The 114,205-nt window shown below is 72.1% G+C and carries 99 protein-coding genes and 5 tRNA genes (1 of these 104 cut by a window edge); 23 read left to right on the top strand and 81 right to left on the bottom strand.

What is annotated here, in order from left to right; translation table 11 throughout:
* The 17 genes from rplW to ACIP37_RS23260 all read right to left on the bottom strand — a co-directional run.
* Nucleotides 1-309: the 5' portion of a 50S ribosomal protein L23 gene (gene rplW, locus ACIP37_RS23340; RefSeq protein ID WP_063348967.1), read on the bottom strand. 12 nt of this gene lie to the left of the window's left edge; only the first 309 of its 321 coding nucleotides appear in the window; it begins with the start codon at nt 307-309; its stop codon lies off the left edge, out of view.
* A complete protein-coding gene (rplD, locus tag ACIP37_RS23335) occupies nt 309-986 on the bottom strand; it encodes a 50S ribosomal protein L4 (protein ID WP_350877106.1) in 678 nt (225 codons plus the stop codon). Before rplD ends, rplW begins: the two co-directional genes overlap by 1 nt.
* A gap of 4 nt (nt 987-990) precedes the next feature.
* Nucleotides 991-1,638: a 50S ribosomal protein L3 gene (rplC, locus tag ACIP37_RS23330; RefSeq protein WP_327677876.1), complete on the bottom strand. Its 648-nt coding sequence runs from the start codon at nt 1,636-1,638 to the stop codon at nt 991-993.
* Nucleotides 1,639-1,652: 14 nt separating this feature from the next.
* Entirely contained in the window at nt 1,653-1,961 is a 309-nt protein-coding gene (gene rpsJ / locus ACIP37_RS23325) for a 30S ribosomal protein S10 (RefSeq protein ID WP_012785157.1), read from the bottom strand.
* Nucleotides 1,962-2,380: 419 nt separating this feature from the next.
* Entirely contained in the window at nt 2,381-4,201 is a 1,821-nt protein-coding gene (locus tag ACIP37_RS23320; RefSeq protein ID WP_363580108.1) for a hypothetical protein, read from the bottom strand.
* A gap of 332 nt (nt 4,202-4,533) precedes the next feature.
* Nucleotides 4,534-5,427, bottom strand: coding sequence for a glycosyltransferase (locus tag ACIP37_RS23315; RefSeq protein ID WP_363580106.1), 894 nt, complete (start codon nt 5,425-5,427; stop codon nt 4,534-4,536).
* Nucleotides 5,428-5,866: 439 nt separating this feature from the next.
* Complete coding sequence (locus ACIP37_RS23310; RefSeq protein WP_363580104.1) at nt 5,867-6,244, bottom strand: DUF2304 domain-containing protein; 378 nt, start codon at nt 6,242-6,244, stop codon at nt 5,867-5,869.
* A complete protein-coding gene (locus ACIP37_RS23305) occupies nt 6,241-6,930 on the bottom strand; it encodes a glycosyltransferase family 2 protein (protein ID WP_363580102.1) in 690 nt (229 codons plus the stop codon). Before ACIP37_RS23305 ends, ACIP37_RS23310 begins: the two co-directional genes overlap by 4 nt.
* 103 nt (nt 6,931-7,033) lie before the next feature.
* Complete coding sequence (locus ACIP37_RS23300; RefSeq protein ID WP_400809083.1) at nt 7,034-8,368, bottom strand: hypothetical protein; 1,335 nt, start codon at nt 8,366-8,368, stop codon at nt 7,034-7,036.
* Between the two features lie 124 nt (nt 8,369-8,492).
* On the bottom strand, nt 8,493-10,559 hold the full coding sequence (locus ACIP37_RS23295; protein WP_363580098.1) for a hypothetical protein: 2,067 nt from the start codon (nt 10,557-10,559) through the stop codon (nt 8,493-8,495).
* A 182-nt stretch (nt 10,560-10,741) separates the two neighbouring features.
* Nucleotides 10,742-11,173: a GtrA family protein gene (locus ACIP37_RS23290; RefSeq protein WP_363580096.1), complete on the bottom strand. Its 432-nt coding sequence runs from the start codon at nt 11,171-11,173 to the stop codon at nt 10,742-10,744.
* Nucleotides 11,170-12,159, bottom strand: coding sequence for a glycosyltransferase family 2 protein (locus ACIP37_RS23285; protein ID WP_363580094.1), 990 nt, complete (start codon nt 12,157-12,159; stop codon nt 11,170-11,172). The genes ACIP37_RS23290 and ACIP37_RS23285 overlap by 4 nt, the downstream gene beginning before the upstream one ends.
* A 175-nt stretch (nt 12,160-12,334) precedes the next feature.
* Complete coding sequence (tuf, locus tag ACIP37_RS23280; protein ID WP_031063092.1) at nt 12,335-13,528, bottom strand: elongation factor Tu; 1,194 nt, start codon at nt 13,526-13,528, stop codon at nt 12,335-12,337.
* 234 nt (nt 13,529-13,762) lie between these two features.
* Nucleotides 13,763-15,868: an elongation factor G gene (gene fusA / locus ACIP37_RS23275; protein WP_063348955.1), complete on the bottom strand. Its 2,106-nt coding sequence runs from the start codon at nt 15,866-15,868 to the stop codon at nt 13,763-13,765.
* A 39-nt stretch (nt 15,869-15,907) separates the two neighbouring features.
* The gene (gene rpsG / locus ACIP37_RS23270) at nt 15,908-16,378 is read right to left on the bottom strand and encodes a 30S ribosomal protein S7 (RefSeq protein ID WP_148644378.1); all 471 of its coding nucleotides are present in this window, start codon (nt 16,376-16,378) and stop codon (nt 15,908-15,910) included.
* A 2-nt stretch (nt 16,379-16,380) separates the two neighbouring features.
* On the bottom strand, nt 16,381-16,752 hold the full coding sequence (rpsL, locus tag ACIP37_RS23265; RefSeq protein ID WP_014144289.1) for a 30S ribosomal protein S12: 372 nt from the start codon (nt 16,750-16,752) through the stop codon (nt 16,381-16,383).
* A gap of 421 nt (nt 16,753-17,173) precedes the next feature.
* The gene (locus ACIP37_RS23260) at nt 17,174-17,737 is read right to left on the bottom strand and encodes a DUF1707 and DUF4190 domain-containing protein (RefSeq protein ID WP_363580092.1); all 564 of its coding nucleotides are present in this window, start codon (nt 17,735-17,737) and stop codon (nt 17,174-17,176) included.
* Nucleotides 17,738-17,990: 253 nt separating this feature from the next.
* Here ACIP37_RS23260 and ACIP37_RS23255 point away from each other — a divergent pair, with 253 nt between their 5' ends.
* The 4 genes from ACIP37_RS23255 (at nt 17,991) to ACIP37_RS23240 (ending at nt 23,013) form a co-directional block, all read left to right on the top strand.
* The gene (locus ACIP37_RS23255; protein ID WP_363580090.1) at nt 17,991-18,848 is read left to right on the top strand and encodes an ABC transporter ATP-binding protein; all 858 of its coding nucleotides are present in this window, start codon (nt 17,991-17,993) and stop codon (nt 18,846-18,848) included.
* Entirely contained in the window at nt 18,845-20,476 is a 1,632-nt protein-coding gene (locus ACIP37_RS23250; RefSeq protein ID WP_363580088.1) for a transporter, read from the top strand. The genes ACIP37_RS23255 and ACIP37_RS23250 overlap by 4 nt, the downstream gene beginning before the upstream one ends.
* 101 nt (nt 20,477-20,577) lie before the next feature.
* A complete protein-coding gene (locus tag ACIP37_RS23245; RefSeq protein WP_363580086.1) occupies nt 20,578-21,858 on the top strand; it encodes a DUF2786 domain-containing protein in 1,281 nt (426 codons plus the stop codon).
* 42 nt (nt 21,859-21,900) lie between these two features.
* Complete coding sequence (locus tag ACIP37_RS23240) at nt 21,901-23,013, top strand: ADP-ribosylglycohydrolase family protein (RefSeq protein ID WP_363580084.1); 1,113 nt, start codon at nt 21,901-21,903, stop codon at nt 23,011-23,013.
* A 78-nt stretch (nt 23,014-23,091) separates the two neighbouring features.
* On the opposite strand, the gene ACIP37_RS23235 is transcribed toward ACIP37_RS23240, so the two are convergent.
* From ACIP37_RS23235 to ACIP37_RS23220, 4 genes are all read right to left on the bottom strand, one after another.
* The gene (locus ACIP37_RS23235; protein WP_363580082.1) at nt 23,092-24,267 is read right to left on the bottom strand and encodes a serpin family protein; all 1,176 of its coding nucleotides are present in this window, start codon (nt 24,265-24,267) and stop codon (nt 23,092-23,094) included.
* Between the two features lie 252 nt (nt 24,268-24,519).
* The gene (locus ACIP37_RS23230; RefSeq protein ID WP_363580080.1) at nt 24,520-25,518 is read right to left on the bottom strand and encodes an ADP-ribosylglycohydrolase family protein; all 999 of its coding nucleotides are present in this window, start codon (nt 25,516-25,518) and stop codon (nt 24,520-24,522) included.
* Nucleotides 25,519-25,573: 55 nt separating this feature from the next.
* A complete protein-coding gene (locus tag ACIP37_RS23225) occupies nt 25,574-26,788 on the bottom strand; it encodes a cytochrome P450 (RefSeq protein ID WP_363580078.1) in 1,215 nt (404 codons plus the stop codon).
* Nucleotides 26,789-26,869: 81 nt separating this feature from the next.
* On the bottom strand, nt 26,870-27,610 hold the full coding sequence (locus ACIP37_RS23220; protein ID WP_363580076.1) for an NAD-dependent deacylase: 741 nt from the start codon (nt 27,608-27,610) through the stop codon (nt 26,870-26,872).
* 112 nt (nt 27,611-27,722) lie between these two features.
* Here ACIP37_RS23220 and ACIP37_RS23215 point away from each other — a divergent pair, with 112 nt between their 5' ends.
* Both ACIP37_RS23215 and ACIP37_RS23210 read left to right on the top strand, forming a co-directional pair.
* Nucleotides 27,723-28,787 carry a MoxR family ATPase gene (locus ACIP37_RS23215; protein ID WP_363369345.1) on the top strand — a complete coding sequence of 355 codons (1,065 nt, stop codon included), beginning with the start codon at nt 27,723-27,725 and terminating at the stop codon, nt 28,785-28,787.
* Entirely contained in the window at nt 28,784-30,583 is a 1,800-nt protein-coding gene (locus tag ACIP37_RS23210) for a DUF2201 family putative metallopeptidase (RefSeq protein ID WP_363580074.1), read from the top strand. Before ACIP37_RS23215 ends, ACIP37_RS23210 begins: the two co-directional genes overlap by 4 nt.
* 96 nt (nt 30,584-30,679) lie before the next feature.
* On the opposite strand, the gene ACIP37_RS23205 is transcribed toward ACIP37_RS23210, so the two are convergent.
* The 17 genes from ACIP37_RS23205 to ACIP37_RS23125 form a co-directional block, all read right to left on the bottom strand.
* Entirely contained in the window at nt 30,680-31,291 is a 612-nt protein-coding gene (locus ACIP37_RS23205; RefSeq protein ID WP_363617961.1) for a hypothetical protein, read from the bottom strand.
* Between the two features lie 202 nt (nt 31,292-31,493).
* Nucleotides 31,494-32,174 (bottom strand): response regulator transcription factor, encoded by a 681-nt coding sequence (locus ACIP37_RS23200; RefSeq protein WP_363580070.1) that lies wholly within the window; start codon nt 32,172-32,174, stop codon nt 31,494-31,496.
* A complete protein-coding gene (locus tag ACIP37_RS23195; protein WP_363629370.1) occupies nt 32,171-33,358 on the bottom strand; it encodes a sensor histidine kinase in 1,188 nt (395 codons plus the stop codon). The genes ACIP37_RS23200 and ACIP37_RS23195 overlap by 4 nt, the downstream gene beginning before the upstream one ends.
* An 82-nt stretch (nt 33,359-33,440) precedes the next feature.
* Nucleotides 33,441-34,115, bottom strand: a complete 675-nt coding sequence (locus ACIP37_RS23190) for a hypothetical protein (RefSeq protein WP_400809061.1) — start codon at nt 34,113-34,115, stop codon at nt 33,441-33,443.
* Between the two features lie 180 nt (nt 34,116-34,295).
* Nucleotides 34,296-34,369: transfer RNA gene (locus tag ACIP37_RS23185), tRNA-Met, on the bottom strand.
* 168 nt (nt 34,370-34,537) lie between these two features.
* Nucleotides 34,538-38,431 carry a DNA-directed RNA polymerase subunit beta' gene (locus ACIP37_RS23180; RefSeq protein WP_350877062.1) on the bottom strand — a complete coding sequence of 1,298 codons (3,894 nt, stop codon included), beginning with the start codon at nt 38,429-38,431 and terminating at the stop codon, nt 34,538-34,540.
* 98 nt (nt 38,432-38,529) lie between these two features.
* The gene (gene rpoB, locus ACIP37_RS23175; protein ID WP_350877059.1) at nt 38,530-42,006 is read right to left on the bottom strand and encodes a DNA-directed RNA polymerase subunit beta; all 3,477 of its coding nucleotides are present in this window, start codon (nt 42,004-42,006) and stop codon (nt 38,530-38,532) included.
* 722 nt (nt 42,007-42,728) lie between these two features.
* Entirely contained in the window at nt 42,729-43,112 is a 384-nt protein-coding gene (rplL, locus tag ACIP37_RS23170; protein ID WP_208869184.1) for a 50S ribosomal protein L7/L12, read from the bottom strand.
* Nucleotides 43,113-43,196: 84 nt separating this feature from the next.
* The gene (rplJ, locus tag ACIP37_RS23165; protein WP_063348937.1) at nt 43,197-43,760 is read right to left on the bottom strand and encodes a 50S ribosomal protein L10; all 564 of its coding nucleotides are present in this window, start codon (nt 43,758-43,760) and stop codon (nt 43,197-43,199) included.
* 366 nt (nt 43,761-44,126) lie between these two features.
* Nucleotides 44,127-44,990, bottom strand: coding sequence for a hypothetical protein (locus ACIP37_RS23160; RefSeq protein ID WP_363580063.1), 864 nt, complete (start codon nt 44,988-44,990; stop codon nt 44,127-44,129).
* Between the two features lie 267 nt (nt 44,991-45,257).
* A complete protein-coding gene (locus ACIP37_RS23155) occupies nt 45,258-46,070 on the bottom strand; it encodes a hypothetical protein (protein WP_363580061.1) in 813 nt (270 codons plus the stop codon).
* Nucleotides 46,071-46,181: 111 nt separating this feature from the next.
* Nucleotides 46,182-46,967, bottom strand: coding sequence for a hypothetical protein (locus tag ACIP37_RS23150; RefSeq protein WP_400844419.1), 786 nt, complete (start codon nt 46,965-46,967; stop codon nt 46,182-46,184).
* Between the two features lie 171 nt (nt 46,968-47,138).
* Nucleotides 47,139-47,861, bottom strand: coding sequence for a 50S ribosomal protein L1 (gene rplA / locus ACIP37_RS23145; RefSeq protein ID WP_363580057.1), 723 nt, complete (start codon nt 47,859-47,861; stop codon nt 47,139-47,141).
* A 77-nt stretch (nt 47,862-47,938) separates the two neighbouring features.
* Complete coding sequence (gene rplK, locus ACIP37_RS23140) at nt 47,939-48,373, bottom strand: 50S ribosomal protein L11 (RefSeq protein WP_063348931.1); 435 nt, start codon at nt 48,371-48,373, stop codon at nt 47,939-47,941.
* Between the two features lie 165 nt (nt 48,374-48,538).
* Nucleotides 48,539-49,426: a transcription termination/antitermination protein NusG gene (nusG, locus tag ACIP37_RS23135; RefSeq protein ID WP_363580055.1), complete on the bottom strand. Its 888-nt coding sequence runs from the start codon at nt 49,424-49,426 to the stop codon at nt 48,539-48,541.
* A gap of 212 nt (nt 49,427-49,638) precedes the next feature.
* Complete coding sequence (secE, locus tag ACIP37_RS23130) at nt 49,639-49,998, bottom strand: preprotein translocase subunit SecE (protein WP_350877047.1); 360 nt, start codon at nt 49,996-49,998, stop codon at nt 49,639-49,641.
* A 147-nt stretch (nt 49,999-50,145) separates the two neighbouring features.
* Nucleotides 50,146-50,218: transfer RNA gene (locus ACIP37_RS23125), tRNA-Trp, on the bottom strand.
* 284 nt (nt 50,219-50,502) lie between these two features.
* Between ACIP37_RS23125 and ACIP37_RS23120 the strand changes: the two genes are divergently transcribed.
* Together ACIP37_RS23120 and ACIP37_RS23115 are read left to right on the top strand one after the other, a co-directional pair.
* A complete protein-coding gene (locus ACIP37_RS23120; RefSeq protein WP_363580053.1) occupies nt 50,503-51,750 on the top strand; it encodes a pyridoxal phosphate-dependent aminotransferase in 1,248 nt (415 codons plus the stop codon).
* Nucleotides 51,751-51,878: 128 nt separating this feature from the next.
* A complete protein-coding gene (locus ACIP37_RS23115; RefSeq protein WP_350877043.1) occupies nt 51,879-52,913 on the top strand; it encodes an adenosine deaminase in 1,035 nt (344 codons plus the stop codon).
* A gap of 21 nt (nt 52,914-52,934) precedes the next feature.
* Here the strand turns inward: ACIP37_RS23115 and ACIP37_RS23110 are convergent, their stop codons facing one another.
* The 8 genes from ACIP37_RS23110 to ACIP37_RS23075 form a co-directional block, all read right to left on the bottom strand.
* Complete coding sequence (locus ACIP37_RS23110; RefSeq protein ID WP_400809052.1) at nt 52,935-53,978, bottom strand: UDP-N-acetylmuramate dehydrogenase; 1,044 nt, start codon at nt 53,976-53,978, stop codon at nt 52,935-52,937.
* A gap of 61 nt (nt 53,979-54,039) precedes the next feature.
* Nucleotides 54,040-55,539: an MFS transporter gene (locus ACIP37_RS23105; protein WP_363629365.1), complete on the bottom strand. Its 1,500-nt coding sequence runs from the start codon at nt 55,537-55,539 to the stop codon at nt 54,040-54,042.
* An 87-nt stretch (nt 55,540-55,626) separates the two neighbouring features.
* Complete coding sequence (locus tag ACIP37_RS23100; RefSeq protein ID WP_400330246.1) at nt 55,627-56,217, bottom strand: TetR/AcrR family transcriptional regulator; 591 nt, start codon at nt 56,215-56,217, stop codon at nt 55,627-55,629.
* A gap of 109 nt (nt 56,218-56,326) precedes the next feature.
* Entirely contained in the window at nt 56,327-56,749 is a 423-nt protein-coding gene (locus ACIP37_RS23095) for a MaoC family dehydratase (protein WP_063351327.1), read from the bottom strand.
* A 5-nt stretch (nt 56,750-56,754) separates the two neighbouring features.
* Complete coding sequence (locus ACIP37_RS23090) at nt 56,755-57,213, bottom strand: MaoC family dehydratase N-terminal domain-containing protein (protein ID WP_363369376.1); 459 nt, start codon at nt 57,211-57,213, stop codon at nt 56,755-56,757.
* 156 nt (nt 57,214-57,369) lie between these two features.
* Nucleotides 57,370-57,534, bottom strand: a complete 165-nt coding sequence (gene rpmG, locus ACIP37_RS23085) for a 50S ribosomal protein L33 (protein ID WP_006604855.1) — start codon at nt 57,532-57,534, stop codon at nt 57,370-57,372.
* A gap of 83 nt (nt 57,535-57,617) precedes the next feature.
* A tRNA-Met gene (locus tag ACIP37_RS23080) sits at nt 57,618-57,690 on the bottom strand.
* A gap of 43 nt (nt 57,691-57,733) precedes the next feature.
* Nucleotides 57,734-57,806, bottom strand: a tRNA-Thr gene (locus tag ACIP37_RS23075).
* Nucleotides 57,807-58,092: 286 nt separating this feature from the next.
* Between ACIP37_RS23075 and ACIP37_RS23070 the strand changes: the two genes are divergently transcribed.
* The gene (locus ACIP37_RS23070) at nt 58,093-59,364 is read left to right on the top strand and encodes a hydrolase (protein WP_400844414.1); all 1,272 of its coding nucleotides are present in this window, start codon (nt 58,093-58,095) and stop codon (nt 59,362-59,364) included.
* Nucleotides 59,365-59,612: 248 nt separating this feature from the next.
* Here ACIP37_RS23070 and ACIP37_RS23065 read toward each other — a convergent pair whose 3' ends face one another.
* From ACIP37_RS23065 to ACIP37_RS23025, 9 genes are all read right to left on the bottom strand, one after another.
* Nucleotides 59,613-60,287, bottom strand: a complete 675-nt coding sequence (locus ACIP37_RS23065) for a response regulator (protein ID WP_363580044.1) — start codon at nt 60,285-60,287, stop codon at nt 59,613-59,615.
* 60 nt (nt 60,288-60,347) lie between these two features.
* Entirely contained in the window at nt 60,348-62,900 is a 2,553-nt protein-coding gene (locus ACIP37_RS23060) for a sensor histidine kinase KdpD (RefSeq protein ID WP_363580042.1), read from the bottom strand.
* A 176-nt stretch (nt 62,901-63,076) separates the two neighbouring features.
* Complete coding sequence (gene kdpC, locus ACIP37_RS23055) at nt 63,077-63,712, bottom strand: potassium-transporting ATPase subunit KdpC (protein ID WP_363580040.1); 636 nt, start codon at nt 63,710-63,712, stop codon at nt 63,077-63,079.
* A 14-nt stretch (nt 63,713-63,726) separates the two neighbouring features.
* Nucleotides 63,727-65,841 (bottom strand): potassium-transporting ATPase subunit KdpB, encoded by a 2,115-nt coding sequence (gene kdpB / locus ACIP37_RS23050; protein WP_363580038.1) that lies wholly within the window; start codon nt 65,839-65,841, stop codon nt 63,727-63,729.
* A complete protein-coding gene (gene kdpA / locus ACIP37_RS23045; protein ID WP_363580036.1) occupies nt 65,841-67,502 on the bottom strand; it encodes a potassium-transporting ATPase subunit KdpA in 1,662 nt (553 codons plus the stop codon). Before kdpA ends, kdpB begins: the two co-directional genes overlap by 1 nt.
* 1 nt (nt 67,503) lies before the next feature.
* Nucleotides 67,504-67,593: a K(+)-transporting ATPase subunit F gene (gene kdpF / locus ACIP37_RS23040; RefSeq protein ID WP_037971201.1), complete on the bottom strand. Its 90-nt coding sequence runs from the start codon at nt 67,591-67,593 to the stop codon at nt 67,504-67,506.
* 411 nt (nt 67,594-68,004) lie between these two features.
* On the bottom strand, nt 68,005-70,002 hold the full coding sequence (locus ACIP37_RS23035) for an APC family permease (RefSeq protein WP_363580293.1): 1,998 nt from the start codon (nt 70,000-70,002) through the stop codon (nt 68,005-68,007).
* A gap of 272 nt (nt 70,003-70,274) precedes the next feature.
* Complete coding sequence (locus ACIP37_RS23030) at nt 70,275-72,107, bottom strand: APC family permease (protein WP_363580034.1); 1,833 nt, start codon at nt 72,105-72,107, stop codon at nt 70,275-70,277.
* Between the two features lie 444 nt (nt 72,108-72,551).
* A tRNA-Tyr gene (locus tag ACIP37_RS23025) sits at nt 72,552-72,632 on the bottom strand.
* 216 nt (nt 72,633-72,848) lie between these two features.
* On the opposite strand from ACIP37_RS23025, the gene ACIP37_RS23020 reads away from it, so the two are divergent.
* Complete coding sequence (locus ACIP37_RS23020; RefSeq protein WP_063348915.1) at nt 72,849-73,337, top strand: YajQ family cyclic di-GMP-binding protein; 489 nt, start codon at nt 72,849-72,851, stop codon at nt 73,335-73,337.
* Nucleotides 73,338-73,415: 78 nt separating this feature from the next.
* Here ACIP37_RS23020 and ACIP37_RS23015 read toward each other — a convergent pair whose 3' ends face one another.
* From ACIP37_RS23015 to ACIP37_RS23005, 3 genes are all read right to left on the bottom strand, one after another.
* Nucleotides 73,416-73,943: a hypothetical protein gene (locus ACIP37_RS23015; RefSeq protein ID WP_400809040.1), complete on the bottom strand. Its 528-nt coding sequence runs from the start codon at nt 73,941-73,943 to the stop codon at nt 73,416-73,418.
* Between the two features lie 212 nt (nt 73,944-74,155).
* Complete coding sequence (locus tag ACIP37_RS23010) at nt 74,156-74,647, bottom strand: hypothetical protein (RefSeq protein WP_363579988.1); 492 nt, start codon at nt 74,645-74,647, stop codon at nt 74,156-74,158.
* Between the two features lie 42 nt (nt 74,648-74,689).
* Nucleotides 74,690-75,343, bottom strand: coding sequence for a helix-turn-helix domain-containing protein (locus ACIP37_RS23005; protein WP_363579986.1), 654 nt, complete (start codon nt 75,341-75,343; stop codon nt 74,690-74,692).
* A gap of 138 nt (nt 75,344-75,481) precedes the next feature.
* Between ACIP37_RS23005 and ACIP37_RS23000 the strand changes: the two genes are divergently transcribed.
* The 6 genes from ACIP37_RS23000 (at nt 75,482) to mug (ending at nt 81,930) form a co-directional block, all read left to right on the top strand.
* Nucleotides 75,482-76,843, top strand: coding sequence for an MFS transporter (locus tag ACIP37_RS23000; RefSeq protein WP_400844409.1), 1,362 nt, complete (start codon nt 75,482-75,484; stop codon nt 76,841-76,843).
* 397 nt (nt 76,844-77,240) lie between these two features.
* On the top strand, nt 77,241-78,668 hold the full coding sequence (locus ACIP37_RS22995; RefSeq protein ID WP_400844450.1) for an APC family permease: 1,428 nt from the start codon (nt 77,241-77,243) through the stop codon (nt 78,666-78,668).
* A complete protein-coding gene (locus ACIP37_RS22990; protein ID WP_363579982.1) occupies nt 78,665-79,102 on the top strand; it encodes a hypothetical protein in 438 nt (145 codons plus the stop codon). The genes ACIP37_RS22995 and ACIP37_RS22990 overlap by 4 nt, the downstream gene beginning before the upstream one ends.
* A gap of 29 nt (nt 79,103-79,131) precedes the next feature.
* Complete coding sequence (locus tag ACIP37_RS22985; protein ID WP_363579980.1) at nt 79,132-80,250, top strand: aminopeptidase P family protein; 1,119 nt, start codon at nt 79,132-79,134, stop codon at nt 80,248-80,250.
* 118 nt (nt 80,251-80,368) lie between these two features.
* A complete protein-coding gene (locus tag ACIP37_RS22980; RefSeq protein ID WP_400844405.1) occupies nt 80,369-81,391 on the top strand; it encodes a phosphatase PAP2 family protein in 1,023 nt (340 codons plus the stop codon).
* Nucleotides 81,388-81,930: a G/U mismatch-specific DNA glycosylase gene (gene mug / locus ACIP37_RS22975; RefSeq protein WP_400844402.1), complete on the top strand. Its 543-nt coding sequence runs from the start codon at nt 81,388-81,390 to the stop codon at nt 81,928-81,930. Before ACIP37_RS22980 ends, mug begins: the two co-directional genes overlap by 4 nt.
* Before the next feature lie 42 nt (nt 81,931-81,972).
* Here the strand turns inward: mug and ACIP37_RS22970 are convergent, their stop codons facing one another.
* Nucleotides 81,973-82,872 (bottom strand): sigma-70 family RNA polymerase sigma factor, encoded by a 900-nt coding sequence (locus tag ACIP37_RS22970; protein ID WP_400844399.1) that lies wholly within the window; start codon nt 82,870-82,872, stop codon nt 81,973-81,975.
* Between the two features lie 73 nt (nt 82,873-82,945).
* Between ACIP37_RS22970 and ACIP37_RS22965 the strand changes: the two genes are divergently transcribed.
* Nucleotides 82,946-83,632: an NAD(P)H-dependent oxidoreductase gene (locus tag ACIP37_RS22965; RefSeq protein WP_363579974.1), complete on the top strand. Its 687-nt coding sequence runs from the start codon at nt 82,946-82,948 to the stop codon at nt 83,630-83,632.
* A 19-nt stretch (nt 83,633-83,651) separates the two neighbouring features.
* On the opposite strand, the gene ACIP37_RS22960 is transcribed toward ACIP37_RS22965, so the two are convergent.
* Entirely contained in the window at nt 83,652-84,608 is a 957-nt protein-coding gene (locus tag ACIP37_RS22960) for a M48 family metalloprotease (RefSeq protein WP_350876994.1), read from the bottom strand.
* Nucleotides 84,609-84,611: 3 nt separating this feature from the next.
* Nucleotides 84,612-85,037, bottom strand: a complete 426-nt coding sequence (locus tag ACIP37_RS22955) for a BlaI/MecI/CopY family transcriptional regulator (RefSeq protein ID WP_363579972.1) — start codon at nt 85,035-85,037, stop codon at nt 84,612-84,614.
* A 306-nt stretch (nt 85,038-85,343) separates the two neighbouring features.
* Between ACIP37_RS22955 and ACIP37_RS22950 the strand changes: the two genes are divergently transcribed.
* Nucleotides 85,344-85,883 (top strand): hypothetical protein, encoded by a 540-nt coding sequence (locus ACIP37_RS22950; RefSeq protein WP_363579971.1) that lies wholly within the window; start codon nt 85,344-85,346, stop codon nt 85,881-85,883.
* Nucleotides 85,884-85,930: 47 nt separating this feature from the next.
* On the opposite strand, the gene ACIP37_RS22945 is transcribed toward ACIP37_RS22950, so the two are convergent.
* Nucleotides 85,931-86,836 carry a DMT family transporter gene (locus ACIP37_RS22945; RefSeq protein WP_363579970.1) on the bottom strand — a complete coding sequence of 302 codons (906 nt, stop codon included), beginning with the start codon at nt 86,834-86,836 and terminating at the stop codon, nt 85,931-85,933.
* On the opposite strand from ACIP37_RS22945, the gene ACIP37_RS22940 reads away from it, so the two are divergent.
* Complete coding sequence (locus ACIP37_RS22940; protein ID WP_363629311.1) at nt 86,835-88,289, top strand: PLP-dependent aminotransferase family protein; 1,455 nt, start codon at nt 86,835-86,837, stop codon at nt 88,287-88,289. The genes ACIP37_RS22945 and ACIP37_RS22940 overlap by 2 nt on opposite strands.
* A gap of 27 nt (nt 88,290-88,316) precedes the next feature.
* On the opposite strand, the gene htpX is transcribed toward ACIP37_RS22940, so the two are convergent.
* The 11 genes from htpX to ACIP37_RS22885 form a co-directional block, all read right to left on the bottom strand.
* Nucleotides 88,317-89,180, bottom strand: a complete 864-nt coding sequence (htpX, locus tag ACIP37_RS22935) for a zinc metalloprotease HtpX (protein ID WP_350876984.1) — start codon at nt 89,178-89,180, stop codon at nt 88,317-88,319.
* Between the two features lie 160 nt (nt 89,181-89,340).
* On the bottom strand, nt 89,341-90,912 hold the full coding sequence (locus tag ACIP37_RS22930; protein ID WP_363617875.1) for an NADH-quinone oxidoreductase subunit N: 1,572 nt from the start codon (nt 90,910-90,912) through the stop codon (nt 89,341-89,343).
* Nucleotides 90,913-90,968: 56 nt separating this feature from the next.
* The gene (locus ACIP37_RS22925; RefSeq protein WP_363579967.1) at nt 90,969-92,549 is read right to left on the bottom strand and encodes an NADH-quinone oxidoreductase subunit M; all 1,581 of its coding nucleotides are present in this window, start codon (nt 92,547-92,549) and stop codon (nt 90,969-90,971) included.
* Between the two features lie 62 nt (nt 92,550-92,611).
* Nucleotides 92,612-94,663 carry an NADH-quinone oxidoreductase subunit L gene (locus tag ACIP37_RS22920; protein WP_400844394.1) on the bottom strand — a complete coding sequence of 684 codons (2,052 nt, stop codon included), beginning with the start codon at nt 94,661-94,663 and terminating at the stop codon, nt 92,612-92,614.
* The gene (nuoK, locus tag ACIP37_RS22915) at nt 94,660-95,031 is read right to left on the bottom strand and encodes an NADH-quinone oxidoreductase subunit NuoK (RefSeq protein ID WP_350876976.1); all 372 of its coding nucleotides are present in this window, start codon (nt 95,029-95,031) and stop codon (nt 94,660-94,662) included. The genes ACIP37_RS22920 and nuoK overlap by 4 nt, the downstream gene beginning before the upstream one ends.
* Nucleotides 95,031-95,738: an NADH-quinone oxidoreductase subunit J gene (locus ACIP37_RS22910; RefSeq protein ID WP_363579965.1), complete on the bottom strand. Its 708-nt coding sequence runs from the start codon at nt 95,736-95,738 to the stop codon at nt 95,031-95,033. The genes nuoK and ACIP37_RS22910 overlap by 1 nt, the downstream gene beginning before the upstream one ends.
* Complete coding sequence (locus ACIP37_RS22905; protein ID WP_400844389.1) at nt 95,735-96,319, bottom strand: NuoI/complex I 23 kDa subunit family protein; 585 nt, start codon at nt 96,317-96,319, stop codon at nt 95,735-95,737. Before ACIP37_RS22905 ends, ACIP37_RS22910 begins: the two co-directional genes overlap by 4 nt.
* Entirely contained in the window at nt 96,316-97,275 is a 960-nt protein-coding gene (nuoH, locus tag ACIP37_RS22900; protein WP_371518357.1) for an NADH-quinone oxidoreductase subunit NuoH, read from the bottom strand. Before nuoH ends, ACIP37_RS22905 begins: the two co-directional genes overlap by 4 nt.
* Nucleotides 97,272-98,477 (bottom strand): NADH-quinone oxidoreductase subunit C, encoded by a 1,206-nt coding sequence (locus ACIP37_RS22895; RefSeq protein WP_400844386.1) that lies wholly within the window; start codon nt 98,475-98,477, stop codon nt 97,272-97,274. The genes nuoH and ACIP37_RS22895 overlap by 4 nt, the downstream gene beginning before the upstream one ends.
* Entirely contained in the window at nt 98,474-99,109 is a 636-nt protein-coding gene (locus tag ACIP37_RS22890; protein WP_363579962.1) for an NADH-quinone oxidoreductase subunit B family protein, read from the bottom strand. Before ACIP37_RS22890 ends, ACIP37_RS22895 begins: the two co-directional genes overlap by 4 nt.
* Nucleotides 99,100-99,441 (bottom strand): NADH-quinone oxidoreductase subunit A, encoded by a 342-nt coding sequence (locus ACIP37_RS22885; protein WP_371522778.1) that lies wholly within the window; start codon nt 99,439-99,441, stop codon nt 99,100-99,102. The genes ACIP37_RS22890 and ACIP37_RS22885 overlap by 10 nt, the downstream gene beginning before the upstream one ends.
* A 429-nt stretch (nt 99,442-99,870) precedes the next feature.
* On the opposite strand from ACIP37_RS22885, the gene ACIP37_RS22880 reads away from it, so the two are divergent.
* Nucleotides 99,871-101,040, top strand: coding sequence for a sensor domain-containing protein (locus ACIP37_RS22880; RefSeq protein ID WP_363580288.1), 1,170 nt, complete (start codon nt 99,871-99,873; stop codon nt 101,038-101,040).
* Nucleotides 101,041-101,114: 74 nt separating this feature from the next.
* On the opposite strand, the gene ACIP37_RS22875 is transcribed toward ACIP37_RS22880, so the two are convergent.
* Complete coding sequence (locus ACIP37_RS22875; RefSeq protein WP_400809156.1) at nt 101,115-102,200, bottom strand: S1C family serine protease; 1,086 nt, start codon at nt 102,198-102,200, stop codon at nt 101,115-101,117.
* A gap of 209 nt (nt 102,201-102,409) precedes the next feature.
* Between ACIP37_RS22875 and galE the strand changes: the two genes are divergently transcribed.
* Nucleotides 102,410-103,396 (top strand): UDP-glucose 4-epimerase GalE, encoded by a 987-nt coding sequence (gene galE, locus ACIP37_RS22870; protein ID WP_350876964.1) that lies wholly within the window; start codon nt 102,410-102,412, stop codon nt 103,394-103,396.
* A gap of 49 nt (nt 103,397-103,445) precedes the next feature.
* Here galE and ACIP37_RS22865 read toward each other — a convergent pair whose 3' ends face one another.
* The gene (locus ACIP37_RS22865; RefSeq protein WP_400844383.1) at nt 103,446-105,857 is read right to left on the bottom strand and encodes a PQQ-binding-like beta-propeller repeat protein; all 2,412 of its coding nucleotides are present in this window, start codon (nt 105,855-105,857) and stop codon (nt 103,446-103,448) included.
* A gap of 436 nt (nt 105,858-106,293) precedes the next feature.
* Between ACIP37_RS22865 and ACIP37_RS22860 the strand changes: the two genes are divergently transcribed.
* Nucleotides 106,294-106,941, top strand: coding sequence for a TetR family transcriptional regulator (locus tag ACIP37_RS22860; protein WP_030055725.1), 648 nt, complete (start codon nt 106,294-106,296; stop codon nt 106,939-106,941).
* A gap of 215 nt (nt 106,942-107,156) precedes the next feature.
* On the opposite strand, the gene ACIP37_RS22855 is transcribed toward ACIP37_RS22860, so the two are convergent.
* The 6 genes from ACIP37_RS22855 to ACIP37_RS22830 form a co-directional block, all read right to left on the bottom strand.
* Nucleotides 107,157-108,101 (bottom strand): beta-ketoacyl-ACP synthase III, encoded by a 945-nt coding sequence (locus tag ACIP37_RS22855; RefSeq protein ID WP_363579960.1) that lies wholly within the window; start codon nt 108,099-108,101, stop codon nt 107,157-107,159.
* Between the two features lie 264 nt (nt 108,102-108,365).
* On the bottom strand, nt 108,366-109,613 hold the full coding sequence (locus ACIP37_RS22850; RefSeq protein ID WP_400809005.1) for a L,D-transpeptidase family protein: 1,248 nt from the start codon (nt 109,611-109,613) through the stop codon (nt 108,366-108,368).
* 111 nt (nt 109,614-109,724) lie between these two features.
* Nucleotides 109,725-110,888, bottom strand: coding sequence for an aminofutalosine synthase MqnE (gene mqnE, locus ACIP37_RS22845; protein ID WP_063348893.1), 1,164 nt, complete (start codon nt 110,886-110,888; stop codon nt 109,725-109,727).
* Between the two features lie 121 nt (nt 110,889-111,009).
* Entirely contained in the window at nt 111,010-112,017 is a 1,008-nt protein-coding gene (locus ACIP37_RS22840) for a threonine/serine dehydratase (RefSeq protein ID WP_363579958.1), read from the bottom strand.
* A 3-nt stretch (nt 112,018-112,020) separates the two neighbouring features.
* Nucleotides 112,021-112,479 carry an Lrp/AsnC family transcriptional regulator gene (locus ACIP37_RS22835; protein ID WP_063348891.1) on the bottom strand — a complete coding sequence of 153 codons (459 nt, stop codon included), beginning with the start codon at nt 112,477-112,479 and terminating at the stop codon, nt 112,021-112,023.
* A 119-nt stretch (nt 112,480-112,598) separates the two neighbouring features.
* The gene (locus ACIP37_RS22830) at nt 112,599-113,273 is read right to left on the bottom strand and encodes a UbiX family flavin prenyltransferase (protein ID WP_363629299.1); all 675 of its coding nucleotides are present in this window, start codon (nt 113,271-113,273) and stop codon (nt 112,599-112,601) included.
* A 66-nt stretch (nt 113,274-113,339) separates the two neighbouring features.
* Between ACIP37_RS22830 and ACIP37_RS22825 the strand changes: the two genes are divergently transcribed.
* Nucleotides 113,340-114,083: a cyclase family protein gene (locus ACIP37_RS22825; protein ID WP_363617857.1), complete on the top strand. Its 744-nt coding sequence runs from the start codon at nt 113,340-113,342 to the stop codon at nt 114,081-114,083.
* The last annotated feature ends 122 nt before the right edge of the window (nt 114,084-114,205 follow it).

Genomic DNA, 114,205 nt, shown 5'->3' with positions numbered 1-114,205 from the left:
ACCACCGAAGATGTCGATGCGGTTGCCCTCAGCCAGCGTCACGATGGCGCGCTTGGTGTCCTTGCGCTTGCCAAAGCCCGTCTTGGAGCGCTTGCGCTTGCCCTGACGGTTGAGCGTGTTGACGGACTCGACCTTGACCGAGAAGACCGCCTCGACGGCCTGCTTGATCTGGGTCTTGTTGGCACCGGGCGACACGACGAACGTGTACTTGTTCTCGTCGAGGAGCGAGTAGCTCTTCTCCGAGATGACCGGCTTCACCAGGACGTCACGGGGGTCCGTGAACGTCTTGCTCGTGATCTCTGCAGCCATCAGGCGGCGCTCCCTTCGAGCTCGCCCTCAGCAGCCACGGCCTTGGCGGACGCGGCGGGACCCGCCACGAAACGCTCGAAGGCGGCCTGGGTGAAGACCACATCGTCGGAGACGAGCACGTCGTAGGTGTTCAGCTGACCGGCGTCCAGGATGTGCACGTGCGGCAGGTTGCGGGCGCTCTTCAGACCCAGCTCGTCGGCACGCTCGACGACGAGGAGGATGTTCTTGCGCTCGGTGATCTTGCCGAACAGACCCTTGGCGGCCTTGGTCGACGGCGCCTCGGCCGCGATCACGTCGGTGACGACGTGGATGCGGTTGTGGCGGGCCCGGTCGGTGAGCGCACCGCGCAGGGCGGCGGCGATCATCTTCTTCGGGGTCCGCTGCGAGTAGTCGCGCGGCACGGGACCGTGCACGACGCCACCGCCGGCGAACTGCGGGGCGCGGGTCGAGCCCTGACGGGCGCGGCCGGTGCCCTTCTGGCGGTACGGCTTCTTGCCGCCACCGCGGACCTCGGCGCGAGTCTTGGTCTTGTGGGTGCCCTGACGGGCCGCAGCGAGCTGCGCCACGACGACCTGGTGCATCAGCGGAACGCTGACCTTCGCGTCGAAGATCTCGGCCGGCAGCTCGAGGCTGCCGGTCTTGTCGCCCGAGGGCGACAGGATGTCAATGGTGCTCATATCCTCACAGCCCCTTCGCCGCAGTGCGGACGAGGACGAGGCCGCCGTTCGGGCCCGGGATTGCGCCCTTGATCAGGAGCAGCCCCTTCTCCGCGTCAACGGCATGGATGGTCAGGTTCTGGGTGGTCACACGCTCGTGGCCCATCCGGCCGGCCATCCTCACGCCCTTGAACACGCGACCCGGGGTGGCGCAGCCACCGATCGAGCCGGGCGAGCGGTGCTTGCGCTGCACACCGTGACCGGCGCCGAGGCCCCGGAAGTTGTGGCGCTTCATGACACCGGCGAAGCCCTTGCCCTTGGAGGTGCCGGTCACGTCGACCTTGACACCCGCCTCGAACAGCTCCGCGGTGATCTCCTGGCCGAGGGTGTACTCGGACGCGTCCGTGGTACGGAGCTCGACCAGGTGGCGGCGCGGGGTGACACCGGCCTTGGCGAAGTGGCCCGCGAGGGGCTTGTTCACCTTGCGGGGGTCGATCTCGCCGAAGCCGATCTGGACGGCGTCGTAGCCGGCCGGACTGTCAGCGGTGTGGACCTGGGTCACGACATTGGGCCCAGCCTTGACGACGGTCACCGGAACGATCCGGTTGTTCTCGTCCCAGACCTGGGTCATGCCGAGCTTCTCGCCCAGGATGCCCTTAATCTGCTTAGCCATCTTCGGTGCGCCTCTCAGAGCTTGATCTCGATGTCGACGCCAGCCGGCAGGTCGAGACGCATGAGCGAGTCAACCGTCTTCGGCGTGGGGTCGAGGATGTCGATCAGACGCTTGTGAGTACGCATCTCGAAGTGCTCGCGCGAGTCCTTGTACTTGTGCGGCGAGCGGATGACGCAGTACACGTTCTTCTCAGTGGGCAGCGGCACCGGGCCTGCGACCTGCGCACCAGTACGGATCACCGTCTCGACGATCTTCTTCGCCGAGGAATCGATGACCTCGTGGTCGTAGGCCTTGAGCCGGATGCGGATCTTCTGTCCCGCCATGGCTACTCAGTAGTCCTTTGTCCTTAGTCACTGCACGACCACCCTCCGACCCCCGCGCTCGGGCGTGTCGCACTCGCGCTTGCAAAAAACCGGCGAACAACTCGTCGGTTTCAAGATTTCGGGGTGGGGGGCCGGGTCGAGGCCCCGCATACGCTTCCCGGAAGATTCCCGTACTTTCGCCCCGCAGCTGCCGTGGCGTCGACTTCACGCTTAACGGCCATCACGGGAACGACGAATACCTGGGACTCGCTTCCAGTCCTCCCGGCGGGAGGCGCGCAGCATCGGCAACTCAACCGAGCAACTTGGACATACTGCCACATGGAGCAGCCCGGATGCCAATCGGGGCCGGTGAGGTCGCCCTCACCGGCCCCGATCGGGTGACCGTCCCCAACCGCGGCGCTCACCGCCGCGGACCCGCGTCACCAGGGTCGCTTGCTCCCGCAGGTCAGCGCCCACTCGTCACCGGTCACGTTGGCGCACCACAGCTGACCCTTGTCGGGCTCGTTGTTGTACTCCTTGAGCTCCTTGTTCACCGGCGCGCAGTCGGTCGGCCCGGCCGGGTCGTACTTCGGGCACTTGCCGTCGCGGTTCACCAGGATGTGCGCGCGCCAGGCGTCCGCGCCCATGTCGATGCCCTTGGCCCCGGCGACCGGCACGAACTCGGGCCTGGTGGTCGGCATGTAGCGGTCCGCCGACCAGGAGGCCGCCATGGTGGCGAACAGCGCCACCGCGCAGACCGCGCCGGCGACCAGCCGGCCGGTGACCGCGGGCCGCAGGGTCAGCGGCGCCGGCCGCCCGTCGGTGCCGACCCGCTGCACCGTGCGCAGCCAACCGGTGCCCCGCTGGACGAGGAACATCAGGCCGAGCACCGCGAGGATCATCAACGCGTAGAGGATGATCCAGGTCGTCCGCGGGTACAGCTGGATGGACTTCGTCTGGGCCATCTGGGAGGCGAACCAGAAGCGCAGCAGCCAGGCGCTGATCAGGGTGGCCGTCACGGTCCGGACGGCGATGCTGCGCAGCCCGAGGCCCAGCGCCAGCGCGACCCCGGCGAGCAGCAGCAGGGTGTAGGCGCTCTGCCCGGCGAGCTCACCGCGCCACGGGAAGTCGTGGTAGTTCAGGTCGCCGTTGCGGTCCGAGGCCCAGCTCATGATGTACGCCGGGTCGATGTACACCGAGAGGTACGCGTACCGGTCCTTGGCCTGGGCGCCCAGCCGCACCAGCTCGTACAGCAGCGGCGAGCCGACCACGCCGGCGCTCACCAGCGTCACGCCGAGGAACAGCAGCGCCCGCTTGATCCGGGCGGCGCCCTGGCGCCACGGGACGACGAACAGCGTCAGGACGAGGACGCCGGGCGCGGCCCAGATGAACCAGCCCGAGTACCAGAGGAACATCAGGCCGAACGAGACGCCGAAGCCGAGGCCGCGCAGCACCGTGGACCGGGTGGACAGCTCGTGCGACCGGCGGAGCTCCCGCAGGGCGGCGGCCAGCATCGGCACCATGACCAGCATCGTGACGTGGCTGTACGGCCGGATCGGGTCGAGGAAGAGGATCGCCGACGGGACGGCGATCAGCAGCGCCCAGACCGGCCGCAGCATCAGCCGCCAGGAGAGGTACGCCATCGGGCCGACCAGTGCGCTGCAGATCAGCTGGACGTCCTTCATGGCGTAGCCGACGCCGCCGACGCCGCCGTAGAACAGCTTCGACCAGACCGCCAGCAGCGCCGGGAAGCCGGGCGGGTAGACGCCGGGCAGGCCCTTGCCCCGCAGCATGTCGTTGGCCATGCCCATGAGGTTGCCCGGGTCGCCCTCCTGACCGCCGAGGCCCCACTGGGTACCGTTCAGCGCCACCGCGATCCCGCCCGCGACCGCACCGGTGGCCAGTCCGGCGACGGCCGCGCAGACCAGTCGCTGGGCCAGCTGGTACCGGGCCAGGCTGCCCCGGTAGGCGGCGTACAGCAGCACCGCCAGGATGGGCAGGCCCACGATGGCGGCGTACTTCTGGAGCATGGCCAGACCGCTGACCTGGCCCACCCGGTTCAGCGGGTTGACGTCGATGCGGGTGCAGAGCAGCGCGAAGCCGAACGCCGCCACGATCGAGACCAGGGCCTCGGCCGAGCGGACCGCCCAGGGGCGCTCCAGCAGGCCGTCGAGCCGTCCGGGGCGGGGCGCGATCGCGCCCTCCGGTTCGAGCGACTCCTTGCTGGAGCCGCCGACCGGGCTGGTGGCCAGATCAGTCATGTCAGTCACTTCCGTGCAGTGGCCACGTCCGATGAGTGGCGAAGGATGGCTCAGTGGACCGGCGATCAGCGGCCATCATAGGGCGCTTACCAGAAGCCGAAGCCTCGGGCAAGGACCCCGTGCCGGCCGTATCGGGGCTTGGGCGTGGTGGTTCAGCAGGATCCGCCCGGTCGGTCGTCGGTGCTCCCCATGAGCACCCCCTCACCCACCTAGAGCCCAGCGGCCGGCCGAAGCGCTTACTCCCGCCCCGTCGAATTCGGCCGGGCGCCTCGGGGCGCCGTGACCCGGGGGCCTCCGGCCGGCTGCCGGCACCGCCCTCGGACACGCTCCGGTCAGCTGCTGCGGACCGCGCGGCCGACCATGGCGCCGGCGTGGGAGAAGTCACCCGCGCCGAGCCGGCCGGCGGCGACCATCAGGGCGTGCAGGCGGGACGAGAGGTGCAGGTCGGCCGAGCGCGCGGCGTTGGTCCAGCCCTTGGCGCGCAGCTCCTTGGAGATCAGCGAGTAGTACCGCAGCTCCTCGTCGAAGCGCTTGCCGTCCTTGACCCGGTTCGAGGAGTCGCTGGCCTGGTGGCGCCGGTAGCGGAACACCTCGCGCTCGTCGACCAGCAGGTTGCCGCCCTCCATCAGCATGTCGACCATGAACGCCAGGTCGTGGATGGCGTCGATGTCCGGGCGGTACGGGATCTTCGACAGCGCGGACTGGCGGTAGGTGAGCGACGGCGTGTACAGCCAGTTGCCGGACAGCAGGCTCTTCACCGCGGCCTCGCCGCTGATCACCCCGGCCTTGCGGGCCGGCGCGCTGATCCGGCGCTTGACCTTGTCGCCGATGCCGAGCGAGGGCACCAGGGTCCCGTCGCTGTCCATCACCCGCACGCCCGGCTGGACCGCGATCGCGTTCGGGTCGGCCCGCAGGCGCTCCAGGACGACGTCCAGGTAGTCGGGCTCCAGCAGGTCGTCGGCGCCCATCATCGAGACGAACTCGCGCTCGGCCAGGGTGGAGGCCTTGTAGGTGTTGCCGTTGGGGCCCAGCCGCTCCGCGTTGCGGATGTACCGGATCCGCTCGTCGTTCAGGCTCTCGATGTACTGGGGCGCCCGGAAGCCCGGGTACTGGTCGTCCACGACGGTCAGCCGCCAGTCCTGCTGGTGCTGGGCCCGGATGCTGTCGATGGTGGCGAACAGGTACTCCGGATCGCCGTAGTACGGGATGACGAAATCGACGCTCATGACGGCGCCGCACCTCCTGGTCCTGGATCACGCTTCGGTGCCGCCCGGCCGCGGCCAGCGGGGCGCCCCAAGTCAACCAGCTTTGCCGGGCCCGTGCGTCAGCCGGTCGGCCCACACCGGCGCCGGGGGGCGGAAAGCGGGTGCGCAGAGGCCGCCGATCGGAAATTCTGGCACACAGAAATACGTCCACCGGGCGGCCGGGGGATGAATGAACTCGGTAATGTCCGGATTTTCCGGAGCCCAAGAAGACGGCACACATCGGCGCCCCCTCTTTGACAACGGACGAACGGGCGTCACCGTTCGACCCGGTGGCCGACGGTCGAAGGGGACCGTTCGCCGGCCTCTCCGGCGGCGCGCTCACCCGCACGCACGGCTGAGGGCCGGCACCCCGTCGGGGGTACCGGCCCTCAAACCCTGTGCCCTGTCGCGTGGAGCGCGATCAGTGGTCGGAGCCGACCGGAGCGTCGAGGCGGTCGTTGTTGTGACGGACGCCCTCGGTGATGGCGACCGTACGGGCCAGGTCGGTGAGCTTCTTCTCCAGCGACCGGAAGCGCAGGTAGGTGTTGAGCGTCAGGAAGCCCATGGCGATGACCATCAGGTAGAGCACCAGGTCCGTGCCACGGCCGACGCCCAGTGCGGTGGCCAGCTTGGTCACGCCGGCCGGCCACAGGATCGCGATGACGTTGGCGATGACGAAGAGCGAGAAGGCGATGCGCTTCCACGCCCGGGTGTTCGCGGCGTCCCAGCGCCGGACGAACAGGAGGGCCATGCCCACGGCGGCCAGGACGAGGATCAGCTGGATCCAGAGGTGATTCATCGGCGGTTACGCTCCCGCAGCGAGATGTCGAAGAGGATGTTCACGCCGTTGATCAGGGACTGGCCCTTGGCGCGCGAGTAGTCGGTGTAGAGGATGTCCACCGGCACCTCTGCAACCCGGAGGTCCGAGCCGGCGAGGAAGGAGACGATCTCCGAAGCGTGGGCCATGCCGTTCATGGTGATCCGGATGCGGCTGGCCGCCTCCCGGTTCATCACGCGCAGACCGTTGTGCGCGTCGGTGAGCTTGAGCTTGCGGGCGGTCGGGCTGACCGCGGCGGCGGTGCGGAGCACGACCCGCTTGATCCACGGCACCTGGCCGGTCTGCTCGATGAAGCGGGAGCCGAGCACGATGTCGGCCTCGTCCTGGCGCAGCAGCGCCACCATCTTCTCCACGTCGGCGGTCTGGTGCTGGCCGTCCGCGTCGAAGGTGGCGAAGTACTCGGCGCCCTCCTGCCCCAGCGCGTACTTCAGGCCGGTCTGCAGCGCTGCGCCCTGGCCCAGGTTGACCGGGTGCCGCACCAGGTGGGCGCCGGTCGTCATGACGTGCTTCGCCGTGTCGTCGGTGCAGCCGTCGTCGATCACCACGATGTTGGGGAAGGTCTTGCGTGCCCCCTCCACGACCTCGGCGATCACCTGGCCTTCGTTGTAGGCCGGGATCACCAGCCAGACGTTGTCATAGTCGGACACAGGGGCTCCATGCTTGGCGAACGGCACGGCGTCGCGTGCCTCGGTCTGTCTGTCGGTGGTGATCACGGGCGTCGTCGGCCAATCACAGTCCGGTCCCCCGCCGTCACGAGGTCCGCAGCGGCTCGGCCGCGCTCCTGCTGTCCAGCCCGGAGTGCCCGGAGGCGGCGGGGCGGGAGGGGAACGCGCGGTACAGCGCCCACAGCATCAGGACGGCGCTGACCAGCGCGCCGGCCAGGTACGCGAGCTCGGCACGGAGACCGACGTCACCCGGGGAGAGGGCGACCGCAACCAATGCTACGGAACCGGCCGTCCAGCCCACCAGCTGTCGGCGGTGCTGGGCGCTCGACATCAGCGCCTGGCCGAAGACCGTCGCGAGGACGTAGCAGAGGGTGCCGAGGACGAGCCAGGTGAAGTCCAGCGGGTTGAGCAGGTCCTTGGCGTTGAAGAGCAGCGGGTTGAGCCAGGCGCCGAGCGCGATGACCGGCAGCCCGCCGCCGATGCACATGGCGGCGACGATCGCCGTGGTACGGGTCAGCACCTTGCGGAACTCGGCGTGGTCGCCGGCCGCGGCGGCACCCGAGAGCGCGGAGACCATGGAGGCCTGGAGGGCGCTGTAGGCGAAGAGCGGCACGCGGGCCATCACCACGGCCTGGCCGAGGGCGAAGACCAGGGCGTCGGACGCCTCGGAGTGCTTCGGCGCGAGCAGTCGCACGCAGACGACGGTCGCGTTCACCACCAGCTGGCTGAGCATCACGGAGGCGATCAGCAGACCGAGCCCGCTGGTGAGCTGGCGCCAGGACACCTCCGGCCCGGGGGCGCGGTCGGCGAGGATGCCGCGCAGGCCGATCAGCGAGGCGGCGACCGGGGCGACCACCAGGATCAGGCCGAAGGCCAGCGCCGAGTGCAGCCCGAGGACGGCGGTCAGCGCGGCCAGCCCGATGCGCAGGGCACCGTCGACGGCCAGCTGGGTGCCGTAGGGGCCGAACAGCCCGAGGCCGGCCAGCGCACCGCGGGAGACCGAGCTCACCGCGAGGCCCGCCATGCCGCCGGCGAGGGCCACCACGAGGGTCCGGTCACCGCCGAACAGCTGGTCGGCGATCGGGCCGGCGGCGGCGGCCAGCACCGCGCAGGCCACGGCCAGGATCGCCAGGGCGAGCAGCAGCATCCGCCGTACCGCGGGCAGTGCCCCCGCCCCGGACACCTTGCGGGCGGCGACCAGCCGCGTCAGCTCCAGTTCGACGGGCTGGAACAGACCCCACCCGACGGACATCACGATCGTCCAGAGCATCGTCACCCTGGCTGCACCGGCCGTGCCCAGGCTGTAGCCCACGAGCGCCATGTAGACGTACGCCGAGGCGCCGAGCACGACCGTCCCACCGACCACGAGCCGGGCCCCCGGGGGTAGCACCCCGAGCAGCTTGGCGATCGGGTTCTTCATCACATGATCACCGAATTAACCGGCCGACCTTGCCACACGTCTCCGCACGAGGCCGGCCCGGCCGTGCGATTGCTGTGAATAGTAGCGGGTAGCCGTGAACGTCCGATGACGGTGGCCCCCACCCTCAGACCCCCGGGAAGGTACGGGACCACGGCTCCGTCCAAAGGTTCTGAGGATCGCTCAGCACCGTCACCGTGACACCCTGCGCCGCCAGGTCCCGCTTGATCCGGTCGCCCACGGAGGGGTCGGCGGTCAGGACGGTCGGCGGGACGGGCGCGGCCGGGAGCTTGTCGATGGCTCCCTTGAGGCGGCCCAGAGACTTCTGGTAGTCCTCCTCCTTCACCTGGGGACCGCCGATGGACACCCAGTGGATGTCGTACAGCGCCGTCATGTCGCCCCCGCGCCGGTTCAGCAGCGAGGCGAGCCAGGTGGCCTTGAGGTTCTTGTAGTCGTCGTTGGCGAAGAGCGCGATCACCGGGCCCTTGCTCGAGATGTCGAGCGCCTGCGCGCCCTTGGGGCCCATGTCCCCCTTGAACTCGCCGCGTCCCCAGGCCACCAGCGGGTTGGCGGACCAGGCGGACGGGTTGTCCTTGGTGGTCAGGAAGCCCCACTGCACGTTGGCGAAGAGGCTGAGCGCGGCGGCGACGGCGAGGCCGGACATCGCCAGCTCGCCGAGGCGGCTCGGCAGCGTGCGGCCCGTCCCCCGGTACGGGCTCTGCAGCATGACCCCGACGGCGCCGAGGGATATCAGGCTGACCACGACGCCCACGGCCGTCATCTTGTGGAAGTAGTACGAGTACTTGCCGATGGTGTGCAGCTGGTAGGCGGCGAAGGCGCTGAGCAGCCCGCCGGTGCCGAGCAGGACCGCGAGGTGCGCCTGGCCGACGGCGGTCCGGCGGTTGCGCGGCATGACCGCGGCCAGCAGGCCGAGCAGCCCGCCGCCGATGAGTATGGAGCGGTCGGCCCCGACGCTCGGGCCGTTCATGTTCGAGGCACTGGCCACGTCGAGGTTGCCCAGCACGGACAGGACGCTCGGCAGCGCGGCCACGCCCAGCGCGCACGCCAGCGCGCCGGCGGTCCACCACCAGCGCCCGGCGAACTTGCGCCGGTGCGCCGCCAGTGCGCCCAGCAGTGCCACGCCGACGAAGGCGCCGTAGATGTTGTACGCGTAGGTGACGGTGATCAGACCGGCCGACGCGGCCAGCACGAACTCGGTGGTGCCCATCGCCGGCCGGATCAGCACGGCCAGCGCGAGTGCTATCAGCAGCAGCCCGATGAAGGTCGAGTCGAAGCCGTGGACCATCAGGTCCATGTAGTTGCTCGCGAACATGATCGCGCCGACGGTCGCGCACACCGCCGCGCAGCGCCAGCCGCGCAGCCGCGGCCCGCCGATCCACCGGGCCGCCCAGACCAGCGCGGCGCAGAACAGCGCGTAGCCCACCAGCAGGTACAGGAAGTACCGGTTCATGGTGTAGAGCATGTCGCCGGAGTCGGCGGCGGAGTGGACGAGGGTGTCCGTCCAGGCCAGCAGGAAGTGGGAGCCCTGCGGGTACGTCACCTCGGACGGCGGTATCAGGAAGGACCGGGCCGCGTCCTGGTGGAGGAAGTTGAAGCCGCCGACGTTCTGGATGCCGGAGAAGAAGGAGAAGTGCGCGAGCCGGTCCTCCGACGTGGCGAAGTACGCGACCCGCTCGGCCGCCGACGTTCCCGCGATCGGGTGGAACAGGTAGTGCCAGACGCCGTAACCGGTGCCCAGGACCAGCAGGTCGGACCAGCGGAAGCGCAACGGCAGGCGCGGGCCGCGGCGGGCGGCCCAGGCGGCGACCGTCACCACGCTGAACATCAGGCCGCTGGTGGCGACCGGCGAGAGGCCCCACGGCCAGAGCGAGAAGAGCAGGCCGAACGTCAGCACCGAACCGGCGAGCACCAGCCCGGCGACGAACAGCCGGTCGAGCAGCACGCCGCCGACCCGGAGCACGGCGGCTATGGAGAACAGCAGCAGCGGCAGCAGCAGGACGCCCAGGTCCAGCGCGACCAGCCCGGTCGGCACCAGCCAGGACAGGGCCAGTCCCCCGGCCAGGACGAGCGGGTTGCGCCTGGACCGTCCACCGGTGGTCGACTCGGGCGGCGGCCCCGGCGGTGCGGTCGGACGTTGAAGCTCGCGCTCAGGCGAGGAATGTACGGTCGACACGGTGCCGTGCCCCTTCGGTCAAGTCCCTGCCGCCCGTCTCCCCGGCCGGGTGCGGACTTCCACTACCGTCAGCGGGCAGGCTACGAGCCACAGCATACCGAGGGGCCCGTCGGCACGACGGGCTGAGGGGCCCGGGTGGGCGGTCCGCGAACCAGTGGGAACGGCCGCCGTTCAGCCCCGGTTCAGCCCCGGAAGACCCAGATCTTCAGCAGCACGAACCGGGCCACCGTGGCCAGGCCGTTGGCGGCGACCAGTCCGGCGACCTCCACCGGCCGGGAGGCGTTCGGCGCCACCTGGTCCAGCAGGGCGAGCACGCCCGCGCTCAGGCCGAGCCCGATCAGGAAGGCCACCGCGCCCTGGAGCTGGTGCCGGACCATGCCCTGCGAGCCGGTGACCCCGAAGGTGAAACGGCGGTTGGCCGCGGTGTTGGCCACCGCGCTGACGGCCAGCGCGATCAGGTTCGCCGCCTGCGGGTCGGTGAACCACCGCGCGGCGACGAACAGCGCCAGGTAGAAGACGGTGCTGAGCACGCCGATGACCAGGAAGGACGGCAGCTGGCGGCGGGTCGACGGGGCCGGCTCGACGGGCTCCGCCGGTCCCTCGGTGACGGTCACCGGCCCGGGCCCCGCGCGTCGTCCTGCGCCGCGGCGTCCTGCGCCAGTTCGTCGTCCGCCGAGTCGTAGCCGACGAAGTAGGTCGGGCGGGCCTGCACCGCCGAGTAGATCCGGCCGACGTACTCCCCCAGCAGTCCGACGCAGATCAGCTGTACGGCGCCGATGAAGAGCATGCCGATGAACAGCGAGGACCAGCCGGGCACGGTCGCACCGAGCGCGTACGAGAGGGTGGTGTAGACCGCGAGGGCCAGGCAGACCACGAAGCTCACCAGGCCCAGCCAGGTGGCCAGCCGCAGCGGGGCGGCGGAGAAGTTGGTCACGCTGTCCAGCGCGAGCCGGACCATCTTGGACAGCGGGTAGTGGGTGCCGCCGGCCACCCGCTCCTCCCGGACGTACACCACCTCGCCGCTGGGGAAGCCGAGCCACGGCACCAGCAGCCGGTAGACGGGCTGGTGCTCGGGCAGCTGCTTGAGGGCCTCCACGGCCGCGCGGCTGAGCAGGCGGAAGTCGCCGGCCTGGTTGGGCATCCGCTTGCCGACCAGCTTGCGCATCAGCCAGTAGTAGGCGCCGGCCGTCCGGCGCTTGAAGGCGGTGTCGGTGGCGCGGTCCCCGCGCACGCCGTAGACGACGTCGAAGCCCTGCTCGCGGGCCAGGTCGAGCATCTCCGGGATCTTCTCCGGCGGGTCCTGGAGGTCCGCGTCGATGCTCACCACGTAGTCGCCGCGCGCCCGGTGGATGCCGGCGGTGAGCGCGGCCTGGTGCCCCGAGTTGCGGGCGAAGCGGACGATGCGGAACTCCGGCCAGTCCTGCCGGACCTTCTGCAGGACGACGGGGGTGGCGTCCGTGCTGCCGTCGTCGACGCCCACGACCTCGTAGTCGACCCCGAGCCCGTCCAGGATCGGCCGCAGCCGCTCGACGGTCAGCGGGAGCGCCTCCTGCTCGTTGTAGATCGGCATCACGACCGACAACAGTGGTGCCGTTGGCATGCGTTGGATCCCACTTTCCGCGACGGCGGGCTGGACGGTCGCCCGACAATAACAGCCGGCCATGAGCAGCCCGTGAGAGCCGGTGAAGGCCTGATGAAGGCCGAAGGGCTCCGCACACCTGGGTGTGCGGAGCCCTTCGGTTCGCCTGTACGGGACAGACAGGTCAGAACATCAATTACTTGATGATCTTGGTGACCTGGCCGGCGCCCACGGTGCGGCCACCCTCACGGATGGCGAACTTCAGGCCCTCCTCCATGGCGATCGGCTGGATCAGCGCGACCGTCATGGCGGTGTTGTCGCCCGGCATGACCATCTCGGTGCCCTCGGGGAGGGTCACGACGCCGGTCACGTCCGTGGTACGGAAGTAGAACTGCGGGCGGTAGTTGTTGAAGAACGGGGTGTGGCGGCCACCCTCGTCCTTCGACAGGATGTAGGACTGGGCCTCGAAGTCGGTGTGCGGCGTGACCGAACCCGGCTTGATGATGACCTGGCCGCGCTCGACGTCCTCGCGCTTGATGCCACGGAGCAGCAGACCGACGTTCTCACCGGCCTGGCCCTCGTCGAGCAGCTTGCGGAACATCTCGATGCCGGTGACCGTGGTGGTGGTCTTGGTCTCCTTGATGCCGATGATGTCGACAGTCTCGTTGACCTTGAGGATGCCACGCTCGATACGACCGGTGACGACGGTGCCACGACCGGTGATCGTGAAGACGTCCTCGATCGGCATCAGGAACGGCTGGTCCACGGCGCGGGCCGGGGTCGGGATGCTCTCGTCGACGGCGTGCATCAGGCCGAGGAGCTTCTCGCCCCACTCCTTGTCGCCCTCCAGCGCCTTCAGCGCGGAGACGCGGACGACCGGCAGGTCGTCGCCCGGGAACTCGTACTCCGAGAGGAGCTCGCGGACCTCGAGCTCGACGAGCTCCAGGATCTCCTCGTCGTCCACCATGTCGGCCTTGTTCAGGGCGACGACGATGTAGGGGACGCCGACCTGGCGGGCCAGGAGGACGTGCTCCTTGGTCTGCGGCATCGGGCCGTCGGTGGCGGCGACGACGAGGATCGCACCGTCCATCTGGGCCGCACCGGTGATCATGTTCTTGATGTAGTCCGCGTGACCCGGGCAGTCGACGTGGGCGTAGTGACGCGCCTCGGTCTGGTACTCGACGTGCGCGATCGAGATGGTGATACCGCGCTGCCGCTCCTCCGGCGCCTTGTCGATCTGGTCGAACGGCGTGAAGGGGTTGATCTCCGGGTACGCGTCGTGCAGCACCTTGGTGATGGCCGCGGTAAGGGTCGTCTTACCGTGGTCAATGTGACCAATGGTGCCGATGTTGACGTGGGGCTTCGTCCGCTCGAACTTCGCCTTCGCCACTGCAGTCCTCCTGAGGACAGTTCTGTACGCCGTGCTGACGTCAGTTGGTCTTTGATCGGGTTTGGCCCGAGGTGCCGGAAGCACCTCGCACCGTCCCGCGGGGTGGGGGCCGGAGGCCCCCCGGGAGGATCCGACCGGATCCTCCCGGGACGCCCCCTAATAGCCTAAGGGTTCGCAATCGTCCCGAATATCGGGACAGCCGCGGCCTCGTAGGGAGCCGGCTGGCGCCGGTCCTTACTCGCCCTTGGCCTTGGCGATGATCTCCTCCGCCACGGCCTTCGGAACCTCGGCGTACGAGTCGAACTGCATCGAGTAGCTCGCGCGACCAGAGGTCTTGCTGCGCAGATCACCGACGTAGCCGAACATCTCGGAGAGCGGCACCAGCGCCGTGACGACGCGGGCACCGTGACGCTCGTCCATGGACCGGATCTGGCCACGGCGAGAGTTGATGTCGCCGATCACGTCGCCCATGTAGTCCTCGGGCGTGGTGACCTCGACGGCCATCATCGGCTCGAGGAGGACCGGCTTGGCCTTCCGCGCGCCTTCCTTGAACGCCATCGAACCGGCGATCTTGAACGCGAGCTCGGACGAGTCGACGTCGTGCGCCTGGCCGTCGAGCAGCTTCACGCGGACACCCTGCAGCGGGTAGCCGGCGAGGATGCCGAACTCCATGGCCTCCTGGCAACCGGCGTCGACCGACGGGATGTACTCCCGCGGCACGCGGCCACCGGTGACCTGGTTGACGAACTCGTAGCCCTCGGCCTGCTCGAGCGGCTCGATCGCGATCTGCACCTTGGCGAACTGACCGGAACCACCGGTCTGCTTCTTGTGGGTGTAGTCGATGCGCTCGACGGCCTGACGGATCGTCTCGCGGTACGCGACCTGCGGCTTGCCGACGTTGGCCTCGACCTTGAACTCACGCTTCATACGGTCGACCAGCACCTCGAGGTGCAGCTCGCCCATACCCGCGATGATGGTCTGGCCGGTCTCCTCGTCCGTGTTGACCTGGAAGGACGGGTCCTCCTCGGCGAGACGCTGGATGGCAACACCCAGCTTCTCCTGGTCACCCTTGGACTTGGGCTCGATCGCGACGCGGATGACCGGGGCCGGGAAGTCCATGGACTCCAGGATGACCGGGGCCTTCTCGTCGGACAGCGTCTCACCGGTGGTGGTCTGCTTCAGGCCCATGACGGCGACGATGTCGCCGGCGCCCACCGACTCGATCTCCTCACGCTTGTTCGCGTGCATGCGGTAGATCTTGCCGATGCGCTCCTTCTTGCCCTTCACGGCGTTCAGCACCGAGGTGCCGGACTCCAGGCGGCCGGAGTAGATCCGGACGAAGGTGAGCTTGCCCAGGTGCGGGTCGGACATGATCTTGAACGCCAGCGCGGCCAGGGGCTCGTCGTCCGAGGCCTTGCGGGTGATCTTGGTCTCCGGGTCGTTGGGCTTGGTGCCCTCAACCGACTCGATGTCCAGCGGCGACGGGAGGTACTTGACGACCGCGTCGAGCAGGGGCTGAACGCCCTTGTTCTTGAACGCGGTACCGCAGAAGATCGGCGTGAAGGCCGACTCCAGGGTGCCCTTGCGGATCGCCTCGTACAGCAGCTCCTCGGGGACGTCCTCGCCCTCCATGGCGAGCATCATCACGTCATCGCTGACGTTCGACACCTCGTCCAGGAGCATCTCGCGGTACTCGTTCGCCTGCTCCTGCAGCTCGGCCGGGATGTCGACGATGTCGTACATCTCGCCCTTGGCGGCCTCGGCGGACCAGACCAGCGCCTTCATACGGACAAGGTCGACAACGCCCTTGAAGTCCGCCTCGGCACCGATCGGGAGCTGCATGACCAGCGGGGTCGCGCCGAGGCGGTCCACGATGGTCTTGACGCAGAAGAAGAAGTTCGCGCCCGTGCGGTCCAGCTTGTTGATGAAGCAGATGCGCGGGACGCCGTAGCGGTCAGCCTGCCGCCACACGGTCTCGGACTGGGGCTCGACACCGGCAACACCGTCGAACACCGTCACGGCACCGTCGAGGACGCGCAGCGAGCGCTCCACCTCGACGGTGAAGTCGACGTGACCCGGGGTGTCGATGATGTTGATGGTGTTGTCGACGTCGTCGACCGTCCAGTGACAGGTCGTCGCGGCCGACGTGATCGTGATGCCGCGCTCCTGCTCCTGCTCCATCCAGTCCATGGTGGCAGCGCCATCGTGGACCTCACCGATCTTGTACGAGACGCCGGTGTAGAACAGGATCCGCTCGGTGGTGGTGGTCTTGCCCGCGTCGATGTGCGCCATGATCCCGATGTTGCGGACCCTAGCGAGGTCAAGGGAGGTTGCAGCCATGGTGGCTCGTTCTCTCTCTGTCTAGTGACGGGGTAGGGACTACCAGCGGTAGTGCGCGAAGGCCTTGTTGGACTCGGCCATCTTGTGGGTGTCCTCGCGACGCTTCACGGAAGCGCCCAGACCGTTGCTGGCGTCGAGGATCTCGTTCATCAGGCGCTCGGTCATGGTCTTCTCGCGACGGGCGCGGGAGTAACCGACCATCCAGCGCAGCGCCAGGGTGCTGGCGCGGCCCGGACGGACCTCGACCGGAACCTGGTAGGTCGCGCCACCGACACGGCGGGACTTGACCTCGAGGGCCGGCTTGACGTTCTCCAGCGCACGCTTCAGCGCCACGACCGGGTCCGAGCCGGTCTTCTCACGGACGCCCTCGAGGGCGCCGTAGACGATCCGCTCGGCGGTGGAGCGCTTGCCGTGCAGCAGGATCTTGTTGACCAGCTGGGTGACGACCGGGGAGCCGTAAACCGGGTCGATGATGACCGGGCGCTTCGGGGCGGGGCCCTTACGAGGCATTCTTACTTCTCCTTCTTGGCGCCGTAGCGGCTGCGAGCCTGCTTGCGGTTCTTGACACCCTGGGTGTCAAGCGAACCGCGAATGATCTTGTAGCGGACACCAGGAAGGTCCTTCACACGACCACCGCGCACCAGCACGATGGAGTGCTCCTGCAGATTGTGGCCCTCGCCCGGGATGTAAGCGGTGACCTCGATCCCGCTGGTGAGGCGCACACGGGCGACCTTGCGGAGAGCCGAGTTCGGCTTCTTCGGGGTGGTCGTGTACACACGCGTGCAGACCCCACGACGCTGCGGGGAACCCTTCAGCGCGGGAGTCTTGTTCTTCTCGACCTTGTCCTGCCGGCCCTTTCGGACCAGCTGCTGGATCGTAGGCACCGTTTCTCCGTTTTCTGTGTGCCAAGGCTTGGTAAAACTAACCTGCGGTGATCCCCCGCACACGGCCCCGTGGTCGACCCACGCGGTCGGGTGTGTTGGGCTTATTCCGACACGGAATCCCATGAGCTGATGTACAGCGACGGCGCTCAACGCGCGGGGCGCTGGAAGGCGCTCCGGCTCGGCGCGGCGACCGGTGTGCATGCACGCACAAGGACCCGGGGACACCCCAGGCACAAGGTCAGAGCGTACCTAGCGCATCGGGCGCGGTCAAAACAAATGCAACGCCGCAGGTCGCGACCTTCGGCCGGATGTCCCGGGAGTGTCCCGGACGCGACCACCCGGTGTCGGGCCGCCCTCCACCCGCTCTACCACAGCCCGCCGACCGCCGCCACCGGGGCGGGACGCGCCCGGGGCGGCCCGCTCAGACCGGCACCTGCAGCATCACCAGGAGCAGCAGCGTCCAGAGCGCGCAGCCCGCGTAGCCGAAGAGCAGGCCGAGGGTGGAAACCCAGTCGCCGGCCCGGTCGTGGCTGCTCTGCTGGGCCTTCGCGATGTGCCCGACGACCACTGCGGGCAGCGAGAGGCCGGTCAGGCCGAAGACCAGTGAGGTGACCGCCAGCCCGTTGGTGGAGCGAACCGGCGGCGGAGGCGGCGGGAGGAAGGTCGCCGGGACGGGCGGGGCGGCGAAGGCCATCGGCGCCGGCATCGGGCCGGAGGGCAGGTCGGACACCAGCCCGGCCAGCTGGCCGTAGGTCTGCGCGACGGAGGCCTGCTCGTGGCGCTGCTCGTACTCCTCGGCGGAGAGCCGGCCCTCGGCGAACGCGGCCTTCAGCACGTCGATCGTCCGGTCCCGGTCCGCGTGCCCGGCGCGCATCCCCGTGTGGAACCCGGGCTGCGGGACGGACTGCGGGACGGGCTGGGGCTGCCGGTCCCCGCGGCGATCCGGCTCGCCGGGGCCCGAGGCTCCCCACGGTTGAACGGCCATCCGCACCTCCCGGCACCCGGCGCGGCCCCGCGCCCCTCGCTGTCCCTCACTGCCCCTCATAGTGCAGGACGAACGGCGCAGCTGAGTAGTTGCCAATTCCAGCCCGGCACCCGCCGTAACGCGCCGTCCGGGCGGCGCGCCTCACCCGTTCGGCCCACTCTCTCAGGGGATCCTCAACTCGGGAGACAGTCCGTTTCCGCAGTGACAGGCTGAGTCCGAGACACCCATCCGCCAGCGAACAGAGAAGGCCGCCATGCAGGCGTCAGCGCCGCCGCCGTCCGACCACCCCGCACCCGTTCCCCCCTCCGCCGTCAGCATCCAGGGACTGTGGAAGCACTTCGGCGGCCAGGCCGCCGTCGCCGGACTCAGCCTGGAGCTGCCGGCCGGCTCCTTCATCGGCCTGGTCGGCCCGAACGGCGCCGGCAAGACCACCACGCTGTCCATGGCCACCGGCCTGCTCCGGCCCGACCAGGGCACCGTCCTCATCCACGGCGGCGACGTCTGGGCCGACCCGGTCGCGGTCAAGGCCCGGATCGGCATCCTGCCCGAGGGGCTGCGGATGTTCGAGCGGCTCAGCGGCCGCGAACTGCTGCAGTACAACGGGCGGCTGCGCGGCCTGCCCGGCGCCGAGGTGGACCGCCGCGCGGAGGAACTGCTGGCCGTCCTGGACCTCGCCCGCGACGCCGACAAGCTGGTCGCCGACTACTCCACCGGCATGCGCAAGAAGATCGGTCTGGCCGCCGCGCTGCTGCACAACCCCGACGTGCTGTTCCTCGACGAGCCCTTCGAGGGCGTCGACCCGGTCTCCGCGCAGACCATCCGCGGCGTGCTCAAGCGGTACGCGGCGGCCGGATCCACGGTGGTCTTCTCCAGCCACGTGATGGAACTGGTCGAACAGCTCTGCGACTGGGTCGCCGTGGTCAACGCCGGCCGGGTGATCGCCCACGGCCCGCTGGACACCGTGCGCGGCGGGCGCAGCCTCCACGAGGCCTTCCTCGGCCTGATCGGCGTCCGCGAGGACGACGGCCAGGCGCTCGGCTGGCTCGGCGGACAGGCCGGTGGGCAGGCCGGCGCGCAGCTCGGGGGCGGGCAGCTCGGGGGTGGGCAGTGAGCACCGCCCCCGCAGCCGCCCGTACCCCGGTGCCCGACGGGCGGACGGTGGTCCGCGCCCTGGTGGCGCTCAAGCTGCGGCTGCTGCGCAACGGCCTGCGCCGCAGCCCCGGCCGGACCGCCGTGTACGTCATCGGCGGCGTCCTCGGTCTGGCCTTCGCGGCCGGCATCGCCTTCGCCCTCGCCATGATGAACGGGCGCTTCGACGGCTCCGGGGACGCCGGGGTGATGCTGCTCGGCGTGCTCACCCTCGGCTGGGCGGCGCTGCCGCTGTTCCTCTTCTCCAGCGACGAGAGCGCCGACCCGACCCGGCTCACCATGCTCCCGCTGCGGCCCGGCCCGCTGCTGCGCGGCTCACTGCTGGCCGCGCTGATCGGGCCCGGCCCGCTGGTCAGCCTGGTGCTGGTGACCGGCGCGGCGCTGTCCGGCGCCAACGGCGGTGCCTCGGCCGCGGCCGCGCTGGTCGGCGTCCCGCTGGCCGTGCTCTGCCTGGTCACGCTCTCCCGGGCGGTCGCCGCCGGCAACGCCCGGATGCTCTCCAGCCGGCGCGGCAAGGACTTCGCGATCTTCGGCGGACTGCTGTTCGCCCTGCTCGTGCAGGCCGCCAACGTCGGCTCGCAGAGCGTCTTCGGCCGGCCCGGGGACCACCTCGACCTCAGCCCGCTGGCGCCGATCGCCTCCGTGCTGCGCTGGCTGCCGCCGGTCGGCGCGGCGGACGCGGCCCGCACCGCCGGCGAGGGGCGGTACGGGCTGGCGCTGTTCCAGCTCGCCGCGGCCGCGGCGCTGCTCGCCCTGCTGCTGCGCTGGTGGCGCGGCAGCCTCCAGGAGCTGATGGTCACCGCCGACTCCTCCACCCTGGAGGTGGCCCGCGGCGTGCAGAGCTCGCGCGGCTGGAGCTTCCTGCCCGAGGGCCGGGTCGGCGCGGTGATGCAGCGCCACCTCCGGTACGCCTGGCGGGAGCCGCGGGCCAAGGCCGCGGTGTTCACCAGCATCGGCATGACGCTGGTGATCTGCGTGCTGTCGATGGTCCAGGGCTGGTCGAGCGTCTACCTGCTGGCGATGACCGGGATGTTCCTCGGGCTGCAGATGCTCAACCTGTTCGGCATGGACGGCTCGGCGTTCTGGATGGTCGCCGCCACCCTGCTCACCCCGGCCGACGCCCGGGACGAGCTGCGCGGCCGGGCCTACGCAGTGCTGTCGTACGCCGTTCCGGTGACGCTGGTGCTCGGGCCCGTGCTGGCCGCCGCCACCGGCGACTGGGCCGGCCTGCCGTCCGCACTCGGCCTCGCGCTCGCCCTGCTCGGCTGCGGCGTCGCGCTCGGCGCGACGCTCAGCGTGCTCGCGCCGTACACCATGCCGGCCGACAGCAACCCGATGCGCAACGCCGCCCCCGGGCAGGGCGGCCTGGTGCTGGTCAACCAGTTCGGCTCGCTGTTCGGTGTGGCGTTGCTCTCCCTGCCGGTGAGCGGCTACCTCGGCTGGGCGCTGCTCTCCGCCGGCCCGACCTGGCCGGTCCTGCTGGTCGGCCCGCTCTACGGCGCCCTGATCGCCGCCCTCGGCATCCGCTTCGCGGCCGGGCGGCTGCTGGAGCGCGCCCCGGAGATCCTGGCCAAGGCCGTCGAGCGCTGAGTCGCCTGCGTCACCCGGAGCGCCCGGTCCCGTCGAAGGGGCCGGGCGCTCCGGCATCATGGGCGGGAGGGCCGGACCGTCGAGGAGAGCAGGGACACACCGTGGGCAAGCGCGCGCAGCAGGACGGGGACGGGGGCGCCGGCCCACTGCTGGAGCAGGCGGTGCGATCGGTGCTGACGGCCCCGGACGAGACGCTGGACCTCGCCCTGGACACCGGGGCGTCGCTGCTCGCCGCCTCGGCCGGGCAGTGGCCGGCGGTCAGCCGGGCCCTGCTGGGGTACGCGGACACCGCCGTCGGCCGCTGCTGGTCCGCCGGGTGGCGTCCGGCCGACCTGGCCCGGGTGGTCCGACGCGGGCTGAAGCCCGTCCACCTGGCCCTCGCGGTGGACCTGATCGCCGCCGAGGGCCGTCGGCACCCCGCGGCCGCCCTCGACCGGCGCTGGCACGAGCAGCTGCGCGAGCTGGAGGCCGAGGTGTGGTGGCCGGGTGACGAGCAGTACCTCGGCGCCTTCGCCGACCGGCACCGGCTGGACCGCTTCGCGCTCGCCACCGCCGCCCTGGAGCTGCTGCGGACCTGGGGCCGGCTGCCGCCGATCTCCCCGGTCGGCCCCGCGCCCGGCCGGCGGCCGCAGGCCGAACGCGCCGCCGGCCCGCAGGCCGGCGAGCCGCGGATGCTGGCCCGGATCCGGGCGCTGCTGGCCAAGGCCGAGTCCACCGAGTACCCGGAGGAGGCCGAGGCGCTCACCGCCAAGGCCCAGCAGCTGATGGCCCAGCACAGCATCGACGACGCGCTGCTGGCCGCCACCGGCGACGACCGGAACACCCCGGCGGCGCTGCGGATCGGCGTGGACAACCCGTACGAGAGCCCCAAGACGATGCTGCTGGACGCCGTCGCGGCGGCCAACCGGTGCCGGGCGGTGTGGGCCAAGGAGTTCGGGTTCTGCACCGTCGTCGGCTTCGACGGCGACCTGGACGGCGTCGAGCTGCTCTACACCTCGCTGCTGGTGCAGGCCACCCACGCGCTCAACAAGGCCGGCTCCCGCCGGGACTCGCGCAGCAAGGCGTTCCGGCACTCCTTCCTGGTCGCGTACGCGGCGCGGATCCGCGAGCGGCTGACCGCCGCCACCGAGCGCGCGACCAGCGCCGCCGCGGCCGGCCGGCACCTGCGCGAGGACGGCACCGAGGAGCAGCTGCTGCCCGACGAACGGCTGCTGCCCGCGCTCGCGGCCCGCTCCGAGGCGGTGGACGACGAGGTCGGCCGGCTGTTCCCCAAGCTGGTCTCGCAGCGGGTCCGGGTGAGCGACGGCGTGGGCTGGGCGGCCGGGCGCGCCGCCGCCGACCGCGCCGCGCTGCACGGGCGCGCCGGGCAGATCCGCCGGTAGACCTGATAGAACGGATCCCGCCATGAACCAAGGGGGATCGACGTGACGGAGTCGGCGGCCGAATCGGGATACCGCGACCGGGTGCGCGGGGCGCTGCTCGGCGGGGCCGTCGGCGACGCGCTGGGCTGGCCGGTGGAGTTCCAGCAGCTCCAGCAGATCCAGCAGCGGTACGGGCCGGACGGCGTGACCGGGCTGCCGGACGGCGCCGGGCCGGTCGAAGTCACCGACGACACCCAGATGACCCTGTTCACCGCCGAGGGCCTGATCCGCGCGTTCGTCCGCGGCTGGACGGGCGGCGGCGGCTCGGTGCCGGAGGCCGTCCACGCCGCGTACCGGCGCTGGCTGCTGACCCAGCGCCAGGGCTCGCCGGACACCGCGCCGCAGCCCCGCCCGTACGACGGCTGGCTGCTGACCAGGCCCTTCCTGTACGCGTCGCGGGCGCCCGGCAACGCCTGCATGAGCGGGGTGTCCGAGCACCCGGAGTTCGAGTCGCCGTCCGTGATCGGGCAGCCGGGGCCGATCAACCCGGGCTCCAAGGGCTGCGGCACGGTGATGCGCTCGGCGCCGTTCGGGCTGGCACGGCTCGGCGTCGAGCTGTCCTTCGGGCTGGCCGTGCAGTGCGCCCAGATCACCCACGGGCACCCGACCGGCTACCTCTCGGCGGGCGCCTTCGCGGCGCTGGTCGAGCGGCTCGCCAACGGGACCGAGCCGTGGGCGGCGGTCGGCGAGACCGTGGAGCAGATCCGCGAGCTGCCGGGGTCCAAGGAGACGGTGCAGGCGCTGGCCCGGGCCGTCCGGGTGGCCCAGGAGTCGCAGCCGACGGCGGAGTCCGTGGAGCGGGTCGGGCTCGGCTGGATCGCCGAGGAGTGCCTGGCCATCGCGGTGTACTCGCTGCTGGCGACCACCCTCGAACCCGACCCGGTGCGCAGCGCGCTGCTGCTGTCGGTGAACCACTCCGGGGACAGCGACTCCACCGGCGCGGTCTGCGGCAACCTGGTCGGCGCCGCGTACGGCGCCTCGGCGCTGCCCGCCGAGTGGGCGGGGGCGGTCGAGGGCCGGGCCGAACTGCTGCGGGTCGCGGACGACCTGCTGGTGCTGTTCGGCAGCCGCGACCCGGCCCACCCGGCGCTCGGCGGGCGCTACCCGGCCTGGTGACGCCCGGTCCTCCTCCGGCTGCTTCGCCCGCTTCGCCCGCTTCGTCCGCGGGTCGGTTCAGGGCGCCTGCGGGTCGGCTCAGGACGCCTGCGGGTCGGTGACCTGGCCGAGGAACAGCGGCCGCCCGTCGGCGGTGTCGCGGATCAGGAACAGGAACGGCCGGTCGATGTGCAGCTGGACGGACTCCGGCGCGGCCGGCGCCGCCATCGCCGCCACCCCGGCGCCGCTGCCGGCCGCCGCGACCGTACCGTCCTCGTTCACCTCGACGGTGGCCTTCTGCACCACCGCGCCCAGGCCGAGCGGCTCCTTGGCGGTGATGCCGGTGATGCCGGTGAAGTCGGGCGCGTCGAAGGCCGCCTTGACGCCGAGTGAGCGCAGGGCGGGGACGAGGTCGTTGGCCGTGTCGAAGTGGAACCGCGGCAGGGTCAGGTCGACGGACCGCTCGTCGAGCCCGCCGAGGATCCGGTCGAGCTGGGCCTGGTCCAGGCCCTTGCTGAAGGCCGTGTACCCGCCCTGCGCGGGGACGATCAGGTCCATCGCCAACCTGCCTCCCGCGTAAGGGAGTTCGACGGCCTGCCAGGGTTCGCCGACGATGCCGCCGGAGCCCTCGGCGTACCGGAGGGTGCCGGTGCGGCTCATCGTGCTCACCGACGGGGTGGAGCCGTCCAGCCGGTGGAAGGGGCGCTCGGAGGTGTTCGCGGGCTTGAACCCGGAGGCCCACGCCGCCTTCAGGTAGAGCGCGTCGGTGAGTGCCAGCCGGGTTTCGGCGGTGATCTGTCGCGGGCCGAAGAGCTCCTTGATCCGCCCCTCGGTGGCCTTCTCCACCGCCGCGTTGATGCTCCTGCGGGCGTCGGCCGGGTCCTTGGCGAAGTCGACGGGGTGCACGCCGGTGTCGAAGGCGGCGGCGAGCGTGTCCAGGTACTCCGGGGCGACGGCCAGGCCCTGCTGCGTCCACAGGTCGTCGGACCGGCGCAGGACGACCTGGTCGCCGCCGGCCCGGCTCCCGCGGTCCGGCGCGCCGACGGCGAGGGCGTACTGTCGCGGGTCGAGCCCGGTGTGCAGGGCCTTGGCCAACTCCTCGGCGGTGGCGCCGCGCGCCCCCGGCAGCAGCATCCCGAGCACGCTCGCCAGCCCGGCCGGCGAGACCACGACGTTGCGCCCCGCCCCGTCCGGTGTCGCGGTCAGCGCGTGCAGCAGGTCCAGCCCGAAGGCGCTGGTCCCGGCCGCCACCGCCGCCACCTGCCCCGGATCCACCGCCGCCCGGCTCCCCGACGTCGAGGCCCGCACCACCACGGGCCCCCCGCCCGCCGCACTCCCGCACCCGGCCAGCGCCGGGCCGACGGCCAACCCGGCGGCGAGAAGCAGCCCCACCCGACGGCGGGAACGGCCATGCCCTGCGGTGCTGCGCTTCGTCATGGCCCTTCGACGCACCACCCCCGAACCCGGTTCCGCCCGGGCCCAGAGCGCAGGTCGTGGAGCTCAGTCCCAGAGCGCAGGTCGTGGAGCTCAGTCCCAGAGCGCCCCGAGCTCGAGCAGCTCGTCCCGGTACTCGATCCGCTCCACCCACTCCTGCGGCCAGACCGACTCCCCGTGACGGGCCCCGGCGAAGGCGCCGGTCAGACAGGCCAGGGAGTCCGAGTCGCCGCTGGAGTAGGCGGCCCGGCGGACGGCGGCCACCGGGTCGTCCGGCAGCAGCAGAAAGCAGAGCAGGCCGGTGGCGAAGGCCTCCTCGGCGACCCAGCCCTCACCGGTGGCCAGACACGGGTCCGCTTCGACGTCGGGCGCGGCGAGCGCGGCGTCCAGCCGGTCGAGCACGGCCAGGCAGTCGTCCCAGCCGCGGGCGATGACGTCCTGCGGCGAGTGGCCGTGCCAGCGCGCGGCGAGGTCGCCGAGCCAGAACTCGTCGTACCGCTCGCGGCTCGCCAGCGCGTACGCCCGCAGCACCGCGGGCAGGCCGGCCGGCGGAACGTCCTCGGCGAGCTTGCGGATGGCGTACGCGGTGAGGTCACTGGCGGCGAGTGCGGTCGGGTGCCCGTGGGTGAGCGCGGACTGCAACTGCGCGGCGCCCGCGAGCTGGCGGGCGTCGAGTTCGCGGATCAGCCCGACCGGAGCGACCCGCATGTTGGCGCCGCAGCCCTTGGAGCCGACGTCGCTCGCCTGCTGCCAGCGGTACGCGGGGCGGCTCAGCCGCTCGCAGGCGCGCAGGCAGGTCATGCCGGGAGCACGGTTGTTCTGCGGGGAGCGCCACCAGTCGACGAACTCCTCGCGAACGGGCCGCTCCAGCCGTAGCGGGGTCAGCGGCCCGCGCTCCAGGGCAATGCGCAGACCACGGCCGAGGGCGAGGGTCATCTGGGTGTCGTCGGTGACCAGCGCCCTTGGGGGCAGCGGAAGTTGCCGCCAGTCAGGGTGGTCGTCGGCAATCATCTCGACCGTCTTGAACTCGGTCACCCGGCCGATCGCATCCCCGATCGCCAGCCCCAGCAGTGACCCCGTCGCCTTGCCCACAGCTCTCCCCCGTTCCTCGAACCGACCCCGAACCCGACCTGTCCCAGACCTCGATCTAGACCTCGACCACCAGTTCCCTGAGGCCCCGGATCACGTAGCCCGGGTTCCACTCGGGTTCGCGGGCCAGGCGCAGGCCGGGGGCGCGGCGCAGGAGGGCGCCGTAGGACTCGGTGAGTTCCAGTCTGGCGAGCGGGGCGCCGAGGCAGAAGTGGATGCCGGCGCCGAAGGTGATGTGGGGGTTGTCGGTGCGGCCGAGGTCGAGGCGGTCGGGGTCGGTGAAGCGCTCGGGGTCGCGGTTGGCGGAGCCGAAGAGGAGGGCGACCTCGGAGCCGCGCGGGATGGTGACGCCGCGCAGCTCGATGTCCTCCAGGACCCACCGTTCGAACAGCTGCAGCGGGGTGTCCCAGCGCATCAGCTCCTCGATGGCGGTGGGCAGGAGCGCGTCGGTCGCGCCGCGCAGCCGGGCGAGTTCGCCGGGGTTGCGGAACAGCGCCCACCAGCCGTTGCCGGTGGTGTTGACGGTCGCCTCGTGGCCGGCGTTGAGCAGCAGCACGCAGGTGGAGATCATCTCCTGCTCGCTGAGCGCGTCGGAGCCCTCCTGGGCCTGGATCAGCGCGCTGATCAGGTCGGTGCCGGGGGCGGTGCGGCGTTCGCGGATGAGGGCGCGCAGGTAGTCGGAGAACTCGGTGCTCGCGGTGACGGCCTTGCGGGCGGCCTCCTCGCTCGGGTTGAGCTCGTACATGCCGGTGATGTCGGCGGACCAGGGCCGCAGCAGGTGCCGGTCGCCCTCCGGCACGCCGAGCATCTCGGCGATCACGGCGACCGGCAGTGGCTCGGCGACGGCGGCGATCAGGTCGCCGCCGCCGGCCGCGAGCAGGCCGTCGACGAGTTCCCCGGCGAGCCGCTGGACGGTCGGCCGCAGGCCCTCGACCATGCGCGGGGTGAAGGCCTTGGAGACCAGCCGGCGGATCCGGGTGTGGTCGGGGGCCTCCAGGTCGAGCAGCCCGAAGTCGTTGAGGGTGTGGAAGGGCTCGTGCGCCGGGTCGGGTTCGGGCCGCCCGAACTCCTGGTGGCCGAAGCGGTGGGTGTAGGTGCGCCCGAGCCGCCGGTCGCGCAGGAGCGCGCTGACGTCCTCGTGCCGCGAGACGAGCCACTGCCCGGTCGGCTCGAAGTACGTCACCGGCGCGTGCTCGCGCAACTCGGCGTACGCGTCGTACGGGTGGGCCACGAACGCCGCCGCCCAGGGGTCGAACTTCGCCGTCGTCGTCATCGCTCGATCACTCCAGGCCATGAGGGGGGAGCCGGAAGGATCATCGTACGCATGCGGTTCACCCGTTTTTAAGCCCCTTCTTCAGAGCCCCTCCCCCACCAGCCTGCGCACCAGGGCCGGCAGCGCCTGGGAGATCGGCTCGCGGATCACCTCGTCGGCGGCCTCGTCGCACGGCGTCGGCTCGGCGTTCAGGATGATCAGCTTCGACCCGGTCCGCACCGCGTTGTACGGCAGCGCCGCCACCGGGAACACCTGAAGGCTGGTACCGACCGCGATGAACACGTCGCAGGCGCGGGCGATCGAGTCGGCCTGCCCGAGCACCTCCTGGTCCAGGTTCTCGCCGAACATCACCGTGCGCGGCTTCAGGATCCCCCCGCACGCCCGGCAGGCCGGGTCCGGCTCGCCCGCCTCGACCCGCCGCAGCGCCTCCGCCATCGGCCCCGTCGCCGCGCAGCCCAGACACTGCACCTCCAGTGCGGTGCCGTGCAGTTCGAGCACCTTGCGCGGGGCCAGCCCGGCCCGCTGGTGCAGCCCGTCCACGTTCTGGGTGAGCACCCGCAGCGGCAGCCCCGAGCGCTCCAGATCGACCAGCGCCCGGTGCCCGGCGTTCGGCTCGGCCCCCAGCACACCCGTCTCCAGCCTCAGCCGCCACGCCCGCCGCCGCACCTCGGGATCGGCACGGTACGGGCCGATGGTGACCAGGTCCTGGGCCGACGGGTCCCGCTGCCAGAGCCCCTGCGGGCCGCGGTAGTCGGGGATGCCCGAGTCGGTCGAGATGCCCGCGCCGGTGAGGACGGCGATCAGGGGGCGTTTCGCGTTCATGCCCCGGACGGTACGGGCGGCCCGGTTCGGGGCGCCAGCGAAAATCCGGGTGCGCCGCGCCAACTACCGCCGCACACTGGGCCGGTCACCCCACCACTTGCCAAGGAGCCCCGTGCAGGGAGCAGTCAGCGTCTCGCCCGTCCAGATTCCCGAGTTGCTGCTCGGGCTGGCCACCGTCCGGCCGGTGTTCCTCTGGGGCGCGCCCGGGATCGGGAAGTCCTCGCTGGTGCGGGAGTTCGCCGAGTCGCTCGGCCTGGAGTGCGTGAGCCTGGTCGGCACCCAGCTCGCCCCGGAGGACCTGATCGGTGTCCCTCAGCTGACCCCGGAGGGCCGTTCCCGGTTCTGCCCGCCCGAGCAGATCGCCCGCGACGAGCCGTACTGCCTGTTCCTGGACGAGCTCAACGCAGCGACCCCGGACGTCCAGAAGGCGTTCTACTCGCTGATCCTGGACCGCCGGATCGGCTCGTACGAGCTGCCGCCCGGCTCGATCGTGATCGGCGCCGGGAACCGCGCCACCGACGGCGCGCTCGCCCGGCCGATGGCGTCCGCGCTGGTCAACCGCATGGTCCACGTGCACCTGCGGGCCAGCGCCGCGGACTGGCTGCGCTGGGCGGCCGGCGCCGGCATCCACCCCTGGGTCATCGACTACGTCACCGACCGGCCCGACCACCTGTGGTCCGCCCCGCCGAAGACCGAGGAGCCGTTCTCCACCCCGCGCGCCTGGCACATGCTCTCCGACGCGCTGCACTCCTTCGGCCCCACCTTGGACGAGGAGACCCTCAAGGTGCTCGCGTACGGGCTGCTCACCCCGCAGCACGCGATCGCCTTCTGCGGCTACGCCAAGATCGTCCGCAACGCGTACGGCCTGGAGGCGATCCTCAAGGGCGACGCCCGCTGGCCGCACCGGCTGGAGGACCGCGACCTGCTCTACTACCTGGCCGACGCCTTCCGCGGCCGCCTGGTCAAGGAGCTGCCGGCCAGCAAGGAGCACGCCTCGGGGGCGCAGCGGCAGACCGCCTTCCGGGCCAAGTCGCTGCTGGTGCAGCTGGCCGAGATCTCGGTGGAGGTCGCCCAGACGGTGATCGCCGACGGCGCGGACGGCAATCCGGTGCTGCCCTCCTGGTTCCTGATCGAGGCGGCCCGGGACATGCCCCGGCTGGTCGAGGCCCGCCGGTGAGTCCTTCCGTCCAGAAGGGTGCGAAGAAGCCGGACCCGGGCGCGGAGGTCTTCGCCGAGGGAGTCCGGCTGCTGCGCCAGAATCCGGCCTTCGACGCCGTGCCCGCCGATTTCTGCCGCCGGGACGACTGCGGGCTGGCCCCGCCCGGCGGCTGGGCGGTGGTCGACTCCGACGGCACCGTGCACGTCAACCCGCGCCGCCGGGCCGAACCGGAGGAGTGGGCCTGGGTGCTGGCGCACTGCCTGCTGCACCTGGGCTTCGGCCACGTCCCGGCCGCCCGGGGTATCCGGGTCCAGCCCGACGTCTACGAGGAGGCGGCCCGCTGCGCGGTGGTGAACCGTTTCCTCGCGACCTTCCCGGTCGGCCGCCCCCCGGTCGCCCTCCCGCAGGAGTACCCGGGCGGCGACGAGGAGGAGCTGACCGCCCGCTGGCGCCGCGACGGCCTGCCGCCGGCCGTCACCGCCGGGACGGCCGGCACCGCCGACCACGACCAGCTGCTGGTCGAGTGGCAGAACTACGGCCACACCCCGAAGGACTGGTCGATGGCCTTCGCCGCCGCCCTCACCCGCACCATGTCCGCCGCGATGGACCGGGCCGGCGGCCGTTTCGACCAGGAGACCGGCGAGCGCCTGCCCGTACGGCCGTGGACCAGGGCGCTCGGCTGGTTCGTCTCCTCCTACCCGCTGCTCGGCGGCATCGCGGCCGGCCTCACCGTCGTCGCCGACGCCGAACTGGCCCGCGCCCACGGCATCACCATCGCCGCCGTCAACGCCGAGGCCGGCGAGGTCTACATCAACCCGCTGCGCCAGCAGACCGACGAGGAGTGGCGGTTCATCCTCGGCCACGAGATGCTGCACGCCGCCCTGCGGCACGGCGAGCGTCGCGGCGGCCGGGATCCGTTCCTCTTCAACGTCGCCGCCGACTACGTCATCAACGGGTGGCTGCTGGAGATGGGCGTCGGCGACATGCCGGAAGGCCTGCTGCACGACCCGCAGCTGAAGGGGCTGTCCGCCGAGGAGGTGTACGACCGGATCGTCCGCGACGAGCGCCGGATCCGCCGGCTCGCCACCCTGGCCGGCAAGAACCGCCCGGACATCCTCGGCGCACCGCTGGACCGCGGCCCGCGCGACTACGTGGACCTCGACGACTTCTACCGCCGCGGCCTCCAGCAGGGCTTCGAGCTGCACCAGCGCGAACGCGGGCTGCTGCCCGCCGGGCTGGTCGAGGAGATCCGCGCCCTCGCCCACCCGCCGCTGCCCTGGGACGCCCGGCTGGCCCGCTGGTTCGACGAGTTCGTGCCCCGCCCGGAGCCGGTCCGCAGCTACTCCCGGCCGGCCCGCCGGCAGTCCGCCACCCCGGACATCCCCCGGGCCGGCCGCTACCACCCGCCCGAGGAGGTGCCGCGCTGCACCTTCGGCGTCGTCCTGGACACCTCCGGCTCGATGAACCGGGTACTGCTCGGCAAGGCGCTCGGCGCGATCGCCTCGTACGCGGCCGCCCGGGACGTGCCCGCGGCCCGGGTGGTGCACTGCGACGCCGCACCGCACGACGCCGGGTACGTCCCGGTCGGCGAGATCGCCGGCCGGGTCCGGGTGCGCGGGCGCGGCGGCACCGAGCTGCAGCCGGGCGTCGACCTGCTGGAGCGGGCCGAGGACTTCCCGCGCGGGGCGCCCGTGCTGGTCATCACCGACGGCGCGTGCGACGTGCTGCGGGTGCGCCGCGAGCACGCCTTCCTCGTCCCCCGGGGCGCCGGGCTGCCGTTCACCCCGCGCGGACCGGTGTTCCGGATGAGCTGACGGGCGCCCGCCCCTCCCCTGCGGGAGCGGCCGCCCGTCCGTACCGCCCGGTCGGACCAACACCGGTCAGACCGGCGCCGGTCAGACCAGTGCCGGTCAGACCAGTGCCGGGCGGGGAGCGGCGGAGCGGCGGGCCAGCGGGGCCAGCGCCGCCAGGTAGCAGACCGCGGCCACCGGGATCAGCGCCAGGTCGACCCCCGAGGCGGCGGTGCCGGCCAGCATCAGCACCGGGCTCCACCAGGGCAGCGTCCGGGCCGCGCCCACCGCGGCGGCGACCAGCAGGGCCAGCAGGCCGACGTAGAACAGCAGCGGGCCGATCCGGTAGACGGCCGGCAGCACCCCGGGGACGCCCTGGACGCGGTCGAACAGCCGCGACTGCCCGGCCTTGTCCGCCGCCGCCAGGCCGACGTACAGATCGATCCCGATCTGCACCAGCGAGGCCGCCAGGCCGGCGAACGCCGTCCCGAGCGCGGCACCGGCCGCGAGCCGCCCGGCCGTGGTCCCGCGCGGGGCGAGCAGCCCGCGCAGGGCGAGCAGGACCGGGGCGAACAGCAGCAGCCCGGCGAACATCGCGGTGTGGCCGACCGTCCAGCCGAGGCCGGGCTCCCGGGAGCCCGGGACCAGCCGGATCCCCCCGTAGAGGGCCATCAGGGCGGGGGCGCCGACGACGGCGTAGGCGGTGCGGCGGTTCTGCTGCGGGGTGTTCATCCGACGATCTCCTGTGGTGATCCGCGGCCCCGGCAGGTAGCTGGTGGCCCGTGGTCCGTTCCGACACCACAGATGCTGTCCGCCGCACCCCTCGTCGCGGATCGCCCGCACCGGCGAACCCGCCGTCTCCCCCGCACGAGGGAGCCCCGACCAGGGGCCCCGACCAGGGGCCCGCGCGCCCGGCGTGATCCGGAGGGGGGCCCTACGCCTCCCCCGCCACCACCGCGCCGGCCTCGTACGCGAACACCACCGCGTGCACCCGGTCCCGCAGCCCCAGCTTGCTCAGCACATTGCTGACGTGCGTCTTCACCGTGTGCTCGCTGACCACCAGCTCGGCCGCGATCTCCGCGTTGGAGAGCCCGCGCGCCAGCAGCCGCAGGGTCTCCTGCTCGCGCAGGGTGAGCTGCTCCAGCAGCTTGGACGGCGGCCGGACCGCCCGCTCGGGCGAGCCCGGGCGGCGGGCGGCGAACTCGCCGATCAGCCGCCTGGTCACCGAGGGCGCGAGCAGCGCCTCCCCGGAGGCCACCATCCGCACCCCGTGCGCCAGGTCGTCCCGCCGGACGTCCTTGAGCAGGAAGCCGCTGGCGCCCGCGTACAGCGCGTCGAAGACGTAGTCGTCGGCGTCGAAGGTGGTCAGCATGATCACCTTGGTGGACGGAAACTCGGCGCAGACCCGGCGGGCCGCCTCCAGCCCGTCCATGACCGGCATCCGGACGTCCAGCAGCAGGACGTCCGGGCCGTGGGCGCGGACCGCCTCGACCGCCTCGGCGCCGTCGCGCGCCTCGGCCACCACCTCGATGTCGGGCTGCGCGTCCAGGATCATCCCGAACCCTGCCCGCACCAGCTCCTGGTCGTCCGCGACGACCACCCGAATCGGATTCATCCGCCCGCCTTCTCCACCACGCCCGCCACCCCCAACGGCAGCCGGGCACTCACCAGGAAGCCCTTGCCCTCCGGTCCGGGTCCGGCCTCGGCCCGCCCGCCGCAGGCCGCCGCCCGCTCCCGGATGCCGACCAGCCCGCGGCCGCCGGACCAGCCGTTCACCGCGCCGCCGACGGTCACCGGCAGCCCGCGCCCGTTGTCGGACACCATGACCTCCAGGGTGTCCCCGGACCGCCGCACCCGGACCGCCACCCGGTCGGCGCCGGAGTGCTTGACCGTGTTGGTCAGCGCCTCCTGCACGATCCGGTACGCCGCCGCCTGGAGGTCGGCGGGCACCGCGCCCAGCCCGTCGGCCAGTTCGAGCTCCACCGCCGGTCCGGCCCGGCGCACCCGCTCTGCCACGTCGGCGAGTTCGGCCAGCCGGGGCTGCGGAGCCAGCTCAGGGCCGGCCCCCTCCTCCTTCAGCACTCCGAGGACGCGACGCAGTTGGACCATCGCGTCGCGGCCCGCGTCGGCGATGGTGTCGAAGGCGCGGATCGCCCGGTCCGGGTTGGCGTGCACCACCAGCGGCCCGGCCTCGGCCTGGATGATCATCAGTGAGACGGCGTGCGCCAGGATGTCGTGCATCTCCCGGGCAATCCGGGCCCGCTCCTCCACCACCGCGCGGCCCGCCTCACTCGCCGCCCGTTCCCCCGCCTCGCGGGCCCGCTCGGCCTCCAGCCGGGCCAGCCGCCGCTGGGCGCGCACCAGCGAGCCGAAGACGAACGAGCCGACCGAGGTGAGCAGGCTGAACAGCATGCCGTTGGGCGAGTGGGTGCCGATCACGTTGGCGACCACCACCACCGCCAGCACCGTCCAGCGCTGCCGGTCCGGGGAGCGCTCCGCCACCGTGTAGATGCCGATCACCCCGGCCAGCGGCACCTGCGGACTCGCCGAGTGCGCCACCACGGACAGCGTCATGAGGGCCACGCTGCCCGCCGCCAGCGCGGCCAGCGGCGCCCGGCGCCGCCAGGGCAGCGACAGCGAGGTGGACACCGCCACCAGGTAGACCCACCACGGCCAGGCCGTGTCGTCGTTGCCGACCGCCCAGACCGAGATCCCGGCCGATGCCACGGCCAGCAGCGAGTCCAGCACGTACGGACTCAGCCCGGCCGACCAGCTCTGCCAGCGCGCCGCTCGCACCACCGCCGCCCCTCCCCCGGGTCCGGGGGCGCCGCCCCCGCGGAGAAGATCATGCCCTACCGGCAGGACCTCCGGAACGGCCCGGTCAGACACCGTCGACCGACACTCCGCCGGCGCCCGTGCGCGCCGCGATGCTGCGCGCCGCCCCCGGCTGCGAGGGGATCCCGAGTTCCACTCCGCCGGCCCCGGCGTGCGCGTCCACCGCGTACGCCTCCCCGGCCGGCACCCTGACCCGCACCCCGCCGGTCTCCGCCTTCGCCTCCACCTTCACGGGTGCCGCCGCGAAGTCGGCCCGCACCCCGCCGGTCCGGGTGCTCAACCGGACGGTCTGCGAGGTCAGCCGGGTGGCCTCGACCCCGCCGGTGTCCACCGAGGCCTCCACCTCGGCGGCCAGCCCGACCAGCCGTACCCCGCCGGTCTCCTGGGTCACCCGCACCTTCGTCCCGGCCGGCACCTGCACGGTGTACCCGACGCCGCAGCCCCGGCAGTCGTACGTCAGCCGCAGCACGCCGTCCTTCACCTCGTGCGTGGTCCGCGGCGCCTCGCCCCGGTAGTTCTGCTCCTCGGTCACGTGCACCGCGTTGCCGCCGCCGGTCACCACGATCCCGCCGGTGTGCGCCTCGACCACCAGTTCCCCGACCGGCTCCGACACCCCGTAGTCCACGGTCCGGTGCTCCTGGTCGTCCCCGAAGGGCAGGCAGGCGGACATCCCGACCAGCACCGTCCCCGTGATCGCCATCGCGCCCAGTACCCGCTTCATGCCCGGCCCCCTTCGAAAGCCCCGCCGTCCCGACACGCGAAGCCTCCCCCGGCCGTCCCCTCTCCCGCCTCCCTCGCCAGAGCGGTTCCGGCCCCTCCCCCGCACGAGGGAGGGGCCGCTCCCGGGAACGACGAAAGGGCCCGGAGGCTTGATGCCTCCGGGCCCTTCGTTGCTACTGAGTAGCGGGGACAGGATTTGAACCTGCGACCTCTGGGTTATGAGCCCAGCGAGCTACCGAGCTGCTCCACCCCGCGTCGGTAAACACGACTCTACGCGACTTCTGCCGGGGAACCTAATCCGTGCCCCGCAGGGCCCCCGGCCCCCTCGCCCCCTCGCCCCCTCGCCCCCTCGCCCCCGCAGCGGGAACGCCGCAGGGCGGCCACCCCGCGAGGGGTGACCGCCCTGACAGCCGAACGTCGGACTCAGCCGGTGTACGGGCCGTAGTCGTAGTCGTCCAGCGGGACCGCCTGGCCGGAGCCGGCGCCGAAGGGCGACAGGTCGTAGTCGTCGTAGCCGACGGCCGAGTACATCGCGGCCTTGGCCTCCTCGGTCGGCTCGACCCGGATGTTGCGGTAGCGGGGCAGACCCGTACCGGCCGGGATGAGCTTACCGAGGATGACGTTCTCCTTGAGGCCCAGCAGCGGGTCCGACTTGGCGTGGATCGCCGCGTCGGTGAGGACCCGGGTCGTCTCCTGGAAGGAGGCGGCCGACAGCCAGGACTCGGTGGCCAGCGAGGCCTTGGTGATACCCATCAGCTGCGGACGGCCGGAGGCGGGGTGACCGCCCTCGGCGACCACGCGACGGTTCTCGGTCTCGAAGCGGCCGCGCTCGACGAGCTCGCCCGGGAGCAGCTCGGCGTCGCCCGACTCGATGATCGTCACGCGGCGGAGCATCTGCCGGATGATGATCTCGATGTGCTTGTCGTGGATCGACACACCCTGCGAGTTGTAGACCTTCTGGACCTCGGCGACCAGGTGGATCTGGACGGCACGCTGGCCCATGATGCGCAGGACGTCGTGCGGGTTGGTGGCACCCATGGTCAGCTTCTGGCCGACCTCGACCGCCTCGCCCTCGCTGACCAGCAGCTTCACACGCTTGGAGACGGGGTAGGCGATCTCGTCGCTGCCGTCGTCCGGGGTGATGACGAGCTTGCGGGTCTTCTCGGTGTCCTCGATCCGCGCCCGGCCGGTGGCCTCCGAGATCGGGGCCACACCCTTGGGGGTACGGGCCTCGAAGAGCTCGACGACACGCGGCAGACCCTGGGTGATGTCGTCACCGGCCACACCACCGGTGTGGAAGGTACGCATCGTCAGCTGGGTACCGGGCTCACCGATGGACTGGGCGGCGATGATGCCGACCGCCTCACCGATGTCGACCAGCTTGCCGGTGGCCAGCGAACGCCCGTAGCAGAAGGCGCAGGTGCCGACGGCCGACTCGCAGGTCAGGATCGAGCGGGTCTTGACCTCGCCGATGCCGTGGCGGATCAGCTCGTCGATCAGCACGTCACCGAGGTCGGTGTTGGCGGTGGCAAGGAGCTTGCCGTCCACCGTGATGTCCTCGGCGAGCATGCGGGCGTACACGCTGGTCTCGACGTCGTCGGCCTTGCGCAGCACGCCGTCCGCACCGACGGTGCCGATCGCCAGCTTCAGGCCGCGCTCGGTGCCGCAGTCCTCCTCGCGAATGATGACGTCCTGGGAGACGTCGACCAGACGACGGGTGAGGTAGCCGGAGTCGGCGGTACGGAGGGCGGTGTCCGCCAGACCCTTACGGGCACCGTGGGTGGAGATGAAGTACTCCAGCACGGTGAGACCCTCACGGAACGACGCCTTGATGGGTCGCGGGATGGTCTCGTTCTTGGCGTTCGACACCAGACCACGCATACCGGCGATCTGGCGCATCTGCATCATGTTTCCACGAGCACCCGAGTCGACCATCATGAAGATGGGGTTCGTCTTCGGGAAGTTCTCGTTCATGGCCTCGGCGACCTCGTTGGTCGCCTGGGTCCAGATGCCGATGAGCTCCTGCTTGCGCTCGTCGTTGGTGATCAGGCCGCGCTCGTACTGACGCTGGACCTTCTCCGCCTTCGCCTCGTAGCCCTCGAGGATCTGGGGCTTGTTCGGCGGGACGACGACGTCGGAGATCGAGACGGTGACACCCGAGCGGGTCGACCAGTGGAAACCGGCCGCCTTCAGGTTGTCCAGGGTCGCCGCGACGACGACCTTGGGGTAGCGCTCCGCCAGGTCGTTGACGATCGCGGAGAGCTGCTTCTTGCCCACCTCGTAGTCGACGAACGGGTAGTCCTCGGGCAGCAGCTCGTTGAAGAGCGCGCGGCCCAGGGTGGTGGTCAGGCGGAACGGCTCGCCGTCGAACCAGGCCGTCTGGCCCTCCTCGTCCACCGGCGGGGTCCAGCCGCGCGGCGGGACGGTGCCGGCCGGCAGGCGCAGCTCGATCGGGGCCTGGACGTCCAGCTCGCGGGCGTCGAAGGCCATGACGGCCTCGGCGGTCGAGGAGAAGGAACGGCCACCGCCCTTCACCGTCTCCCGGTCCGAGGTCAGGAAGAACAGACCGAGCACCATGTCCTGGGTCGGCATGGTGACGGGGCGACCGTCGGCCGGCTTCAGGATGTTGTTCGAGGACAGCATCAGGATGCGGGCCTCGGCCTGCGCCTCCGCGGAGAGCGGCAGGTGGACGGCCATCTGGTCACCGTCGAAGTCCGCGTTGAACGCGGTGCAGACGAGCGGGTGGATCTGGATGGCCTTGCCCTCGACCAGCTGGGGCTCGAAGGCCTGGATGCCGAGGCGGTGCAGGGTGGGCGCACGGTTCAGCAGGACGGGGTGCTCGGCGATGACCTCTTCGAGCACGTCCCACACGACCGGGCGGGCACGCTCGACCATGCGCTTGGCCGACTTGATGTTCTGCGCGTGGTTCAGGTCGACCAGGCGCTTCATCACGAACGGCTTGAAGAGCTCCAGCGCCATGGCCTTGGGCAGACCGCACTGGTGCAGCTTGAGCTGCGGGCCGACGACGATGACCGAACGGGCCGAGTAGTCGACGCGCTTGCCGAGCAGGTTCTGGCGGAAACGACCCTGCTTGCCCTTCAGCATGTCGCTGAGGGACTTCAGCGGGCGGTTGCCCGGGCCGGTGACCGGACGGCCGCGACGGCCGTTGTCGAACAGGGCGTCGACGGCCTCCTGGAGCATGCGCTTCTCGTTGTTCACGATGATCTCGGGCGCGCCGAGGTCGAGAAGCCGCTTCAGGCGGTTGTTGCGGTTGATCACGCGGCGGTACAGGTCGTTCAGGTCGGAGGTCGCGAAGCGGCCACCGTCCAGCTGCACCATCGGACGCAGGTCCGGCGGGATGACCGGGACGCAGTCCAGCACCATGCCGTTGGGCTTGTTGGTGGTCTGCAGGAACGCGGAGACGACCTTGAGGCGCTTCAGCGCACGGGTCTTCTTCTGGCCCTTGCCGGTGCGGATGATCTCGCGCAGGCGCTCGGACTCCTCCGCCAGGTCGAAGGTCTCGAGGCGGTCCTTGAGGGCCGCCGCGCCCATCGAGCCGGAGAAGTAGGTGCCGAAGCGGTCGCGCAGCTCGCGGTAGAGCAGCTCGTCGCCCTCGAGGTCCTGGACCTTGAGGTTCTTGAAGCGGGCCCACACCTCGTCGAGGCGGTCGAGCTCGCGCTGCGCGCGGTCGCGCAGCTGCTTCATCTCGCGCTCGGCGCCCTCGCGCACCTTGCGGCGCACGTCGGCCTTGGCGCCCTCGGCCTCCAGCTCGGCCAGGTCGGTCTCGGCCTTCTTGGCACGGGCCTCGAGGTCGGAGTCGCGGCGGTTCTCGATCTGCTGGCGCTCGACCGAGACGTGCGCCTCCAGGGACGGCAGGTCGCGCTGGCGGCGCTCGTCGTCGACCCAGGTGATCATGTAGGCGGCGAAGTAGATGACCTTCTCGAGGTCCTTCGGCGCCAGGTCGAGCAGGTAGCCCAGGCGGGACGGCACGCCCTTGAAGTACCAGATGTGGGTGACCGGGGCGGCCAGCTCGATGTGGCCCATCCGCTCACGGCGCACCTTGGCGCGGGTCACCTCGACGCCGCAGCGCTCACAGATGATGCCCTTGAAGCGGACGCGCTTGTACTTACCGCAGTAGCACTCCCAGTCCCGGGTGGGGCCGAAGATCTTCTCGCAGAAGAGTCCGTCCTTTTCGGGCTTCAGGGTGCGGTAGTTGATGGTCTCCGGCTTCTTGACCTCGCCGTGCGACCACTGGCGGATGTCGTCGGCGGTGGCCAGGCCGATGCGGAGCTCGTCGAAGAAGTTGACGTCAAGCACTGGTCGTCAAGCCCTCTTTCGTAAGTCGAGAGTCGTTCATGTGGTCTGAGGGGGGCCTGGGGGCGGGCCGGCTGCTCGGGCAGCCGGCCCAACCTCCGTCAGACCTCTTCGACGCTGCTCGGCTCGCGCCGGGACAGGTCAATGCCGAGCTCCTCGGCGGCGCGGAACACGTCCTCGTCGGAGTCCCGCATCTCGATGGACTGGCCGTCCGAGGACAGCACCTCCACGTTGAGGCAGAGCGACTGCATTTCCTTGATGAGGACCTTGAAGGACTCGGGAATGCCGGGCTCGGGGATGTTCTCGCCCTTGACGATGGCCTCGTAGACCTTCACGCGGCCGAGGACGTCGTCGGACTTGATGGTGAGCAGCTCCTGCAGCGCGTAAGCAGCGCCGTACGCCTCAAGGGCCCACACCTCCATCTCACCGAAGCGCTGACCACCGAACTGCGCCTTACCACCGAGCGGCTGCTGGGTGATCATCGAGTACGGACCGGTCGAACGGGCGTGCAGCTTGTCGTCGACCAGGTGGTGCAGCTTGAGGATGTACATGTAGCCGACCGAGACCGGCATCGGGAACGGCTCGCCGGAGCGGCCGTCGAACAGCCGGGCCTTGCCGGTGGAGTTCACCAGGCGCTCACCGTCACGGGTGAGGGTGGTGTTGTCCAGCAGGCCGGTGATCTCGTCCTCGCGGGCGCCGTCGAAGACCGGGGTGGCGAGGTTGGTGCCGCCCTGGACGGTGTCGGCGCCGATCGCCTGGAGGCGCTGGGCCCACTCGTCGGCGAGGCCGGAGACGTCCCAGCCCTGCTTGGCGAGCCACCCGAGGTGGATCTCCAGGACCTGTCCCGGGTTCATTCGGGACGGGACGCCCAGCGGGTTGAGGATGATGTCGACCGGGGTGCCGTCCTCCAGGAACGGCATGTCCTCGACCGGCAGGATCTTCGAGATGACGCCCTTGTTGCCGTGACGGCCGGCGAGCTTGTCACCGTTGGTGATCTTGCGCTTCTGGGCCACGTAGACGCGGACCAGCTGGTTCACGCCCGGGGGCAGCTCGTCGCCCTCTTCGCGGTCGAAGACGCGGACGCCGATGACCTTGCCGGACTCACCGTGCGGCACCTTCAGCGAGGTGTCGCGGACCTCACGGGCCTTCTCACCGAAGATCGCGCGGAGCAGGCGCTCCTCCGGGGTCAGCTCGGTCTCGCCCTTGGGCGTGACCTTGCCGACCAGGATGTCGCCGGTGACGACGTCGGCGCCGATGCGGATGATGCCGCGCTCGTCGAGGTCGGCGAGGACCTCCTCGGAGACGTTCGGGATGTCCCGGGTGATCTCCTCGGGGCCGAGCTTGGTGTCACGGGCGTCGACCTCGTGCTCCTCGATGTGGATCGAGGAGAGGACGTCGTCCTGCACGAGGCGCTGCGACAGGATGATCGCGTCCTCGTAGTTGTGACCCTCCCACGACATGAACGCCACGAGCAGGTTCTTGCCGAGGGCCATCTCGCCCTCGTCGGTGCACGGGCCGTCGGCCAGCACCTGGCCGGACTCGACCCGGGCGCCCTCGTCCACGAGCACCTTCTGGTTGAAGGCGGTGCCCTGGTTGGAGCGGGTGAACTTGGCGGCGCGGTACGTGGTGTACGTGCCGTCGTCGTTGGCGACGGTGACGTAGTCGGCCGAGACCTCCTGGACGACACCGGCCTTCTCGGCGGTGATGACGTCCGCGGCGTCGACGGCGCAGCGGTACTCCATGCCGGTACCGACCAGCGGAGCCTCGCTCTTCAGCAGCGGCACCGCCTGGCGCATCATGTTCGAGCCCATGAGCGCGCGGTTGGCGTCGTCGTGCTCGAGGAACGGGATCATGGCGGTCGCGACCGACACCATCTGGCGCGGCGAGACGTCCATGTAGTCGATCTCGGTGCCCGGGATGTAGTCGATCTCGCCGCCACGGCGGCGGACCAGGACACGCGGCTCGGCGAAGGTCAGCTCCGTCGTCAGCGGGGCGTTGGCCTGCGCGATGACGTAGCGGTCCTCCTCGTCGGCCGTGAGGTAGTCGACCTGCTCCGTGACGACACCCTCGATGACCTTGCGGTACGGGGTCTCGATGAAGCCGAAGGCGTTGACCCGGCCGTACGAGGCCAGCGACCCGATCAGACCGATGTTCGGGCCTTCGGGGGTCTCGATCGGACACATGCGCCCGTAGTGCGAGGGGTGCACGTCACGGACCTCGAAGCCGGCGCGCTCACGGGAGAGACCACCGGGGCCGAGGGCGGACAGACGGCGCTTGTGGGTCAGGCCCGACAGCGGGTTCGTCTGGTCCATGAACTGCGACAGCTGGCTGGTGCCGAAGAACTCCTTGATGGAGGCGACGACCGGCCGGATGTTGATCAGGGTCTGCGGCGTGATCGCCTCGACGTCCTGGGTGGTCATGCGCTCGCGCACGACGCGCTCCATACGGGCGAGACCCGTACGGACCTGGTTCTGGATGAGCTCGCCGACGTTGCGCAGGCGACGGTTGCCGAAGTGGTCGATGTCGTCGACCTCGACCACGATGTCGCGACCGGTCTGGTCGTTCCACTCGGTCTCACCGGCGTGCAGCTTCACCAGGTACTTGATCGCACCGATGATGTCGGGCTCGGTGAGCACGCCGGAGTCCAGCGACTCGGCGTTGCCCAGCTTCCGGTTGACCTTGTAGCGGCCCACCTTGGCGAGGTCGTAGCGCTTCGGGTTGAAGTACAGGTTCTCCAGAAGCGTCTGCGCGGCCTCGCGCGTCGGCGGCTCGCCAGGACGCAGCTTGCGGTAGATGTCCAGCAGCGCGTCGTCCTGGCCCTGGGTGTGGTCCTTCTCCAGGGTGTTGCGCATGGACTCGTACTCGCCGAACTCCTCGAGAATCATCTCGTTGGTCCAGCCGAGCGCCTTGAGCAGCACGGTGACGGACTGCTTGCGCTTACGGTCGATGCGGACGCCGACCATGTCGCGCTTGTCGATCTCCATCTCCAGCCAGGCACCACGCGAGGGGATGACCTTGCAGGAGTAGATGTCCTTGTCGGACACCTTGTCCAGGGTGGAGTCGAAGTACACGCCCGGGGAGCGGACCAGCTGCGACACGACGACACGCTCGGTGCCGTTGATCACGAACGTGCCCTTGTGGGTCATGAGCGGGAAGTCGCCCATGAAGACCGTCTGAGACTTGATCTCACCGGTCTCGTTGTTGGTGAACTCGGCCGTGACGAAGAGCGGAGCCGCGAACGTGAAGTCGCGGTCCTTGCACTCGTCAATCGAGTTCTTCGGCGGCTCGAAACGGTGGTCGCGGAAGGTCAGCGACATCGACCCACTGAAGTCCTCGATCGGGGAGATCTCCTCGAAGATCTCCTCCAGACCGGACTTGGTGGGGACGTCCTGACCGTTCTCCAACGCCGCCTCGACCCGGGACTTCCAGGCCGCATTGCCGAGCAGCCAGTCAAAGCTCTCGGTCTGCAGGGCCAGGAGGTTGGGGACCTCGAGGGGCTCCTTGATCTTCGCGAAGGAGACGCGGAGCGGGGCGGTGGATGCGGCGGAATTGTTCGAGGCGTTGCGCGGCGCGGCCAAGAGGGGGGTCCTTCCGAGGGCTCGGAGCTCACTACGCGCGTACCAGCCGGGCCTTCACGGGCTTGGTCCCGCCTCCCTCGCCACTGGCCTCCGCCGGGATCGAGATCCCAGGTCAGAGCCGCTTTGCGGAGGCGATGCCAGACCCCTTCAGGGCAACGCAGACTCCGGGCGACGAGTCACGGAGCAGCTAACAGGCAGCGCAAAGGGACAGTGTAGCCAAAGGGCACACTGCTGTCCAGCTCTGATTCGGAAACCGAATCGGAGACTCCTCCCGGTAGCCGGCGGACGCGAACGCCCACCGGGTACTGCACCGGCCCGGGCACTGCCCGGGCCCCATAACTCACGTGGAGTCATTTCCCGCCTGAGCCACTGGTTATGCATCCAGGGGCAAACCAACCGGGCGGACTCGCGCCTTGAGAATCGCGCGCCTCGCCGGGTTCGTCAAGGGCCCGCAGGCGGTGCGGACCTCGACCCGTCCATCGGCCGGACGCCCCCCGGCGTTACAGAAGCCGTGGTGGGGGCCACAGTCGATGACGGTGATCACCATACCCGTCCGCACCGACGCTGCCGAGTGGGCTCTCGGCCACACCGGCGCATCCCGGCCGCGGACCGGCCCCGGGGCCGTCCCAGGGCCGCTCAGGGCCGGAAACGCGAAAAAGCCGGGCCGACCACCCACAAGGGTGATCGGCCCGGCTTCAGGCCCCCTCAGAGGGGGCGAGAAGTCACTTGACGGTGACCTTGGCGCCGGCGCCCTCGAGGGCGGCCTTGGCCTTCTCGGCAACGTCCTTGGCAACCTTCTCCAGGACCTTGGCACCAGCGGTGTCAACGAGGTCCTTGGCCTCCTTCAGGCCGAGGGAGGTCAGGGTGCGCACCTCCTTGATGACCTGGATCTTCTTGTCGCCGGCACCATCGAGGATGACGTCGAACTCGTCCTGCTCCTCGACGGCCTCAACGGCGGCCGGGCCACCGGCGGCGGCAACGGCGACCGGGGCGGCGGCGGTGACGTCGAACTTCTCCTCGAAGGCCTTCACGAAGCCAGCGAGCTCGATGAGGGTGAGGTCCTCGAACTGCGCGAGCAGCTCGTCCTGGGACAGCTTCGCCATGATGGCGTCCTTCCACTAAATCGGCAGGTGATGCCGTATGTACGGGTGGGGCGGGCACGGGCCCGCAGCGAGGCGTGAGCCTGCCGATTACTCGGCGGCGGCGTCCTCGGCGGCGGGAGCCGGCGTACCGGCACCGCCCTGCTCGACCTTGTCGCGCAGCGCGTCCACAGTGCGGACGAGCTTCGACGGCAGGGCCTGGAAGAGCGCGGCAGCCTGGGACTGCTTGGCCTTCAGGGCACCCGCCAGCTTGGCGAGCAGCACCTCGCGGGACTCGAGGTCCGCGAGCTTCTTGATCTCATCGGCGGACAGCGCCTTACCGTCAAGGACACCGCCCTTGATGATGAGAGCGGGGTTCTCCTTGGCGAAGTCACGCAGAGCCTTCGCCGACTCCACCGGGTCACCGGTGACGAAGGCGACAGCCGTCGGACCGTTGAACAGGTCGTCGAGCTCCGAAATCCCGGCCTCGTTGGCCGCGATCTTGGTCAGCGTGTTCTTCACCACGGCGTACTCGGCGTTCTCGCCGAGCGAGCGACGCAGGGTCTTGACCTGCTTCACCGAGAGACCGCGGTACTCGGTCAGCAGCGCCGCGGAGGAGCCACGGAACTTGTCCGTGATCTCGGCGACGGCAGCAGCCTTGTCGGGCCTTGCCATAGGCTTACGCCTCCTTCCGTGATGTCGAAATCCGGCCGACCGCGAAAGTCGACCATTCACGCCTCGAACCAACCGGACGGAAGGAAAGCCTGCGGAAAAGCAGATGAGCCCCGGTGCGCAGGGCGCACGGGGCTCGAAACGACCTCAACGGATGTTCGCGCGAACGCGGACCCGGAAGTCGAAGCTCCAGACACACCTGCGCGGGCTGCCTGCGACGAAGCGCAGATCCTTCGGCCACCGAATCCCTCGCGAGAACGGTGACAACCAGCGGTCTTTGGCTTCGGTAACAGTAACCGGACTCGGCCGTCCGGGGCAAATCGCCCCTGAACGGCCGATCCCCGCCGGGCCGGCCGCGCCGGACGGGGCTCAGCGGGCCAGTGGGGAGACCGTCCGGGGCCCGGTGTCCACGGTGTCCGCCTCGGCCGGGGCCTGCACCGAGAGCAGGGCGCCGGCGAAGTCGGAGTAGAGGATCGAGTCGTCCGCCCGGCCGCTGTCACCGCTGCCGGTGCGCTGGAGCCGGACCAGCTGGTCCTTGTCGTTGAGCCAGAGGTCCACGGTGAGCGAGATCGAGCCGCCGGGGGCCAGCGCGGCCCGCAGGCCGTCCCGGCGGGCCTGGGTCAGCTGGGTCTGGGCGGCGGCGTAGCGCTCGGCGGTGGTGGTGATCCGGTAGTGCTCGACCGTCGAGTCGTCGAACTTCTCCTCACCCACGAACCGCGGGTCCACCCCGTCGGCGGTGGCGGCGGCCAGCGCCTCGACCGGGTTCAGCAGGTCGATCAGCCCCGCGTACGGGACCTCCCGGTGGCCGTCCGGGTCCGGCGGGACGGAGAAGCGCTCCCAGTGCCGGCCGCCCTGGCGAGCCGCGGTGGCGGCGTCACCGCCCTGGTAGGCGACGGTGTCCACGACGATCAGCTGCTCGGCGTCGGCCGGGGTGGAGCGCTTGATCTGGAGCGCCGTCTTGGGCTGCCAGAACAGCGGCCCGGCCCCGGCGTCCGCTCCCAGCCGGTAGCTGACCTTGGCCCGGCGGGCGGTCTGCATGGCCAGCTGGGCGGAGACCAGGACGCCGTGCGGCGAGCGGTCGCTGGGCTTGGCCGCCTCGGTCGACGAGGAACTGGTCGGGGTCGGGCTGCCGGAGGGCACGGCCGGCGTGCCGCCACCCCCGCCGCATCCGGCCAGCCCGCTCGCCAGCAGGACGACCGCGGCCAGCGCCGCCAACCGCCGTCGTCCCGCCATCGTCTGGTCCCCTCTCGCCCGGGCGCCGCGTCGGCGGCTTTCGTTCCGGCCACCTTGCCACCCTGCCCCGGATCAGCCGGTGGCGCCCCCCTTGCCCAGCTTCGCCAGCTCGGCCAGTTCCACCGTGTCGGCCGCCTCCGGCACCGCAGTGGTGACCGGCGTGCCGTAGTCCGAGTGGAGGACGGTGGACTTGCCGTTCTGCGCCCCGGGGGTCAGCCGTTCGGTACGGAGGGAGCCGTGTCGGCTCCGGTGCGCGGGCTCGGCGGATCAGCCGAGCAGTTTGAGGAGGTCGGTCTCGCTGCCGAGGTCGGTGGCGGCGGGGGCGTCGATCTTCGCGGCCTTGCCGAGGTCCGCGTACTTGACGGTGACGGCGTCGTGCTCGCCGTTCTTGTCGCCGTACTCCTGGTACTGGACGAGTTCCTGCCGGCCGTTGAGCCAGAAGTCGATGGTGAGGGTCCTGCCGTCCTCTTCCAGGGACTTCTGGACGGCCGTGCGCTGGTCGGCCGTGAGCGCCGGCATGCCGGCCACCATGGCGGAGGCCTCCTCGACCACCCGCAGGTGGGTGACCTGGACGCCGTCGAGGCTCTCCTGGCCGACCTTGGCGGGCTTGCCGCTCTGCGCGGCGAGCCCGAGCTGGGCGACCGGGTTGAGCAGCTGGCTCATCAGCAGGACGCCGTCGCCGAGTTCGTTCGAGGCGGGCAGCTTGATCCAGTGCTTGCCGCCCATGGCGGCGGCCTCGGTGTCGCCGCCGCCGAGGTAGCCGTCGGTGCCGATCACCCGGAACCGGATCTTCTTGGTCTCCACCTCGCCCGTCAGGTCGACGGCCGTCCGGTTCGGGTCCTTCCAGTCGGCGTCGCCGCTGCCCGCGGTGTGGGTCGAGCCGTCCGGGGAGACCATGGTGACCTTGCCGTTGCCGGCCTTCTGCATCACCAGGGCGGAGGCGGCCAGCGCGGCCTTGGGGTCTCCGGCCGGCGCCGCGTCGCCGCTCTTGGCGTCGCCGCCCTTGCTGCCGCAGGCGGTGGCGGCACCGAGCAGCACGGCCGCGGTGACGACGGTCGAGGCGAGGCGCGCAGCGCGCATGGAGTCCCCCGTGAGATCCGAACGATCCGATGAAGAACCGATTTTCGGCTTCTTCTCACGCGGACTCTAACGGATCGCCAGATGTCCCACGCGCCGGACAGCCCCCTCCCGTCACCCGGCTTCGGCAGGGGGCGCGTCGCCTTCTCCGGGGGTCGAGACATCCGTCGTGGTCACCGTGGTGCCGTCGCTCCCCCGGGCCGTCTCACGCAGTCTCAGCAGCCGCTCACCGGGCCCGACCCAGACGTCGTAACCGATCGCCGTCACCCCCCGCCGGCGGTACCAGTCGACCACCGCGGCGAGTCGCGCGGGGGTCAACTCCTGGTCCGCGCCGAAGTATTCGGCCACCGGCGTGGTGCCCTGATAGTGCGCCACGGTCGTCCCGGCCAGCTGTTCGCCGCCGAGCGAGCCGAGCTTCCCGGTCTGCGCGATCTCGTACGCGCGGCTGCCCGGGTTGGTGACCAGGGCGGTCATCCAGCCACCCGCGTAGCCGCCCGGGCCGGTGGTCGCCCGCGGATCGAGCGACTCGGCGCCGTCCCGGTCCGCGTGCTTGGGCGGGGCGCCCTGGTAGCTGAGGTCGAGTGCACCGTCCCTCAGGGTCAGCTGCCCGGTGCCCTGCTCGTCGGTGACGGTCAGGGCGCCCTCGTCCCGGGTGCCCCAGGTCAGGGTGCCGCTCGCGGTGCGGCGGCCGGCCGGGCCCTCCTCGACCACGTCGATCCGGGCGCCGCCGGCGTCGTCCAGCGCCTGGGCGGCGGCGAGCACCACCTGGCGGGGCGGTACGGGCGCGGGGTCGCCGTCGGGGGTGCGGGTTCCCGGGGCGGCCAGCAGGCTGCACCCGGTGGTGGCACCGATCAGCAGCAGGGTGGCCACCGCGACGGCGGGGCGAAGGGTGGGCGGCACGGCACGCTCCGACGGTCACACGTTCTGCACATGATCTGACCGGCAGAGCGTACGACGCTTCGGGCAACCGTTCCCATCCACCCCCGTCCCGATCCGGAAACGACTGCGGGCCCGCACCCCCGGTGAAGGGGGTACGGGCCCGCTGTACGGACTGCTTCAGAGCCGATCGGCTCAGACCGCGGCCGGGTCCTCTTCGACGAAGAGGTTGCGGGTGCGGTTCGGGTCCACGGGGATGCCGGGGCCGATCGTGGTGCTGATGGCGGTCTTCTTGATGTAGCGGCCCTTGGCGGCGGACGGCTTGGCGCGGAGCACCTCGTCCAGCGCGGCGGCGTAGTTCTCGACCAGCTGCTCGTCGGTGAAGGAGGCCTTACCGATGATGAAGTGCAGGTTCGAGTGCTTGTCGACGCGGAACTCGATCTTGCCGCCCTTGATGTCGTTGACAGCCTTGGCGACATCCGGGGTCACGGTGCCGGTCTTCGGGTTCGGCATCAGACCACGGGGACCGAGCACGCGGCCGAGGCGGCCGACCTTGCCCATGAGGTCCGGGGTGGCGACGACGGCGTCGAAGTCCAGACGGCCCTTGGCGACCTCGTCGATCAGCTCGTCGGAGCCGACGATGTCGGCGCCCGCAGCACGCGCGGCCTCGGCACGGTCACCGGTCGCGAAGACCAGGACCCGAGCGGTCTTACCGGTGCCGTGCGGGAGGATCACGGTGCTGCGGACCATCTGGTCGGCCTTGCGCGGGTCGACGCCCAGACGCATGGCGACCTCGACGGTGCCGTCGAACTTGGTGGTGCTGGTGGCCTTGGCGAGGCGGATGGCCTCGAGGGGGGCGTAGAGGCGGTCGCGGTCGACCTGAGCGTCCGCGGCCTTCAGAGCCTTGCTGCGCTTCACTGCTGCTCCTGAATGGTGATGGGAGTCGTGGTATCACGGGCCTGCGCAGGCCCTACCACAGGGACGAAAAGAGCTGGTCAGCCCTCGACGGTGATGCCCATCGACCGGGCGGTGCCGGCGATGATCTTCTCCGCCGCGTCCAGGTCGTTGGCGTTCAGGTCGGGCATCTTGGTGGTGGCGATGTCGCGGACCTGGGCGCTGGTGAGCTTGGCGACCTTGGTCTTGTGCGGCTCGCTGGAGCCCTTGTCCACACCGGCGGCCTTCAGGATGAGGCGCGCGGCCGGCGGCGTCTTCGTGATGAAGGTGAAGGAACGGTCGTCGTAGACCGTGATCTCCACCGGCACGATCATGCCGCGCTGCGACTCGGTCGCAGCGTTGTAGGCCTTGCAGAACTCCATGATGTTGACGCCGTGCTGGCCCAGCGCGGGGCCGACCGGCGGCGCCGGGTTGGCCGCACCGGCGTTGATCTGGAGCTTGATAAGCCCCGTGACCTTCTTCTTCTTGGGAGGCATGTCTCTCCGGGTCCTTCCGAGAGGTGAGTGCTGGTGTGTGCGGAACCGGGGCGACACCCGGCCGCCAACACACACATCGAACCAGGCTAACGCCTTAGCGCCGCTGGACCAAAACGGATCCGGGGCAGGGCCCTCGGCCCCGCCCCGGATCCGAAGACCGTGGGACTAGTTCTTCTGGATCTGGTCGAAGGAGAGCTCGACCGGGGTCTCCCGGCCGAAGATCTCGACCAGGCCCTTGACCTTCTTCGAGTCGGGGTTGATCTCGTTGATGGTCGCCTGCAGCGTCGCGAACGGACCGTCGGTGACGGTGACCGAGTCGCCGACCTCGAAGTCCAGCACCTGGATCTCGCTCGGCTTGATCGGCGAGGGCTTGCCGGCATCCTTGGCCGCCTGGCGCTCGACGTCCGGGGCGAGCATCTTGACGACCTCGTCCAGGGTCAGCGGGTACGGGTCGTAGGCGTTGCCGACGAAGCCGGTGACACCGGGGGTGTTGCGCACGACGCCCCAGGACTCGGGGGTGAGGTCCATGCGCACCAGGACGTAGCCGGGGAGCTTGTTCTGGCGGATGGTCTTGCGGTCGCCGTTCTTGATCTGGACGACCTCCTCCTGCGGCACCTCGGCCTGGAAGATGTACTCCTCGACGTTCAGCGAGACGGCGCGCTGCTCCAGGTTCTGCTTCACCCGGTTCTCGTAGCCGGCGTAGGTGTGGATCACGTACCACTCGCCCGGCATGAAGCGCAGGTCCTCGCGGAACTTGGCGACCGGGTCGACCTCGACGGCCTCCTCAGCCTCGGCCTCCTCGGCGTCGGCGTCGGCCTCGGTCTCCTCGGCGGCGGGCTCCACGTCGTCCTCCACGTGCAGCGCCGCCTCCTCGGCGGGCTCGCCGGCCTCGGCCTCGTCGTGCGCGTCGACCTCGTCCTCGTCGCCGTCCACGGCGTCAACGATCTGCTCGGCGGACTCGGCTTCGTCAGCCAGCTCGGCCGCGTCCAGCTCGGCGGCGACATCCGCCTCGCGGACGGTCTCGTCGGCGTCGTACAGGGGGGACTCAGACACGGTGGCTGCTTCTTTCCTGGAGATGGTGAAGGTGGCGCGCTCCGGGGCCGGCTCCGGCGGGCTGCCGCTCGCGCGGGCGCCAGGAGAGGACTCGGAGACTTCAACAGTACCGAGTCCACGGTAGCGGCCTCGTACGTCCGGCGCAGACAGCACGACCCGGGCCGATGATTCGGCCCGGGTCGGGAGACTGCTACGGAGGTGGGACGGCCAGGTCAGCCGAAGACCAGGAGGCTCAGCTTGGAGAGGCCGTAGTCGAGGCCGGCCACGAAGCCCATCACGACCACCACGAACACGACGACGACGGTCGTGTACTGGGTGAGCTCGCTGCGGGTGGGCCAGACGACCTTGCGCAGTTCGGCGATGATCTGGCGGTAGAACAGGCCGATTCGGGCGAACGGGCCCATCTTGCCGCGCTTGCCGGACTTCTTGTCACCGGCGCGGGCGGCGCGCTTGCGCTCGCGGCGCGAGAGCGACTTCTCCTCGCCCTCGGCGGGCGTGGTGTCGGCAGCGCCGTCGGCCCCCTCGGGGTTGCCGCTCTCAGGCGTTGCGGTGGAGCCCGTGGTCTCCGTCACTCGTCCTCACCTGAATCCGGGTCCGGCCGAGCGGCTCGCGCCCGATGGGGCACGAACGGCCGGCTACAAGCGGTGCTGATTCGGCGCCCTCTCCGCATCAAGCCCGCTCGCTCTGTGGAGCGAACGGGCTGAAAACGGATCAAGCAGCAGGGCAAGAGGGACTTGAACCCCCAACCGCCGGTTTTGGAGACCGGTGCTCTACCAATTGAGCTATTGCCCTACGGGGTCTCGCGACTCCGTAGCGACCAACCTACCGCATCTCCCCCGGCTGTCTGCACAGCTGGTGAAGCTCCGGTTCTTTTTCGGCGGGCCGTCGAGCAGTGAGCATACGTGGTCGAGGGGTGTTTGGTCGAACCTCTTCTTCCGGGAGCACCGGTTGTCCGGCATATGTCCGGCATGCCCGCATGATCACCGGCGGATCGGCGGGCGCCGCCATGTGGACGGTCCGGTACGGATGGTGAAACCGCGATGCCCGGTCCGTCCCGGTTCTGCGACGATGCAGGCATGAGCGCTTCCACCCCGCAGCCCGACCGTTCCATCCGCCCCGCCGACCGCCGGGTCTCCGCCCGGGTCGGCGCGATCGCCGAGTCCGCGACCCTCGCCGTGGACGCCAAGGCCAAGGCCCTCAAGGCGGCCGGCCGTCCGGTGATCGGCTTCGGAGCCGGCGAGCCCGACTTCCCCACCCCGGACTACATCGTCGAGGCGGCCGTCGAGGCCTGCCGCGACCCGAAGAACCACCGCTACACCCCGGCGGGTGGCCTGCCCGAGCTGAAGTCCGCGATCGCCGCCAAGACGCTGCGCGACTCCGGCTACGAGGTGGACGCCTCCCAGGTGCTGGTCACCAACGGCGGCAAGCAGGCGATCTACGAGGCGTTCGCCGCGATCCTGGACCCGGGCGACGAGGTCATCGTCCCGGCCCCGTACTGGACCACCTACCCGGAGTCGGTCCAGCTCGCCGGCGGCGTCCCGGTGGAGGTCGTGACCGACGAGACCACCGGTTACAAGGTCTCGGTCGAGCAGCTGGAGGCCGCCCGCACCGAGAACACCAAGGTGGTGCTCTTCGTCTCGCCGTCCAACCCGACCGGCGCGGTGTACACCGAGGCCGAGGCCGAGGCGATCGGCCGCTGGGCGCTGGAGCACGGCCTCTGGGTGCTCACCGACGAGATCTACGAGCACCTGGTGTACGGCGACGCCTCCTTCACCTCGCTGCCGGCCCTGCTGCCCGAGCTGGCCGACAAGTGCGTCGTGGTCAACGGCGTCGCCAAGACCTACGCGATGACCGGCTGGCGGGTGGGCTGGGTGATCGGCCCCAAGGACGTCATCAAGGCCGCGACCAACCTGCAGTCGCACGCCACCTCGAACGTCTCCAACGTCGCCCAGCGCGCCGCGATCGCCGCCGTCAGCGGCGACCTGGCCGCGGTGCACGAGATGCGCACCGCCTTCGACCGCCGCCGCAAGACCATCGTGCGGATGCTCAACGAGATCGAGGGCGTGTACTGCCCCGAGCCGGAGGGCGCGTTCTACGTGTACCCGTCCGTCAAGGGCCTGCTGGGCAAGGAGATCCGCGGCCGGCGCCCGGAGAGCTCCGGCGAGCTGGCCTCGCTGATCCTGGACGAGGCCGAGGTCGCGGCCGTCCCGGGCGAGGCCTTCGGCACCCCCGGCTACCTGCGGTTCTCCTACGCGCTCGGCGACGCCGACCTGGCCGAGGGCATCGGCCGGCTGCAGAAGCTGCTCGGCGAGGCCCGCGACTGACACCCGTCGGCGCCCGCTGACGCCCGCTGACACCCGCGCTTCACGTCGGGTACCGCCCTCTTTCACCCCTTCGGGGGACGGAAGGAGGGCGGTTCCCGTTTGGGGGTCCGATGCGGCAGTATCGGCGAATGGAACGCCTGTTGAATCCGCGAGACGTCAGGGACCTCCCGAAGGCCCACCTGCACCTGCACTTCACCGGCTCGATGCGGCCCGCCACCCTGCTGGAGCTGGCCGACAAGCACGGCGTCCGACTGCCGGAGGCGCTCAGCTCCGGCGAGCCGCCGCGACTGCGGGCCACCGACGAACGCGGCTGGTTCCGCTTCCAGCGCCTGTACGACACCGCCCGCTCGGTGCTGCGGGACGAGGAGGACATCCGCCGGCTGGTCCTGGAGACCGCCCAGGACGAGCGGCGGGACGGCTCCCGCTGGCTGGAGATCCAGGTCGACCCGACCTCGTACGCGCCCCGGCTGGGCGGGCTGATCCCCGCGCTGGAGCTGATCCTGGACGCCGTGGAGCACGCCGCCACGGCCACCGGGGTGGGCATCCGGGTGCTGGTCGCGGCGAACCGGATGAAGTCCCCGATGGACGCCCGGACGCTGGCCCGGCTCGCCGTCCGGTACGCCGACCAGGGCGTGGTCGGCTTCGGCCTCTCCAACGACGAGCGGCGCGGCCTCGCCCGGGACTTCGACCGGGCCTTCGAGATCGCCCGCAAGGGCGGGCTGCTGGCCGCCCCGCACGGCGGCGAGCTGGCCGGGCCCGAATCCGTCCGGGACTGCCTGGACGACCTGGGCGCCGGCCGGATCGGCCACGGCGTCCGCGCCGCCGAGGACCCCCGGCTGATGGAACGGCTGGCGGACCGCCAGATCACCTGCGAGGTCTGCCCGTCCTCGAACGTCTCGCTCGGCGTCTACGAGCGACCCGAGGACGTCCCGCTGCGGCGGCTGTTCGACGCCGGCGTGCCGCTGGCCCTGGGCGCGGACGACCCGCTGCTGTTCGGCAGCCGGCTGGCCGCCCAGTACGACCTGGCCCGCGACGTCCTCGGCTTCGGCGACGCCGAACTCGCCGAGCTGGCGCGGCAGTCCGTCCGCGGCTCGCGCGCGCCGGAGGCCGTCCGCAAGGAGCTGCTGGCGGACATCGACACCTGGCTGGTCAGCGGCACCTGAGGCGTGCCCTGTGGACCGGGCCTAGAGCTTGACGCCGATCATCACCGGCTCGTTCACCAGCTCGACCCCGAAGGCCTCGCGGACGCCGTCCCGGATCTCCCGGGCCAGCGCCAGCAGGTCCTCGGCGGTGGCCGCGCCGCGGTTGGTGAGCGCCAGGGTGTGCTTGGTGGAGAGCGTCGCCGGGCCGCTGCCGTAGCCCTTGCCGAAGCCGGCCCGGTCGATCAGCCAGGCGGCCGAGGTCTTGGTGCAGCCCTCCGGCGCCGGGTAGGCGGGGGCGTTCTCGGTGCCCGGGCGGGTCCGGAAGGACTCGTACTGGGCGGCGGTGAGCACCGGGTTGGTGAAGAAGGAGCCGGCCGACCAGGTGTCGTGGTCCGCCGGGTCCAGCACCATGCCCTTGCCGGAGCGCAGCCCCAGCACCGCGTCGTGCGCCCGCTCCAGCGGCACCCGCTCGCCCTGCTCGACGCCGAAGTGCCTGGCCACCTCGGCGTACTTGACCGGAGTGGAGAGCCCCGCGTGGTCGGCCAGGGCGAACCGCACCCGCAGCACCACGTAGCGGTCCGGCTCGGCCTTGAAGCGGCTGTGCCGGTAGGAGAACGCGCACTCGGCGTTGGGGAGCGTGACCACCTCGCCGGCCGTGCGGTCGTAGGCGACCACCTCGGTGATCGACTGGGCGACCTCCTGGCCGTACGCGCCGACGTTCTGCACCGGGGTGGCACCGGCCGAGCCGGGGATGCCCGCCAGGAACTCGACGCCCGCCAGGCCGTGCTCGCACACCGCGCGGGCGACCGCCTCCGACCAGACCTCGCCGGCCGCCAGCTCCAGCACGGTGCCGTCCAGGGCGAAGCCGGTGGTCGCGATCCGCAGCACGGTGCCGGGGAAGCCGGCGTCGCCGATCACCAGGTTGGAGCCGCCGCCGAGGACCAGCAGCGGCTCGCCGGCCTCGTCGGCCGCGCGGACGGCGGCGATCACCTCGTCGTCGGTGTGGGCGGTCACCAGGCGGCGGGCCGGGCCGCCGAGCCGGAGCGTGGTCAGCGGGGCGAGGGGGGCGTCGTTTTCTACCAGCACGCCCACCAGCGTACGGGTGCGGGGACGGCCGCCCGGCCGCCCCCGCACCCGGATCGGCCGGTCAGGCCTTCGAGGCCTCGGCGTGGACGGGCGCCGCGTCCTCGGCCCGCTCGGCACCGGCCTGCTCCGGCTCCACGGCCGCCGGCTCGTCGGCGACGACCGCGGGCTTCACCCGGCGCGGGAGGAAGAACGCGCAGACCGCCGCGACCGCCACCACCCCGGCGCCGACGTACAGCGCGGGCACCAGCCCGTCGATGAAGGACTGCTCCGACGTGTACCCGCCCTGCGCCGAGAACACCGCCGAGAGGACGGCCACGCCGAGCGCGCCGCCGACCTCGCGCAGCGCGTTGTTGGCGCCGGAGGCGATGCCCTGCTCCTCCGGCCGGACGCTGTCCATCACCAGGGCGGCGGTCGGGGCGAAGTACAGCGACATGCCGATGCCGCAGATCACCACGGCGGGGATCTCGGCGGCGTAGTCGTAGCCGGTGCTGCCGCCGGTGATCGCCGCGTACATCGCCAGGCCGGCGCCCTGCAGCAGCAGCCCGGTGACCACGATGGGGCGGCCGCCGAAGCGGTCGGCCAGGATGCCCGCGATCGGGGCGACGATCAGCGGCATGCCCGTCCACGGGAGCATCCGGATGCCGGCCTCCTGCGGGCTGTAGCCGCCCACGCTCTGCAGGTGCTGGCTGATCAGGAAGATCGAGCCGAACATCCCGAGGAACATCAGTAGGCCGGAGGCGTTGACGGCGGAGAAGGCCCGGCTGCGGAACAGCCGCATCGGGAGCATCGGGTGCTCGGCCCAGCGCTGCTCGTACAGCACGAAGGCGGTGAGCAGCGCGACGCCGCCGATCAGGGAGCCGAGCACCAGCGGGCTGGTCCAGCCGTTCGGGTTGCCGCGGATCAGGCCGAGGACGACGCCGAACAGGCCCAGGCTGACCAGGATCGTGCCGACCACGTCCAGCGCCGGGTTGGCGCCCCGGCTCTCGCGGAGCTTGAGGGCGGCGAGCGGGATCAGGACGAGGCCGACCGGGACGTTCACCCAGAAGATCCACTGCCAGGAGAAGTGCTCGGTGAGCGTCCCGCCGACCAGCGGTCCGGTGGCGACGGCCAGGCCGTTGACGCCCGCCCAGATGCCGAAGGCCAGACCCCGCCTGGCCGCCGGCACCGCGGCGGTGAGCAGGGTGAGGGTGAGCGGCATGGAGACCGCGGCGCCGGCGCCCTGGACGGCGCGGGCGGCGATCAGCGCGCCGATGCCCGGCGAGAGGGCGGCGGCGGCGGAGCCGACGGTGAAGAGCGTGAGCCCGACCAGGAAGATCCGGCGGCGGCCGAACCGGTCGCCGAGCGCGGCGCCGAACATCAGCAGGACGGCGAAGGACAGGGTGTAGGCGCTGACCGTCCACTCCAGGTCGGACAGCCCGCCGCCGAGGTCCTCGCGGATGGACGGCAGCGCGGTGGTGACGACCAGGTTGTCCAGGCTGGCCATGAAGCCCGCGACGCTGGTGATCACCAGGGTCCAGACACCGAGCCGTCCCAGGCCCTGTTCTTCCGTTCTCTCCGTCATGACTTCCCCCCAGGGGTCTTAGATAGTTATTGATCACTAACTTTCGAGGCCCGAAAAAAGGCCGCACGGACTCCACCGTGCGGCCCGCTACTCCCCGCCCTCGCCGTGCTCTCCGCGCTCTTCGTGCTCTCCGAAGCCCAGGCCGCTCCAGATCCGGTGGTCCCGGGGGTACCCCAGTGCCACCAGCGTGTTGATCAGCATCCCGTACGCGAAGAACTCAGCGGCGCCCTGCACGTCACCGCCGATCCGGTTCCTGACCCGCTCGAACAGCTCCTCCCAGAGCCTCCGGGCGGTCTCCCCGATCTCGTCCTCGCCGGTCGTCCGGGCCGCGAACACCGAGACGTAGAGCTGCATCTGCATCATGAGCTGCTCGCTGTCCGCGACCAGGCCCAGGTACGCCTCGGACATCGCTTCGGCGGCCGCCGGCCCGGTCAGCCCGACCGAGGCCTCGTCGAAGACCTTCCAGGTCTCCTCGATGCAGCGCTCGGCGGCGGCCGTGAAGATCGCCTGCTTGCCGGGGAACAGCCGGAACAGGTACGGCTGCGAGACCCCCACCCGGCGGGCGATCGCCTCGGTGGACGTCCCCCGGTAGCCGCTCCTGGCGAATTCGATCACCGCGGCACGAACGACGCTCTCGCGCCGCTCCTCGGCGCTCATCCGCATGCTCGTCCTCGCCATGGGAGTCAAGTTAGTGGCCAATCACTATCTTCGCAAGGCCGACGGGCACGGCGGGAATCCCGTCGGACGGGCCCCGCCGCGGCCGGACACACCTGGGGCCGAGGGGCCTTCAGGCGAGCCGGACGACCGCCCTGGACATCCCGAGCACCTTCTGCCCGCCGGTGGTGGCCAGCAGGTCGACCTGCACCTTGCGGTCGTCCAGCAGCTTGGCGACCTTGGCCGACACCTCGACCACCGCGCCGACGCCGTCGTTCGGCACCGGGACGGGGCGGGTGAAGCGGACGCCGTACTCGACCACCGCGGCCGGGTCGCCGACCCAGTCGGTGACCACCCGAATGGCCGCGGCCATGGTGAACATTCCGTGCGCGATGACGTCCGGCAGGCCGACCTCCACGGCGAACTTCTCGTTCCAGTGGATCGGGTTGAAGTCGCCGGAGGCGCCCGCGTACCGCACCAGGGTGTCGCGGGTCACCGGGAAGGACTGCGCCGGCAGCTGGGTGCCGACCTCGACCTCGTCGTAGCTGATCGCCATCGTGTTCACTTCCCCGTCTCGTCGGCGGCCCGGGCCACCAGCGTCATGACCGACGTCACCACGTGCTCGCCGATCGCGTCCGACACCTCGCCACGCACGGTGAGCACGTCGTTGCCCGCCAGCGACTTGATGTTGTCGATGGTGACCGCGACCGTCAGCCGGTCACCGGCCAGCACCGGACGGGAGTAGGAGAACTTCTGGTCCCCGTGCACCACCCGGCTGTAGTCCAGTCCCAGCTCCGGGTCCTCGACCACCTGGGAGGCCGCCTGGTAGGTGATCACGAACGGGAAGGTCGTCGGGGCGATCACATCGGGGTGGCCCAGCGCCTTCGCCACCGCCGGATCGGTGAACGCCGGATTGGTGTCCCCGATCGCGATCGCGAACTCGCGGATCTTCTCCCGGCCGACCTCGTACGGCTCGGTGGGCGGGTAGGTCCGCCCGATGAAGGAGGGGTCGAGTGCCATGGGGCAACTCCTCGGAAGCACGGTGGATCCGGCGGCCGTTGCCGCCGGCGGGGCGCGCATGGGTGCATACGCGAAAAACTCCGGGCCGCACCCCCTGAGGGATGCGGCCCGGAGCTCAAGACCTGTGTCACACAGGCCCGATGCCCTGCGAGAGGGTCAGCGGGTCTCGCGGTGCGCGGTGTGCGAGTTGCAGCGGGGGCAGTGCTTCTTCATCTCAAGACGGTCCGGGTCGTTACGCCGGTTCTTCTTGGTGATGTAGTTCCGCTCCTTGCACTCCACGCAGGCCAGCGTGATCTTCGGGCGGACGTCGGTGGCAGCCACGGGAGTGCCTTCCTGGGACAACGAATAAGAACACAACAAGAGTAGCCGACCGGGAGTGCGATCTCCCGACCGACTACGCGGGGTAGCGGTGACCGGACTTGAACCGGTGACACAGCGATTATGAGCCGCTTGCTCTACCAACTGAGCTACACCGCCACAGTGATCCGCAGCACAACCGAAGCCGACTGCTTTTCACCAGAGCCCCCATGCGGAATCGAACCGCAGACCTTCTCCTTACCATGGAGACGCTCTACCGACTGAGCTATAGGGGCGAACGAGGAAGAGATTACACGTTCCGCGCCCAGAGGTGAAATCCGTATCCCGACGCGAAGACCGCAGGTCGGCGAGGTGAACGGACGGACGATCCAAGGCCCCGCGTTCGATCGGCCCACCAGCCGCACGGCCCGACCCGATACGACTATTGCCCGCCTCCGAGCGCCCCGCCCCCACGCGCCATAGGCTCGACCCTCATTGACGGGGACGGCCCGGGGCGTCAGGACGACCCGGGATCAGGACGGTCCGGCCGACCGGACGGGCCAGCGCGGGAAGGAGCCTGCGATGGACAGCGCAGCCGCCGACGGACCGCACTCCGGCTCCGGCCCGACAGCCAACCCGCTCGGGCACGGACCGGTCCTCCTGCTCACCGGCGCCCGGCTGGCCGACGGGCGGGTGGTGGACGTCCGGATCAGCGGCGACCGGATCCAGGCCGTCGGCACCGTCGGCAGCCTCGGCCCGCTGCCCGCCCTGCCCGGCGCGCCCACCATCACCACCGGCGCCAGGATCGACCTCAAGGGCTACCTGCTGCTGCCGGCCCCCGCCGAGGCGCACGCCCACTACGACACCGCCTTCTCCGCCGCCCTGTCCGCCCCGCCGCCGGAGAGCCCCTCCGACCTCACCCGGCGGGCCACCGAGGCCGCGCTCGCCTCGCTCGGCTACGGCGCCACCGCCCAGCGCACCCACGTCCGGATCGGCGACGTGCACGGGCTGCGCCGGCTGGAGGCGGTGCTCACCGCCCGGCAGGCGCTGCGCGGCCTGGCCGAACTCCAGGCGGTGGCGATGCCCCGGCTGCTCACCGGCCGGGCCGGCGCCGACGGCCGGGCACAACTGCGCGAGGCGCTCAAGCTGGGCGCCACCGCGGCCGGCGGCTGCCCGGAGCTGGACCCGGATCCGGCCGGGTACGTCCAGGTGCTGCTGGAGGCCGCCCGGGAGGCGGACTGCTCGGTGGACCTGCACACCACGGCCGGCGATCCGGCCCAACTCTCCCGGCTGGTCGGCGCGTTGGCCCCGCTGCGGCCGCGGGTGACGCTCGGGCCGTGCGGGGCGCTGGCCCGGGGCGCGTCCACGGTGCTGGCGACCGGCGGGGTGCGGGTGGTCTGCCTGCCACAGAACGGCGGCTGCACCGGGCTGGAGGGCCGGTCGCCGGGGCTGCGGCCGGGCCTGCTGCGGGAGTTGACGGAGGCCCGGGTGCCGTTGGCGGCCGGCAGCGGCGCGCTGCGGGACCAGTCCAACCCGGTCGGCCGGGCGGATCCGCTGGAGTCTGCGTACCTGCTGGCGGCCGGCGGGGAGCTGGGCCTGGAGGCGGCGTACGACGCGGTGGCGAACCAGGCCCGGGCGGTGCTCGGGCTGCCGCCGGTCCGGGTGGACGCCGGGTTCCCGGCGGAGCTGCTGGCGGTGCGCGGGGACAGCCTGGCGGGGGCGCTCGCGGGCGGCCACAGCCGGCTGGTGGTGCACAGCGGCCGGGTGGTCAGCCGGACGAGCGCGGTGCGGGAGTTCGCGGACACCGTGGCGCTGGCGCTGCCCCGGCAGTCCGGGAGCGCCGGCGGGGGCTGAACAGCCTCCCCCTCCCAGAAAGTTCAAGGGGCGCGCGACGGATGTCGCGCGCCCCTCCCCCACCTGCTGGCCGCCGTTCGACGGCGGCTGGAGCGGTCCCGGGCCTCCCCCACATTGGAGCCGGTCCCGCTCGGTCAGCACTGACGCTACGCCCACGGAACACCGCTCCGGGCCTGCCTTGACGCTCCCCTGTCGGTCTCCGGCCCGCTCTTGACGGGTCGTTGACGCGGCGGCTGCCGGGGCGGCGTTCAGGGCTCGTACCGGTACCCGATCCCCGGTTCGGTGATCAGGTGCCGCGGGCGGCCCGGGTCGCGCTCCAACTTGCGCCGCAGCCCGGCCAGGTAGACCCGCAGGTAGTTGCCGCGCGCCTCCTGGGCCGGTCCCCACACCTCGCGCAGGATCTGCCGCCCGGGCACCAGCCGGCCCGGGTTGGCCACCAGCAGGGCGAGGATCCGCCACTCGGTCGGGGTGAGCCGCACCGGGCCCCGCGGGCCGGTCACCGTGGTGGCCGTCAGGTCGACGGTGTGGTCGCCTATCACCGGCCGCCCCAGCGGGGCACCGCCCAGCGGCCGGCGCAGCACGGCGCGCAGCCGGGCCAGCAGTTCCTCCATCAGGAACGGCTTGGTGAGGTAGTCGTCGGCGCCCGCGTCGAGGGCGCCCACCTTGTCGGCGGCACCGGACCGGCCGGAGAGCACGATGATCGGCATCGCGCTGCGGGTGCGCAGGCCGCGCAGCACGTCCATGCCGTCCAGGTCCGGCAGGCCGAGGTCGAGCAGCACGGCGTCCGGGGCGGAGTGCGCGGCGCGGTCCAGCGCCTCGCCGCCGCTGGCGGCCGTCCGCACGGCGTACTGCCGGGCGCTGAGGTTGATCCGCAGCGTGCGCAGCAGGGCCGGTTCGTCGTCGACGATCAGGATCTCGCTCATGCGGCCACCTCGCTCCGCCCGGCGGTCACTTCGCGGGACACGCGCCTTTCCGCGGTTCGTTCAGTTCGTCCACTCATGAACGGGCTCCTCCCGAGTGGCGGCGGGCAGGGTGAGCAGCATGGTGGTGCCGCCCCCGGGGGTGTCCTCGACCTCCAGGCTTCCGCCCATGGCCTCGGCCAGACCGCGGGAGAGCGCGAGGCCGAGGCCGACACCGGTGGTGTTGTCGGTGTCGCCGAGGCGCTGGAAGGGCAGGAAGACCCGGTCGCGCTCCTCGGGGGCGATGCCGGGGCCGCGGTCGATCACCCGGATCTCGACCTGGTCGGCGTGGTGGCTGGCGGTGACCAGGACGGGCGCGCCGGGCGCGTTGTAGCGCAGCGCGTTGGTGATCACGTTGGCGAGCACCCGCTCCAGCAGCGGCGGGTCGGCGAGCACCGGCGGCGCGGTGTCCAGGTCGAGCGGCTGGATCGGGGCGTACGGGTCGGGGAGGCTGTCGAGCGCCCGGGGCAGGATCTCGTCGAGGTGGGTCTCGGCGAGGTGCAGGGTGAGCGCGCCGGCCTGGAGGCGGCTCATGTCGAGCAGGTTGTCGACCAGGCGGGTGAGCTTGACCAGCGACTCGTCGGCGGTGGCGAGCAGTTCGGCCTGGTCCTCGGGCGAGAACTCGACGTCGGGGCTGCGCAGCGAGCCGACCGAGGCGAGCGCGGCGGCGAGCGGGGTGCGCAGGTCGTGGCTGACGGCGGCGAGCAGGGCGGTGCGCATCCGGTCGGCGGCCTTGATCGGCTCGACCTCGGCGGCGACCACGGCGAGCCGGTCGCGTTCCAGGGCGACGGCGACGTGCGCGGCGAAGGCGGTGAGGACGCGCTGGTCGGCGGCCGGCAGCCGGCGGCCGGTGAGGACCAGGACGGCGTCCGCGCCGACCGGCACCTCGGTGGTCTCGCTCTGCCCGTCGGGGTCGTCCTGGTGCTCGGCCTCGGAGTGGGCGAGCACCTCGTCGTCGACCCGGGAGAGCAGGGCGACGGCCTGCATGCCGAAGGCCGTCCGGGACTTCTCCATCAGGGCGGACAGGGCGTCGGCGCCGCGCAGCACGCTGCCGGCCAGGGTGGAGAGGGTCTCGGCCTCGGCGGTGGCCCGGGCGGCGCGACTGGTGAGCCGGCTGGCGTGGTCGACGATGGTGGCGACGGCGAGCGCGACGGTGGCGAAGACGACCAGGGCGACGATGTTGTTGGTCTCGCCGATGGTCAGGGCGTGTATCGGCGGGATGAAGTAGTAGTTGAGCAGCAGCGAGGCGGTGACCGAGGCCAGCAGGGCGGAGGTGGCGCCGCCGAGCAGGGCGACGATGACCACGCCGAGCTGGAAGATCAGCGCGTCGGTGGTGAGGTTGATGCTCTCGTGCGCCTGGGACAGGACCGCGGTCAGCAGCCAGGGCACCACGAGGCCGGCCGCGTAGCCGGCGATGGTGCGGCGCTTGGAGTGGCGGCGGCCGAGCGAGGGCAGCCGGCCGCGGCCGGTGAACTCGTGGGTGACCATGTGGACGTCGATGTCCTCGGAGTCGTCCACGGTGGTCTCGCCGATGCCGGGTCCGGTGAGGAAGCGGTTGATCCGGCCGCGGCGGCTGGTGCCGAGCACCAGCTGGGTGGCGTCGTGGGCGCGGGCGAAGGTGAGCAGCGCGGTGGGGATGTCGTCGCCGACCACCACGTGGTAGCTGCCGCCGAGGGTCTCGACCAGCTGGCGCTGCTGGGCGAGCGCGCCGGAGGAGGCGCCGGCCAGGCCGTCGCTGCGGGTGACGTGGACGGCCAGCAGGTCGCCGCCGGCGGTGCGGTCGGCGATCCGGGCGGCGCGGCGGATCAGGGTCTCGCCCTCGGGGCCGCCGGTGAGGGCGACCACGACGCGTTCGCGGGTCTCCCAGACGCGGTCGATGTTGTGGCTGGCCCGGTAGTCGCGCAGGCCCTCGTCGACCCGCCCGGCCACCCAGAGCAGGGCGAGTTCGCGCAGGGCGGTGAGGTTGCCGACCCGGAAGTAGTTGGAGAGCGCGGCGTCCACCTTCTCCGCCCTGTAGACGTTGCCGTGGGCCATCCGGCGGCGCAGCGCCTGCGGGGCCATGTCGACGAGTTCGATCTGGTCGGCCCGGCGGACCACCTCGTCCGGGACGGTCTCGCGCTGCGGGATGCCGGTGATCTTCTGGACGACGTCGTTCAGCGATTCCAGGTGCTGGATGTTGACGGTGGTGATGACGTCGATCCCGGCGGCCAGCAGTTCCTCGACGTCCTGCCAGCGCTTGGCGTGGCGGCCGCCGGGGATGTTGGTGTGCGCCAGTTCGTCGACCAGCACGACGGACGGACGGCGGGTGAGCACCGCGTCGAGGTCCATCTCGTCGAACTCGGCGTCGCGGTAGGAGCGTTGGACACGCGGCAGGACCTCCAGGCCGTCCAGCATGCCCTCGGTGTGGCGGCGGCCGTGGCACTCGATGTACCCGACCGCGACGTCGGCCCCGCGCTCCTGTCTGCGCCGGGCCTCGTCCAGCATCCGGTAGGTCTTGCCGACCCCCGGGGCGGAACCGAGGTACACCCTCAGCCGGCCCTTGCGGACGCCGGTGCCGGGGGTGAGGTCGCGGGCCATGGGCACTGCTCTTTCGCTCCTGCGAGGGCTGCCGCCAGGGCGTCCTCGGGCCGGGGTCGGGACGTACGGCGGCCGACCCGGGCGCGGGGGTGGTGCCCCGGCCCGGGTCGGCCTGTTTCACGGATCCAGCCGTTGACCTGTCACTTCTGCTCCGCCGGTCATTCCTGTTCCGCCGGTCACTTCTGTTCCGCGAGTGCCCGGTTCAGCAGGAGGACGTTGACGCCCTCCTGCCCGAGGAAGCCGAGCGAGCGGCCTTCGGTGTACTTCTCGACCAGCTTGTGCACCGCGTCCGCCGACAGGTTCCGGGTCTTGGCGACCCGGTTCACCTGCTCCTCGGCGTAGGCGACCGAGATGTACGGGTCGAGGCCGGAGCCGGAGGCGGTCAGCGCGTCGGCCGGGACGCTCTCCGGGGCGACGCCGTCGAACTCGGCGGCGGCGGCGCGGCGGTCGTTGACGGCCTTCAGCAGGTCGTCACTGTTCGGGCCGAGGTTGGAGGCGCCGGACGAGGACGAGTCGTAGCCGGTCCCGGCCGCGGAGGGGCGGGGCTGGAACCACTTCGGGTCCGGCTGCGCCTCCTCCTTCGGGTCGTCGGGGTTCTTCTTCGGGAGGTTGAAGTTCTGGCCGATCAGGCTGGAACCGACCTCCTTGCCGTCGGACTTCACGAGCGAGCCGTTGGCCTTCTCGGTGAAGGCGACCTGGCTGATCCCGGTGACCAGCAGCGGGTAGGCGATCCCGAGGATCGCGGTGAGCACCAGCAGCGCCCGCAGTGCGGTGAAGTGGGTGCGGACGGTCGTCGGCAGGGGCTTGGACATCGGATTCTCCTCTCTCAGCTCAGGCCGGGGATGAACTGGACGATCAGGTCGATCAGCTTGATGCCGACGAACGGCACCACCAGACCGCCGAAGCCGTAGACCCCGATGTTGCGGCGCAGCAGGGAGCTGGCGTCGGACGGGCGGTAGCGCACGCCGCGCAGGGCGAGCGGGATCAGGCCGATGATGACGAGGGCGTTGAAGATGATCGCCGAGGTGATCGCGGACTGCGGGCTGTGCAGGCCCATGATGTTGAGGTGGCTCAGGCCCGGGTAGACCCCGGCGAACATCGCGGGGATGATCGCGAAGTACTTGGCCACGTCGTTGGCGATCGAGAAGGTGGTCAGCGCGCCACGGGTGATCAGCAGCTGCTTGCCGATCTCGACGATCTCGATCAGCTTGGTCGGGTTGGAGTCCAGGTCGACCATGTTGCCGGCCTCCTTGGCCGCCATGGTCCCGGTGTTCATGGCCACGCCGACGTCGGCCTGGGCGAGCGCGGGGGCGTCGTTGGTGCCGTCGCCGGTCATCGCGACCAGCTTGCCGCCCTCCTGCTCCTTCTTGATCAGCGCCATCTTGTCCTCGGGGGTGGCCTCGGCGAGGAAGTCGTCCACGCCCGCCTCCTCCGCGATCGCCTTGGCGGTCAGCGGGTTGTCGCCCGTGATCATGATGGTCTTGATGCCCATCCGGCGGAGCTCGTCGAAGCGCTCCCGCATGCCCTCCTTGACCACGTCCTTGAGGTGGATCACCCCGAGGACGCGGGCCGGCTTGGCGCCGACCTTGGTGGCCACCACCAGCGGGGTGCCGCCGGCCGCGGAGATCCCGTCGACCAGGGCGGAGACCTCGTTGCCGACCGAACCGCCGTTCTCGGTCACCCAGTTGGTGACCGCGCCGGCCGCGCCCTTGCGGACCTGGTGGACCGCCTCGGCCTCGTCCAGGTCGACGCCGGACATCCGGGTCTGGGCGGTGAACGGGACCCAGGTGGCGTGCGTCAGCTCGCCCTGGGCGCGGGCCCGCAGGCCGTACTCGGTCTTGGCGAGGACCACGATCGAGCGGCCCTCCGGGGTCTCGTCCGCGAGGGAGGACAGCTGCGCGGCGCTGGCCAGTTCCTCGGTGGACACGCCCGGGGCGGGCAGGAACTCGGCGGCCTGGCGGTTGCCCAGGGTGATGGTGCCGGTCTTGTCCAGCAGCAGGGTGTTGACGTCGCCGGCCGCCTCGACGGCCCGACCGGACATCGCCAGCACGTTGCGCTGCACCAGCCGGTCCATGCCGGCGATGCCGATCGCGGAGAGCAGCGCGCCGATGGTGGTCGGGATGAGCGCCACGATCAGGGCGACCAGGACGATCATCGACTGCGGCGCGCCCGCGTAGGTGGCCATCGGCTGCAGGGTCACCACGGCGACCAGGAAGACGATGGTCAGCGAGGCGAGCAGGATGTTCAGCGCGATCTCGTTCGGCGTCTTCTGCCGGGCGGCGCCCTCGACCAGGGCGATCATCCGGTCGATGAACGACTTGCCGGGCTCCGAGGCGATCTTCACCACGATCCGGTCGGACAGCACCTTGGTGCCGCCGGTCACCGCCGAGCGGTCACCGCCGGACTCGCGGATGACCGGCGCGGACTCGCCGGTGATCGCCGACTCGTCGACGCTCGCGACGCCCTCGACGACGTCACCGTCGCCGGGGATGATCTGCCCGGCCTCGACCACCACGTGGTCGCCGAGCCGCAGCGCGGTGCCCGGCACCTCCTCCTCGGCCTGCGTGGCGGGCCAGTCGGTGAGCCGGCGGGCGACGCTCTCGGTCTTGGTCTTGCGCAGGGTGTCGGCCTGGGCCTTGCCGCGGCCCTCGGCGACGGCCTCGGCCAGGTTGGCGAAGATCGTGGTGAGCCAGAGCCAGACGGTGATGGCCCAGGCGAACACGGACGGGCTGGCGATCGCGGAGACGGTGGTGACCACCGAGCCGACCTCGACCACGAACATGACCGGGTTCTTGACCATCACCCGGGGGTCGAGCTTCTTCACCGCGTCCGGCAGGGACGCGACGATCAGCTTCGGGTCGAGCAGGCCGCTGGCCACTCTGTGCTGCGCGGCGGGCTCAGCCTTGTCGGCCGGTGCGGGGTTGAGCGTAGGGGTGGACATCAGGAGAGACCTTCCGCGATCGGCCCGAGAGCCAGGGCCGGGAAGTAGGTGAGGCCGACGACGATCAGGATGACGCCCGACAGCAGGCCCACGAACAGCGGCTTGTGGGTGGGCAGGGTGCCCGGGGTGGCCGGGACCGGCTGCTGCTGGGCGAGCGAACCGGACAGCGCCAGGACGAAGACGATCGGCAGGAGGCGGCCGAAGATCATCGCCAGGCCGAGCGCCGTGTCGTACCAGTCGGTGTTGACGGTGATGCCGCCGAAGGCCGAGCCGTTGTTGTTGGCGGCCGAGGTGAAGGCGTACAGCACCTCGGAGAAGCCGTGGGCGCCCGAGTTGAGCATCCCGGCCCGCTCCCCCGGCAGGGCCATCGCCAGGCCCGTGCCGACCAGCACCAGGGTCGGCGTGGTGAGGATGTACAGCGAGGCGAACTTCATCTCCCGGCCGCCGAGCTTCTTGCCCAGGTACTCGGGGGTGCGGCCGACCATCAGACCGGCGACGAACACCGCGACGATCGCCAGCACGAGCATGCCGTACAGGCCGGAGCCCACACCGCCGGGCGCGATCTCGCCCAGCATCATGTTGAAGACCGTCAGCCCGCCGCCGAACGGCGTGTACGAGTCGTGGAAGGAGTTCACCGCGCCGGTCGAGGTCAGCGTGGTCGAGGCGGCGAACAGGCCGGAGGCGGCGATGCCGAAGCGCTGCTCCTTGCCCTCCATCGCGGCGCCCGCGGCCTGGAGGGCGGTGCCCTGGTGCTGCGACTCGGCGAAGGTGAGCAGGGCGACCGAGGCGACCCAGAACAGGCCCATCACGGCGAGGATCGCGTAGCCCTGGCGGTTGTCCCCCACCATCCGACCGAAGGCCCGCGGCAGCGCGAACGGGATCAGCAGGATCAGGAAGATCTCGACCAGGTTGGAGAAGCCGGTCGGGTTCTCGAACGGGTGCGCGGAGTTGGCGTTGAAGAAGCCGCCGCCGTTGGTGCCGAGCAGCTTGATGACCTCCTGGGAGGCCACCGGGCCGCCCGGGATCTTCTGCACCTCGCCGCTGAGCGTGGCCACCTCGTGGAAGCCGTGGAAGTTCTGGATCACGCCGGAGGCGGCCAGGACCAGGGCGAAGACGATCGAGATCGGCAGCAGCAGGCGCAGGTTGATCCGGGTGAGGTCCACCCAGAAGTTGCCGACCCGGTCGGTGCGGTTGCGGGTGAAGCCCCGGATCAGCGCGCCGACGACGGCGATGCCGACGGCCGCGGAGACGAAGTTCTGCACCGCCAGGCCCGCCATCTGCGCCAGGTGGCCCATCGCGGACTCACCGGCGTAGGACTGCCAGTTGGTGTTGGCGACGAACGAGATCGCGGTGTTCCAGGCCTGGTGGCCCTCCATCTGCGGAACGCCCAGGTTCAGCAGCAGGTAGCCCTGGAGGCGGATCAGGCCGTAGAGGAAGAGGACGGAGACGGCCGAGAAGGCCAGCACCGAGCGGAGGTACACCGGCCAGCGCTGATCGGCGTCGCCGTCGACGCCGATCACCTTGTAGATGCCGCGCTCGACTCTGAGGTGCTTGGTGGTGGTGAGGAGCTTGGCGATGTAGTCGCCAAGGGGGCGGTAGCACAGGGCCAGTGCCCCGACCAGGGCCAGGGCCTGCAGCCAGCCCGCGAGAGTGGATCCCATGTCAGAACTTCTCCGGGAAGATCAGCGCCACGACGAGATAGCCGACGAGCGCGACGGCCACGATCAGACCTGCGATGTTCTCCGCGCTCACAGCTTCTCCACCCCCCGCGCGATCAGGGCGATGACGGCGAACACGGCGACCGTGACACCGACGTAGATGAGATCGGACATGGGCTCCACCAGAGCGGTTCGGGAGACTGCCGCGGGCGGGCCGGGGGCTTCGCGCGGCGCCGGCGGACGACCGGCAGATGCAGCAAAGCAGCCGTCAGAGGCGCGTTATGGCTCCCTGACGCCCTCCATACGGGTGACTGCGGGACGTTGACGCGACCTTGACGCCCGCTTCACCGGGCCGTGACCGTCGTCATCAGGCCGTGATCGGCCCGGCGCCGGAACGCCGGAAGCCCCGGGATTCCGGGGCTTCCGTACGGATGGGGGTGCGGGTTGGTACGGACTTCGTGCGGGCGGGGCCGACGGAGGCCCGGGGGGCCGGCTACTGCTCCGGTCAGACCTTCTCCGGCGCCGGGAGCCGCTCGTACCCGCTCCCCGGGGCCGGCTCGCCCCGGCGCACCGCGCCGGGCGCCCGGCGCGACGGGCCTCCCGCGCGCCCGGAGGAGGTCAGCTGCCACGGCACGCTGATCACCATCACGCCCGCCGTGAACAGCAGCCGGCTCTTCAGCCACAGCGCCGACTGGTTGTGCAGCAGGTGCTCCCACCAGTGGCCGACCACGTACTCCGGGATGAACACGGCGACCGCCTCCCGGGGGCTGTCCCGGCGGTGCTCCCGCACGTACGCCAGCACCGGCTTGGTGATCTCCCGGTACGGCGAGTCCAGCACCTTCAGCGGCACCCGGACGCCGGCCTCCGTCCACTGCCGCTCCAACTCGCCGGTCGCCTCCGGCTCCACCGCCACGGTCAGCGCCTCCAGCGAGTCCGGCCGGAACGCCTCCGCGTAGCCGAGCGCCCGCAGCGTCGGCTTGTGCAGCTTGGACACCAGCACGATCCCGTGCACCCGGGCGGGCCGCGCCGACTCGGCCTCCGGGTCGTCCACCGCCAGCTCGGCGGCGACGCCGTCGTAGTGCCGGCGGATGCCGCGCATCATCAGCCACAGCACCAGCGCGGCGACCACGGCCAGCCAGGCGCCCTGGGTGAACTTGGTGAGCAGCACGATCACCAGCACCAGCGCGGTGACGACCGCGCCGAAGGCGTTGATCACCCGGGAGCGCAGCGCCGAGCGGCGCACCGCCGGGTCGGTCTCGGTGGCCAGCGCCCGGTTCCAGTGCCGGACCATGCCGATCTGGGACAGCGTGAAGGAGGTGAAGACGCCCAGGATGTACAGGTGGATCAGGCTGGTGACGTTCGCGTCGTACAGCCAGAGCAGCCCGCCGGCCACCACCGCGAGCGCGATGATGCCGTTGGAGAAGGCCAGCCGGTCCCCGCGGGTGTGCATCTGCCGGGGCAGGTAGCGGTGCTCGGCCAGGATCGAGGCCAGCAGCGGGAAGCCGTTGAAGGCGGTGTTGGCGGCCAGGATCAGCACCAACGCGGTGACCGCCTGGATCGCGTAGAACAGCACGCTGTGGTCGCCGCCGAAGATCGCCGCCGCGAGCTGGGCGATCACGGTCTGCTGGGGCGTGCTCGCGCAGTCGCCGGGGAAGCCGGACAGCCGGCAGGCGCCGCCCTCGGTGATGTGCACCTTGGCGATCAGCGCGAGGGCGGTGATGCCGGCGAACATCACCACGGCCGTGGTGCCCATCACGGCCATGGTGCGCGCGGCGTTCCTCGCCTTCGGCGCCCGGAAGGCCGGGACTCCGTTGGAGATCGCCTCCACCCCGGTCAGCGCCGTACAGCCGGAGGCGAACGCCCGCAGGCCCAGCATCAGCAGGCCGAGGCCGGCCACCGTGTCCTTGCCGTCCTCCGGGAGGATCCCGTACGAGGCGCTGGACGCCACCGGCGCGTCGCCGAGCGCGACCCGGACCAGCCCGGTGACCACCATCAGCAGGATGCCGCCGATGAACAGGTACGTCGGCGCGGCGAAGGCCTTGCCGGACTCCCGGACGCCGCGCAGGTTCACCGCCATCAGCAGCAGCACGAAGCCCAGCGCCAGCCAGACCCGGTGACCGGCCAGCGAGGGCAGCGCCGAGATGATGTTGTCCACCCCGGAGGCCACCGACACCGCGACCGTCATCACGTAGTCGACCAGCAGCGAGGCGGCCACCACCAGACCGGAGTTGGCGCCGAGGTTGCGGGACACCACCTCGTACGAGCCGCCGCCGCTCGGGTAGGCGTGCACCACCTGGCGGTAGGACATCACCACGACCGCCATCAGCGCGACCACGCCGGCCGCGACCCACGGGGTCAGGTAGAGGAAGGCGGCGCCACCGACGGTGAGCACCAGCAGGATCTCCTGGGTCGCGTAGGCGACCGAGGAGAGCGGGTCGGAGGCGAAGATCGGCAGCGCCAGCCGCTTGGGCAGCAGCGTCTCGCCGAGCTCCTCGCTGCGCATGGCCCGGCCGATGACGAGGCGCTTGAGCGCCTGGGGCACGTTGAACACGTTGGCGAGCGTAAGTTCGGTCGGACACGACGGAATCCGTTGCGGCGCTGGCCCGGCACGTCCCGCCCTCATGGACTTCCCGCAGGTCAGGGCCACTGCGGGCGGGCACGTGCCGGGCGTATCGAGGGCGTCAGGGCCGCCCCGTTAAGACCGCGTCAAGATACCGGGTTGTTATCGGGCGTCCAGGCTGTGGACGCCCAGCACCTCAGCGGTGGCGGCCCGGGTCACATCCGCATCCGCAGCCGGCAGACCACCGCGTCGGTGTGCCGGCGCAGCGCGCGGTCGATCACGGCGCCGCGCCGGTTCTGCAGCGCCCGCTGCCACCAGCGGGCCGGCTCCACCTCCGGGATCAGCACCGTCAGCCGGTCGTAGGCGTGCTCCTCGCCTAGCCGGTTCACGAACGCGGCGATCGGCTGGCCCAGCCGGCGGCGGTCCTCCGGGATCTCCACCAGCGGCACGCCCGGCTGCCACAGCTCCCAGTCCCGCCGCAGCGCCTCCGCCTCGGCCTGCTCGTGCACCACCGTCACCGCCAGCACCTCGTCCCCGAGCGACAGCGCCGCCGACAGGCCGTCCCGGGTGAGCCGGGTGATGGCCGTCACCGGCACGACCACCAGGCTGCGCTGGCGGGTCACCGCGCCCGGCACCCGGCCCAGCTCCAGCCGCTCCCCGATCAACCCGTAGCTGCGGTGCACCGCCTCGAACAGCACCACCAGCAGCGGCAGCGCCACCACGATGCCCCAGGCGCCCTCGGTGAACTTGGTGCCGGTCACCACCACCGTCGCGACCCCGGTGAGCAGCGCGCCGAACCCGTTCAGCACGGCCTTCCGCACCCAGCCGGCCGGCCGGTGCACGGACCAGTGCCGGACCATGCCGACCTGACAGATCGTGAACCCGACGAACACGCCGATCGAGAACAGCGGCACCAGGCTGTTCACGTCCCCGCCCGAGCCGACCAGCAGCGCCGCCGACACCAGGGCGAGGAACAGCACCCCGTGCCGGTGCACCTGGCGGTCGGCCCGCAGCGCGAACACGTGCGGCAGGTGGTTGTCCCGGGCGAGCAGGTGCAGCAGCACCGGCAGCCCGCCGAAGGAGGTGTTCGCGGCAAGCCCGAGCAGCACCACGGTGGCGAACTGGACGACGTAGAAGGCGGCGCCGTGGCCGAGCGAGGCGTCGGCGAGCTGGGCCAGCACCGTGACGCCCTCCACCGGCTGGAGGTGGAAACGGCCGATCAGCACGGCCAGCCCGATCAGCATCACGCCGAGCAGGGCGCCGAGCACCACCTCGGTGTGCTGCGCCCGCTTCACCCGCGGGGTCCGGAACGACGGGACGGCGTTCGCCACCGCCTCCACCCCGGTCAGCGCCGAGCACCCGGCCGCGAACGCCTTGAGCAGCAGCAGCGCGCCGACGGTCGTGGCGTTCTCGGCCAGCGTCGAGGCGTGGCCCGCGGCGGCCGCGGTGCTCGCCGGGCCGTCCCGGAACAGGCCGACCACGATGATCGCCAGGATCGACACCACGAAGACGGCCGTCGGCGCCATGAACCAGCGCGCCGACTCGGCGATCCCGCGCAGGTTCACCGCCGTCACCAGGGCCAGCACGCCCAGGCACAGCCAGACCCGGTCGTCGTACAGGCTCGGCACCGCCGAGGTCAGCGCCGCCACCCCCGCGGTCACCGAGACCGCCACGTTCAGGATGTAGTCGATCACCAGCGAGGCGGCCGCGGTCAGCGCCGTCCGTCGGCCCAGGTGCTCCTTCGCCACCGCGTACGAGCCGCCGCCGTCCGGGAACGCCGCGATCACCTGCCGGTACGACGCCACCAGCACGCCCAGCAGCACCGCGATCGCCACCGTCACCGGCAGTGTGAAGCCCAGCCCGTACGCCCCGGCCGCGGCCAGCACCAGCACGATCGACTCCGGCCCGTACGCGACCGAGGCCATGGCGTCCAACGACAGCGCCGCCAGACCGCCCAGCGCACTCAGCCGGTGCCGCTCGTCGCCCGCGCCGGTGTCCGGCGGTTCGGGTTCGGCCGTGACGGCCTGGGTGGTGATGGCGCTGGGCATCGGACGGAACCTCCGCGATCGGTTGTTCCTCCGATCCTGCGGGCCGCACCCCCGCCCTCCCCCCGACCCCTACGCGTTCCTGACGCCGTCCCAGGAACCATTGACGGGCCCTTGACGCACCGCGGGAGAGCTCATGGCGGGGGGTGGCGGGGATGGGTGGGCCGCTGTCCCGGCGGGCGCCGGTTGGGAAGACGACCAGCTCTTGCGAAGAACCCCCGGCGCGCCCTACGCACACCCGGGACACCACCACAATCACGCTGAACGGCCCCACCCACCCCCGCACCCACTCTGCTGCCTGCTGACCGTAATTGCAAGCAATGCGCAATAAGTGTCCTCGCCGCCGGCACGGCAGCGCCGCGGCGCCCACGCGACGATCACGCGGCGGGAAAACGACAACGGCCCCCGATCCGCGTCTCCGCAGATCGGGGGCCGTTCTCTGTCCTGTGGCTGGTGCAGGGTTCGAACCTGCGTAGCTTACGCGGCAGATTTACAGTCTGCTCCCTTTGGCCGCTCGGGCAACCAGCCAGGATCTTGTCCCCCGGGGCGTCCGCCCCGTTCGACGTCGTAAACAATACCTGATGCCAGGGGGTGCTCCGCCACTCGATAGGTCACGTGATGATCAAGGGCCACGGCGTGGCTGTCGGGGGCGGGGGCGGGGTACCGCTGGATAGGCTGGGGAGGCGGACGCCCGGTGGGGCAGGCCGTGCCAGTGAAGCCAGAACATCAAGGAGACCAACACCCATGGCCGACTCCAGTTTCGACATCGTCTCGAAGGTCGAGTGGCAGGAGGTCGACAACGCGATCAACCAGACCTCCCGTGAGATCGCCACCCGTTTCGACTTCAAGGGCGTCGGCGGCGAGATCAGCCGCTCCGGCGAGAAGATCGAGATGAAGGCCAACGGCGAGGAGCGCGTGAAGGCCATCCTGGACGTCCTACAGGGCAAGTTCATCAAGCGCGGACTGTCGCTCAAGGCCCTGGACGCCGGCGAGCCGCAGCTGTCCGGCAAGGAGTACAAGATCTTCGCGGACATCAAGGAGGGCATCTCCACGGAGGATGCCAAGAAGGTCGCGAAGATCATCCGCGACGAGGGCCCGAAGGGCGTCAAGGCGCAGGTCCAGGGCGACGAGCTGCGGGTCAGCTCGAAGAGCCGCGACGACCTGCAGACCGTACAGGCACTGCTCAAGGGCAAGGACCTGGACTTCGCGATCCAGTACGTGAACTACCGCTGACCCCTGGAGGGTTGTGCGGCAGGGCCCCGCTTCCGGGAGCTTGAGCTCCAGGGGGCGGGGCCTTTCGCGTGGGTGGGGTCAGCCGGCGGCGGGGCGGGGGTGGGTGGCCGTGGCGAGGGCTTGGGCCTGGGCGCGCAGGGTGGCGAGCTGGTCCAGCAGGGTGGCCGGGCCGGAGGTCTTGGACAGGGTCGGGGCGGTCACCGCCGGGGCGGCCGGGAGCTGGGCGATCAGGCTCTGCAGGGTGGTCTGCAGGGTGGCGACGAGCTGTTGGACGGCCGCGGGGTCGGGGGTGGTGGACGTGGCCTCCGAGAGCAGGCCGGCGATCTGGTTGATGACGTCGCCGAGAGCCCCGAGGGCCGCACTCGGGTCCGGGGTCGCGGGCAGGGCCGGGACGACGGGCACCGGAACGGTCGGCAGTGCCAGGTCCGCGGGCAGGAGCGGGGCGGCGGCCACCACGTCGGCGGGCGCCGGGATGGCGGCGGGGTTCGGGACGGAGGCGAGGGTGGTGCGCGGGGCCTCGGCTTCGTGGCCGGCGGCGGACGCCGTGGTGACCACGGTCAGTGCGAGGGCCGCGATCAGCGCGGCGACCATCCGGGTGGCACGCATGGGTACTGCTCCCTCTCAAGTGCGAGTCGGGCGGGATCGCCTGCTTCACACGGTGGGGCAGCATTCCTGACGCAGCCACCGCAGCTACGCCGAACGACGCGCGACGGCCGGCCGACGATGAGCCATCCGGCGATGGGCCGCCCGACGGCGAGTCATCCGACGGCATCTCAGTCGTCGGCATCTCAGTCGTCGACGGGTCAGTCGGCGGCGGGTCAGTCGGCGGCTGCCCAGCCGCTGGTGCCGCGGTGGGCGGACAGGCCGACGGACTCGAACTCGTCCACCCGGCCGGCCTCGGTGCGGGCGCCGATCCGCCGCAGGGCGCGGGAGATCGGGGAGCCCTCGGGCGGGAAGGGTTCGAACTCTCCCTTGGTGAGCGGTCCGAGGACGATCCGGCCGTCCTCCCAGACGGCGGCGCGCTGGGTGCCGCTGCCGCCGAAGTACTCGGCCTCGACGCAGGCGATCGGGCCGGCCTTGGACCAGGCGGCCAGCCGGAGTTCGAAGCCGCCCGGGTGCCAGCCGAAGCCGGCCCCCTCGGCGGGCTTCGTCGAGCCGTCGTCGGTCTGGAGGGCGGAGAGCACCGCGGGGGTGACCGGTATCAGGGCCAGACCCTGCGCCAGTGGCACCACCCGGGCCGTCGAGGTTTCCGCCGCGGCCACCGCCAACAGCTCGAATGTTCCTATCAGGGCCTGGAGTTCATAGGACATGCCGGTCATCGTGTCCCACCGCACCGACAGTCGGCGCGGAGTTTATGATTCCGTGCCCGGCTGGAGTCCGTAGAGCAGGGTGAAGACCGTCACGTCCACCGCGTCCTCGGCCGTGCTGGGCGCTTCCTCGTTCAGCTCGTCGATGACTGCGGCGAGTTGGGTCCGCAGCCGGATCAGCCGGTCCGGGCTGAGCCGCAGCGTCGAGTGCACGAACAGTCCGGGCGGCCCGACCGATCCGTCCCGGGGCGAGCTGAAGTCCAGCCGCCCGCCGAGGACCTGGGCGCGGAAGTCGCCGCGGACCCGGTCCATGGCGGCCAGGATGGCGTCGTACGCCTCGGAGCGGCCCGGGGAGTCCGCGGTGAACATCTCCGGGGCGAGCCGGATCGACTCCTGGGCGGCGGCGTAGCGGCTCTCGACGATCCCGGAGACCAGCCGGGTGCCGGCCACGATGACCAGCCCCGCCTTCTCCAACTGCTTGATGTGGCGGTAGAGCTTGGTCTGCGGTTCGCCGAGCGCGGCGGCGATCTCCTTGGCGGTGAGCGGGCGCTCCTCGCCGGACTTCAGGGCGCCGAGGATGGCCAGCCGCAGCGGGTCGGCCAGCGCCTTGAGCACGGCGACGTCGGCCACCTGGCGTTCCTTGACCCAGGTGGTGGGTTGCTCGCCGCCGTCGGCGGGTTCCAGATCGTGCTCGGCCACGGGCACCACCTTGGCAGATCGGCCGCGCCGCACGCAATCACGCTCTGGTGAGCGCTCACCCTTGCGCAACCAATCATGCTTCCGACATCATTCACGACAACGTGAATGATGTCGGAAGCGCGAACAGCGGGGTGGGCCATGGCGGGGAACAGAACGGCGGCTGACGAGTCGAGGACGGCAGCGGGGGCAGGAGAGACGGCGGCGGGGGCCGCGGCGGCCACGCCGCCCGTCCCGCTGCGACGGAACTTCCGCTTCCAGGCGCTCTGGGCCGGCCAGGCCGCCGCGACGCTCGGCATGCGGGTCGGCGACACCGCCTTCCCACTGCTGGTCCTCGCACTCACCGGTTCCTCCACCGCCGCCGGGGCCTTCGGGGCCGTACAGATGGTCACGACCCTGCTGCTGGGCGTCCACGGCGGCGTGGTCGCCGACCGCCTCGACCGCCGCCGGGTGCTGATCGCCTCCGACGCCGCCCGGCTGCTCGTCACGGCGACCGTCCCGGTGGCCATGGCCTTCGACCGGCTGACCCTGGCCCACCTGCTGCTCGTCGCCGCCGCCGTAGGGGCGACCATCGCGTACAGCGGCCCGATCCGGCTGCTGGCACTGCGCTCGGTGGTGGCGCCGGAGCAGCTGCCGCAGGCACTCGCCCAGGACGAGGCCCGGATGACCGGGGCCTCGCTGGCCGGTCCGCCGCTGGCCGGCTTCCTGTACGGGCTCGGCAGCGCGGTGCCGTTCCTCGGCACCGCGCTCGCCTCCCTGCTCGCGCTGGTGGCCGCGCTCGTGGTGCGCTTCCCCGGCCGCCCCGCCGACGCACAGCCGAGCGGCGAAACCGCCACACAGCCGAACCGCGAACCGGGCGGCACGGAACCGGCCCCCGAGTCCGGCGGCGCCCTGGCCGGGTTCCGCCTGCTCGCCGCCGCCCCCCTGCTGCGCTCCGCCCTGGCCGTCCTGCTGGTGGTCAACTTCGCCGGGACGGCCCTGATGCTGCCGGTGATGGTGCTGCTGCGGGACGGGGGCACGAGCAGCGCCGGGATCGGCCTGGCGCTGGCCGGCGAGGCGGTGGGGGCGCTGGCCGGAGCGGTCCTGGTGTCCCGGCTGCACCGGTTGGCCGGGCCGGGCGTCCTGCTGCTGGTGGTGGCCTGGACCGCCGTGCCGGTGACGCTGGCGCCGCTGCTGCCGGGCGGGGTGGCCACCGTGTTCGCCGCGCTGTTCGTGGTGGGGATCGGCGTTCCGGCCCTGCGGGTGATGCTGGACCTGCTGGTGTTCCAGCAGGTGCCGGACGAGCTCCGCGGCCGGGTGATCGCGGCGACCATGACGCTGCTGACCGCGGGCATGCCGGCCGGGACGCTCGGCAGCGGCCTGCTGCTGGACCACCTCTCCCCCGCCGTCGCGCTAGCCGCGATCAGCGTCCTGCTCGCGGCCGCCCTGCTGCCCGCGACCGCGAGCCGTACGCTGCGCCGCGCCGCCTGGCCGGCGCCGCAGGATCCGGCGGCCCGCCCCTGACAGTCGCTCACCCGCGCGGGTGCACGCCGCATGCGGCGGCCTCGGCAACCGGGTGAACTGGCCGGGTACGGCCCGCCCCGGGGCCCCTCCCGGGCGGCGTCCGCGCCCGCGGCGCCGCGCGCCCGGACGTCGCGCAGCCGGCCGGGGCCGTACCGGAGGAGGACAGATGGGTTCCACGGACGCGCCCTCGCCCGGCCGGGGCGGCCCCGGCGAGGCCGCCGCCCCCGACGGTCCCAGCAGGTCCGGTGACCCGAGCAGCCCCGGTGACCAGGGCGACCCCGGCGGCCGGGGAGGCCCCGGTGACCGGAGGAGCCCCGACGGCCCGAGGAGCCCCGACGGCCCGACCACCCGCGAGCGGACCGGCGCGGTGGCCGCCCGGGTGGTCACCGCACCCCGGATGTCCTGGCTGACGCTCGCCCTGATGACCACGAGTTCGGTGGCCAGTCTGCGCTCCGCCCCGACCATGGCCGTCTACGGCCTGGCCTGCGTCTTCCTCTACCTCGTCCCGGCGCTGGTGTTCCTGCTGCCGACCGCGCTGGTCTCCGCCGAGCTGGCGTCCGGCTGGGAGGGCGGCGTCTACCGCTGGGTCTCGGAGGGCCTGTCAAAGCCGCTGGGCTTCCTCGCCGTCTGGTGCCAGTTCGCGATGACGATCTTCTACTACCCGTCGCTGCTGGCGTACGTGGCATCGACGATCGCGTACGTGGTGAAGCCGAGGCTGGCCAGCAACGGCCCGTACACCGCCGTGGTGATCATGGTGCTGTACTGGACCGGCGTCTGGGTCTCCTCGCGCGGGACGAAGGCCGTGGCCGGCCTGTCCTCGATGGGCCTGGTGATCGGCACGCTGATCCCCGGCACACTGCTGGTGGTGCTCGGCTTCGTCTTCCTCGGCCAGGGCAACGGCTCCGCCGCGCCGATGGACTCCGCGCACCTGCTGCCGCAGTGGACCGGCCTGGCCAGCCTGGTGCTGATCGTCAACAACTTCCTCAGCTACTCCGGCATGGAGATGAACGCGGTGCACGTCTCCTCGCTGCGCAATCCGGCGCGGGAGTTCCCGCGCTCGATGTTCACCGCGTCGGCGATGGTGCTGCTGATCTTCATCCTGCCAGCGCTGGCGATCAGTTGGGTGGTGCCGTCCAGCGAGCTGAGCCTGACGGCCGGCGTGATGCAGGCCTTCGACGCCTTCTTCCAGTACTTCGACATCGGCTGGCTCACCCCGGTGATCGCGGTGGCGCTGATCGCGGCCTCGCTCGGCGGCATGCTGACCTGGCTGGCCGGGCCGTCCAAGGGCCTGTTGATGATCTCCCGGCAGGAGGGCTACCTGCCGCCGTTCCTGCAGAGGCTGAACCGGGAGGGCGTCCAGCAGAACCTGCTGGTCGCCCAGGGCGTGGTCACCACGGCGATCGCCCTGCTGTACGCGCTGATCCCGAACGTCTCCAGCGCGTACTGGATCTTCTCGGTGATCACCACGCAGGTGTACCTGATCGTCTACCTGCTGATGTTCACCGCCGCGATCCGGCTGCGGCGCACCCGGCCGGACCACCCGCGCGGCTACCGGGCCCCGGCGCTGGTACCGATCTGCGTGGTCGGGCTGCTCGCCTCGGCGTGCGCGATGGCGATCGGCTTCGTACCGTCGTCCCAGTTCGGCAGCGGCAGCGTCTGGACGTACATCGGGATCGTCGGCGGCGGCCTGTTGGTCCTCGGCCTGCTGGTCCCGTACCTGTTCCTACGGCTGCGCAAGCCCGGCTGGCGCTCCCCGGAGGCGGCGGCGGAGCTGGCCGCGCAGGAGTCGGCCGAGCTGCGCGGCGCCGCGGGCGGTGCGGCATGACCACCAGCCTGATGGCCTCCCGGCACCGCTGGATCTATCTCGGGGCGATCGGGCTGCTGGTCGCGATGCTGATCACCGGCCTGCTCTCGTTCACCCAACTGCACGCCACCGACCAGGCCGACCGCAAGGCCGGGCAGCTCGCCCGGGCGCTGGGTTCGGCCGGCTATCCGGTGCCCGCGCGGGACCAGATCGTGCACACCCTGGGCGAGGACGGCGGCGCCGTCTGCGCGAACCCGTCGAACGCCCTGACCCAGGCGCAGTGGACGTCCGGCATGTCCAACGGCGCCGACGGGCCGGGCCAACGGCCGGTGCTGTCCGACCGCGACGCGGTGCGGGCCGAGGCGATCGTGCTCTCGGTGTACTGCCCGGGCAGGCTCGCCGAGATCCAGGACAAGATCGACGACCTCAACTTGCAGGACACCGTCCGCAAGTAGCCCGCCCGGCCTTCGAGGAGGACCCGACCGTGCCTCGACCCTTCACCACCGAGGACTACACCGCCCGGACGGCCCGGGCCGCCGCCGAAGCGACCGCCGCCGGACTGTCCGGCCTGGTCGTCGCCCCCGGCCCCGACCTGGTCTACCTGTGCGGCTACCAGCCCACCGCGATCACCGAGCGGCTCACCGCCCTGGTGATCACCGCCGGACGCGCACCCGCGCTGATCGTCCCCAGGTTGGAGCGCCCGGACGCCAAGAGGGCGGCCGGCGCCCCGGCCCTGCGGCTGCTCGACTGGACCGACGGCGAAGACCCGTACGCCACCGTCCGCCCGCTGCTCGACCCGGCCGGGCGGTACGGCATCTCCGACAACGCCTGGGCGATGCACCTGCTCGGCCTCCAGGCCGCGCTGCCCGGCACCGGCTTCACCTCGCTCACCGAGACCCTGCCGATGCTGCGCGCGGTCAAGGGCACCGAGGAGCTGGAGCGGCTGGCCGCGGCCGGCGGCGCCGCGGACGCCGCCTACCGGGGCATCCTGGAGGTCGAGTTCGCCGGCCGCCGGGAGACCGACGTCGCCGCCGACCTCGGCGCACTGCTCATCAAGTACGGGCACAGCCAGGTCGACTTCACCGTGGTCGGCTCCGGCCCGAACGGCGCCGACCCGCACCACGAGGCCGGCGACCGGGTGATCCGGCCCGGCGACACCGTGGTGCTGGACTTCGGCGGGCTCAAGGACGGCTACGGCTCCGACACCACCCGCACCGTGCACGTCGGCACCGAGGTGCCGGCGGAGGTCCAGAAGGTGCACGACGTGGTCCGGCTCGCCCAGCAGACCGCGTTCGAGGCGGTCCGACCCGGGGTCAGCTGCCAGGAGATCGACCGGATCGCCCGCCGGGTGATCACCGAGGCCGGCTTCGGCGAGTACTTCATCCACCGCACCGGGCACGGCATCGGCATCACCACGCACGAACCGCCGTACCTGGTCGAGGGCGAGGAGCGGCCGCTGGTGTCCGGCATGTGCTTCTCCATCGAGCCCGGCGTCTACCTGCCCGGCCGCTTCGGGGTGCGGATCGAGGACATCGTCACCGTCACCCCCACCGGCGGCCGCCGGCTCAACAACACCCCGCACGAGCTGGGCTTCGTCTCATGACGGGGCCGTCACCCCGCTGCTCCGCCGCCAGAACGGCGGTCCGACTGTGCGACTTTCTTACGAGGCGGTCATGGTTCACCCAGAGTCCTCCAAGTTTGCGTTGGTAGTTTCGGTGAGCATGACGAAGCTGCTCAGCCCGGCCCCGCCCACCCCGGCGCGGGCCGGGCGACTGCGACCCGTGACCGCCCGCCCCCGCCGTACCGGTCTGTCGAGACTCCGGCTGCTGGCCTGGCCGGTCTACCTGACCGCGCTCGTCTGGTACCTGCGCACCCAGGGCATGGCCTTCGCCAACGACGTGGTGTTCCTGTGGCTGATCGGCGCCCTGCTGACGGCGGCCGTGCACAGCGGGCACGGCCGACGCGGCTTCCTGCTGGTACTGCGCGACTGGGTGCCGGTGATGGCCGCGGTCTGGACGTACTCGCTGCTGCGCGGCTACGGCGCGCACACCCCGTGGGCCCCGCACTGGCTGCCGCAACTGCGCGCCGACGAGGTGCTCGGCTTCGGCGAGACCTGGACCGTCCGGCTCCAGCACGCGCTGTGGACGCCCGGCTCGCCGCACTGGTACGACTACGCGGCGACCGTCGTCTACCTCTCGCACTTCTTCCTGGTGTTCGTCCTTCTCGCGGTGCTCTGGCGGCGCCGGCACGAGCGGTTCCGTCAACTGCTCGCCTGCTACCTGCTGCTCACCTTCGCCAGCTTCGCCACGTACCTGCTCTACCCGGCCGACCCGCCGTGGCTGGTCGCCCAGGAGGGCCACCTGCCGGGGCTCACCCGGGTCGTATGGGACGTGATCTCCACGAGCGGGCTGCCGCAGGCCAACTCGCTGGTCGAGAACGGCAGCCAGTTCGCCAACGACGTCGCCGCGATGCCCTCGCTGCACTCCGCCTACCCGGCGATGCTGCTGTTCTTCTTCTGGCCTACGGCCCGCCCCTGGCTGCGGGCGCTGCTGGTCGCCTATCCGCTCGCGATGGCGTTCACCCTGGTGTACGGCGCCGAGCACTTCATCGTGGACATCTTCGCGGGCTGGGCGTACGCGGCACTGGTGGTGTTCGGCCTCCGCTGGCTGCGGAACCGGCGTACCCGGCTCATCAGGGAACGGGCAGACTTGGCCGGGTGCCGAACCAGCCCCTCCCTCCCGTGAAGCCCACCGCCGAACAGCTCCAGGCGGCCAAGAACACCACCATCCCGGACGTCACCGGGCCCGGACTGCGGGTGCTGTTCTGCGGCATCAACCCGGGCCTGTGGTCCGGCGCCACCGGGCACCACTTCGCCCGGCCCGGCAACCGCTTCTGGCCCGCCCTGCACCGCTCCGGCTTCACCACGCGCCAGTTCCGCCCGGACGAGCAGGGCGAACTGCCCGCGCTCGGCCTGGGCATCACCAACGTCGCCCCGCGCACCACCGCCAAGGCCGACGAACTGACCGCCGAGGAACTGCGCGAGGGCGGCGCCGCGCTCACCGAACGCGTGCTGCGGCTGCGCCCGCGCGTCCTGGCCGTGCTCGGCATCGGCGCCTACCGGACGGCCTTCGGGCAGCGGCGGGCCGCGATCGGCCGCCAGCCGGAGGGCATCGGCGACACCGAGGTGTGGGTGCTGCCCAACCCGAGCGGGCTCAACGCGCACTACACGCTGGACGGGCTGGCCGCCGAGTTCCGCCAGCTCCGGGACGCGCTGGACGGCTGACGGCTGAGGCTGGGGGCCGCCGGATCCAGTGGCGCGACCCGGTCACTCCGGCAGCACGGCCAGCTCCAGGGCGGCCAGCCGCTCCGGGTCGGCGACCACCTCGTAGCCGGCCACCAGGCCGTCCGCCACCGCCACCCGCAGCACCAGCCGCAACCGCCCGCCCGGGGCGATCACGATCCCCGGCACCCCGTCCACCAGCGCCACCGCGCCGAACCGGGCCCGCCGGCCGAACACCGTCGTCTCCCGGGCCACCGTCTCCGCGCCCCGGGCCACCGGGGAACGCCCGGCCGGCAGCGCGGCCGGATCGGCCCGGCGCACCACGTCCGGCGCCAGCACCGCCAGCAGCGCGGCCAGGTCCCCGCCCCGGGCGGCGGACAGGAACGCCTCCACCACCCGCCGGTGCCCGGCCAGCCGCTCCGGCGGCAGCACGGCCGCCCCGCGCACCCGCTGCCGGGCCCGGCTGGCCAGCTTCTTGGCGGCCACCGGGGTCCGGCCGACGATCGGCGCGATCTGCTCGAACGGCACCGCGAAACCGTCGTGCAGCACGAAGGCGACCCGCTCGGCCGGCCCCAGCCGGTCCAGCACCACCAGCAGCGCCCGGCCCACCGAGTCGACCAGCAGCGCCTCCCGCTCCGGGTCCGCGCCCTCGGCCCCCGCCCCGGCCGCCGGGTCCGGCAGACCGGCCGGCAACGCGTCACCGGTCGGCTCCTCGCGGCGCACCGCGCGGGCCCGCAGCACGTCCAGGCAGATCCGCGACACCACCGTGGTCAGCCAGCCCGGCAGGTTGTCCACCTCGTCCGGGCCGGCCCGGTCCAGCCGCAGCCACGCCTCCTGGACGGCCTCCTCCGCCTCGCCCGTCGACCCGAGCATCCGCTGGGCGACCGCCCGCAGCCTCCCCCGCTCGGCCTCGAACCGCGCCGCCAGCACCTCGTCCCGGTCCATCGGTCACCTTTCCTCGGCCCCGCCCGTCACACCGATGACGATCCACCCACCACCGAAGTGACGGGAGAACGCTGTGACCACCACCACCCTGCTGCACCTGGACTCCAGCATCAGCCTCGGCGACTCGGTCAGCCGCGCGCTGACCGCCCGGTTCGCCGCCGCCTGGCGCGCCCGGCACGGCTCCGCCGGCCGGTACGTCTACCGGGACCTCGCCGCCGAGCCGGTCGCCACGATCGGCGCCGGGTACGCCATGCTCGGCCGCCGCGTCGAACGCAAGGGGACCATCCCGGCCTCCGACATCGCCGCCCTCGCCGAAGGCCCGGACGAGGAACACGAGTGGTCCCTCACCCACCCGCTGGTCGACCGGCTGCTCGCCGCCGACACCGTGCTGCTCGGCGTGCCGATGTACAACCTCACCGTCCCGGCCGTGTTCAAGGCCTGGATCGACCGGATCAGCTTCCCCGGCGTCTACACCGACCCGGCCACCGGCGAGAGCCTGCTGCGCCGCACCCGGGTCGTCGTCGCGGCCGCCCGCGGCGGCGGCTACGGCCCCGGCACCCCGCGTGAGGCCTTCGACTTCCAGACCCCGTACCTGCGGGCCTACTTCGCCAGGCTCGGCGTCCCGGCCGAGCACCTGCACATCGTCCCGGCCGAACTCACCCGCGCCGACGACATCCCCGCCCTGGCCGGGCTGCAGCCGATCGCCGCGAAGTCCCTGGCCGACGCCGAGGCCGCCCTGGACGCGCTCGCCACTGCCTGATCTGCCTGATCCACCCGGTCTACAGCGGGGTGACGGCCTTCAGCACCACCAGCAGGGCCACGGCGGCGTTGAGCGCGCACAGCGCCGACGCCGCCGTACCGGCCGCGGCGACCATCGCGGCCAGGCCCGCCCGGGTCTTCGCCGGGGGCCAGTTGCGGGACGTCGGCACCGGGCCGAGCAGTGCGGCGACCCGGCGCGGCACCGGGCCGGGCGCGGGCGCCGGGGCGGCGAAGGCCGCGAAGCCGGGCGCCGGCGCCGCGTGCGACACCAGGGCCGCCCGGGCCACCGCCCGCGCGGTGATCCGGCGGTCCCCCACCTCCTGCGCCGACTCCTCGTCCGCCCAGCGCTCCGCGCTGAACGCCACCGCGTACTGCAGCGGCCGCAGGAACGGGTTGACGCAGGCAGCCAGTTGGGTGGTCAGCAGGTACCGGTGGTGGCGGTGGCGCAGGTGTGCCCGCTCGTGCGCGAGCAACGCCTCCCGCTCGTCCTCGGGCAGCCCGGCCAGCATCCCGGTGGAGACCACCACCCGCCCCGGCGAACCGGGCAGCGCGTACGCGTACGGGCTGCGGTCCGGCAGCACCGCGAGGTCGCCGGCCGACTCCGGCCCCGCCGGCAACCCGGTCAGCGCCCGCCGGGCCCGGGAGCGCACCCGCAGATGCCGGCCGACCGTCCGGGCACAGGCCGCGGCCACCAGGACCAGCAGCCACATCGCGGCCGTCCCGAACGTCTCGTGGTACGGCAGCGCGGCCCGCACCTCCGGGTCGGACCAGCTGTCCGGCAGCGGGTTGCCGGGGATCTGCGCGGTGCCCACCACGCCGATCAGGCCGAGGCAGAGCACACTGCACACCGCCATCACCGCGCTGATCACGGTCATCAGCCGGGCCGCACCGCGCGGGTGCAGGTGCTGCTCGGTGAGACGCGCGATCGGCACCGCGGTCAGCGGCAGGATGAGCGGGAGGAAGACGAAGAAGCCCACGGGTCAGCTCTCACGGTCGGCCGCTGCCGGATCGACGGACGCGGCGTCCAGCAGCGCCCGCAGCAGGTCCTCGTCGTGCGGGAGCAGCGCGCTCACGAAGCTGGCCAGGACGGCGTCCCGGTCCGCTTCTCCGTCGAGCATCCGGCGCATCCGCAGGGCCGCCAGCCCGGCCGCGTCGGAGGAGGCCTGCCACAGGTAGGAGCGGCCCGAACGGGACCGCGAGACGGCGCTCTTGGCGTGCAGCCGGGACAGGATGGTCATCACGGTGGTGTACGCCAGGTCGCCCTCCAGGCGTTCCTGGACCCACCCCGCGGTGGCCGGGCCGGGCGCCCGTTGGAGCACCGCGAGTACCTGTGCCTCCAACTCGCCCTGGCCGCGCCTTCGGACGGGCGCTTCCGCGGCCGCCGAGGCGTGCCTCTCGTCTGCCATGACGGCCCACTCCCTCCGGATGCCGCGCCCCGGAGCCGGCGGGGCACCCGCTCATCCTAACGAGCGCGGGCCCGGCGCGAACCGGTTCGCGCCGGGCTTCCCGCCCCCACCGCCCTCGACCCCCGCTCCCGGACCCCGGCCCCGGACCCCCGTCACGCTCGCCGGGCCGGGGCTCCGGGCGTACCGCGGGGCCCGCACGACGCGTCGCCCGAACGGCCCCGGCCCGGTTGCCCGGCGCCCCGGCCCGACGGACGGTCGAAGTCCGTACGGTCCGCCCGTAGGCCTGTTCGGCCCCTGGAGGAGTCCATGAGCAGCCCGTCGCCCGACCCCGAGCAGCCGGAGCAGCCCCCGCGCACCGGCCCCGAGCAACCCGGGCAGACCCGGCGCACCGACCCCGAGCAGCCCGGGCAGACCTGGCGCACCGGCCCCGGCACGCCGCAGCCGACGCCGGGCAACCAGTTCAGCGACTGGGCGCCCGGCCTGGTGATGTTCGCCGGTGTGCTGATGCTGATCAACGGCATCATGGAGGCCTTCCGGGGCATCATGGCGGTCTCCAACGACGACCTCTTCGTCCACACCCCCCGCTACGTCTTCCGGTTCGACCTCACCGGCTGGGGCTGGGTCCACATCATCGTCGGCGTGCTGGTCGCGGTGACCGGCGCGTTCCTGCTCAAGGGCGCCGCCTGGGCCCGCTACGCCGGTATCCTCCTCACCTCGCTGAGTGCCCTCGACAGCTTCCTGGTCCTGCCGTACTTCCCGCTCTGGTCGCTCGTGGTGATCGCACTGGACGTCTTCATCATCTGCGCGCTCTGCGTCTACCGCCCCCAGGAGGGCACCCCGCTCTGACGACCCGGTGGCCCGCGCGCCCGTACCGTCTCAGCTCCGGGCCCGCCTCAGGTCCGGGCCCGCTGGGTGACCGCGATGCAGACCAGCACCACCACCGCCGTGACCGGTGCGGCCGCGGGCAGGTCCTCGCCCAGCAGCAGCACCGACCAGACCAGGGTCAACAGCGGCTGTGCGAGTTGCAGTTGGCTGGCCCTCGGCACCCCGATCTCCGCCATCCCCCGGTACCAGAGCACGAACCCGCCGAACTGCGACACCGCCGCCGTGTACGCCAGCCCGGTCAGCGCCTTCGCCCCGAGGTGGACCGGCTCGGCGGGCAGCGCGAGGGCGGTGGTCAGCAGCGTCACCGGCAGCGCGGCCACCACCGCCCAGGCGATCACCTGGGCGCCCGGCAGGTCCCGGGAGAGCCGCCCGCCCTCCGCGTACCCGGCCGCGCAGATCGCTACCCCGACGAACAGGAGCAGGTCCGCGACGGTCGGCCGACCGTGGCTCTGCAGCAGGGTGAAGCCGAGGACGGCCGCCGCCCCCGCCACCGCCGCCGCCCAGAACGCCCGGGACGGCCGACGGCCGGTGCGCAGCGCCGCGACCACCGCGGTGGCCAGCGGCAGGACACCGATGACGACAGCCGAGTGGGCGGTCGAGGAGGTCCGCAGGGCGAGCGTGGTCAGCAGCGGGAAGCCCAGCACACAGCCTCCCGACACCACCAGCAGGCCGGGCCAGTGCCGCCGCTTCGGCAGCGGGGCGCCGACGGCCGCCAGGTAGAGCGCGGCCAGCACCCCCGCCAGCGCGCCGCGCAGCCCGGTCGCGGTCCACGGCCCGAAGCCGGTCAGGGCCCACGCGGTGGCGGGGAAGCTGAGGGAGAAGGAGGCCACCCCGAGGGCGGCCAGGGCGGTGCCGGAGGCGGGGCTTCGCGGTGCTACCGCCGACGGGCGGGTAGCGCTATCTTGTGCCGTCATGAACGAGCGTAGCAGTGTGACCGAACTCGCCGACAGGCTGCGACGGGAGGTCGAGCGCTACCCGGAGGGGCGAAAGCTGCCGTCCAGCCGGGTGCTGGTGGAGCGCCACCAGGTCAGCCCGGTGACGGTCTCCCGGGCCATCGCGGTCCTCGCGGCCGAGGGCTTGGTGGTCTCCCGGCCGGGCGCCGGGGTGTTCCGGGCGGCGGCCTTCGCCGGGCGCCCGGCCGGCACCGCCGCGCCCGCCGCCCGTCCCGGCGACCTCTCCTGGCAGGAGGTCGCGCTCAGCGCCGACTCCGACCCCCGTGACCTGCTGGCCGCCCCGGTGTTCGCCACCCTCCGCGTGCCCCCGCCCGACGTCATCGACCTCAACAGCGGCTACCCGCACGCCTCGCTGCTGCCCGAACGCCTGCTGGCCACCGCCCTCGCCCGGGCCGGACGGCGCCCGGGCGCCTGGAACCGGCCGCCCACCGACGGCCTCACCGAGTTGCGCGGCTGGTTCGCCCGCGACATCGGCGGCACCGGCGGGCCGATCGGCGCCGGGGACGTCCTGATCACCTCCGGCGGCCAGGGCGGGCTCACCGTGGCCATGCGCTCGCTCGCCGCGCCCGGCGCGCCCGTCCTGGTGGAGTCGCCGACCTACTCGGGCATCCTGGCGGTCGTCCGCGCGGCCGGGCTGCGGCCCGTCCCCGTCCCGGTCGACGCCGACGGGGTGCGCACCGACCTGCTGGCCGACGCCTTCGAGGCCACCCGGGCGCGGGTCTTCGTCTGCCAGCCGCTGTTCCAGAACCCGACCGGCGCGGTGCTCTCCCCCACCCGGCGCTCCGAGGTGCTGCGGATCGCCCGGGCGGCCGGCGCGTTCGTCGTCGAGGACGACTTCGCCCGCCTGCTCGTCCACGCGGACGCCCCCGCGCTGCCGCGCCCGCTCGCCGCCGACGACCAGGACGGGGTCGTGGTGCACCTGCGGTCGCTGACCAAGGCCGCCTCGCCCAATCTGCGGGTCGGCGCGCTCACCGCGCGCGGCCCGGCCCTGGCCCGGCTGCGGGCCACCCAGGTGGTGGACAGCTTCTTCGTGCCCCGGCCGCTCCAGGAGGCGACGCTGGAACTGGTCGCCGACCCCGGCTGGGCCCGGCACCTGCGCGCCCTCGGGGCGGAACTGCGGACCCGCCGCACCGCCACCGTCGCCGCCCTGCACCGCGAACTGCCCGGTCTGCTCGGCGCCTACCGGCCCGGCGGCTACCACCTGTGGCTGCGGCTCCCGGACGGCGTCGACGACGGCGCCCTCACCGCCGCCGCCCTGCGCGCCGGCGTCCAGGTCACCCCCGGCCGCCCGTACCACGCGGCCGAACCCCCGGCCCCGCACCTGCGCCTCAGCTACGCGGCCGCCGAGAGCTCCGCGCACACCGCCGAGGGGATCCACCGCCTCCGCCGGGCCTACGAGGACCTGCCGGCCTGACCTCCGGCCCCGCGCGGAGCGCGGGCCTCAGCGCCCGTAGCCCGCCATCCGCTCCAACCGGGCGATGCGCTCCGCCATCGGCGGGTGGGTGGAGAAGAGCCGGGCGCCGGCCTCGCCGGGGCGGAAGGGGCTGGCGATCATCATGTGGCTGGCGGTCTGGATCTGCGGCTCCGGCGGGAGGGGCAGCCGGCGGGTGCCGGCGTCGAGCTTGCGCAGGGCGCCGGCCAGGGCGAGCGGGTCGCCGGTGATCCGGGCGCCGTCGGCATCGGCCTGGTACTCGCGGGAGCGGCTGACGGCCAGCTGGATGAGCCCGGCCGCCAGCGGGCCGAGGATCATGATGGCGAGCATGCCGAAGAGGCCGGGCCCGTCGTCGTCGTCGCTGCGACCGAAGGGGATCAGCCAGGCGAAGTTCACCAGGAACATCACCACCGAGGCGAGCGCCCCGGCGACCGAGGAGATCAGGATGTCCCGGTTGTAGACGTGGCTCAGCTCGTGCCCGAGCACACCCCGCAGCTCGCGTTCGTCCAGCAGCTGCAGGATGCCGTCGGTGCAGCAGACGGCCGCGTTGCGCGGGTTGCGGCCGGTGGCGAAGGCGTTCGGCGCGGGGGTCGGGGAGATGTAGAGGCGCGGCATCGGCTGGCGGGCCGCGGTGGAGAGCTCGCGGACGATCCGGTAGAGCCGTGGCGCCTCGATCTCGCTGACCGGCCGGGCCCGCATGGCCCGCAGCGCGAGCTTGTCGCTGTTCCAGTAGGCGTAGGCGTTGGTGCCGAGGGCGACCAGCAGGGCGATCACCAAGCCGGTTCGGCCGAAGAATCCGCCGATCACCAAGATGAGCGCCGAGAGGCCGCCGAGCAGGACGGCGGTCCTCAGTCCGTTGTGCCGGCGGTGCACGTCAGGCCCTCCAATGGTGCGGTGGGGAAGCCCTTTCTGCCTCGTCCCTCTTGCCCGGTCAACGGGTGGGGGCCTGGGCCTTGTTCCCTTGTGACCGGCGTGACACCACCGCGGCACCCCGCCGGGCCGGACCGCGGCGGCCGGCCGGGCGGGCGCGCGCTCAGAACAGGCTTCCGCCGGCGACCTGGAGGACCAGCTGCGGGGCGAAGGAGAGGACCACGGCCACCGAGGCGGTGAGCCCCAGCGTGGCGGTCAGGGTGGCCGGCAGCCGGCCTTCGGCCCCGGCCCCGCCGACCGGAGCGGCGCCCGGTTCGGCACCTTCCTCGGCACCCGGCGCCGGGGCGAACAGCCGGGTCGTCCAGAGCAGGTAGTAGTACAGCGCGACGACCACGTTGACGGCCATCACGACGGCCAGCCAGCCCAGCCCGGCGTCGACGGCCGCGCGGAACACCACGACCTTGCCGAACAGGCCGATCACGCCCGGGGGCAGCCCGGCCAGGCAGAGCAGGAAGAAGGCGAGCGCGAGGGCCGTCCAGCGGCGCCGGGCGAACAGGCCGCGGAAGTCGTCCACGCTGGTCCCGGCCCGGCGGCCGACCGCCGCGACCACGCCGAACGCGCCGAGGTTCACCACGCCGTAGATCAGCGCGTACGCGGCGGTGGCGCCGAGCGGATCGACCCCGGTGGGCGCGTAGCCGGCGGCGGCGAGCGGCACCAGCAGGTAGCCGGCCTGGCCGACGGACGACCAGGCGAGCAGCCGCACCGCGCTGTAGCGGGTGTCGAAGCGCTGGCGCAGCGCGCCGACGTTGCCCACCGTCATGGTGACGGCGGCCAGCACGGCGAGCGCCAGGCCCCAGGTGTGCGCGTACGGGCGGAAGGCGATGGTGGTGGCGAGCGCGAGGCCGGACAGGCCGGCCGCCTTGCCGACCACCGAGAGGTAACCGGCCACCGGCAGCGGGGCGCCGGTGTAGGTGTCGGGCACCCAGAAGTGGAACGGGACGGCGGCGACCTTGAAGGCGAAGCCGACCAGAGTCAGCACGGCGCCCGCCTCGGCCAGCGGCTTGAGCTGCCCGGGGGCGTGTTCCAGGCCCTGGGCGACGGCGCCGAGGTGCAGGCTGCCGCTGGCCGCGTAGACGAAGCCGACGCCGAGCAGCATCACGGCCGTGGCGGTGACGGAGGAGACGAAGAACTTGAGCGCGGCCTCGGCGCCCCGGCCGTCCCGGCGCAGCGCGACCAGGGCGAAGGCGGGCAGCGAGGCGACCTCCAGCGCGATCACCATGGTGGCGAGGTCGCGGGAGGCGGGCAGCAGCGCGGCACCGGTGGCGCTGGAGAGCAGCAGGAACCAGTACTCGCCGCCGGGCAGCTTCTCCTCCTCGACGGTGTGCGCGGAGAGCAGCGCGGCGATCAGCGCACCGCCGAGGGCGAGCAGCTGGAACACCAGGGCGAAGTGGTCGGCGACGTACGAGCAGCCCGCGTTGTCAGACCCCCCTGCTACGTTCTGCACACAGAAGGTCGCCCGGGGTGATCCCCCGGTGAGGGGGAGGAGTGCGATGAGGGCGAGGGCGAGTCCGGCCGCGGCGAGGCGGCCGAGCCACTTCCGGTGCCGCTCGGGCAGGAACAGGTCGGTGAGCAGGACGGCGAGGGCGGCCACCGCGGCGATCAGCGGGGGCGCGATCGCCACCCAGTCCACGGACTGGATCAGGCTGCCCGGGTTGGCTACGGCGAGGGAGGTCACAGTGTGCTGCCCCGTGGAGTGAGGTCCGAGTGCGGCGATCTGGGCTCCGAGCACGGTCAGCCACCCCCGAGGAGGTGCTTGACGGCGGGGTCGGAGAGGCCGAGCAGGAGCGCGGGCCAGAGGCCGGCAAGCAGGGTGAGGGCGGCCAGCGGCGTCCAGCTGACGGCCTCGTACGGGCGCATGTCGGCGACCTGCTCCACCGGGGCGGGCTGCTTGGGGTCGCCCATGCAGACGCGCTTGACCACGATCAGCAGGTAGGCGGCCGTGAGGAGGGTACCGAGACCGGCCAGGACCATGTAGGTGACGAACGCGGGGCGCGACAGGCCGTCGGCCGGGTCGAACGCGCCGAACATGGCGAGCAGCTCGCCCCAGAAGCCGGCCAGGCCGGGCAGGCCGAGGCTGGCGACGGCGGCGAAGGCGAGCAGCGCGCCGATCCGCGGGGCGCGGCCGTACAGGGCGGCGCCGGTGGCGCCGGAGAGGGTGTCGAGGTCCGCCGTGCCGTAGCGGTCCTTGAGGGCGCCGACGAGGAAGAACAGCAGACCGGTGATCAGACCGTGGGCGATGTTGGCGAACAGCGCGCCGTTGACGCCCACCGGAGTGAGGGAGGCGATGCCCAGCAGCACGAAGCCCATGTGGCCGACGGAGGAGTACGCGATCAGGCGCTTGAGGTCGCCCTTGGCGCCGGGGCGGGCCAGCGCCAGACAGGCCAGTGATCCGTAGACGATGCCGACGGCGGCGAACGCGCCCAGGTAGGGGGCGAGCGTCGCGGTGCCGTCGGGCACGACCGGGAGGAGGACGCGGACCAGACCGTACGTGCCCATCTTCAGCAGCACGCCGGCGAGCAGCACCGAGCCGACCGTCGGAGCGGCGGTGTGCGCGTCCGGGAGCCAGCTGTGCAGCGGCCAGGCGGGGGCCTTGACCGCGAGCCCGACCATGATCGCCAGGGCGGCGATCACCTGGGTGGTGTGGCTCAGGCCGTTGCCGTGCGCGGCGGCCAGGGCCTGCATGTCGAAGGTCCCGGCCTTGCTGCCGATCAGCAGGAAGCCGAGCAGCATCACGGCCGAGCCGAGCAGCGTGTACAGGATGAACCGGTTGGCGGCCGGGGCCTTCGCGCCGCTCCCCCAGCGGGCGATCAGGAAGTACATCGGGATCAGCACGATCTCGAAGGCCAGGAAGAAGAGCAGGAGGTCCAGCACCGCGAAGGTGGCGAGCATGCCGACTTCGAGGAGGAGGAACAGCCCGACGAAGGCCTTCGCCGACGGACGGCGCCCATCAGCGGCCTCGCCCCGGGCGTCCCCGCCCGGCAGCCGCTTCTCCGAGTACAGCGCGCAGAGGAAGGTGAGCAGTGCGGTCAGCACGATCAGCGGCAGCGAGACGCCGTCCACGCCGAGGTGGAGGCGCACGTTGAGGGCCGGGATCCAGGACACGTCGGTGGTGGCCTGCATCCGGGCGGGTTCGTCGTGGTCGAATCCGGCCGCCAGGGCGACGGTGAGCAGCAGCACCGCGCCGGTGACGACGGTGTTCAGCCGCAGCGCCCGCCGGTCGGCGGCGGCCGGCTCCCGGCCGAACGCCGGCGCCAGGGTGAGCGCGGCGCCGAGCAGCGGCAGCACCAGGAGGGCGATGAGGACTGCGTTCATCGGGGGCTCCTACGGGCGGCGGTCGGAATCGGGGGAACCGGGGAGAGGGGGTACGGCATCCGCTACACCGCCACCAGGACGGCCAGCAGGACGACGCCGGCGAGCAGCGCGCTGAGGTAGGTCTGCGCGTTGCCGGTCTGCGCGAGCCGGACGGCCCGGCCGAGCAGGTTGGCGCCGACCCCGCTGCCTCGCACGTAGGTCTCGACGACCTCGCGGTCGAGGAAGCGGACCAGCCGGGCGGCGGCGGTCACCGGGCGGACGAACAGCGCGTGGTACAGCCGGTCGACGCCGAAGCCGTGCCGGGCCGGGCCGAACAGCGGGCCGAGCAGGGTGCGCCCGGGGTCGGCGACGATCACCTCGGCGGCCGGGGCTCCGGCCTGCTCGGGCACCCGGCCGGCGTCGGCCGGGGCCGGGCGGCCGGTGGCCAGCCGCGCGGTCGCCGAGCGCCAGGCGCCGTACGCCGCGAGCACGCCGACCACGGCGAGCCCGGTGCCGATGACGGCGGTGACGGCCGAGGGGCGCAGCGAGCCGCCGTCCAGCAGCGCGGGCAGCCAGTCCGAGCGCAGCCCGGCGACGCCGAAGCCCATGGTCGGGATGGCCAGCACCCAGAGCGGCCAGCGCATCGCGGGCGGCTCGGCGGTGGCCGGGTCGGCCTCGTCGAGCTCGGGCGAGTACGGCGCGTCCGCCTCGTGCCCGGCCGCAGGCGCCACGGCCTGCGACGCTCCGGCAGCCTGCGCCCCTTCAGCCTGCGGGCTGTGGAAGCTGACCAGGAAGAGCCGGGTCGCGTACGCGGCGGTGAGCAGCGCGGTGAGTCCGGCGGAGATCAGCACGATCCACCCGGCGGCCTCCGGCACGGCCGAGGCCGGGCCGAGCCCGTTGGTGAGCGCCTCGCCGTTGGCGGCGTGCTCGGCGGCGGTCAGCACCGCCTCCTTGCTGAAGAAGCCGGAGAACGGCGGCAGCCCGACCAGGGCGACGAGCGCGATGCCCATCGTCCAGTAGGCGTCCGGGACGCGCTTGCGCAGCCCGGGGATCCGGGACATCGCGGAGATCGAGTTGGTGTGCGCGGCGTGGATCACCACGCCGGCGGCCAGGAACAGCAGCGCCTTGAAGGCGCCGTGGCTGACCAGGTGGAAGACGGAGGCCTCGCGGTCGCCGGCGGCCAGCGCCCCGGCCATGTAGCCGAGCTGGCCGACGGTGGAGTAGGCGAGCACCCGTTTGAGGTCGTCCTGGGCGAGCGCGCAGAGCGCCGAGCCGATCATCGTCACGGCGGCCATCACGGCCAGCACGACCAGCGCCGCACCCGACAGCAGGAACACCGGCAGCAGCCGGGCGACCAGGTAGATGCCGGCCGCGACCATGGTGGCGGCGTGGATCAGCGCGGAGACCGGCGTCGGGCCGGCCATGGCGTCCGGGAGCCAGGTGTGCAGCGGGAACTGCGCGCTCTTGCCGGCCACCCCGGCGAGCAGCAGCAGGGCGATCAGCGTCGGGTGGCCGAGCCGCCCGTCGGTCGCGGCGGCCAGCACGTCGGGGATCCGGAAGCTGCCGGCGTCCGCGCCGAGCAGGAAGATCCCGAACAGGAACGGCACGTCGCCGAGCTTGGTGACCAGGAAGGCCTTGAGCGAGGCCGAGCGGGCGTCCTCGGTCTCCCAGTGGTGGCCGATCAGGAAGTACGAGCAGATGCCCATGACCTCCCAGCCGACCAGCAGCACGATCAGGTCGCCCGAGTAGACCACCAGGAACATCGCCGCGGTGAACAGCGAGACCAGCGCGGCGTACGACGGGTAGCGCGGGTCCTTCCTGAGGTACGCGGTCGAGTAGACCTGCACGCAGGTGGCGACCAGGCCGACCAGCACGGAGATCAGCGAGCTGAAGCCGTCCAGGTGGAGGGCGAGCGCGATGTCCGGGCCGCCGGTCGGGGTGAGCCGGGTGGCGGCGTCCAGCGCTTGGCCGGTGCCGAGCTGGAGGGCGACGACCAGGGCGAGCACGGCCGAGACGGCGACCGGCACGATGGCCAGCGGCCGGGCCAGGCCGGGCGCCTTCTTGCCGACGGCCAGGGTCGCGGCGGCCCCGAGTGCGGGCAGCACGGGGACGAGAGCGGGCAGGGCGAGGTTCATGCGGCGGCCTGGCCCTTCAGCGCCTCGGCTCCGGCCGGCGTCTCCTCGGCGAGCGGCTCCGCCGGATCGCCGAGCGCGGTGGCCCGGTCGATGTCCGCGGTGCCCCGGGCCCGGAACAGCAGCAGGACGATGGCGAGCCCCAGCCCGATCTCGGCGGCGGCGACGGTGATGGTGAACAGGGTGAGCGCCTGGCCGGCGTGCAGCGAGTCGCGCAGCCAGGTGTCGAAGGCGACCAGGTTGAGGTTGACGGCGTTGAGCATCAGCTCGACGGACATCAGGACCAGGACGGCGTTGCGCCGGGCGAGCACGCCGTACACGCCGACGCTGAACAGCAGCGCGGCGAGGACGACGGGGTAGGCGAGGTGCATCAGCTCTCCTCCGACGCGGACGGCGCAGCCTCTGCGGCCGCCGGGCTCTCCGGCGCCGGCCGGGGCACGGTGGCGGCGACGGTCCCGTTCGAGCCCACCGGCCGGCCGGCGCGCAGCCGGCCCGCCCGGGGCGGCGGCACCCGCCGCTTCGACCCGCGCGACAGCACGATCGCGCCGACCAGCGCCGCCAGCAGCAGCACGGAGAGGGCTTCGAAGGGCAGCACCCAGTGGCGGAACAGGCTCGCCCCGGTGACGGCGGCCGAGCCGCCCCCCGCGCCGAGGTCGATCCAGGAGGTCCGGAAGGCGTCGACGACCAGCGTCACCAGTGTCCCGGCCGAGGCGAGCGCCACGGCCAGGGCCACCCAGCGGTTCTTGGAGTCGGCGTCCGGCGAGCGCCCGATCGGTGCCTTGGTGAGCATCAGCCCGAACAGCACCAGGACGATCACCGAGCCGAGGTAGATCAGCACCTGCACCCAGGCGATGAACTCGGCGGTGAGCAGCAGGAACTCCACCGCCAGTCCGCCCAGCGCGACCACCAGCCAGAGCGCGGCGTGCACCAGCTGCTTGGTGCTGACGGCGACCACGGCCGAGCCGAGCACGGCGATGCCGACCAGCAGGAAGACGATCTCCACCCCGGTCGGGGACAGGAACGAACGGGCGGCCGGCTCCAGCGAGCCGGTCGCCGCGAGCAGGGTGGCGGCGCTCACTGGGCCTCCCCCTCATCCGAGGCCGCCGAGGCGGCTGCGGCGGCTGCGGCGGCTGCGGCGGCTGCGGCGGCCAGCTTGTCCGCAGCCTTGCGCGCGGTGGCGATCTCCTTGGGCTCCTCGGCCGCCGGGTCCAGCGCCGGCGGCGCCGGGACGGTCCACATCCACTCGCGGAGCTTGTCCCGCTCGTGGGTCAGCTCCAGGATGTCGGTCTCGGCGTACTCGAACTCGGGCGACCAGAACAGCGCGTCGAAGGGGCACACCTCGATGCAGATCCCGCAGTACATGCAGAGCGAGAAGTCGATGGCGAACCGGTCCAGCACGTTACGGGTGCGGGCCCGCGCGTTCGGCTCGGCGGCCGGCAGCGTCTCCTTGTGGGAGTCGATGTAGATGCACCAGTCCGGGCACTCGCGCGCGCAGAGCATGCACACCGTGCAGTTCTCCTCCAGCAGCGCGATGACGCCGCGCGAACGCGGCGGCAGCACCGGCTGCACATCGGGGTACTGCGCGGTGACGGTCTTCTTCGTCATCGTCCGCAGGGTCACGGCCAGGCCCTTGGCCAGGCCGGCACCGGGAAAACTCATGAGATCGCCACCTTGATGACGCCGGTCAGGGCCAGCTGGACGAGGGCGAGCGGGATCAGCACGGTCCACGCGAAGCGCATCAGCTGGTCCTCGCGCAGACGCGGGTAGGTGACCCGCAGCCAGATGACCACGAAGGCCAGCGCGAAGGTCTTCAGGATCATCCAGAGCCAGCCGAGCTGGTCCGCCAGCGGGCCGTGCCAGCCGCCCAGGAAGAGCACCGCGGTCAGCGCCGACACCACCAGGATGCCCACGTACTCGGACAGCAGGAACAGTGCGAAGCGCAGGCCCGTGTACTCGGTGTACGCGCCGAAGATGATCTCCGAGTCGGCGACCGGCATGTCGAACGGCGGGCGCTGGAGCTCGGCCAGACCGGCCGTGAAGAACACGAACGCGCCGATGAGCTGCCAGGGCAGCCAGTACCACTCCCAGGCGTCCACGATCCCGGGCAGCGAGAGCGTGCCGGCGGCCATCGCCACCGAGGCCGCCGCCAGCACCATCGGCAGCTCGTACGACATCAGCTGCGCGGCCGTGCGCAGGCCGCCGAGCAGCGAGAACTTGTTCGCCGAGGCCCAGCCGGCCATCAGCTTGCCGATCACGCCGACACCCATCACGGCCAGCACGAAGAACAGGCCGGCGTCGATCGCCTGGCCGACGAAGCCGTTCGGGCCGACCGGGATCGCCAGCAGCACGAAGAGGTACGGCAGCAGCGAAACGGCGGGCGCCAGCTGGAAGATCCGGCGGTCCGCCCCGGCCGGGACGATGTCCTCCTTCTGCGCGAACTTCACGCCGTCCGCGACGAGCTGCGCCCAGCCGTGGAAGCCGCCCGCGTACATCGGGCCGAGCCGGCCCTGCATGTGCGCCATGACCTTGTGCTCGGTCTGGCCGATGACCAGCGGGAAGGTGAGGAAGACGACCAGGGTGGCGACGCAGCGCAGCACCGTGTCGAGCAGGTTCACGCGCCGTCTCCGTCCTGGCCGGCCGGTCCGGCCGACGTCTCGTCCTGCCCGCCCGCAGGCGCGGCGGGCTTCGTCGGCTCGGCGGGCGACTGCTCCTCGGCAGGCTCCTCCGCAGGCTTCGCGGGCTCGGCCGGGGCCTGCGCCTCGGCGGGCTTCGCGGGCTCGTCGTGCGCGGGCACCGGGTTGTGCCAGGGCGCGTCCGAGGACCGGGTCCGCGGCGACGCCGAGCCCTCGGCCTTCGGCTCGGCAGGCGCAGCGGCCTCGGCAGCCTCGGCGGGCGCCGGCTCCGCAGCCTGGCTGACCGATCCGTCGGACACCGACCTGACCCGGCGCGGCCGGTCCGCCCGCACCACGGGCGCCGCCTCGCCGGCAGCCGGAGCAGCGGCCGAAGCAGCGCTCGGAGCAGCAGCCGGAGCACCGGCACCAGCAGCCTCGGCCCCCGCCTGACTCGCCGACCCCTCCGCCACCGTCCTGGTCCGCCGCGGCCGGTCCGCCCGCACCGCCGCACCCTCGGCACCGGCAGCAGCACCGGCCCCAGCACCAGCAGCACCAGCACCAGCACCCGCAGCCCGGGGCGTCCGCCCGGCCGCGCCCGCCGCCCGCGCACCGCGCGCGGGCCGCTCGGCGACCGGCGGCAGGGTGCCCTTCAGCGGCCCCCACTCGTTCGGGTCCGGCACCCCGGCCGGCTGCATCTTGCGCCGGGCGGGCCCGTCGCCGTGGTCCGACTCGCCCGGCTCCTTGGCGCCCGGCCAGGCCTTGGCGACCCGGGCCGCGAGCACGAACTCCTTGCGCAGCGGGTACCCCTCGAAGCCGTCCGGCAGCAGCAGGGTGGCGAGGTAGGGGTGTCCGGGGAAGTCGATGCCGAACATCTCGTGGGTCTCGCGCTCGTGCCAGGCGGCGCCCGCGTAGACCGGGACGGCGGTGGGCAGCGCGGCCTTGTCCCGCGGCACCCGGGTGCGCAGCGCCAGGTGGCGCACGCCCGGGGCGTCGGCGGAGGCGAGGTGGGCGACCACGGAGAAGCCCTCGGCCAGTTCGTCGACGGCGCTCAGCCAGTCGAAGTAGCCCAGGCCAAGCGTGTCGCGGGCACTGGTGAGCGCCTCGATCCAGTGCTCGGCGGGGACGTCGACGGTGACCAGCCCGTAAGCCTCGGCGCCGGTCGCCCACTCCCCGACCGACGCCGCGTACTGCTCGGCGGAAGTCACGAGACCCCTCCCTCGGTCGAAGGCCCCGTCACCAGCGGGCGGCGCAGCGCCGCCGCGGGCGCGGTGTAGCGGTCGGGCAGCGACTCGGCGGCGATCTTCTCCTGGAGCTTGAGGATGCCCTGGAGCAGCGCCTCGGGCCGGGGCGGGCAGCCGGGCACGTAGACGTCGACCGGGATGATCTGGTCCACGCCCTTGGTCACCGAGTAGGAGTCCCAGTACGGGCCGCCGGAGTTGGAGCAGGCGCCGAAGGAGATGACGTACTTCGGCTCGGGCATCTGCTCGTAGAGGCGCTTGACGGCGGGCGCCATCTTGTCGGTCACCGTCCCCGAGACGATCATCAGGTCGGCCTGACGGGGTCCGGGCGCGAACGGAATGACACCCATCCGGATGAAGTCGTGTTTGGCCATGGACGCGGCGATGAACTCGATCGCGCAACAGGCCAGGCCGAAGTTGAAGCACCAGAGGCTGTAGCGGCGGCCCCAGTTGAGCACGACCTTGACCGGGTCGGGCGCGAGCCGGGCCAGCGGGCCGATGCCACGGCGCTCGACGGCGCCGGGGCGCGACGGGTCCGGGAGGCCGAGCGGGACCGGGCCGCCCTGGGCGCCGTGCGAGTGGGTGTGCGTCACGTCCATTCCAGAACGCCCTTCTTCCAGGCGTAGAGCAGGCCGACCGCGAGGAAGCCGATGAAGAGGAACATCTCGATCAGCGTTCCGGCGCCGTACCCGGCGGTGGCGAAGACCGTCGCCCACGGGAACAGGTAGATCGCGTCGACCGCGAAGATCACGTACAGGAAGGCGTACACGTAGTAGCGGATCTGGGTGTGCGCCCAGTCCTCGCCCACCGGGTCCACCCCGCACTCGTAGGCGAGGAGTTTCTCGGGCGAGTAGACCACCGGCCGCAGCAGTCGGTTGGCCGTGAACGCCACGGCGACGAAGAGCACCCCGACGACGGCCAGCAGGCCCATCGCGGCGTACGCGTCGAAGTAGCCGCCGCCGACCGCCGGGTCGGCCGCGACGGCAGCCGCATGCTGCCCCTCCATGCCTTCGCCCTCCACCTCGGCCGTGAACAGCCCCTCAAGGCAGTTCTACGACGTTTCCTCGCACGGTCATAATCATGGCCAATGCGTGAGTCTAAGGGGACGGCTCCGCTCCGCCCGAACCCTGCCCGCTCCGCAAGACGTCCGGTGGACACTCCCGCGAGCACCGGGCAGTGGCCCGACGACCAGGACGGGGGTAGGGATAACCCCCGTCCCGGAAGATGTATCACCCCCATGGCATCTTCCGCCCCGGGTTCGGGAAGCTTGGTCCACCAGCTCGACCAAGAGGGACGGTAGATCCAGATGAAGCCGCTGCACCGCCGCACCGTGGACGCCATCAAGGAGCAGGACGCTCAGATGGGCCGCTCGCCGCTGTACGGTGCGCGGATGTGGCGGCAGGTCGGCCAGCTGCTGCTCAACCTGCCGCTCGGCGTCGCCGGCTTCGCGCTCACCGCCATCACGCTCACGGCCGGCCTGGGGATGTCGATCACCGTGGTCGGCCTGCCGCTGCTGGCCGGCGGGCTGGCCGTCTCCCGTGCCCTGGGCGGGCTGGGCCGCCGGCGGGCCCGGGCGGCGTACGACTCCGCGATCCACGAGCCGGAGCCGGTGCAGCCGCGCCGGCCGGGGGTGGTGGGCTTCACCATCGCCCACCTGACCGACCTGCTGAACTGGCGCTCGGCGCTCTACAACGTGCTGATGCTGCCCTGGGGCATCCTGAGCTTCACGGTGACCCTGGTCGCGGTCACCGTGATGTGGCCGGTGCTGCCCTGGGTGATCCGGGCGCTGGCGGCGATCGACCGGATCCTGATCGAGTCGCTGCTCTTCCCGGGTGCCCTGGCCGAGCGGGTGCGCGAGCTGGAGGACGACCGAGGCACGGTGGTCGACACCGCCGCCGCCGACCTGCGCCGGATCGAGCGCGACCTGCACGACGGCGCCCAGGCCCGCCTGGTCGCGCTGGCCATGGACCTGGGCATGGCCAAGGAGCGGCTGCGCGAGGTCGAGACCGAGGACGACGTGGCGGCCGCCACGAAGATGGTCGACAACGCGCACGGCGAGGTGAAGCTGGCCCTCCAGGAGCTGCGCGACCTGGCCCGGGGCATCCACCCGGCGGTGCTCACCGACCGCGGCCTGGACGCGGCCCTGTCCGCGGTCGCCGCCCGCTGCACCGTCCCCGGCGGGGTCAAGGTGAACGTCGACCTGAAGGGGCCGGACGGCCAGGCCGAGCGCCCGGACTCGGCGGTCGAGGGCATCGCGTACTTCACCGTCAGCGAGCTGCTGACCAACGTCTCCAAGCACGCCGGGGCCCGCACCGCCTCGGTCGACGTCTGGCGCTCCGACAACCAGCTGATGGTGCTGGTCCAGGACGACGGCAAGGGCGGCGCCGCGCCCTACCCGGGCAGCGGCCTGGCCGGGCTGACCGAGCGGATCCGCGCGGTGGACGGCGTGCTCCTGGTGCAGAGCCCGGAGGGCGGCCCGAGCAGCATCACCGTCGAACTTCCCTGGCGCACCCGCACCGCCCGCCGCTGAACCGGAGCGCGGCACGGCGCCGGGACCTCGTCGAGGCAGTGACGAGGTCCCGGCGCCGGTCCGGTACGACGGGCCTAGGGGGTCTCCAGGGTGCCGAGGGTGACGTCGGCGGTCTGGCTGCTGCCGTCCCTGGTGTAGGCGACGGTGGCCTTGTCGCCCGGGGTGAGCGAGGCGAGCGCGGTGGTGAGCGCGTTCAGCGAGTCGACCGCGGCGTCCCCGATCTTGGTGATCACGTCGCCGGCCTGCATCCCCGCCGAGGCGGCCGGGCCGCCCGCGGTGACCGCCACGATGACCGCGCCGGCAGGCTTGAACTGCTGGTTGAAGCTGGTCCGGGCGGTGATGCCGAGCGCGGCCCGGCCGGAGTTGGTGACCTTGCCCTGCTTGATCAGCTGGTCGGTGATGTTGGTGATGGTGGACGCCGGGATGGCGAAGCCGATGCCGGGCGCGGCCGCGCCGTTGGCCTCGGGCTCCGTCGCCGCGAGCGTGTTGATGCCGATCACCTGGCTGTCCAGGTTGACCAGCGCGCCGCCGCTGTTGCCCGGGTTGATCGCGGCCGAGGTCTGCACCATGTTGCCGATGGTGGCGCCGGGCGAGCCGCCGCCCCTGGGCTCGGAGACGGTCCGTCCGGTGGCCGAGACGATGCCCTGGGTGACGCTGCTGGAGAGGCCGAGCGGGCTGCCCATGGCCAGGGTGATCTGGCCGAGCTGGACCTTGCCGGAGTCGCCGAAGGCGGCCGGCTTGAGGCCGCTCGGCGGGCTGCTCAGCTTGATCACCGCGAGGTCGGTGTCGGGGTAGCTGCCGACCAGGGTGGCGTCCAGCGACTTGGTGCTGTTGGCGAGGGTGACGGTGAAGGTGGTCGCGGTGCCCACCACGTGGGCGTTGGTGACGATGTCGCCCTTGTCGTCGTAGACGATCCCGGAGCCGAGGCTGTCGCCGGTGGTGATCTGCACCACCGAGGGCAGCACGTCGGCGATGACCCGCTGGTAGTCGTCCTGCAACTGGTTCCCGTCGGCCGACCGCGCGGGGGCCGACGAGGCCGGCCTGGCCGAGCCGGAGCCCGACGGGGAGCCCGCGGCCGACGAGGCGGACGTGGAGGAGCCGCTGCTGCACCCGGCCAGCGCCAGCGCGGTCAGTACGGCCACCGCGCCGGGTACGAGCAGCCGGCCGTGGACCGTCCTGGGTCCGGTCGGCCGGGGCCCGGCCGGCAGGGGGCGGGCGTGTTCCTTCTTTCGGCTCACCTGGCTGCCTCCGATTCGTCACCACGCTGGGAGCACGGAAATCTTTGTCAGCATTTCACCGATTTGTCCGATTTGACGGTTCGACTCGCCCGGCACTCACCACGGGAACCCGAACACCCTAGAATCGGCCCATGACTTGGTTGATCACCGGCGGTGCCGGATACATCGGCGGGCACGTCGTCCGCCAGCTGCTCGACGCCGGTGAGCGCGTCGCCGTCCTGGACGACCTCAGCACCGGCGACGCCTCCCGCCTGCCGGAGGGCGTCGCCCTGGTCGAGGGCTCCACCCTGGACCGGGCCGTCCTGGACGCCGCCATCCGCGAGCACGCGATCGAGGGCATCCTGCACTTCGCCGCCAAGAAGCAGGTCGGCGAGTCCGTCGAGCAGCCGTTCTTCTACTACCGGGAGAACATGATCGGCCTGCAGACCGTCCTGGAGGCCGCCGCCGAGGGCGGGGTCAAGCGCTTCCTCTTCTCCTCCTCCGCCGCCGTCTACGGCATGCCGGACGTCGACCTGGTCACCGAGTCGACCCCGTGCGCCCCGATGAGCCCGTACGGCGAGACCAAGCTGGCCGGCGAGTGGCTGGTCGCCGCGGCCGGGAAGGCCCACGGCATCTCCACCGTGGCGCTGCGCTACTTCAACGTGGCCGGCGCGGCCTCCCCCGAGCTGTCCGACACCGGGGTCTTCAACCTGATCCCGATGGTCTTCGAGCGGCTCACCGCCGGCGAGGCCCCGCGGGTCTTCGGCGACGACTACCCGACCCAGGACGGCAGCTGCGTCCGCGACTTCATCCACGTCTCCGACATCGCCTCGGCCCACGTCGCCGCCGCCAAGCGGCTGGCCGCCGACCCGGCCGGCGAGACCTCGCTGGTGCTCAACATCGGCCGCGGCGAGGGCGTCAGCGTCAAGGAGATGCTGGAGGTGATCGGCAAGGTCACCGGTTACGACACCACCCCCGAGGTGACCCCGCGCCGCGCCGGCGACCCCGCGCGGGTGGTGGCCTCGGCCGACCTGATCCGCCGCGAGCTGGGCTGGGGCGCCCGCCACGACGTGGCGGAGATGGTGGCCTCCGCGTGGGACGGCTGGTGCAGCCGCCACCCCGGGGCCCGCAAGGCCTGACCGGACGCGTCCGACGGCGGCGGGGCGCCCGCCCCGCCGCCGCGCCGGTTCAGCGTGCCGGGACGGCCGTGCCGTAGAAGGCGTCCAGCGCGTACACGCAGCGGTCCTTGGAGCCGACGAAGACCCGGCCGCCGACCGCGACCGGCGAGCCGGTCAGCTCGCCCTTGGTGCCGAGCTCCCAGCGCAGCTGACCGCTCGCCAGGTCCAGGGTGTGCAGCGAGTGGTCCCGGCTGCCCAGGTGCACCAGGCCGTCGGCCACCGCCGGGGAGCCGACGATCTCGCCGCGCGCCGTGTAGCGCCAGCGCTCCCGGCCGCTCGCCGCCTCGAAGGCGTACAGCACCCCGCCGCTGCCGACCAGCACCATGCCGTCCCCGACCACCACCGGCTCGGCGCCCTGGCGGTTGCCGGTGACCCCGCGCCAGCGGTCCCGGCCGGTGGCCGCGTCCAACGCGTACACCGTCCCGAGGTAGTCGGCCACGTAGACCGCGTCGGCGTCCAGCGCGGGCGGGGTGAACAGCACCACCGGGGCCTCGAAGCGCCAGCGCTCGGCCCCGCTGGCCGCGTCCAGCGCGTACACCCTGGAGCCGGCCGTCACGTACAGCACGCCGCCGCGCTCGACCGGGTGCGAGGGCACGTCCTCGCCGACCGGGAAGGACCAGCGCAGGCCGGCGCCGTGCGGGTCGACGCAGCGCAGCCGCCCGGCCCCGTAGTAGTAGGCCGCGCCGGCCACCAGGACCGGTCCGGACTGCGGGTTCTCGTAGTCCTGCTGGGCGTCGTCGGCCCGCCACAGCTCGGCGCCGCTGGCGGCCGAGCGCAGCTGGACGCCGCCGCCGCGGACGCCGCAGCACAGCACCCCGTCGGCGGCGGAGAGCGAGTAGACCCAGCCGTCCAGTGAGGTGCGCCAGCGCTCGGTGCCGTCCGCGACGTCCACGGTGTACAGGTGCGGGCCGTCGGCCGCGTGCACCCGGCCGGCGTCCACCGCGAGCGCCCAGGCGACGTCCCGGGTCTTGTAGCGCCGCTCGCCGGAGGCGATGTCCAGCGCGTGCACCTCGAAGCTGGAGACGAAGAGCGTGCCGTCGGCGACCACGGGGGTGCCCCAGACGTCGTTGGACATCCGGAACCGCCAGGGGCGCCAGCGGGCGGCCGGCACCGGCGGCGGGGTGACCCGGCGGACCCAGTCGGTCTCGGCCGGGGCGGTGCCCGAGCCGGTCTGCTCGTGCTCGGCCCGCGGCCCGGGGCCTATCCGCACCGAGGCTCCGGACAGCCGCACCTCGACGGCCCCGCCGCCGCCCGGCGCACGGTGCTTGTTGGGGGAGGCGATCTTCGCGGTCGGGATCTCGCCGTCGGACACCGGGCCCCGCCGCGGCCCCGTGTGCACCGGCCCGGACGGCGGCGGCGCGTGCCCCCCGCCCGGGCGGGTGCGCGGGTCGTCCAGGCCGGGGCGCTGCACCGGGACCGGCTGGTGCGGCTGCGGCGGCTGGTGGGGCTGGAGCGGGCCGGCCTGCGGCGGCCCGGCCGGGGGCGGCGGCGCGCCGGCCGGTAGCTGGACGGCCCGGGGCGGCACGCTCGGGCGGCGGCCACGCTTGCGCTCGATCAGCTCCAGCGCGTTCACGGGGAGCCAGTCGCCGACCTCGCCGGCGGCGTCGTCCCGGGAGAACAGGTGCGGGGCCAGTTCGGCCTGGATCTGCGCCGGGCTGGGCCGGTGCTCGGGCGAGGGCCGCATGCAGGCGCGGACCAGGTCCATCAGCTCGCGCGGCATCCCGGACAGGTCCGGCTCCTCGCGCAGCAGCTGGAACACCGTCTCGACCGGGTTGGAGCCGCCGAAGGGCGGGTGCCCGGTCGCGCAGAACACCATCAGCGAGCCGAGCGAGAAGACGTCGCTGGCGCCCCGGACGTTACGGCTGTCCTTGGCCTGCTCGGGGGACATGTAGGCGGGGGTGCCGACCGCGACGTTGGTCATGGTGAGCCGGGTGCTGGAGACGCCGGAGGCGATGCCGAAGTCGATCACCTTCGGGCCGTCCTCGACCACCAGCACGTTGGAGGGCTTGAGGTCCCGGTGGATCAGCCCGGCCGCGTGGATGGACTGCAGCGCCTCGGCGATGCCCGCGATCAGCCAGCGGGTGGCGTCCACCGGCAGCGGACCGCACTCCTCGACCAGGTCCTCCAGGGAGGGGGCCGGGATGTACGCGGTGGCCAGCCAGGGCACCCGGGCGTCCGCGTCGGCGTCCACCACGGCCGCGGTGTAGAAACCGCCGACCGTCTTGGCCGCCTCGATCTCGCGGGCGAAGCGGACGCGGAACAGCTCGTCCTCGGCCAGTTCCGCCCGGACGGTCTTGATGGCCACCCGCCGGCCGGAGGCGGAGCGCGCCAGGTAGACCAGCCCCATCCCACCCGCGCCGAGCCGCCCCAGCACCTCGAAGGGCCCGATCCGCCTCGGATCGTGCGCCGTCAGCTGGTCCACTCCGCTGCCACCTCCCCGTTTTCCGCACCCGCCGCGTGGTGCCGGACCCGATTCTCCAATGCCGCCCGGCCCATCTCCAACCTCCCCCGCCCAGAGCCGACGGCGGCCCCGGGAGCGCCGCCGTCCGGCCGGTGATGACGGAACGGCCGGATTCTGACGCCCGTTCCGGCCGCGGTTTGCACCCGGACGCCCGGACCCTCCACTTCGGCGCCGATCTTCCGACGCCGCCGATCGTCACGCTCTGTCACTCGACCACCCCTCAGCGGACTCGCCGTCACGCTGTGGGGTCAAAGGCACACGGGGGGGCTTCAACGACACCTGCGGAGCGCGGTGAATATCCGTCCGAAGTGGTTCATGCCCCTATAGCAACCCCCCGTGCGGAGTAATAGTCGCATCACCGAATCGCGCCAAGATCGTGCCACGGTAAGCTGACGGCATGACAGGACAAGTTCGCACCGTCGACGGTCGCGTCGCCGGGCGACGCGGACAGGAAACGCGGCAGAAGCTGCTCGACTGCCTCCGCGAGATGCTCAGCACGTCGCCGTACCGGGACGTCAAGGTCATCGACGTCGCCCGTATGGCGGGTACCTCCCCCGCGACCTTCTACCAGTACTTCCCGGATGTCGAGGGCGCTGTCCTCGAAATCGCCGAGGAAATGGCCAAGGACGCCGACACCCTCAAAGAGCTGGTGGCCGGAAAGTCCTGGGCAGGGAAGTCCGGTCCGACCACTTCGGAAGAACTGGTCGACGGATTCCTCGCCTTCTGGCGCAAGAACGACGCCATTCTCCGAGTGGTCACGCTCGGTGCCGCCGAAGGGGACAAGCGGTTCTTCAAGATCCGCATGACGGTCCTCAACGCGGTCGCCAAGCCGCTCGCGGAGGCCGTCAAGGAACTCCAGGCGAAGGGCCAGGCCGACAAGTCGCTCGACCCGAACGCCGTCGCCGGGGCCCTGGTCTCGCTGCTCGCCTCGGCGGCCGAGCACCAGAAGGCCTTCACCTCCTGGGGCGTCAAGGTCAAGGACCTCAAGCCCAACCTCGCTCCCCTGGTGTACCTGGGCGTCACCGGCAAGAAGCCGCCCAAGTAGACCATCCGCTCAACCGACCATCCGCTCCGCGCGCAGCCCCGGCCTCCTGTCCGGGGTACGACGGACGGCGGCCGTGTCCTCGGGGGAGGTCCGCCGACGTACCGCACGCGCGCCAGACATGCCGGTGGGCGGGCACCCCTCACACAGGGTGCCCGCCCACCGGCATGTTCGCGTTGCGGCCCCTCAGGGGCCCTCGGACGCCCGGCTCCGCGCCGTCAGGGGCAGCGGACCACCTGGCCGGCGTAGGCGAGCCCGCCGCCGAAGCCGAAGAGCAGGACCGGGTCGCCCGGGGACAGCTCGCCGCGTTCGACCAGCTTGGAGAAGGCCAGCGGGATCGAGGCGGCCGAGGTGTTGCCGGAGTCGACCACGTCCCGGGCCACCACCGCGTCGGTGAGGCCCAGCTTGGCGGCGATCGAGTCGATGATCCGCAGGTTGGCCTGGTGCGGCACGAAGCCCTTCAGCTCCGACGGGTCGATCCCGGCCTGCTCGCAGGCCCGGCGCGCCAGCGGGGCGAGCTGGGTGGTGGCCCAGCGGAACACCGACTGGCCCTGCTGGCTGATCACCGGGTCCCAGCCGGTGATCACCACGGCGTCGCCCTTCTCCGGCTCGGAGCCCCAGACCACCGGGCCGATGCCGGGCTCGGCACCGTCCTCCTGGGCCTCGACCACCGCGGCGCCGGCGCCGTCGCCGAAGATCACGCAGGTGGTGCGGTCGGTCCAGTCCAGCGTGTCGGACATCCGCTCGGCGCCGATCACCAGCGCGCGGCGGGCCGCGCCGGCCCGGATCGCGTGGTCGGCGGTGGCCAGGGCGTACGAGAAGCCGGAGCAGACCGTGTTGATGTCGTACGCGGCGGGCGCCCGGACGCCGAGCCGGGCGGCTACGGCGGCGGCGGTGTTGGGGCTGCGCTCGACCGCGGTGCAGGTGGCGACCACGATCAGGTCGATCTCGTCGGCCGTCCGGCCGCTCTTGGCGAGCGCCTTCTGCGCGGCCTCGGTGGCGAGGTCGACCAGGGTCTCGCCCTCGGCGATGTGCCGGGTTCTGACACCCACCCGGCTACGGATCCACTCGTCGTTGGTGTCGACGAGCGCCTCCAGGTCGTCGTTGGAGAGGACCTTGGGGGGCTGGTAGTGGCCGAGTGCCACAATGCGCGAACCGCTCATAGTGCCATGGAACCGGGTTACCCACTGGTCAGCGGGGCGCGCCCGGCTACAGGATCCGCCCCCGCGATCTGTAGGAGCCCCACAAGGGGCGTTGCGGCGACTGGCCTCCGGACGCGCCGGGGTCGACGCCGAGGCGGACGAGGGGGCGGGCACCGCCGCCGGTGACGGGCCCCGCACCGCCCGGAACGCCGCGCGGACACCGCCGGAACGCCGGTGTCGGGCCGGGGCCGGGGCCGGGGCCGGGCCGGGGCCGGAACGCCGGGGTCAGACGGAGAGCGAGGTGGCGTCGCCCATCACGATGACCGGGTGGGCCGCCGGGTCCAGGGTGCGGATCAGCTCGGCCATCTTGTCCTCGGGGATCGAGACGCAGCCGTGGGTGGGGCCGTCGTGGTCGACGTGGATCCAGATCCCGCCGCCCTTCTTCGCCCCCATCGGGCGGCGCGGGTCCAGCGGGGAGTTTCCGGGCACCCGGTTGTAGTTGATCGCGACCACGTAGTCGAAGGAGCCGGCCAGCTGGTCGCCGAAGAAGCCCGTCCCGGAGACCACGAAGCTCGGGTCCTTGTCGTACGGGAGCTTGCTGCCCGGGTCGGCCTTGCGGCCGCCCGCGTCGGTGAGCGCGAAGACGCCGATCGGGCTGCGCAGGTCGCCCTCGTTGTGGTCGGCGGTCCAGCCGTTGTTGCCGTTGTGGCCCTGCCAGGTCTCGCCGGCCAGCCAGCGGCCCTCGGGGGTGCGGGTCCACAGGGTGACGGCGTTCTTGTTGCCGTTCTTGTCCTGGCCGGAGGCGAGCACCACCTGGGTGGTCTCGGCGGGGATCTTCGCGACGAAGTCGGCGCCGAGGCCGGGTATCGCGGCGACCGAGCCGTCCGAACGGACCTGGCTGCGGTCGGCGGCCGGGGGCTGGGTCTGCCGGTCGGCGGCGGCCCGGGCGGCGGGAGCCGGCTGGTCGGGCGTGCTGACGCCCTCCGGGCCGGGGCCGTCGGCGGTCGCGGCGACGGGCTTGGCGTCGTCCTGGCCGACGGTGTACCAGCCGGCGGTGGCCGCGACCAGCAGCGCGGTGCCGGCCATCACCGCCTTGCCGTGGCGCTTCTTCTTCGCCTTCCGGCGGTGACCCCGGGCGGCCGCCCGGGCGCCCACGGGCGCCGCCACGGGCGGGGGCGTGGGCTGCCGGACGGGCTCCGGCTCGAACGCGTACACCGGTTCGACATCGTACACCGACTCGGGGGCGTACACCGGTTCGACGTCGTACGCCGGCCCGGGGGCGTACACCGGCTCGGGGGCGACGAGCGGGTCGGGCCCGGCGGCGTACGGCTGGGACGGCTGGAACGGCTGCTCGTACGCCTCGAAGTACCCGTCAGGGGCCTGCGGGAGCTGCCCGTACTCGCCGTAGTGGTCCTGCCGGACGGGCTGCTGGTACGGCTCACCCGCCCCGTACGGCTGCTGCGGCACCCCGTACACCGGCTCTGGTATCGGCTCGTACGACGGGTACGTGGTGGCGCGATGAGAACCGGACATACCGCCGATCCTGCCAAACGGTGTACCGGTTGGTAAACCCGGGGCAGGTGCGGGGGCGGTGAAGAAACGCCGCCGCCCGGGCCGGGGCCCGGGCGGCGGGGAGGTCGACGGTCAGAGGCGCATCGCCTGCGGGGCCTCACGGCGCCCCAGGTCCGGGCCCTCGTACTCGCGGATGATCTCGTAGCGGGTGTTGCGCTCGACCGGGCGGAAACCGGCGTCGCGGATCAGGTCGAGCAGGTCGTCGCGGCCCAGCTTGTTCGGGGTGCCGAAGTTGTCCGCGTCGTGGGTGATCTTGTACTCGACCACCGAGCCGTCCATGTCGTCCGCGCCGTGGCTGAGCGCCAGCTGGGCGGTGGTGACGCCGTGCATCACCCAGAAGACCTTGACGTGCGGGACGTTGTCGAAGAGCAGCCGGGAGACCGCGAAGGTCTTCAGCGCCTCGGCGCCGGTGGCCATCTCGGTGCGGGCCATCAGCTTGTTGCGCACGACGCCGTCCTTGGAGTCGTGGAAGTCGTGCTGGTAGCGCAGCGGGATGAAGACCTGGAAGCCGCCGGTCTCGTCCTGCAGCTCGCGCAGCCGCAGCACGTGGTCCACCCGGTGGCGGGGCTCCTCGATGTGGCCGTACAGCATGGTGGCCGGCGTCTTGAGGCCCTTGCTGTGGGCGAGGCGGTGGATCCGCGACCAGTCCTCCCAGTGGGTGTCGTGGTCGACGATGTGCTGGCGGACCTCCCAGTCGAAGATCTCCGCGCCGCCGCCGGTCAGCGACTCCAGGCCGGCGTCGATCAGCTCGTCCAGGATCTCGTCGGCGGGCAGGCCGCTGATCTTCTCGAACCAGTGGATCTCGGTGGCGGTGAAGGCCTTCAGCGAGACGTTCGGCAGGGCCGCCTTGAGCTCCCGCAGCGAGCGCGGGTAGTAGCGCCAGGGCAGGGTCGGGTGCAGGCCGTTGACGATGTGCAGCTCGGTGAGGGAGTCGACCTCCATCGCCTTGGCGAGCCGGACGGCCTCCTCGATGCGCATCGTGTAGGCGTCCTTCTCGCCCGGCTTGCGCTGGAACGAGCAGTACGCGCAGGACGCGCTGCACACGTTGGTCATGTTGAGGTGGCGGTTGACGTTGAAGTGGACGACGTCGCCGTTCTTCCGCGTCCGCACGTGGTGGGCCAGACCGCCCAGCCAGGCCAGGTCGTCGCTCTCGTAGAGCGCGATCCCGTCCTCGCGGGTCAGCCGCTCACCCGCGTAGACCTTCGCCTCCAGCTCGCGCTTCAGCCCTGCGTCCATGCGGTGCCCCGCCTCCTCCGACTTCGATTCCTTGCCGGACCGAGACTACGTCACTCGTCCGCTCGCCTCCGGGCCGCTCCGACCCGGTGCCGACGCTCCTCGCTCCGGCGCTCCTCCGGCGCTAGTCGCTCGTCGCTTTCGGCACCGGCGCGCCCTTCGGCTCGGGACGGTCCGACAGCAGCTCAGCGAGCAGCGCAGGGTCGATGTTGCCACCACTGACCACGGCCGCGACCGCCCGGCCCCCGGTCTCGGCGGCGCGGTGGAAGTAGGCCGCCGGGGCCACCGCGCCGGAGGGCTCGGCGACCAGCCGGCCGCGACGGGCCAGCAGGGCGACGGTGGCGCGGATCTCGTCCTCGGTGACGGTGACGATGTCGTCCACGTACGCGGTCAGGTGCTCGAAGGGCAGCTCGCCGACCGACGGGGTGCGCAGGCCGTCCGCGATGGTCCGGTAGGTGTCGGCGACCGGCCAGGCCAGCCGGCGGCCGGCCCGGAAGCTGGCCTGGGCGTCGGCGGCCAGCTCCGGTTCCACACCGATCACCCGGATGCCCGGGCGGGTGAGCTTGAGCGCGGCCGCCGTCCCGGAGATCAGGCCGCCGCCGCTGACCGGCACCAGGACGGTGTCCAGCCCGGCCGGGGCGTCCTCGGCGATCTCCAGGCCGACCGTGCCCTGGCCCGCGATGATGAACGGGTCGTCGTACGGCGGCACCCAGACGTAGCCGTGCCGCTCGGCCAGCTCGGCGGGCAGGGTGTCCCGCTCCTCCGGCGACACCAGGACCACCTCGGCGCCGAACCCCCGGGTGGACTCCACCTTCACCGCCGGCGAGGTGTCCGGCATCACGATCACGGCCTTGATGCCGAGCAGCGCCGCCGCGTACGCCACCGCCTGCGCGTGGTTGCCGCTCGACTGGGCGACCACGCCGCGGGCCCGCTCGGCCTCGGTGAGCGCGGCCAGCCGGTTGTAGGCGCCGCGGGTCTTGAAGGCCCCGGTCGGCTGGAGGTTCTCGGGCTTCAGCCAGAGCCGGCGCTCCCCCTCGTCCGCCCACGGGGCGGGAACCAGCGGGGTGCGCACGGCCACCCCCGCGATCCGCTGCCGAGCGGCGCGCAGTTCCTCCAGACCGACCAGTGCCATCCGTCACTCTCCTTCGGGAGGGAGTTCGCTCACCCGGTTCTCCCACTTCGTGGAGAGTACGACGGTGGTGCGGGTGCGGGCCACGCCTTTCGTGCCCGAGATCCGCTTGACCACCGACTCCAGGCCCGCCACGTCGGCCACCCGGACCTTGAGCATGTAGGAGTCGTCACCCGCGATGAACCAGCAGTCCTCGACCTCGTTGAGGTCCTTGAGCCGGTGCGCGACGTCCTCGTGATCGGCGGCGTCGGTCAGCTGAAGGCCGATCAGGGCCGTGACGCCGAAGCCGAGCGAGGCCGGATTGACCGTCGCGCGGTAGCCGGTGATGACGCCGGCCTGCTCCAGTCGGTTGATCCGGTCCGTGACGCTCGGGCCGGAGAGTCCGACCAGCCGGCCCAGCTCGGCGTAGGACGCGCGGCCGTTCTCCCGGAGCGCCTGGATGAGCTGTCTGTCCACCGTGTCCATATACCGTCCGCGTCCTTCCGAACCTCACCAGACCCACAGATCATTATCCGGATTCCAAGGCGCCATGCGCGGAACAACCCGGATATCGCAGAGAAGATACTCTCCCGCCCCCGGCCTCCTCACTCCCCCTCAGTCGACACGCTGCCGTTCTCGTCGGCCCGGCGGGCCGCCGCCCCCAACTCCCCTTCCCAGCGCAGGTACAGGGAATGCGGGACGCCGACCGCGTCCAGCACCCGGCCGGCCACGAAGTCGACGAGTTCCCGCACGGTCGAGCCGCCGGCGTAGAAACCGGGCGAGGCGGGGAGGACGACGGCGCCCTGCGCGTCGAGCTCCACCAGGTGCTTCAACGTCACCCCGTTGAGTGGCGTCTCGCGCACGCACACGACCAGCGGGCGGCGCTCCTTGAGGGTGACGCTGGCGACCCGCTGCAGCAGGTCCTTGCTCAGGCCGAGCGCGATCCCGGCCACCGCGCCGGTGGTCGCGGGCACCACCAGCATGCCCTTGGCCGGGTACGAGCCGCTGGACGGGCCGGCCGCGAAGTCCCCGGCGGGCCAGTAGCGGACGTCGTCCAGGCCCTCGTCGGAGCCCAGCCAGGCGGCCAGGTCGGCGCGCCAGTGGGCGTCCCGGAAGGAGATGCCGGTCTCGTCGAGGATGGTGAGCCGGGCGGCTCGGCTGACGATCAGGTCCACCGGCTCCCCGGCGGCGAGCAGCGCCCGGATCGCCGAGGCGGCGTACGGCGTCCCCGACGCACCAGAGACCCCGACCACCCACGGCTGACGCTTGACTGTTCCCATGTCCCATTTCTATCCGGACTCACCCGGTCGGGCCTCATCCGCGGGCTCCCCTGGAAGGATGGGGGCATGGCAGCGACCCTCGTCGACCTCACCCATCAGGTGACCACCGCGATGCCGGTCTACCCCGGCGATCCGGCCGTCCTGTTGGAGCCCGCTCTCACCACCGCCACCGCCGGGGTGAACGTGCTGGCCCTGCACCTCGGCTCGCAGTCCGGGACGCACGTGGACGCGCCGTACCACGTGGACGTCACCTGGCCGACCCTGGACGGGCTGCCGCTGGAGCGGTTCACCGGGCCCGCGGTGCTCGCCGACCTGCGCGGGCTGGAGCCCCGGGCCGCCGTCACCCCCGAGCTGCTCGCGCCCGCTCTGGCGCGCGTCGGCGAGGGGTCCGTCCTGCTGCTCGCCACCGGCTGGGCCCGGCACTGGGGCACCGACGCCTACCTCGCGCACCCCAGCCTGACCGCGGACGCCGCCGAGGCGATCGTCGCCGCCGGGGTGCGGACCGTCGGGGTGGACGCGCTGAGCGTCGACCCCACCCCCGACCCGGGCCCGGGCGACCCGGCGGTCGCCGCGCTGCTCGCGGACCTCACCGACGAGCACGACCAGCCCGGCGCCGACGAGCCGACCCTCGCCGCGCACCGGGTGCTGCTGGGGGCGCCCGGCGGCGGGGTGATCGCCGAGAACCTGACCGATCTGCGGGCGCTGCTGGACGCCCAGGAGGCCGGGCGGCCGGTCGAGGTGTCACTGTTCCCGCTGCGGCTGGCGGCGGCGGACGGTGCGCCGGTCCGGGCGGTGGCACGGCTGGGCTAGGACCTGTCTTCAAGCCCCCGCCCGCGCGGGCGGTTTCTAGGGGTCGTTGCAACACGTGGTCGGTTTGATCAGGCCGCGATGAGTTTATGCAGGCGCTCGGCTGGGGTTTCCCAGCCGAGCGT

Source organism: Kitasatospora sp. NPDC088861, assembly GCF_044750105.1.
Lineage (GTDB): Bacteria > Actinomycetota > Actinomycetes > Streptomycetales > Streptomycetaceae > Kitasatospora.
The sequence above is the reverse complement of the archived record's forward strand: the minus strand, read 5'-3'. Positions and strand labels throughout refer to the sequence as shown.

Bases quoted from the DNA above. Each gene is read 5' to 3' on its own strand.
- rplD (WP_350877106.1), bottom strand. From the start codon at position 986: ATGAGCACCATTGACATCCTGTCGCCCTCGGGCGACAAGACCGGCAGC.
- rplC (WP_327677876.1), bottom strand. From the start codon at position 1,638: ATGGCTAAGCAGATTAAGGGCATCCTGGGCGAGAAGCTCGGCATGACC.
- rpsJ (WP_012785157.1), bottom strand. From the start codon at position 1,961: ATGGCGGGACAGAAGATCCGCATCCGGCTCAAGGCCTACGACCACGAG.
- ACIP37_RS23320 (WP_363580108.1), bottom strand. From the start codon at position 4,201: ATGACTGATCTGGCCACCAGCCCGGTCGGCGGCTCCAGCAAGGAGTCG.
- ACIP37_RS23315 (WP_363580106.1), bottom strand. From the start codon at position 5,427: ATGAGCGTCGATTTCGTCATCCCGTACTACGGCGATCCGGAGTACCTG.
- ACIP37_RS23310 (WP_363580104.1), bottom strand. From the start codon at position 6,244: ATGAATCACCTCTGGATCCAGCTGATCCTCGTCCTGGCCGCCGTGGGC.
- ACIP37_RS23300 (WP_400809083.1), bottom strand. From the start codon at position 8,368: ATGAAGAACCCGATCGCCAAGCTGCTCGGGGTGCTACCCCCGGGGGCC.
- ACIP37_RS23285 (WP_363580094.1), bottom strand. From the start codon at position 12,159: ATGCCAACGGCACCACTGTTGTCGGTCGTGATGCCGATCTACAACGAG.
- fusA (WP_063348955.1), bottom strand. From the start codon at position 15,868: ATGGCTGCAACCTCCCTTGACCTCGCTAGGGTCCGCAACATCGGGATC.
- rpsG (WP_148644378.1), bottom strand. From the start codon at position 16,378: ATGCCTCGTAAGGGCCCCGCCCCGAAGCGCCCGGTCATCATCGACCCG.
- ACIP37_RS23260 (WP_363580092.1), bottom strand. From the start codon at position 17,737: ATGGCCGTTCAACCGTGGGGAGCCTCGGGCCCCGGCGAGCCGGATCGC.
- ACIP37_RS23255 (WP_363580090.1), top strand. From the start codon at position 17,991: ATGCAGGCGTCAGCGCCGCCGCCGTCCGACCACCCCGCACCCGTTCCC.
- ACIP37_RS23225 (WP_363580078.1), bottom strand. From the start codon at position 26,788: ATGACGACGACGGCGAAGTTCGACCCCTGGGCGGCGGCGTTCGTGGCC.
- ACIP37_RS23220 (WP_363580076.1), bottom strand. From the start codon at position 27,610: ATGAACGCGAAACGCCCCCTGATCGCCGTCCTCACCGGCGCGGGCATC.
- ACIP37_RS23205 (WP_363617961.1), bottom strand. From the start codon at position 31,291: ATGAACACCCCGCAGCAGAACCGCCGCACCGCCTACGCCGTCGTCGGC.
- ACIP37_RS23200 (WP_363580070.1), bottom strand. From the start codon at position 32,174: ATGAATCCGATTCGGGTGGTCGTCGCGGACGACCAGGAGCTGGTGCGG.
- ACIP37_RS23190 (WP_400809061.1), bottom strand. From the start codon at position 34,115: ATGAAGCGGGTACTGGGCGCGATGGCGATCACGGGGACGGTGCTGGTC.
- rplJ (WP_063348937.1), bottom strand. From the start codon at position 43,760: ATGGCAAGGCCCGACAAGGCTGCTGCCGTCGCCGAGATCACGGACAAG.
- ACIP37_RS23160 (WP_363580063.1), bottom strand. From the start codon at position 44,990: ATGGCGGGACGACGGCGGTTGGCGGCGCTGGCCGCGGTCGTCCTGCTG.
- ACIP37_RS23155 (WP_363580061.1), bottom strand. From the start codon at position 46,070: ATGCGCGCTGCGCGCCTCGCCTCGACCGTCGTCACCGCGGCCGTGCTG.
- rplK (WP_063348931.1), bottom strand. From the start codon at position 48,373: ATGCCTCCCAAGAAGAAGAAGGTCACGGGGCTTATCAAGCTCCAGATC.
- ACIP37_RS23120 (WP_363580053.1), top strand. From the start codon at position 50,503: ATGAGCGCTTCCACCCCGCAGCCCGACCGTTCCATCCGCCCCGCCGAC.
- ACIP37_RS23115 (WP_350877043.1), top strand. From the start codon at position 51,879: ATGGAACGCCTGTTGAATCCGCGAGACGTCAGGGACCTCCCGAAGGCC.
- ACIP37_RS23105 (WP_363629365.1), bottom strand. From the start codon at position 55,539: ATGACGGAGAGAACGGAAGAACAGGGCCTGGGACGGCTCGGTGTCTGG.
- ACIP37_RS23100 (WP_400330246.1), bottom strand. From the start codon at position 56,217: ATGGCGAGGACGAGCATGCGGATGAGCGCCGAGGAGCGGCGCGAGAGC.
- ACIP37_RS23095 (WP_063351327.1), bottom strand. From the start codon at position 56,749: ATGGCGATCAGCTACGACGAGGTCGAGGTCGGCACCCAGCTGCCGGCG.
- ACIP37_RS23090 (WP_363369376.1), bottom strand. From the start codon at position 57,213: ATGGCACTCGACCCCTCCTTCATCGGGCGGACCTACCCGCCCACCGAG.
- ACIP37_RS23070 (WP_400844414.1), top strand. From the start codon at position 58,093: ATGGACAGCGCAGCCGCCGACGGACCGCACTCCGGCTCCGGCCCGACA.
- ACIP37_RS23065 (WP_363580044.1), bottom strand. From the start codon at position 60,287: ATGAGCGAGATCCTGATCGTCGACGACGAACCGGCCCTGCTGCGCACG.
- ACIP37_RS23060 (WP_363580042.1), bottom strand. From the start codon at position 62,900: ATGGCCCGCGACCTCACCCCCGGCACCGGCGTCCGCAAGGGCCGGCTG.
- kdpC (WP_363580040.1), bottom strand. From the start codon at position 63,712: ATGTCCAAGCCCCTGCCGACGACCGTCCGCACCCACTTCACCGCACTG.
- kdpB (WP_363580038.1), bottom strand. From the start codon at position 65,841: ATGTCCACCCCTACGCTCAACCCCGCACCGGCCGACAAGGCTGAGCCC.
- kdpA (WP_363580036.1), bottom strand. From the start codon at position 67,502: ATGGGATCCACTCTCGCGGGCTGGCTGCAGGCCCTGGCCCTGGTCGGG.
- ACIP37_RS23035 (WP_363580293.1), bottom strand. From the start codon at position 70,002: ATGCGCAGCGAGGAGCTCGGCGAGACGCTGCTGCCCAAGCGGCTGGCG.
- ACIP37_RS23030 (WP_363580034.1), bottom strand. From the start codon at position 72,107: ATGCCCAGCGCCATCACCACCCAGGCCGTCACGGCCGAACCCGAACCG.
- ACIP37_RS23020 (WP_063348915.1), top strand. From the start codon at position 72,849: ATGGCCGACTCCAGTTTCGACATCGTCTCGAAGGTCGAGTGGCAGGAG.
- ACIP37_RS23015 (WP_400809040.1), bottom strand. From the start codon at position 73,943: ATGCGTGCCACCCGGATGGTCGCCGCGCTGATCGCGGCCCTCGCACTG.
- ACIP37_RS23010 (WP_363579988.1), bottom strand. From the start codon at position 74,647: ATGTCCTATGAACTCCAGGCCCTGATAGGAACATTCGAGCTGTTGGCG.
- ACIP37_RS23000 (WP_400844409.1), top strand. From the start codon at position 75,482: ATGGCGGGGAACAGAACGGCGGCTGACGAGTCGAGGACGGCAGCGGGG.
- ACIP37_RS22995 (WP_400844450.1), top strand. From the start codon at position 77,241: ATGTCCTGGCTGACGCTCGCCCTGATGACCACGAGTTCGGTGGCCAGT.
- ACIP37_RS22990 (WP_363579982.1), top strand. From the start codon at position 78,665: ATGACCACCAGCCTGATGGCCTCCCGGCACCGCTGGATCTATCTCGGG.
- ACIP37_RS22980 (WP_400844405.1), top strand. From the start codon at position 80,369: ATGACGAAGCTGCTCAGCCCGGCCCCGCCCACCCCGGCGCGGGCCGGG.
- ACIP37_RS22970 (WP_400844399.1), bottom strand. From the start codon at position 82,872: ATGGACCGGGACGAGGTGCTGGCGGCGCGGTTCGAGGCCGAGCGGGGG.
- ACIP37_RS22955 (WP_363579972.1), bottom strand. From the start codon at position 85,037: ATGGCAGACGAGAGGCACGCCTCGGCGGCCGCGGAAGCGCCCGTCCGA.
- ACIP37_RS22950 (WP_363579971.1), top strand. From the start codon at position 85,344: ATGAGCAGCCCGTCGCCCGACCCCGAGCAGCCGGAGCAGCCCCCGCGC.
- ACIP37_RS22940 (WP_363629311.1), top strand. From the start codon at position 86,835: ATGAACGAGCGTAGCAGTGTGACCGAACTCGCCGACAGGCTGCGACGG.
- ACIP37_RS22945 (WP_363579970.1), bottom strand. From the start codon at position 86,836: ATGACGGCACAAGATAGCGCTACCCGCCCGTCGGCGGTAGCACCGCGA.
- ACIP37_RS22925 (WP_363579967.1), bottom strand. From the start codon at position 92,549: ATGAACGCAGTCCTCATCGCCCTCCTGGTGCTGCCGCTGCTCGGCGCC.
- ACIP37_RS22920 (WP_400844394.1), bottom strand. From the start codon at position 94,663: ATGAACCTCGCCCTGCCCGCTCTCGTCCCCGTGCTGCCCGCACTCGGG.
- nuoK (WP_350876976.1), bottom strand. From the start codon at position 95,031: ATGCACCTCGCCTACCCCGTCGTCCTCGCCGCGCTGCTGTTCAGCGTC.
- ACIP37_RS22905 (WP_400844389.1), bottom strand. From the start codon at position 96,319: ATGAGTTTTCCCGGTGCCGGCCTGGCCAAGGGCCTGGCCGTGACCCTG.
- ACIP37_RS22890 (WP_363579962.1), bottom strand. From the start codon at position 99,109: ATGGACGTGACGCACACCCACTCGCACGGCGCCCAGGGCGGCCCGGTC.
- ACIP37_RS22885 (WP_371522778.1), bottom strand. From the start codon at position 99,441: ATGGGCCTGCTGGCCGTCGTCGGGGTGCTCTTCGTCGCCGTGGCGTTC.
- ACIP37_RS22880 (WP_363580288.1), top strand. From the start codon at position 99,871: ATGGGCCGCTCGCCGCTGTACGGTGCGCGGATGTGGCGGCAGGTCGGC.
- galE (WP_350876964.1), top strand. From the start codon at position 102,410: ATGACTTGGTTGATCACCGGCGGTGCCGGATACATCGGCGGGCACGTC.
- ACIP37_RS22860 (WP_030055725.1), top strand. From the start codon at position 106,294: ATGACAGGACAAGTTCGCACCGTCGACGGTCGCGTCGCCGGGCGACGC.
- ACIP37_RS22855 (WP_363579960.1), bottom strand. From the start codon at position 108,101: ATGAGCGGTTCGCGCATTGTGGCACTCGGCCACTACCAGCCCCCCAAG.
- ACIP37_RS22850 (WP_400809005.1), bottom strand. From the start codon at position 109,613: ATGTCCGGTTCTCATCGCGCCACCACGTACCCGTCGTACGAGCCGATA.
- mqnE (WP_063348893.1), bottom strand. From the start codon at position 110,888: ATGGACGCAGGGCTGAAGCGCGAGCTGGAGGCGAAGGTCTACGCGGGT.
- ACIP37_RS22840 (WP_363579958.1), bottom strand. From the start codon at position 112,017: ATGGCACTGGTCGGTCTGGAGGAACTGCGCGCCGCTCGGCAGCGGATC.
- ACIP37_RS22835 (WP_063348891.1), bottom strand. From the start codon at position 112,479: ATGGACACGGTGGACAGACAGCTCATCCAGGCGCTCCGGGAGAACGGC.
- ACIP37_RS22830 (WP_363629299.1), bottom strand. From the start codon at position 113,273: ATGGGAACAGTCAAGCGTCAGCCGTGGGTGGTCGGGGTCTCTGGTGCG.
- ACIP37_RS22825 (WP_363617857.1), top strand. From the start codon at position 113,340: ATGGCAGCGACCCTCGTCGACCTCACCCATCAGGTGACCACCGCGATG.